Consider the following 88,673-nt stretch of genomic DNA (forward strand, 5'->3'; position numbering starts at 1 on the left):
CGCCATATTCCTGGATCACATGGTCAACCCCTACGTCTGCATCCACTGCGGACGCTGCGTGGAATTCTGTCCCCACGACTGCCTTGAGATGGAAGATCTGCCCAGAGCGGACAAGGCCACCGGAGGTTCCGATGATTAGAGACCACTTCCGCATCATGAAGGTCGATCTGACCACGGGCAAGGCCAACCTCATCGAACGGGACGGACGCGACCAGTACCTGGGCGGCACCGGGCTGGCGGCCATGCTCTTTGATGAATTCGGCCATATGGACAGGGACTGGGACGACCCGGACCAGCCGCTGATCTTCACCATCGGTCCGCTGACCGGCTATTACCCGCTCATGAGCAAGACCTGCTGCGCCTTCCGCTCGCCCTATCACAACCAGTACGCCGAGAGCTACGCGGGCGGCAAATCCGCCCTGTCGCTCCGGTTCGCGGACCTCGACGCATTGGTCGTGGTCGGCAAGGCCAAGCGGCTGTCTGCCCTGGCCGTTGGCTCGCGTCTGATCGAGATCCGCGACGTGGAATACATGCGCGGCTTTGACGCCCTGCGCACGGGCCGCGTCATCCGCAAGATATTCCCCGGTTCGGGCCGCCGCTCCATCCTGCGCATCGGCCCGGCGGGCGAGAACCTCTCGGCCTACGCCTGCATCAACGTGGACACCTACCGCCACTTTGGCCGCCTGGGCGGCGGCACGGTCATGGGAGCCAAGAATCTCAAGGCCATCTGCATCCTGGGCGACCGGGGCTTTGACCTGCCCGAGGGCAAGGCCTACTCCACCCTGTACAAGGACATCTTCAAGCAGCTCACCACCACGGAGATGATGGCCAAATACCACGGCCTGGGCACGGCGGTGAACATCAACCCGCTCAACGCGCTCAAAAGCCTGCCCTGGAAGAACCTGCAACAAACCAGCAGCCCCGAGGCGGACAACATCTCGGGCGAGCGGTTTGCCAAGGACACCCTGCTGCGCAACGCGGCCTGCGCAGGCTGCCCGGTGGGCTGCATCCACGTGGGCTTCGTGCGCGAGCAGTTCCAGGCCAACAACCAGTATCTCTACCGGCAGGTGAGCTACGACTACGAGCCCATCTTCTCCTGCGGCGGCATGCTTGAGGTCACGGACGCAGGCCAGGTCCTGCGCATCCTCGATGTCATCGAAAAGGAAGGGCTGGACAACATGTCCACGGGCGTGGCCCTGGCCTGGGCCACCGAGGCGCTGGAAAAGGGCGTCATCAGCCTGGACGAGACCGTGGTCCCCCTGACCTGGGGCGATGCCGAGACCTACATGAAGGGCGTGGAGCTGATCAGCCGCCCGCCAAACGACTTCTACCGGTTGCTGGCCCAGGGCTCCCTCAAGTGCGCCAAAAAATACGGCGGCGAGGATTTTGCCTGCGTCCTCGGCCAGGAGATGGCCGGATACGCCACGGGCGAGGTCTTCTTCGTGTCCGAGGCGCTCGGCTTCCGCCACTCCCACCTCGACTCGGGAGGCTACGCCTACGATCAGAAACATGAGGACAAGGACGTGACCAGGGCGCTCGATTTCCTGGTCAACGACGCCCGCGAGCGGGTCGTGCTCAACTGCATGGTGGGCTGCTTGTTCTCACGCGGGGTGTACAAGGACTCGGTGCTGGCCCAGGCCCTGGAGGCCGTGGGCTACGGCTCCCTCGTCGGCTCGCTCGACGCCATAGGCCGCCGGGTGCAGAGCCTGCGCTGGCGGCTGCGCCTGGGCATGGGCTACGAACCGGCCAGGGTGGTCATACCCAAACGCTACACCGAGGTGACCACCTGGAAAGGGCCCATCGACACCGACTACCTGGAGGCCCTGCGCACGGGCTACGCCGCCCGGATCATGGAAATGGGCGCTCCGCTGCCCGAGTCCGAAGAATGACCCGGCAGGAAAAGCCCGGCCAAGTGGCGCGCCACCCGGCTAAAAATTCACCCGAATGGCAAAAAGAGGTTGCCAACCACCGCCCATTTCGGTAAATCCCACTTCTCGACCGCGTGCTCGGGTAGCTCAGTCGGTAGAGCAGGGGACTGAAAATCCCCGTGTCGGCAGTTCAATTCTGTCCCCGAGCACCATAGGAATCAAGCCCTTACGTCAGAAACGGCGTAAGGGCTTTTTCTTTTTTGGCGTTTTGTACTAGGATATCAGTAGTTTTTGAAAAAACGGGAGCCTCTCATGGCAACGAGGAAAAACATAAATACGCTGTTCTCTGCGGTGGCGACCGTCGCGCACCGACTATCCGCCATTTTCACCGCCGATGTCATCATGGTCATGAAGCAGGGCAAAGTCGTTGCCACGGGCTCCCACAAGGATCTGCTCGCATCCTGCCCGCTCTACAACCGCCTCTACCAGATGCAGTTCGACGACTCTATCTGGTAGGCACAGAAGGTTTCGGAGGAATTCCCTAACGAGTACAGCGAGGAGTGGCTACATGAATCCCTGGGGAATATGTCCCCTGTTGATTTTACCGCCCAGATGGCGGGGATTCCCCTGCCCTTTAATCAACCACCAAGAAATTGCCGGAACTTCTACTCTTAGGCGACCCCAACAAAGGGGTCTTTACAAATTAACTGTCAGCATTGAGACTCTTAAAGGCTGTGCGGTGTCGCTGTGCTTCATCTTTTTCGGAGCCATAAACACCATGCCAGACTGAACATCGGCACACCCTAGTCCGTAACGATCCCCAACCGGGGTATAGCCGTGACGAACGTGCCTCCCCATTCACGGATATACCGGTGCTGCGCGGTGATTTCCGTTTTCAGATTCCATGGCAGGATCAAGATGAAGCTCGGCTTGCGCTCCCGAAGAGCCTGGGGGGACAATACCGGGATGCGGCTCCCTGGCATGAACAGTCCTTGTTTGTGCGGCGAAGCGTCCACGCAGAATTCGATCAGGCTGGAATCCACACCGCAGTAGTTTAGCAATGTGTTCCCCTTGGCTGCAGCACCATAGGCAGCCAGTCGCTTGCCCGCTTTTTTTTGCGTATGCAAAAAATCAAGCAAATCCTGTTTGCGGATGTCTGCCTGTTCCTGAAATGCGGTGTAGTAGGCAAGTGAGTTCATACCTGCGTCGCGTTCACATTGGAGCACCCGGGTTACGGCAGGCGAGGTTGGTCGGATGTCGTCGGCATGGCATGCAAAAACCCGCAACGACCCGCCATGTGTGGAGAGTTCCTCCACATCGAATACCCGTAGCCCTTGTTTTGCGAAAATACGCTGTACCGTGCCCAAAGAGAGATAGGAAAAATGCTCGTGGTAGATGGTGTCAAACTGGCATTGACTGACGAGCTGCAAGAGGTGAGGAAACTCCAACGTTGCGGCTCCGGTGGGCTTGAGCACCGCTTTGACGCCGTGAACAAAATCATTGATATCTGGCACATGGGCCAACACGTTGTTGCCTATCAATAAATCAACACGACCACGCTCGGCTACCAGTGTTTTTGCCAGGGCGGTAGTGAAAAACTCGGTGATGGATTCAATGCCTTTTTCCCGAGCTGCGTCGGCAGTGGCCATGGACGGCTCCACCCCGTAACAGGGAATGCCGCTCGCCTTCATATATTGCAGCAGATAGCCATCATTCGATGCGATCTCCACTACCAGCGACGAGCCGCCAAGTGTAAATCGATTGACGGCCATTTCTGTGTATTGCCGAGCATGCTCGAGCCAGGAAGATGAGAATGAGGAAAAATAGACATAGCTGCGATTGAATATTTCCGAGGATTTCTTGTGTTCGTCCACTTGGACCAGAAAACACTTCGGGCAGATGAAAACCTTGAGGGGAAATGTCTCTTCCGGCTGGCCCAGCTCATCCTTCGCGAGGAACGAGTTGGACGGCGGCTGGTCGCCTAGATTAATGAAAACATCGGAGAGCGACGTGGCGCAATGGCGGCAATTCATATGTCAAATCCTTGGAATTCTGTACCTATCAATGCGTGGAGTCTGTCCTTGTCTGAAATGTCCCTTGGGGGCAGGGGCCACGCGATGTTGATGGCAGGGTCGTCGAACCGCACCCCTCCCTCGCATTCCGGCGTATAGAAGTCCGTATGCAGATAAAGAAGCTGTGCGTCCTCTTCAATGACTTGAAAGCCATGCGCGAAGCCTTCGGGAACATACAGGGCGTACGCGCGCTCAGGAGAGAGTATCTCGCCGTGCCATTGGAGATAGGTTTCAGACGCCTTGCGCAGGTCGATTATGACATCGAAGACGGCGCCGTGCAGGCAGCGGATGATTTTGATCTCGGCATGCGGAACGGTCTGGAAATGCATACCGCGGATGCTTCCTTTCTGGCGGGTCAGCGAAATATTAGCCTGAGCAATAGGCTTTCGCAGGCCGATGGATTCAAGCTCGTGGGCGCAATATATCCTTGCGAAGCGTCCGCGTTGGTCAGCGAAGGGTGCATCTTCGAGGCGATAGGCACCGGCCAGGGGGAGAGGCGTGCAACGCATCAAAGCGCCTCGAATCTACTGATGTGTTCTTCGGTTAATGCCCGAAGACAGGCCGGATCGGTATGCCATGCCCGATACCATTCCACAGACCAATCGAGGGCCATGTTGACGTCGGTCCGGGGGATCCATCCGAGCTGTTCGGCTGCTTTGGTGCAGTCGAGCCGCAGGGTGGCGGCTTCATGGGGATGATCCCCGGCATCCATAGCACATTGTGCTCCATCACCCCAGCGTTCGACAAAGCCCGTCACCACCTGTCCCACGGTCTGCGCGTCCGCGTTCCTAGGTCCAAAATTCCAGCCGCCAACGAACTCCCGACGTCCTTCCAGCAGCGCCTTGGCCAGAACCAGATAGCCGGACAATGGCTCAAGCACGAACTGCCATGGCCTGACGGCCTTGGGCGAACGGATACGGACCGGCTCTCCGCGTGAAAAGGCTCGCACCATGTCTGGAAGCAGCCTGTCCTGGCCGAAGTCTCCTCCACCGACAACATTGCCAGCCCGTACGGAAACCAGGGAAGGTCCTGCATTTTGAAAGAACGATGCGTTCCAGGATTGCGCAGCCAGCTCGGCGCATCCCTTGCTCGCTGAATAGGGATCATCCCCCCCCATGGGGTCGGATTCGCGAAACGCTACGCCTGTCCCTAAGTTTAAATAGCTTTTGTCGCTGGTTACGTTGACCACGGCGCGGACGGATTCCGTATGACGGACTGCTTCCATCACATTCACCGTGCCTATGACATTGGTGGTAAAGGTCTCGACCGGCTCGGCGTATGACCGCCGCACCAAAGGCTGGGCCGCCATATGGATGACAAGGTCGGGCGAGAAAACACCCATGGCCCGCCTAAGGGCCTCAAAATCACGGATGTCGGCATGGGTGGAGGCAAGATCATGCCTCAATCCGATCAGTTCGAACATATTCGGGACGGATGGCGGGTCAAGAGAGTAACCGTGGACCTCTGCCCCGAGCAGAGTAAGCCAAAGCGCGAGCCAGCTTCCCTTGAAACCGGAATGCCCGGTCATGAAGACGCGTTTCCCTGCGAATGTCTTGTTAAACATAGATATCAGCTCCGTCACCACACTTTCCACTCGGCTCGGTCTTCGTTCCATAGCCGGTTCAGGAGTTCTGTGTCTCGCAGGGTGTCCATACAGGCCCAATACCCATCATGCCGACGGACCATCAACTCCCCATCCTGCGCGAGCCGCTCAAACGGGCCATATTCCAGGTCGCAGTCCTTGTCCGACGTCAGGTAGTCGAAAATACTCCTATCCAGCACCATGTAGCCGCCGTTGATCAGGCTGTCACCAGCATGGTCCGGTTTTTCCTGAAAAGAGGAAACCCTGTTCCCATCCACCTTCAATTCGCCGAAGCGTTGGGCCAGGCCCACGCCTGTAAGGGTCACGATTTTGCCATGAGCTTTATGAAAGGCGACGAGGGCATCAATGTCAATATCGGCCACGCCATCACCGTAGGTCAGCATGAAGGTGTCGCCTTTGATGTACTTTTCCACTCGCTTGAGACGCCCGCCCTTGAGGGTATCTGGACCGGTATCTGCAAGGGTGATCCTCCAGCCCGCCTCGTCGTGGCACTGGTGCAGGCAAAGCGTTTCAGGCTTACCCAACTCAAGGGTGACGTCGTTGTTCATCCATTCGTAGTTCACAAAGTATTCTCGAATCATCTCTCCCTTGTATCCTAGCGGCAGGATGAATTCCGTATGCCCGTAATGGGCATATATCTTCATGATGTGCCAGAGGATGGGGCGGGGGCCAATATTGACCATCGGCTTAGGCCGGAACTCCGTCTCTTCGCGCAGGCGAGTACCGAGTCCACCGCAGAGAATAATAACTTCCATGCTGTGTCCTTTACATGTCCTTGACGCATTTCAGGTATCCCCGGGGAGCTACCGAAAACATAAGTTTATTGTCGATCTCCGTATCAGGCACGAACCGGTCGTTGGTCTTGAGAAACGCATCAACCGCAGTCATGGGGTTGTTGCCCGGCCCCCAAGGCCTGTCTGCCGAGGCTTGCTCGGAAAGCAGCTCAACAATGGTATCGAACACCACCATATACGAGCCCTTTTTCACCAACGGAGCATACAGTTCCATTTCCCGCAACACATGCTCATGGGTATGGTTGGAGTCTAGAATGACCATCGGGTTGGTGCGCCCCTTGGCTAGTGAAAAAACAGCATCAACAATGTCCAGGGATATGGATGAGCCTTCGAGCATTGTCACATTCTTGAAAACCGGATGCGCTTCGATCTCCTTGCGATTGTGTTCACGGATGTCGATGTCGATGCTCACGGTTTTCCTGTCGCCACCCAAGAGTTGCAGCATGGAGGCGTGGAACAGTACCGTGCCCCCATGGGCAATGCCGGTTTCGATGATGATGTCCGGCTGAACGGTCCAGATAAGTTCCTGCATGGCCATGATGTCCTGCGGGTACTGGATGATGGGACGGCCAAGCCACTCGAAATTGTAAGAGTAGCCGGCGGGAATAGACTGGTGCATGAAGGCATCCGCAGATCGCTTCAATTCGCTGTTCTGTCCCTGCGCACCGATGCGCTCCCTGCGCACATTCCTAAAATCGTCTACTGGGTTGCTCATATTTCTCCTATGGCCAGCACTGTGTTGGGATATCCCTCGCAAAGCGCGGCTACTTCATCACGGTAATTTTCGTTCATGACGATAATGTCGCCCGTGCCAAGGCGGTATAGCTCACTTGGCGGATAAATGAAATGACCACTCTTGGCGATGTGTCGGCCTTGTTTTTTGGGATTGATGTCGATGATCCCGCGAATGCTCCGTCCATCCGGGTCCATCAGGTTGGTGAAGGCCACACCCTTGGCCCCAGCGCCCCAGACGAGGCAGCCGGTGTGGCTGGCGACAAAGGCCCTGAGGCGGTCGATCTCGTTCGAAAAAAGTGTTTCGTCGACCAGGCAAAATTCGTCAGTCGGCGGGAGCACAGCGTCTTGCAGGTCGGCCAACTCAGCCACCAGCCACATGTATTGACCACCAAAACATCGGCGGACCGTTGCCCTGAGAAAAAGGGCCTTCAGTGTCGGCACACTGAAGTAGTTGCAATGCTCATGGAAAATGTCCCAGAATGCCCTATTGTCGACAATCCATTCAAGGCATGGGACCTCGATGAGGATTTTCCCCCGGCCTGCGTTGGCGTTTTTGATCGAAGCCAGAAAGGCCAACGGGTCGGCCACATGCTCCAAGGTGTGTCTCAGTACGACCATATCGCCGGGAACAACACCCAGATTGTTGCCGAAGTACGCTTTGACCACATCGGGGTCGCCTGCTTCATGGGCCGGGTCGTATCCCGTCACATTGAATCCGGCCAGCCTGAGCATGGAGAGAAAAACGCCTTTGCCGCACCCGACCTCCACAATCCGCCCGCCCGGCTCTACAGCGGATTTGACCAGCCCCAGGGTTTCCTCAAGATGGCGCTGGAACACCGAGGAATGGCCCTGCTCGTTTTGATACGTGCCGTCGTATTCCATGACTTCTGGGTGGAAGAGATGGTTCCAGACAAAGCCGCATTGACGGCACTGGACCAGTTCAACCGGGTAGCAGGGAGTTGTTTTTGCCTCGACCGCGTTGGGGAATATCTTGTTTTGAAATGCCGGGACGTGTGGATTCCTGTAGATAAGGGCCGCAGACCGGTATGCGCAAAGGGGGCATAGAGTCACCGGGTCACTCCCAGCCGGGCGAGTTTGGCGGTGCTGCCCCAAAAACGAAAGGGTTCCCATTCCGGATAGGGGTATACGCCAAGCTTCAGTTTGATCGAGGCTTGTGTCTTATCGATATATCCTTGAACCATCTCTCGCAGGCGTACATTTTTTCCGGAACAAATGTTGACGATGCCCGTAAACGACGAATGGTGTGCCAGAGCCGCCAGAATTTCGGCCACCTCCTCCACGGGGAGGTAGTCGCGCACCTGTTCCCCGCCGGACATGGGGAATTCCTTCTGTCCATCGGCAATCGCCCGTTGCAGTTGGGCAAATAGCGAGTTGGGGTTCTGTCCCGGACCATACATGTAAAAGAGTCTCGACCATTGAAGACAGACACCCGTGCCGAGTATGCGCTGCTCCAAGGACTGTCGCAGTCTGTCTTTAGCCATGGCGTAAGGGGTGCTCGGTTTTGCCTCGATCTCTTCGGCCAACTCCCCTTCCTGCATCCCATACTCTAAACAGGTGCCCGTCACCAGAAGGTGCTTCAGGCCACCATCAATTAATCGAAAAAGGACTTCGCGGCTTTGTGGCAAACTTTCCTGCAGATGGCAGTCCGATCTATAGTTGGGCAGGCCCGGCCAGGCAAGATGAATACAATGTGTCGGACTGCCTAGGGCTGCAAACAGATTGTCCGGCAACGTCTCCATATCCATTGGGACGCACTCCACTTCGTCGGACCATGGGGCAGCCCGCAGCTTTTGGACATCACGCCCCGTCACAACCGTAGGTGTTCCCCGGCGGACTAGCGCTGAAACAACGTGGTTACCCAAAAAGCCGGTCGCACCGGTTACAAGCACTTTCATGAGGTTGGCCTTGCCTGTTACATTCCGGCAGGGTGGAGGATCTTCATGATCGCATTGAAGTCGTTACGCCCCGCTACCCCGCTTTGTTCAAGAATCCTTTCCAACTCGCTTTTCTCGCATGCTTTTTTCTGGGCTGTATCCAGAGCTTTTTTCTCCCTGAGGATCGTTTTCCTGAGGAAGGAGGTCCATTCCTTCCTGATTCTGTCACCCAAAGTTTTAGGGGGCCGGTCACCTATCCAGTAAAATGTCTTGCGCCGGAGGGCTCTCACAAAGAGGAGGGCGAGTGCGCCTTCGATGAAACGCCGTGCGCACCTTTCCGGAAGGGCTTCCCGTTCGTACAGATACCGGCTGACGGTTTTTTTGATCGCTTCCAGTTCCGGGAAGTACCGACCGTTGAATATCATGTCTTTCGACTTCCCGCGCAGGCGCAGGCATGTGACGTTCAGCGAAGGGACAAGGTTGGTAACATGAAAGAAGCTGGGGAATTTGGCGGCCTTCCCGTGCGCGAGCATCATCATGACCATATAGAGTTCACTAAAATTGTAATTGACCAACTCGGCCGGGATTCTGTCGAGTGTAACTTTCCAGCAGTCGGCACGCTGTACCGAATAGAACATAGGATGGTAGTTCGTGAAATGTTGCAACAACCTCGCCCCGGCGCTGTCGGCGTCCGCCTGATATAATGGAGAGTCCGGCTCGTGAGGATAGACCCGCCCGTTTTCATGATAGAGGATCACGCCTTGGGCGGACGAGTAGTCGGGATTGTTTTCCAAGAAATCGACGCACTCGGTTATTGCCTGCCTTGACGGGAAGATGTCGTCGGCATTCATGAGCATGTATGGGGTGTGGACGCGCTCTACGACATGCTTACGGATTTTCTGAAGCACGCCCAGGTCCGGACAATGCACATAATCAATGCGGGGGTTGCTGGAAGAGGGGGCATGCGGAGTTTCCGAGGAATCAATGACCAAAATCCGGGTATCCAGACTGAGTAAATGCGGGAGAACCTGCTCAAGCAGGTGGTGCCGTTTATAGGTCGGCACGACAACGGTCAATTTGTTGCGCATGTTTTCCTCACTTTATTAATGATAATTAAAGGGGCTGCGGCCTGTAAACCGCAACCATTGATCATCCTGGTTCCGAAGAGAACACTCGGAACTCTTCAGATTTCGGCAGCATGATAGTGTGTTGATTTTGTTTGAGTATTACTTTTTAGCGGATTCTTCCTGTTTGAAGAGTGACCTAGCATTTTGACCCAGTGGAGGCAACAGTAAGTTGTTTGCCTGAAGCTCCGATTATAGGGTCACCCGAGCACCACCTTGAATGCAAAACCCGTGCGAATCACTTCGCGAGGGTTTTTGTGTTCCGGAAGCACACACTCCATTCTGGCCAGGGCAACCGCATCTAATTTCCAGTCAGCACCTTGATAAGAAACGAGTTGTCCCAGCCAGCCATTTTGCGCTTTCTCTTCATGCTGGTTTTCGTAGACTCTTGTTTCACACAATTGAGCGCTATTTTCCTCAACATTGAGAGGTTTTCCGGCGAATTATCCTTTCGTATACGACTTTGGTCCTCGCCGAAACTGACATCAAGCACCCAATGGACTGTGTTTTCTATCCCCCAGTGCTCACGGACGGCATCGCCGAAACGTTGAGCGTGCCCGTTGATACTCATGATGAAATATCTTTTTTCATTCGATATGGTGTTGCCAACTTCGCGTTTTGATTCAACCATGCCGATGGCATTGAGATTGTCCCACCCTGTTATTCCTGCCAGAAGATCGTCACCCACAATGGTGCTGTATTCACGGGTTTCGATTCGGCCATGGCCGGAATCGATTGTCCGGCGCGTCTGATGTAGCAAAGATGTATTGACCTTGGACTCGTTAAACAAAAGATCAATATATTCATAAAGTTCTGGCTGGTTCTGTTTTACGGCAAGCACATAGTCGGCTTTTTTTGATCCGATCTGCTTGGCTATGGCTTTTTGGCACCCCATGGCATCAATGGTGACAATTGCACCTTCAAGATGCAGCATTTCAAGCAGCTTGGGGATTGCAGTAATTTCATTCGACTTGTCATCCACTTTCACTTGGCCAAGGATAAGGTTGTCCTGTGAAAGCCATGCGTTGACCAAATGAAGAGAGTTTTTTTGCGTTGCCCTATCGAACGATCGCCGCACCGTCTTTCCATCAAACGCCACAACTTTGCCGCGCATTTCGATCTGTAGGGCCGAAAGCCAACTCGACAGCGCTTGTTGCAATTCGATGGGCTCCAGTCTGGCAAAGACGCGCGCAAACGTGTCGTGGGATGGAATGCCATTTGGAAGCTCAAGAAATGTTTTCAGCCATTTTTCCCTCGTTATTCCAAAGCATTCTATATCCTCCCACCCCTCAGCATTGGCAATAACTGCGCAAACGGCAATGACCAGTATGTCAATAAGGTTATGTTTTTTTGTCCTGTCAATTCGCGGGTCTTTGACAATGGACAGATGGGTGATCAACGACTTGTCGCAATTTGGCATCTGCACTCCCTTTTGGAGTGCACCATACACTATATCAGACTAAAATCATTATGAATGCTTTGACACATGGCATTTGAGTCAAACGAATAAATGAAGTCAGGAGGCACTTAACCGACAAAAACGCGTCAGACGCGATCCTGAGATGCGTCAGCCCTGTGCCGAACCCCGGCACGGTTGCCCAATGGCCGCCTTTGGCGTATCTAGGCTCCATGAAAATCGGCGTGCTGCAACTCAATCCCGTGGTCGGGGACATTGAAGGCAACTGCGCGGCCATCAGGCAGGGCGTGGCCGAGGCCCGGAGCCTGGGCGCGGACCTGTGCCTGACCCCGGAAATGGCCGTGACCGGCTACCCGCCGCGCGATCTGCTCCTATACGGCGGATTCGTGGCCAGGGCCAGGGGTGCAGCCGATGCCCTGGCCCGCGAGCTTGAGGACGACGCGCCCGGCGGAACTCCCCTGCTCCTGGGCGGGGTGGAGCCAAACCCCTGCAACCTCGGCAAGCCGGTCTTCAACGCCGCCTTCTGGTGCGAAGGCGGCGCGGTCCGCCGCGTGTTCCGCAAGACCCTGCTGCCCACCTACGATGTCTTTGACGAGGCCCGCTATTTCGAGCCCGCGCCCACTGGGGATCAGGCTGGGAACATCCTGCGTTTCAAGGGCCGGACCATTGCCGTGACCATCTGCGAGGACGCCTGGAACGACAAGGACTACTGGGAGACCCGGAGCTACGCCCGCGACCCGCTCGAAGAGGCCGCGGTCCACGGGCCGGACCTGATCCTCAACCTCTCGGCCTCGCCGCTCTTTCTGGGCAAGCAGAGGCTGCGCGAGGACATGCTCGGAGCCGTGGCCCGCAAATACGGCGTGCCCCTGGTCTACGCCAACCAGACGGGCGGCAACGACGACCTGATCTTTGATGGCCGATCCTGCGCCTTTGGCCCGGACGGCGCCCTGACGGGCCGCGCCCCCGGTTTCACGCCGGGAGTGGCCATGTTTGACATCGACGCGCCAAAGCCGGACGCCATCGCTCCCGACGATTTCGGGCGCGAGGCCGAGACATGGCGCGCCCTGGTCATGGGCACCCGCGACTATGTGCGCAAGAGCTGCTTTTCCACGGCCCTGATCGGCCTGTCCGGCGGCATCGACTCTGCCGTGACCGCTGCTGTGGCCGCCGAGGCCCTGGGAGCGGAGAACGTCACCTGCGTGCTCATGCCCTCGCCCTATTCAAGCCGGGGCAGCGTGGACGACTCCCTGGCCCTGGCCGCCAACCTGGGTGTGACCACCCTGACCCTGCCCATAGCGCCGATCATGAACGCCTATGCCCTGGCCCTGGCCGGGCCCTTTGCCGGGCTGGCCGAGGACACCACCGAGGAGAACATCCAGTCGCGCATCCGGGGCAACCTGCTCATGGCCCTGTCCAACAAGCGCGGGGCCATGCTCCTGACCACGGGCAACAAGAGCGAGCTGGCTGTTGGCTATTGCACCATCTACGGCGACATGTCCGGCGGGTTCGCGGTCGTCTCGGACATGGACAAGACCGGGGTCTTTGCCCTGGCCCGCTGGTACAACGCGCATGTTCGCCCGGCCATCCCCGAGGCGATCATCACCAAGCCGCCTTCGGCGGAGCTGCGGCCCGATCAGAAAGACCAGGACTCGCTGCCCCCCTACGACGTGCTTGATGCCATCCTGGCCCTGCACATTGAGCGCCACCAGTCGGCGCGCCAGATCATCGGGGCGGGATTCGACCCCCAGACCGTGGACCGGGTACTGCGCCTGGTCCGCTCGGCAGAGTTCAAACGCCGTCAGGCCGCGCCGGGCATCAAGCTGACCCCGCGCTCGTTCGGCACGGGCTGGCGCATGCCCCTGGCCTGTCGGCGCGAGATATGACCCACGGCCCATCGCGGTCCAAACACGCGGACACCACATGCTCACCACCTGTCTCGACCTGCTGACCAGGGACCACATCCAGGGTAACCCCCTGGTCATCACGCTCGGCGCGTGCCAAATGGAAGAAGGGCTCTCGCCCGCCAGACTGCTGCGCCTGCCGGACGCAGGCCCGGCGTCCATGTCGGCCATAGGCCGCATCCCCCTGGCCGAGTATCGCCACGGCGCGGTCCTGGCGGTCTCGTCACTCCTGGCGGAGACTGACTACCAGGCGGTGCGCCGCATTCAGAAGCACCTTGTCTTCTGCCTGATCAAATACGTCTGGTTCCCCAGCCAGGACACCTCCACCCCGGACCCCCTGGGCCTGGGCGGCGACAAGGGACCGCTGGCCCACCTGCTCTATCAGGTCAACACCATGGAGAACCTGCCCCACCTCCTCTCCTGGCCGCGCACCAAGAGCCTCACGGGCGCACTCCCGCCCATGCCCGTGCTCCTGCTGCTGCCGGGCGACTCCCTGGACGGCCTCGCGCCTTTTGCCCCGGCCCTGGCCGAGCGGTTCCTGGTTCTCTGCCTGTCCAAGACCCTGGCCTTTTGCCGCAACGCGGGCATCACGCCGGACATCGTGGTCCAGCTCGACACCCACGGCGAGCAGCACAACTTCTACCCCGACGACATGGACCTCTCGAACAGCTGGCTCCTGGCCCTGTCCTGCGCCCCGGCCAGCCGCTATCTCCACCGCTTTGCCGGGATATTCTGGATCGACACCTTCCACCCCGGCCTGTTCGGCGACACCTACGAGATTCGCAACTCCTGGCTCAGTTCGTTCATCCCCATGCTCGGAGCCGCCGAGCTGCTGCGCCCGCCGAGCCTGCTGGTGGCCGGGGCCGACCTCGCCTTTGGCTGCCGGGCGGGCGGCCCGTGCACCGGGGGCGACGGCCTGTGCGCGACAACGGACAGCCAGCCCCTTTCCAATGCAGAGGACCTGACAGCAGTGGTCAAAGGCTCCTTTGCCGCCCGCCTGGGCAACGGCCAGACCGGGATCACCACCATGCAGTTCATGGCCACGGCCTACGAGGCCGAGACCATCGCCGCCGAGATGGTGATCAAGGGCGGCACCGGGTGCTACAATATCTCGCGCACCGGCATGCTCGACCCTGCCGTGTTCGAGCATGCCGACCCGGACGCCTTCCTGACAGCCCCGGCCATTGACCGGACCGTGTTCCGCCAGGGCATGGAGCGCGCCTCGCGCGCGGGGTTGCCCAACCTGACCGGGGCCAAACGCATGCTCTACGAGCAGCTGGGCACGGCCGAGACCCTGGCCCGTCAGGCCGAGGCCCTGACCGCGGACGCCGAGCCCGAGGAACTGGCCGACAGCCCGCTGCTCTCGGCCACCAAGCTGCTGACCCATCTGCATCCCGTGGCCGACACCGCCACCCGGATACACATCGCGCGCGAGCTCATCCGGCGCTACCGCGACACCCTGCGCCAGCGCATCACCGGGTTCCGACTGGCCGACTGGGCCGACCGGGGCAAGACCCTGCCCCTGCTCTGCCATCCAGACGAGCGCGACAGACTGCTGGCCGCCCTGGGCCAACGCTTTCCCAAGGCGCGCTGGCGCAGCCTGCACACCTGGGAAAACAACGCCAACCGCACCGCCACCCTGACCGTGCGCGACCTGCCGCAGTTCCTGCACGACCATCCCGTGACCCTGATCTCGCGCCGCTATGCCGACTGCGCGGACTATCTGCTGCGCCTGCTGCCAAAGGACACCTCCCTGATCGTCGAGGAGCTGCTGGCCGCGCCCTGGCCGCCGGGCCGGGGAGCCTGACCAGGCCAGCGGAGCGATCCCCCAATGGCGCAAAAAAGCCCGCCGGGCGCAGGCCGGACGGGCAGAACAAGTCGGATCAGGGGACGCGGCTCACATGGTGTTGATCAGCGATTTCACCTTGTCGTCTTTCCTGTTGATCTTTTCATAAGCCCGGATGTCCTTGTCGAGCTTTTCCAGAATGGCCGTGACAAGGGCGTCCCGCACGGCGCGGCGGGTGGGGGCCGATATGGTCCCGCCGTCGGTCATGCCTATCCGGATCTCGAACATCAATTCCGTGGAAGGGTTCACGGCCCGGTACTGGTCCTGGAGCGATGTCTGGACGACCACGCTCTCGATGACCCCGTCGTGGCGCTTGATGAAGGCCAGGAGCCGGTCCACCTCCTTGGCCGTAAACGCCTTGCGCTCAAGGTCGCCCGAAAAGGAGAGCTTGCGCTCCGAATTACGGCTGAAGAGGGACTCGCCCTCGGTGACCATGTCCAGATTGAAGAAGAAAACCACCATGCCCACAGCAAGCAGGACAAGAATAAAATTCCTCGTCCTCTCCCTGCTCCTGTCGCGGCTTTGGCGGCTTCTCATGACATCTCCTGCGGTTGCGTCGGGCTGGCCGACCGTGGAGCCTGGCCTATACTACGAATCCGCGGTTTAGCATAGCCGTGCCAGCCCGATCAGAGCGGCAGCGCGGTCAGCGACGCGGCCAGGCCGGACCGCCCGCCCTTGCGCGACAGGCGCTCCTCGGTGTAGGGGAAAGATTCCGATCCGGGGGGGGATCCATGGACAAGCGACACGATGTCATCATCTGCGGCTGCGGCCCGGCAGGAGCCACGGCAGGGCTGGCCCTGGCCCGCAGGGGGCACTCGGTGCTCATGCTCGACAAGGCGCGGTTCCCGCGCCCCAAGCTGTGCGGCGGCCTGCTGACCTGGAAATCGGTCCGGCTGCTGGAGACCGTGTTCCACGAGAGCGTGCCCGGCCTGACCGAGGCGGGCGTGATCACCCATGTCTCGGACCGCTACACCATCCGCACCCCGGCCAGTCTGCTGACCAGCGGGGCCATGCCCTACCCCTTCCACTTCATTGACCGCTCCCGGCTGGACGCCCGGCTGTTGGACCACGCGGCCAGAGCCGGGGCCAAGGTCATGCTCGGCGCGCGGGTGACGGCCTGCGATCCAGGCGGCGGCTCAACCCCGGCGCGCCTGACCCTGGCCGACGGCACCGTCCTCGAAGCGGATCACCTCATCGGCGCGGACGGGGCCAACTCCGTGGTCCGCAATTCCTTTTTGGGCCACGACCGGGACCGGTTCAACCAGTTTATGGCTCCGGCCATAGAGGTGACCCTGGACCCGGCAGCCCTGCCAGAGCCGGTCGAGTGCCCGGAGCTCTATGTGGGCTTCATCGAGGCGGGCTATGGCTGGGTCTTTCCAGGCCAGGATCGCGTCCTGGTGGGCCTCTGCGGCCTGCGGCGCGGAAAAGTCAAATTTTCCAATCTATTTAGAGATTTTCTTGATTTTCTCAAGATCGACTCGCGGGCTGTGCCGCCCCTGCGCGGGCACCCCCTGCCCTATGGCAACGCCCTTGAAAACCCGGTCTGCGGCCACGCCATGCTTGTCGGCGACGCGGGCGGGTTCGTGGAGCCGCTCTTTGGCGAGGGGATTTTCTACGCCATGTGCACCGGCCTGTACGCGGGCGAGGCCGTGGCCTCGGCCCTGGAGGACGGCCAAGCGCCCGGCCCGCTCTACACGGCCCGGCTGCGCCGCGACATCTCCCCGGAGTTGCGCGGGTCCGACAGGCTGCGCTGGCTCCTGTTCCGGGCCATGAAGCTGGTCGGGCCGCGCTCGCTCAGCCTGTTCGTCAACACCGGCTCCACCCGGCTGGCCGAGATGGTCCACGGCAGGCGCTCCTTTTCCTGGCTGCGCCGCAAGCAATGGGATTTCCTGAAGCCGGGCCTGCCCGCATCCGACAAATAGACCGCCCAACGCCCAGGAAGACGAACGCAGGAGCGCCCCTGACAGACCGTCTGTCAGGGGCGCTTTGCAACAGGAGTTACGAGAGTGTGATCGTAACTAGTCGTTGAGAGCTTCGTAAACCTTGCCCACCAGCCCTTCGCCAGGGGTCAGGGTCTTGCCGCCCGGAACCCATTTGGCAGGGCAGGCCTGCTCGGGGTGGTCCTTGAGATAGGCGTTGGCCTCCATCTTGCGTACCAGCTCGTCGGCGTTGCGGCCCACGTTGTAGTAGTTGATCTCCGCAGAGACCAGCATCCCTTCGGGGTTGATGACAAAGGTGCCGCGCAGGGCCAGGCCGGTGTCATAGTCCCAGACATCAAAGAAGCGGGAGACCTCGCCAGTGGCGTCCGAGGCCATCTTGAATTTCACGTCGGCCAGCAGCCGCTCGTCGCTCTTCCAGGCCAGATGGGTGAACTTGGTGTCCGTGGAAACCGAGATCACCTCGGCTCCAAGCCTGACCAGATCGGCGTGTTTGGCGGCCAGGTCGGCCAGCTCGGTGGGGCAGACAAAGGTGAAGTCGGCCGGGTAGAAGAAGAGAACTACCCACTTGCCCTGCTCGCGCAACGCACCCATATCCACCTCGCAAAAGCCGCCCTCGACAGGGTCGTAGCTCTCCATGGCAAAGGGCGGGACCAACTGCCCTACTTTGGCGAATTCCGGGAACATTTCATCGTGGTCGTGGTCAGTTTCGCATCCGCAGCTCATGATATTTCTCCATATGGTCAAAAGGTTGTCAGCTAGGTATGAATGATTCCTATTTTCAACAAAACTAGCCGGACAGGCGGCGTCCGTCAAGTATTTTTTGCATCCACGCTGCACTTTGATCCCGCAGCCATGTAGTGTATACCCTTGTCTGTCGCGCTGCTTCCGGAGCGCGACCAGGAAGAACGGCCCGGCAACGGGCCAAAGGGAACGGCAAACACGCTGCCGGGCGATGCGCACGGCGCACAGACTGTCAACAAGGCAAAGAGAGCAGACATAATGAGTCACGGTTTCACGAAGATCAGGGAGCTTGAGATCGCGGAAATGGCCGCCTTCGCCCACCTCTACCGCCACGACAAGACCGGCGCGCGCGTGCTGTCCATCGTCAACGACGACGAGAACAAGGTCTTTGGCATTTCCTTTCGCACCCCGCCCGAGGACTCCACGGGCGTGGCCCACATCCTGGAACATTCGGTCTTGTGCGGATCCGAGAAATACCCGGTGCGCGAGCCTTTTGTGGAGCTGCTCAAGGGGTCGCTCCAGACCTTTCTCAACGCCCTGACCTTTCCGGACAAGACCTGCTATCCGGTGGCCAGCGCCAATGTCAGCGACTTCTACAACCTTGTGGACGTCTATCTTGACGCGGTCTTTTATCCCCGGTTGACCGAGAACACCCTCAAGCAGGAGGGGTGGCACCTGGAGCTGGCCGGGCCGGACAAGCCCCTGACCTACAAGGGCGTGGTCTACAACGAGATGAAGGGCGCCTATTCCTCGCCCGACTCCCTGCTCCACGAGCATTCCCAGCAGTCCCTCTTTCCGGACGTGACCTATGGCCTGGATTCGGGCGGCGACCCGGCCAGGATTCCGGACCTGACCTTTGACACGTTCATGGCCTTTCACCGCGACCACTACCACCCGTCCAACGCCTACGCCTATTTCTACGGCGACGACGACCCGGCCAAACGGCTCGAAATCCTGGACGCCGTGTTCTCGCGCTTTGAGCCCCGCGACGTGACGGCCAGCCGCATCCCGCTCCAGCCCCGGTTCACCGAGGCCCGCGCCCTGCGCAAGCCCTATCCGGCCTCGGAGCGGCTGGACAAGGGCATGTTCACGGTCAACTGGCTGCTGGCCGAGACCGCGGACGCCAACCTCAACCTCGCCCTGCACATCCTGGAGCAGATCCTGGTGGGGCTGCCCTCCTCGCCCCTGCGCAAGGCCCTGACCGATTCCGGCCTGGGCGACGACCTGGCGGGCGTGGGGCTTGAGGCGGACATCCGCCAGATGTTCTTCTCCGTGGGCCTCAAGGGCATCCACCCGTCCAACGCCATCAAGGTGGAGTCCGTCATCTTCCACACCATCAAGGAACTGGTGGAAAAAGGCATTGACCCCAAGGACATCGAAGCGGCCATCAACACCGTGGAGTTCGACCTGCGCGAGAACAACACCGGCTCATACCCGCGCGGTCTTTCCCTCATGTTCCAGGCCCTGTCAACCTGGCTCTATGACGACGACCAGGGCGAGGGCGATCCCCTGCTGCTCCTGCCCTTTGAGGAACCGCTCACGCACATCAAGGGGTGGGTCGAATCGGGCGAGAAGATTTTCGAGGAGCTGCTGGCCCGGCTCTTCCTGCACAACCCGCACCGGACCACCGTGCTCCTGGAGCCGGACCAGAAGATGGCCAAGCGCGCGGCCAAGGAAGAAACGTCCCAGCTCAAGCAAATCAAGGCAGCCATGACCGGCGACGACCTCGACCGGGTCATGGCCGAGGCTGCGGAGCTGTCCCGCCTCCAGGCCGAGCCGGACGCGCCCGAGGCCCTGGCCACCATCCCGCGCCTGTCCGTGGCCGACCTGCCCACCCAGAACAAGCCCATCCCCACCGAGGAGCGCACCCTTGGCGGCGCGCCCCTGCTCTTTCACGAGCTGGTCACCAACGGCATCGCCTATGTGGACCTCTGCTTTGACCTGTCCGTGGTCCCGGACGAGCTGCTCTCCTATGTGCCGATCCTGGGCCGCGCCCTGACCGAGACCGGCACGGCCAAGCGCGACTATGTGGACCTGTCCCAGTGGATCGCCCGCACCTCGGGCGGCATCTGGGCCCAATCCTTCACCGCGCCCGTGCTCGGCTCGGACGCTGCTGCGGCCCGGCTCCTGGTGCGGGCCAAGGCCACGGCGGACAATATGGACGAGACCGCCGCCATCCTGACCGAGATCCTGGCCTCGGCCCGGCTCGACAGCAAGGAGCGGCTGGGCCGCATCGTGGCCGAGGCGCGGGCCAGGGCCGAGCAGCGGCTGGTGCCGTCCGGCCATCAGGTGGTGGCCACCCGGCTGCGCGCCCGCACCCACCCGGCCCACGCCATGGAAGAGCGCCTGTCCGGCCTGACCGGCCTCCAGTTCCTGCGCGCCCTGGAGGGGCGCATCGAGGATGATTTCCGCGCGGTGGCCAAGGACATGGAGCGGCTGCGCTCCCTGCTCATCACCCGCACCGGGCTGGTGGTCAACGCCACCATGGACGCCGCCCTGATGGCCGGGTGTGAGCCCGCCCTGGCCGGGGTGGTGGACGGGCTGCCCGCGACCCGGACCGAAGCCGCGCCCCGCGCCCCCCTGGCCCTGCCCGAGCGCGAGGGCCTGGCCATCCCGGCCCAGGTCAACTACGTGGGCAAGGGCGTGAGCGTGGCCGGACACGGCATTTCGTTCAGCGGCGCGGCCCTGGTGGTCAACAAACTGCTGCGCACCGGCTACCTGTGGGAAAAGGTGCGCGTGCAGGGCGGTGCCTACGGCGCCTTCTGCCTCCTCGACCGCATTGGCGGCAGCATCGCCTTTGTCTCCTACCGCGATCCGAATCTGGCGGCCACCCTCGACGCCTTTGACGCCGTGGCCCAGCATCTCGAAACCCTCGACCTGTCCCGCGACGAGCTGGAGAAATCCATCATCGGAGCCATCGGCGAGCTGGACGCCTACCAGCTGCCCGACGCCAAGGGGTTCACCGCCCTGGTCCGCCGCCTGACCGGCCAGGACGACGCCTACCTCCAGACCCTGCGCGAGCAGACCCTGAGCGCCACCCGCCAGGACTTCGCGGACTTTGCCAAGGCCGTGCGCGTCAACGCCAAACACGGCGCGGTCTGCGTCCTGGGCGACGAGGGGGCCATGAAGGCGGCCAAGCTCGGCCTGGAAATCACCCGCGTGCTCTAGCCCGGACCAGACCTGATCCGGCCCAAACAATAGCAAAGGCCCTCCGTTCGCGGAGGGCCTTTTTTTCATCAAAAGCAGGGTTCTGCTAGAGGATTGGCAGGTACTTGTCCAGCTCGTACTCGGTGACCTGGGTCCGGTATTCGTCCCATTCGGCCAGCTTGTTCTCCACCAGGGCGGTGTGCAGATGCTCGCCCAGGACCTCCTTCATGAAGGCGGACCGGTGCAGGTTCATGGTGGCTTCGTAGAGGGAGCCGGGCAGCGCCTTGATCTTGTTGCGCTTCAAGGCACGGTCGTTCATGGCAAAGATGTCCTCCTCCACCGGGTCGGGCAGGACGTAGTTCTCCTCGATGCCCTTGAGGCCCGAGGCCAGCTGCACGGCAAAGCAGAGGTAGGGGTTGGCCGCCGGGTCCGGGCACCTAAGCTCCATGCGGGTGGCCGCCTCCTTGCCCGGCTTGTACATGGGCACGCGGACCAGGGCCGAGCGGTTGCGCCGCGCCCAGGCGATGTAGACCGGGGCCTCGTAGCCGGGCACCAGCCGCTTGTAGGAGTTGACCCACTGGTTGGTCACGGCCACGAACTCCGGCGCGTGCTTGAGGATGCCCGCGATGTACGACTTGCCCTCGGCGGACAGGTTGTACTCGTCGCTCGCATCATGAAAGACGTTGCGCCCGTTCTTGAAGAGCGACTGGTGGACATGCATGCCCGAGCCGTTTTCGCCGAAGATGGGCTTGGGCATGAAGGTGGCGTAGCAGCCGTGCTTGCGCGCGGTCTCCTTGACCACCACCCGGTAGGTCATGGCCGTATCGGCCATTTTCATGCCTTCCTGGTAGCGCAGGTCGATCTCGTGCTGGGACGGGGCCACCTCGTGGTGCGAATACTCCACCTGGATGCCCATGGCATCGAGGGCGAAGATGATGTCGCGGCGGATGTTGTTGCCAAGGTCGAGCGGCGGGGCGTCGAAATAGCCGCCCGAGTCGAGCACCTCGGTGTCCTTGTCGTCGGCAAAGAGGAAGAACTCCAGCTCCGGGCCGACGTAGAAGGTGTAGCCCTTCTCGGCGGCCATGCCCATGACCCGCTTGAGGACGAACCGCGAATCCGCGGCAAAGGGCGAGCCGTCGGGATTGACCACGTCGCAGAACATGCGCGCCACCGGGCGCTCCGTGGGCCGCCAGGCGCAGATCTGGAAGGTGGTCGGATCGGGCATGGCCACCATGTCCGACTCGTCGATGCGGCAGAATCCGAGGATGGACGAGCCGTCAAAGCCCATGCCCTCCTCAAAGGAGGCCTCAAGCTCGCTCGGCGTGACCTGGAAGCTCTTCAGTGTGCCCAGGATGTCCACGAACCAATACTGGATGAAGCTGACGTTATAGTCCTTGACCGCCTTCATCACGTCGTCGGCGTTTTTGCAATTGAAAACCGGGATGCTCATTATGGGTTCCTCCAGAATTAGGGGTTTCCGGCAAGGGTGCGTTGCGTGCGCCTTTCTCCAATCAATGCCACAAACGGGCCGACCGGAAAAGCCCATTGCCGGGCTTCTCCCCGACAGGACGCGCCGGGGCGTCTTCTATTTAACCACCAGCACCGGGCAGGCCGAGATGTTGAGCACCTTGTGGGTGACCGAGCCGAGGATCAGCCCGGCCAGGTCGGACCGCCCCCTGGAGCCCATGACGATCAGTTCGCACTTCTCCACCTCGGCCACGTTGGCGATGACCTCGGCCACCTCGCCGCCAATGATCAGGTCCAGATAATCGACCTTGGCGTTGCCGAGCTTGCCGCGATAGTGGGCCATGACCGCCTCGGCGTTCTTGATCAGATATTGCAGCAGTTCGTCCGCGTTGGGCTGGCCCAGGCCCGAGGGCACGGGCTTGCGCACATGGAGCAGGACGATGGACGCGCCAAAGCTGGCGGCGATGTCGATGGCCATGTCGGCTGCCGCGTCCGAGAGGCGGGAGCCGTCCACAGGCAGCAGGATGCGGGTGACGTTCATGATCTACCTTCCTTGTTGTCCGGGTTGTCGCCATTGCCCATGAATTCCTCCATGGTGGCGTGTCCGGGCTGACACACGTCGTCGGCCTTGAAGACCGAGCCCAGGGTCAGCCAGAGTATCTTCAGGTCCAAAGCCAGGGACTGGTTGTCCACATACCATATATCATACTCGAATTTCTCGTCCCAGGATATGGCGTTGCGACCATTGACCTGCGCCCAGCCCGTTATGCCGGGGCGCACCTCGTGACGGCGGGCCTGACGCGGCGAGTAGCGGTCGAGATAGGCCATGAGCAGCGGCCTGGGACCGACCAGGGACATCTCGCCGCGCAGCACGTTGATGAGTTCGGGCAGTTCATCAAGCGAGGTGGAGCGCAGGAACCGGCCAAAGGGGGGCAGCCGGTCGCAGTCGGGCAGGGGCGTGCCGTCCGGGCCGGTCGAATCGCGCATGGTGCGAAACTTGACGATCTCAAACGGCTTGCCGTGCAGGCCGGGCCGCACCTGACGAAAGAACACCGGGGAGCCCAGCCTGACGCGCACGGCCAGGGCCACGAGCAGGAGCAGCGGCCAGAGCGCCAGCAGGGCCGCGCCCGCCACGATCAGGTCAAAGAGCCGCTTCATGCTCCTTTCTCCTGCGTGCCCGGTTCCGGGCCAAGCTCCATGAAGGCCAGGATGGCGTCGTTGACCCGGTCCACGTCGAACCGCTCGCGAGCCAGGGCGCGGCTGGCCGCGCCCATGGCCGGGACCAGGGCGGGATCGAGGATGAACCGCTCCATGGCCGAGGCCAGGGCGTCCGCGTCGCGAGGCGGCACGAGAAATCCGTTTTGGCCCGGAATGACCGTCTCGCGGCAGCCGGGCGCATCGGTGGTGACAATGGCCCGGCCCATGCTCATGGCTTCGAGGATGGAGCGCGGCACGCCCTCGCGGTAGTGGCTGGGCAGGACATAGACCCCGACCCCGGCCAGGAGCGGGCGCACGTCCTCCACCGGGTCCAGCACCTCCACGGCCCCGGCCCGCCGCCACCGGGCGATCTCGTCCGGGGTCACGGCGTCGCCGCCGCTCTCAAGGGGCCCGGCCAGCCGGAACACGGCCTGGGGATGCCGCTCCCTGAGCCGCGCCGCAGCCTCGGCAAACAGGGCCACGCCCTTGGACCTGAGCAGCCGGGACAGGCACAGGAAGACCGGCTCCCTGGGCAGCGGGGCCTCGGCGTAGTGGGTCATGTCCACGCCCGAGCCGCCCACCACCGTGGTCCGGACCCGCTCCGGGATGACCCCGAGTCTGCGGAAGAACGTTTCGTCGTCCGGGTTCTGGAAGATGACCCCGTCGCAGGCGTTGAGGCCGGAGCGGTACATGCCCTTGGCCACGTTGAAGAGGATGCGCCGCCTGAGCCCGGCCTCCTCGGTAAAGGCGTAGCCCAGGCCGGTGATCATGGCGTAGACGCGCTTCTTGTGGCCCACCCAGGCCATACGCGCGGCCAGGGAGCCGTAAACCACGGGCTTGAAGGTGTAGGAGAGGACGAGATCGGGCTTGATGCGCACCAGGGTCTGCTTGAGATGGAGCAGCGCGCCGAGGTCGGCCAGAGGATTGAGTCCGCGCCGGTTCAGGGCGATCCCGTGAAAGTCCACCCCCATGGCCTCAAGCTGCTCCCCCACGTCCGGCACGTGGACCGGGGCCAGGGCGTGCACCTCGTGGCCCAGGAAGACCATCCGGCCAAGCAACGGCCCGCGAAAATTGACCAGCGACGGCGCGTATCCGCCGATGACGACTATCTTCATTCTCCCCCACCATGCCTGACCCGCAAGGGCCGTTGAACCACGCGCAGCCCGCTGGCCGCCGATGGTCCCTTTCTAGCAAATGCGCCGCCCTTTGGAAACCTTTGCGCGTTCGGAGGTTCCCGTCCGGGGATTTCGCGTCCGCCGCTGTTCCGGCGGCGGCCCAGGCACCAACGGGTGCCCTCTTCCGCTCTCCGGGACGCCTGTGATACGGTGTCAGGCAAACCTTTGAACCAAGGAAGACATCATGTCCGCCACCGTCTATTTCTGGAATCTCCGGGCCTCGCACAAGGCCCCGTTCGACAAGCGCATGCGCAGCCTGCTCAAGGCCGCCAGCGCGGACACCCTGGTGACCGGGGGCGATCTGGCCGCGGTCAAGCTCCACTTCGGCGAGCAGGGCACCACCGGATTCCTGCGCCCGCTGTGGATCAGGGAGATCGTGGATTTCCTCAGCCGGGCCGGGGCCAAGCCCTTTCTGACCGACGCCTCGACCCTGTATGTGGGCCAGCGCGGCGAGGCGGTCTCGCACAGCCTGTGCGCGGCCAGACACGGCTGGGACCCCCTGGCGCTGGGCGCGCCCGTGATCATCGCCGACGGCCTCAAGGGCGGCGACGAGGTGGCCGTGCCCGTGGGCGGCAAGCACATCGCGGACGCCTACATCGCCTCTGCCGTGGCCGAGGCGGATTTCCTCGTCTCAGTCAACCATTTCAAGGGGCATGAAATGGCCGGGTATGGCGGCGCGCTCAAGAACATCGGCATGGGCTGCGCCAGCAAGAAGGGCAAGATGCACCAGCACTTCTCCACCGGGCCGGAGATCACCATCGAGAACTGTACCGGCTGCGGCTCGTGTCTGCTGGCCTGCAAGACCCAGGCCCTGTCCCTTGACGCCGAAACAGGCCGCATCGCCCTGAACGCCGAGCGGTGCGTGGGCTGCGGCGGCTGTTTCGTGGCCTGCCGGTTCGATGCCCTGAACGTCAACTGGAAGATCGGCATCCAGGAGTTTCTGGAGCGGATGATGGAATACGCCCTGGCCGTGGTCAGGACCAAGCGCAAACCGTGCCTGCACATCAACTTTGTCATGGACGTGGTGCCCGACTGCGACTGCGTGGGTTTCACCGACGCGCCCATCTGCCCGGATATCGGCGTGCTGGTCAGCCTCGACCCGGTGGCCGTGGATCAGGCGTCCCTGGATCTGGTCAACGCGGCCCAGCCGCTCCATCCGAGCCAGCTCCCCTTTGGGGTCACTCCCGGCCAGAACAAGTTCCTGGCCATCCACCCGCATGTGCCCGAGGCCATGGGGCTCGACTACGCCGAGGCCATCGGCCTGGGCACCCGCCAGTACGAGCTGCTCCCCCTGTAAACGCAAAAAGGGCGGGAGCGCATCAGCGCTCCCGCCCGTGATCTCTGCCCACCAGACTTTCTAAAACCGCTCGAAATCGTCCCCGTCCGGCTCCGCGCCCAGGTCAAGGGCGACCCCGCCGGGCAGCGCGCTCCTCTTGGCCCGGTCCGGCCTTGCCGACTTGGCCGCGCCGGGCAGCGCGGGCTTGGCAGGCTTGGCGGCCCGGAGAGGGGCCGCCCGGCGTCCCGCCTTGGACGCCCGGCCTGCGCCAGAAGGCTCTCCGAGATAAAAAAAGCTGACCGACTTCTGCAGTTGCACGGCCTCGCCAGCCAGATTGTCCGAGGTCGAGGCCACCTCTTCGGACGCGGCCGCGTTCTGCTGAATGACGTTGTCGAGCTGGTGGATGGCCGTGCTGATCTGGCCCATGCCCGCATTCTGCTCATTGCTGGCCACGGCGATATCCTCGATGAGCCGGGCGGTCTCACGGATGTCCGGCACGAGTTTGGCAAGCTTTTCGCCTGCCTCGCGGGCCACCCGGACCGTGGAGGTGGACAGCTCGCTGATCTCGGCGGCGGCCTGCCCGCTGCGCTCGGCCAGCTTGCGCACCTCGGCGGCCACCACGGCGAATCCCTTGCCGTGCTCGCCCGCCCTGGCCGCCTCGATGGCCGCGTTGAGCGCCAACAGGTTGGTCTGGCGCGCGATCTCCTCGATGACCGATATCTTTTCGGCGATGTCGGTCATGGCCCCCATGGCCTGGCTCACGGCCTGTCCGCTCTCTTCAGCGTCCTCGGCCGCGCGGGTGGCCATCTGCCGGGTCTTGGCCGCGCTCTGCGCGTTGCCCTGCACATTGGCCGCCATCTGCTCCATGGCCGCGGAGACCTCTTCGATGGCCGAGGCCTGCTCGGTGGCCCCCTGCGACAGGCTCTGGGACGACGCGGACAGCTCCTCGCTGCCCGACGCCACGTTGTCCGTGGCCGACTGCACGCTGCCGATGACCGAGCGCAGCTTGGCCGACATGTCGCGCAGGGCGTCGGCCAGCCGGCCCACCTCGTCCTTCTGATCCACGTCGATCGCGCGCGTCAGGTCCCCGCCCGCGAGGCTGGTGGCAAAGGCAATGCCCTGAGCCACGGGCCGGGTGATGATGTTGGCGATCACATAGAGGACCGCAAACAGGATGATCACGGCCACCACGCCGATGGCCGCGCTGGTCCAGGCAATGGCGTTGGCCTCGGCGCGCACCGTGTCCATGGGCACGGTCACGGCCAGACTCCACGGCGTGGAGGTCTTGCCGATGCGGATGGGCTGATAGGAGTAATAACTCTGCTCGCCAGTGTGGGCCGAAGCCTTGACATCCGCGAACGGCCTGCCGCTCTTGATGGCCTCAAGCAGCCTGACGCGGACTTCCGGCGTCTGGAACTCGCCGATGTTCTTGCCTATGTAGTCTTTATTGCGATGGGCGAGAAAGGTGCCGTCATTGGCCAGCAAAAAGGCGTAGCCCGTGTCAAAGACCTGGATGGCTTCCACCATCTTCTGGAGGTCTGTCAGGTAGAAGTCCACGCCGACCACGCCGACGTTGGTCCCGCCCTTGCTGACCGGGTGGCCGGTGGAGGCGAGCCAGAAGGTGGTGCCGTCCGCCTCCCAGGGGTAGGGCTTGGTGATGGTCTCGACACGGCCCGCCATGGGGACGTCGAACCACTCTCCCGCCATGTCCTCGGTACCGACAAAGCTGTCTTTGATCTGCCCGTCCACCACGTGGTACCAGTTGCGGTACGCGCCCTTGTAGACATCCGCGTACTCTGCCTCGCGATCGTCGAACCTGCCGGGCAGGAAGGTGCACCACGCCCCGGCCAGCTCAGAGTTGGCGGTCAGGGTCTTCTTGAGCACGCCGTCCAGGAACTCGCGGTCCGGAATGGCCGGGTAGTTGGCCCCCTCCTCGAACATGGCGGCCAGTATCCTGGTCACATCCATGGCCCGGTTCAGGGTGCGGCCCACATCGAGGCTGTAGCCCTGGGCCATGCTCTCGGCCAGGGCTTCGGCCTGCCCGGCGGCCAGGGTCCGCGCCTTGTCGGTCATGACCCAGGTGCTGGCCATGAGCACGAGCGCGACGATGAAAAACGTGGGCAACAATATCTTGAGCCTGAGGCTCCAATCCTTGAATCTCATGGTCTCCTCCGATTTCTGCAGTCAGGGGCGTAGCCGGGCGCATCCATTGTTGGATGTACGCCCGTGTCGGAGAGAGATCAATTATAAACAGGCGCATACGCACGCCTGTCGCCAAAACGACACGCATGGGCCACTGCCCGTCACGGGCAGCACGGGCAGACTGCCCGCGTCACTTCTCTCCCTTGATGTGCACGTCCCTTTGCGGGAAGGGAATCTCTATGCCCTGCTCCGTGAACCGACGGTATATCTCGCGGCTCAGCTCGTGGACGGCGCGGCCCCGGTCATGGGGCCGCTTCACCCAGACCTGGAATTCGTAGTTGATGGAGGAGTCGCCGAATGTCCGCAGCCGGGCGCGCGGCTGGGGCGTCTTCCTGAGCAGCGCGTTGTCCTTGGCCGCCTCCATGAGCGCCGTTTCCACCTTGTCGAGGTCGGAACCATAGGCCACGCCGATCTTGATCTGGACGCGCAGATACGGCTGGGGAGCGCTTTGGTTGACGATCTTGCTGTTGGTGATGATGGAGTTGGGGATGGTGATCATGATGTCGTCGCGGGTCACCAGCCGGGTGCTGCGCATGCCCACGGCCTGGACCTCGCCCCGCTCGCCCGAGTCGAGCAGGATATAGTCGCCTGCCCGAAAGGGCCGGTCCAGGAAGATGGACACGCCACCAAAGAAGTTGGCCAGGGTCTCGCGCGCGGCCAGGGCCACGGCCACGCCCGCGATGCCTGCCGAGGCGAACACCGCCGTGACCGGCAGGCCAAAGTAGCCGCCCACCCGGTAGAGCAGGGCAAAGGCCAGGCCAAAGGAGACCAGGCGGCCAACGAGCTTGATGACATCGGCGTTGAGCGCCTCCTCCTTGATCTTCTGCGAGGCGATGATGCCCTTGGTGATCACGTTGCCGGCCACCAGGATGGTCCAGACCGCGAACGCGGCCAGGGCGGCCTCAAGCAGCATGGTGGTGGCCGACAGCACCCGCCCGGTGATATTGATCTGGGCGTTGAGGATGTACGCGTCGAGCAGGCACACCCCCATGGCCACAAACGGGAACACCAGACGGCTCACCCGCCAGGGGTGGTCGCTGGGGCGCTTCTTCCAGTCCCTGTGCCACTGGAGCAGACGCCAGAGCAGCAGGCCGCTCAACAGGAAGACCAGCCCAAGCCCGCCCCACTGCCACACGGCCTGACCCAGGTATCCCTGGCGCATCCAGCCGGGCAGCATGGCGATGAACCCGTCGGGGATCATCCAGCCCGACGAATAGATGTATTCCTCGTAGATGCCCTGGGCGGCGCCGTCCCGGTATGGCAGGGCGCGCACCTCGGCGTAGAATTCGTCCAGCCTGTCCACGGTCTGCGGGGTGAAGAGATAGGAGCCGACGCGCTCGCCCTCGGCCACCCTGCCGATCATGATCTCGGTGTGCGGGATGCGCCACAGGGTGATGTTCTGCCTCTTCATGTCGTCGCCGTCGGGAACGGCCTCCATATCCGGCAGGGGGATGCGGTCGAGTATCTCGCGCAGGCGCAGCAGGGATTCGAGGGCCACGCTGCCCTGGATGGTGGGCGCCACCTCGCTCAAGTCAAAGCACCGCTCGGCACGCTGGCGCGCCTCGCGCACCATGACGGGATTTTCCGGCTCTTCGCGCATGGCCTTGTCAAAGGCGCCCGAGTGGTCGAGAAAGCTCTGGAGCGTGGCCCTGGGGCTCGACGTGTCCGGCGGCTCCAGGGGGAACGCGGCGAACAGGTGGGAGGCCTGGGCGTCAGAGGCGGCGAGGCCGGTAGCGAGACTGGCGGCAAGCACAAGACACACCAGCATCCGGGACAGGGCGCGAATCACTGTTCGCAGCATGGAGCCTCCGAGTATTGCAGGTCATGGACACGATTTCAGCCACTCTTCACTATCGCGACAGGCCGCTGATGCACAAGGGGAATGAACGGCTGGCCGCACCATCGCCCCGCAGCCTGTCAAATGAGCCCGGCCTCCATGAGCCGGGGCAGGAGCGCGGCCACATCCGGGGCGATGAAATCCGGGCGCAGGGAGGCAAAGGCCGCAGCCCCCTGGTGGCCGCTGGTCACGGCGGCGCACAGCGCGCCCGCGCCACGGCCCGTCTGCACGTCCATGGGGTGGTCGCCCACCATCAAAGTCCGGGCCGGGTCCGCACCCAGACGCTCAAGCGCCTGCAGCAGGTGGGCCGGGTCGGGCTTGACCCGGACAGCGGTCTCGCGGGCGATGAACACCCCGACCTCGGTCTCGATATCCGGGAACACGATGCGCACGGCAGCCGAGATGTTGCGGGTGATGACACCAATGGACACACCTCTCTCGCGGAGCAGGGCCAGGGTTTGCCGCGTGAATTCAAAGAGCCGCCCTTCCCGCGCCGCGTCCAGCTCCATGGCCGCGATGACCAGCCTGCCGCGCGAGGCGAACTCCAGCCCCTCGGCGCGGTCCAGCTCCATGGCCCTGGCCACCAGCTGGTCGAGCCACTCCAGGGCGGGCGTTGGCCCGGGCACGGGCCGCTCGCCAAGGAAGACCTCGCCCAGGGCCGCGATCCTTGTCTTCATCAGGTCAAAGTCCAGGGTCAGCTCGGCCAGGGTGCCGTCAAAGTCGAAAACCACGGCGTCCAGGCGGCTCACGGGTGCTCCTCCTCGCCCCCGGCCAACCGGCGCAGGAGGGTCAGGTTGCGCACGTCGTCGGCCAGGTCCTTGTCCTTGGGCGTTTCCAGCACCTTGGGCACGCGGACAAAGCGAGGATCGCGCATGAGCAGGCGGAACCCCTCCAGGCCGATGGCCCCCTGGCCGATGTGCTCATGGCGGTCCTTGCGCGAGGCAAAGTCGCTCTTGGTGTCGTTGAGGTGAAAGAACCGGAGCCGGGGGAGGCCGATGATCCGGTCGAAATGGTCAAAGGTCGCGGCGTAGGCCTCTGGGGTGCGGATGTCGTAGCCAGCGGCAAAGGTGTGGCAGGTGTCGTAGCACACGCCCAGACGGTCGGCATGGCGCGACAGCTCCATGATCCGGGCCAGCTCCTCGAAGGTGGAGCCGAGGTTGGTGCCCTGGCCCGCCGTGGTTTCGAGCAGGATCATGGCCCTGCTGGTGGGCGAGCGGTCCATGGCCTGATCTATAGCTTGGTCCAGGGCCGCCGCGTAACGAACGATCCCTGCGTCCACGCCCTGGCCCAGGTGGGAGCCGGGATGGGTGACAAGATAGGGGATGTTCAGGGTTTCAACGCGCCGCAGCTCCTCGGCAAAGGCGGCCCGCGAGCGCTCAAGCAGGTCCGGGTCGGGCGAGGCGAGATTGATCAGGTAGGAGTCGTGGGCGGCCACCGGGGAGTCGCCCCACTGGGACCAGGCCATGGCGAACAGGTCCGCGTCGTAGGCCGAAAGCTCGGGAATGCGCCACTGGCGCTGGTTGCGGGTGAATATCTGCAGGGCCGTGCCACCCGCCGCGCGGATGTGCTCAAAGGCCATGTGCAGACCACCGGCAATGGACATGTGCGCCCCCAGCAGGTCGTTGCACTTGGCTGGGGCGCGGCCCGATTCAGGCGTCATGGAAACCTCACATGGGGCATGCCTCGCCTCGGGCAGGCTGCCGCACCGCCACAGGGGCGGGGAGCTAGTCGATCCAGGCGCTCAAGGCCTCGACGATCTTCTGGGCCTGGGCCTGGCTCGATATGTTGAACTTGGACTTGGGGCGGTACGAGCCGTCCACCTTCTGGTAGCGGCGGATCGAGAACTTCTCCGGGCCGTATTCACCCTTGGCGCGGTTGAGCTCCTGATACCTGAAGACGATGGTCGTCCAGGCGCCCTTGGACAGGACCACCTTGTCCAGCTCCTTGACGATGAGCTGATTGTCCTCGGAATAATTGATGGTGATCTCTTCGACGTTGGATGCCATGCGCTGCTCCTTGCATGTGGTATTCGCCCCTTGGGGCGGCAGGGGTCTACCTCTACATATGTACCGGGCAAAGGGCAAGCGCGGCCTCACTGCGGCGGCCCGACAGGCCGCATGGCCCGGCAGGACCGGTAACCGGAAAGAACCCCTGGAAAAAATCTGAATTGGGTTGACGAAATATACGCCCTCGCGTAACGCCTGTATTACTCTGTCGCCCTGCAACGCGCCTTGGGCGCGCGCGGGCGGTGGGCATGGCATTGGCGCGGGGCGGCTGCCTGTGTCGGGCCGGGAATATCCCCGGCAGCGACTCGCTCCCTCCCCGCCAGGATTCCCATTTCATTTGGAGCCTTTTGAAATGAAAAGCATTTATGTCGGCAACATTCCCTTCAGCGTTTCCGAAAACGACATCCGCGGGCTGTTCGGCGAGTACGGCGATGTCGCATCGGTGAAACTGGTCGAAGACCGCGAGACGGGCCGCTTCCGTGGCTTCGGCTTTGTCGAGATGGACGACGCGGGTGCCCTCGAAGCCATCGAGGCCCTGGACGGCAAGGACATGGGCGGGCGGACCCTCAAGGTCAACGAAGCCCGTCCCAGGGAAGCCCGTCCCAGGGAACCCCGCTCCCGCCGCTAGACCGGTTCCGCTCCCGGCCAGCCTCCCTCGACACGTGCGCGTTGCCGGGGGTCGATAGGTGTGCCCTTTTGGCAGGGTCGCCCAGGCGGCTCGTCCCCTTCCGTGACGCGTCGTCAGGCGCGCCCGACACTGAGTCGTGCGCGTTTCCAGACCCCCCTTCCATACAATCCCTGCCAGACGCCCGAAGCCCGGCGCACCCGCCCAAGGCGGCGCAGGCTATTCGGCCAGGGCCAGACGGATGCCAAAGCTGATGAAGAGGGTGCCCACGGCCCGCTTGATCCAGACGCCGAAGCGCCCGCCACCGCCGAGCATGGTCGAGAGCCGGGCCGCGGACCATGCCCAGAGCAGGTTGATCAGGGTGCCGTTGAAGGTGAAGATGACGCCCAGCAGCAGGAAGGCCATGGGCCTTGACCCGGCCCCGGCATCCACGAACTGGGGCAGGAAGGCCAGAAAGAAGAGGGCCACCTTGGGATTGAGGGCGTTGGTCAGAAACCCCTGGCTGAAGACCTTGCGGGCCGACGCCTTGTCCAGGGAGTCGCGCCGGGCCGGGCCGCCGTTGCCCCGGCCAAGGAGCATGGCCGCGCCCACATAGACCAGATAGGCCGCGCCCACCAGCTTGACCACCAGAAATGCCGTGGCCGAGGTGGCCAGGATGGCCGAGAGCCCGAGCGCGGCGGCAAAGACATGCACAAAGCACCCCGTGCCGATGCCGAGCGCGGCCACAGCCCCGTCGCGCAGCCCGTGGGCCGCGCTGCGGCTGACGATATAGGCCACGTCCTGACCCGGCGTGATGTTCAGAAGCAGGCCGGAAACAACAAACAGCGCGAGATCGTGAACGCCCAGCATCAATGACCCTCGTGACGGTTTTCCGCCCCTGACCTCAGGCGCGGTCCCTCTGGGCTACGCCCAGACCATCAGGGGAGTCAATCCCCCAGACAGAACACGAACTCAAACCGATGGCGGTACGTCAACCCGACCAGCCGTTGACTTTCACAAATGCCTTTCACGGGCAATGGCATGCATCCATTGACAGACCCAGCAGATAAATATATTTGGGGCTGTACCAGATAACTCCTCTGGGTTATCAGTATGGCAATGCGAAAAAGTCGTTTGAGCAAGGACAAGCAGCTTCGTTTAATCGAACATTTTGTTGCCGGCACGACAGCTCGTTGTGCTGCTGATCTGGTTGGTGTGAACGTCAAAACAGCCGCCTATTACTTTCACCGGCTCCGGGAAATCATAGCGGAAGAAGAGTCCTGTGAAGGGATGGATTTTGGCGAATTTGAGGTCGATGAAAGCTACTTCGGTGGCAAGCGAAAGGGCAAAAGAGGACGTGGGGCGGCTGGTAAGGTTCCTGTTTTTGGAATCCTTAAAAGGGGTGGGAAGGTATATACACAGGTGATTCCTGATGCAAAAGGTAAAACCTTGCTTCCCATTATTCAGGAAAGAATCCAGCCAGACAGTGTGGTTTACTCGGACTGCTGGTATGGCTACAATGTCCTCGATGTGTCAGCATTCAAACACTTCCGAATCAACCACTCGAAGCTGTTTGCAGATAGCCACAACCACATCAATGGAATCGAGAATTTTTGGAACCAGGCCAAACGCCATATGAGGAAATTCAACGGCATTCCAACCAAGCATTTTTCTCTGTTTTTAAAGGAATGCGAGTGGCGTTTTAATAACAGCAATCCGCGAAGTCAGTTTAAACAGCTGAAACAGTGGGTTAGAAGGTATATGGGCTAGTTATCTGGCACAGCCCCATATATTTTTTTCGACAACTATTACTAAGGAGACTTGATGTTTACGCAATTGGATTCTGTTCATTATGCATAGCAAGGGCTATTGCATAACAACATAATCTTTTAGGCAATCGCTCTTGCTCAATCCTGATACAAAAATAGGAGGAGCAGAATGAGCTATAAAAAAGCAATTGATATCTTGCCGCACAACTTATTGAGTGCAGTTCAGCAGTATATTGACGGTGATTATATTTACATCCCACGTAAAGAAGAAAAAAAACAGTCGTGGGGTGCAAATACACAGACAAGGGAAACCATTCGGGCACGAAATATGGAAATTCTGTCCAGGCGATTGGCAGGTTTCTCTGTTGCTGAATTGGCCGAGCAATACTTCTTGTCAGAAAAGGCTATATACAAAATAATTAATGCCAGTAAAATCGGCTAATATCCTAGCGCCCTGACTTTGGTCGGGGCGCTTTTTCTTTTCTTAAACAAAAAGTAGCATGCGCACTATGACCATACGTAGTATTGTTGCATGTATTATGATCAACCATATCGTCGATAAATAAGCTATTTATTAGTATTTTGACAGATTATGGCTCTGGCAATAGGTTTTCTGGTGTGCAAGAACTGACATTTGGCAGGAATCACTTCATAGCACAACTTAGTAACAGGAGATTCTGCATTGGACATCCCACGTATCTTCAACATTACCGAGAGCGCTCACCGCATCCATAACCCGTTCACACCAGAAAAGCTCGCCACACTCGGCGCAGCGTTGCGCCTGGACTCGGGGATTCGTATGCTCGACCTCGGCAGCGGTTCGGGCGAGATGCTGTGCACTTGGGCACGCGATTACGGAATCGTCGGAGTCGGCATCGACATGAGCCGGTTGTTCTCCAAGCAAGCGAAACTCCGCGCTGAAGAACTCGGGGTCACCGATCAGGTCGTGTTCATCCACGGCGACGCTGCCGGCTACGTCGCGGGCGAAAAAGTCGGGGTGGCAGCCTGTCTCGGCGCCACGTGGATCGGGGGGGGAGTCGTCGGCACCATCGAGCTTCTGGCGAAGAGTCTCTGCACCAAAGGAATCATCCTCATCGGCGAACCCTACTGGTTGCAGATACCACCGACGGAAGACGTTGCCAAGGGATGCGGTGCCGATTCTATCTCCGACTTTCTCATGCTTCCAGAACTTCTCGCGTCTTTCGACGGCCTCGACTTCGATGTTGTGGAAATGGTTCTGGCAGACCAAGAAGGCTGGGATAGGTACGAGGCGGCCAAGTGGCTCACAATGCGCCGATGGCTTGAATCAAATCCCGACGACGACTTCGCAAAAGATGTTCGAGCCAAACTGACCTTGGAGCCAAAGCGCTACGCCGCATACACCCGTGAATACCTTGGATGGGGCGTATTCGCGCTGATGGCGCGGTGATGTGAGGCGGCGGGGATATTCGGCGGATTGTCAACGACTGGAGTGGCTGAGCTACACTCGGTGGCTCGTCGAAGTGTGAGTTCCTGTTTAATTGCGGAACACCCAAGCAACTGATCGAATTCACCCGCAAAGGGGAAACCTCCTTGTCGGACACGCTTCCGCATCATGAACATGCGGCTTCACAAACCCGCCTCTCGCCTCTAGCCCTGCCGGTCCATGCTGCGGTAGTTGATGGCCTCGGCCAGATGGGCCGGGCCGATCCAGTCGGCCCCGTCCAGGTCGGCGATGGTGCGCGAGATGCGCAGGATGCGGACGTAGGCGCGGGCCGAGAGGCCCAGGGATTCCACGGCTTTTTTCAGAAAGGCGTGCTCCGTGTCGCCCAGGCGGCACCAATCCTCCAGGGCAGAGCCTGTCAGCTCGGAGTTGAGGGCTATGGGCTGGTCCGCATAGCGCGCGGTCTGGATGGCCCTGGCCGCGATGATCCGAGCGCGCATGGTGGCCGAGTCGATGTCGCCCCTGGTCTGCTTGAGGTCGTCATAGGGCACGGCAGGCACCTCCACCTGGAGGTCGATGCGGTCGAGCAGCGGGCCGGAGATGCGCGAGCGGTAGCGCTGCACGGCCAGCGGCGAGCACTGGCAGGGGTGGGTGTCGTCCGTCAGGTAGCCGCAGGGGCAGGGGTTCATGGCCGCCACCAGCATGATGTCCGCCGGGTATCTGAGCGACACCAGCGAGCGGGAGATGGTCACCTCGCCATCCTCCAGGGGCTGGCGCAGCACTTCGAGCACGGACTTCTTGAACTCCGGCATCTCGTCGAGAAAGAGCACACCCCGGTGGGCCAGGGAGGTCTCGCCGGGCTGGGGATAACGGCCCCCGCCGATGAGGCCCACGTCGGAAATGGTGTGGTGCGGGGTGCGGAAGGGGCGCGTGACCATGAGCGCCTGCCCGTCCGGCAGCTGCCCGGCCACGGAATAGATCTTGGTCACCTCCAGGGCCTCCTCGAAGAGCAGGGGCGGGAGCACCGTGGGGATGCGCTTGGCGAGCATGGTCTTGCCCGAGCCGGGCGGGCCGATGAAGAGCAGATTGTGGCCCCCGGCGGCCGCGATCTCAATGGCGCGCTTGGCGTGTTCCTGGCCCTTGACCTCGGCGAAATCACTCAGGAAGGTCCGCCGCTCGGCCCACAGGGTGTCGATGTCCACGGCAGCGGGCTCCACGGATTCCTCGCCCAGGAGCATGCGCACCACCTGGCCCAGGTCCGTGGCCCCGATGACCGGGATATCCTTGACCACCGCGCCCTCGCGGCCATTCGCCGCAGGCACGACGATGCCCCGGCCCTTGCCCGCCCGCGCCGCCAGGGCCAGGGGCAGCACGCCGGACACGGGCTTGAGCTCGCCGGTCAGGGACAGCTCGCCCGCCATGTACCACCCCTCGGCGGCGCCCCACGGGATCACGCCCATGGCGCAGAGAATGCCCACGGCCAGGGGCAGGTCATAGGCACTGCCTTCCTTGCGCACATCCGCCGGGGCCAGATTCACAGTGATGCGCGCAGGCGGCACCTTGAACCCGCAATTCTTGAGCGCGGAAAAGACGCGCTCCTTGGATTCCCTGACCGCGCCCTCGGCCAGTCCGACCATGGTGAAGGCGGGCATGCCGGAACGGGAGAAATCGACTTCGAGTTCGACCTTGAAGGCGTCTATGCCCATGAGCGCGGCGCAGGCCACATTTGCTATCATCGCTTCATTCCAGGGTGAGAGGTGAAGTTCCTCCTGTCGCGTGCCGACCTTACCCTGAAGCGGCCCATGCGGCAACCTGTAAAGATGTCTCGCATATTTATCTGTCCTCCGGCCACAGCGGCCAGCGGCCCCGCCCGCGTGACCACGTCTGCCCCCTCTCCTGTCAGTCAGCAAGAAAGCCCCAGGGCACAAGCCCGCCGATTCCCTTGCCCCGGCTTGTTTAGACTTTTTCGACAACCTGTGGTACTTAAGTGCCATCACTGCGATGTGCGCCATACGGATTCCCGGAGGATTCATGCGGACCATTTTCCTGACCCTGTTGCTCCTGCTCCTTGTCTCGGCCACTGGCCAGGCCCTGGACACCTATTCCGACGACGCCCCGCTCCCGGCGACCACGCCGGCGGAGTCGACGACGCCCGACGGGGCAGAGCCCAAAGCCACGGAGTCTGCCCCCGGAGCCACGGAGTCTGCCATGGAAGCCGCCTCCGAGGACGAGATCGACCCCGACCAGACGGGCGCGGCGCCGGAGATGACGCCGGAAGAGGCGCGCCAAGCCTCTGAAACGGATGAGGAAAACCAAGAAGACGAAGCAGGCGCAACCGAGGCGCAAACGCCCGCCACCCAAGGCTACACCAGCGTCATCAGCGACAACCTGCGGCTGGAACCGCTGGGTTCCGTGACCCTGAACAACGGCACGGTCCACAACATCATGGACTTCCAGAAGCTCGGGAAATATTTCATCTATATCGCTGGCAAGCTCAATGGCCGCTCGTCGACCATCATCAGCCTGACCCGCCTGACCGACCTGCAGAACTGGTCCTCCATCGCCTTCAAGGACCCGCACACCTTCACCATCGTGGACAAGAAGAAAAAAGAGCTGTTCTTTGCCGAATCGCGCCTCTACCTCGGCACGGACAGCCCGGCCACATACACCTTCATTTCCATGAACCCCAACAATTTCCAGCCCGAAGTCATTGAGGTGAACAAGAGGGACGTCAAGTCCATTGTCATCAACTGACTCCAGCGCAAGGGGAAACAACCATGAAGACCATCACGCGCGCCACCGCCGCCATGATCCTGAGCGCCATGCTCCTGTGTTCCGCCGGATGCGGCGCCATACTCCTGGGCGGCGCTGCCGCCGCAGGCACCTATGTCTACCTCGACGGACAGGCCAAAAACACCTACAAGGCGAGCCTGCAAAAAAGCATCGCCGCCAGCATCGCCGCCTGCAAGGAGCTGTCCATTCCCGTGACCAGCGAGAGCAAGGACGGCTCCTCGGCCAAGATCGTGGGCAAGCTCTCCGGCGACACCGTCTACATCACCATGAAGCTGGTGGGCGACAACCTGACCGAGATCTCGGTGCGCGTCGGCCTGTTCGGCAACGAATCCGCCTCGCGCCGCATCCACGCCACCATCGCCCGCCGCCTGTAGCGGGCCGCGAAAAAGCGTCCAATCCGCGTCGCTGCTTCAAACCGGACTGACACCGCGCCTGGCAGGGAAAAACCACCTGCCTGTTGACCTCCAGACTTTTTCGAGATAAGAGTCCGGTAAGTTGCCTTTTGGCGTTGTGTGATGGCAGCCAAGGGTGACGATAGGTGACGATACTGAAACAGGGAGGACTGCATGGCACGGCTCGTCTTTGCTTCCACGCCCCTGAAGGTGGTTGTCCGCCTTGGCCGGGCAAGCTCTCTTGGCACCCGCCGGACAGACGCGGTCTCCTGTGTCTGGAGCCGCAGGCTGCTGCGGCCACGGCGGCTGCATCTCGCCACCCGCGTCATCGGGCTGATCGCCCGCACCCCCCAGCCGGATACGGACAGGAACCATGGACGACTCATACACCCATAGGGATCTCGCCGCCCTGTGCAAGGTCTCGGAAACGACCATCAAGAGCTACCGGCGCAAGTTCCCCGGCTTCATCCCGGTGCTCACGCGCGGCAAGCCCATCCGGTTCAGGAAGGAGGCGGGCGAGGTCTGTCTCAGGATTCGCGACTGCTTTGACAAGGGGCTGTCCGTCAACGAAACCTTGAAAATCCTCAAAGAGAACTTCAAGGAATCCTTGTCGGCGCGGCGGTCTGCCCGGACGGCGAGCGCCCCCCCCCTCCCTGCGACCGAGGGCGAAGGCGGAGTCATCTCGCAGGAATATCTTGAGAAATTTTTTGCCACCGCCGGGCAGATGATGCAGGGCATGGCCGGGCTGGCCACGGCCCAGGCCAAGTCCGGGCAGCGGCTGGCCAAGCTTGAGGCCGCAGTGGAGAGCCTGATCGAGGTGCAGCAGCAAAACAGCGAGGCCTTCAGAATTTTTCTGGCACACTCGAAACCCCCGGCATCGGACACACTACCTACGTCCTCCTCGCCCGATGCCGGGGACGCGCCAAGCGAGAAACCGGTCCGGGCCAGGAAGATCGTCAACGTGACCACCCCGGACGGCGACGTGAAGTCCTATACCCTTGAAAAGACCGGCGCGGACCGGTCCCGGTCCATGGAACGCCCCTCAGACGCCTTCCTGAACACGCCCATCGTCATCCGCAACGACCAGGGCGAGTTCCTGGGCGTGCCAGGCAGGCTGCCGCTCTCGGCCTTTGTCGAGGCCCTGGTGCGCGACGCCGAGGAGAGCGGGGCCTCCCTGTCCAACTGGCACCGCGATGACGACACCTGGATATTCACCATGCAGACCCCTGGCGGCGATTCCCACGCGCTCCATTTTCTCTCCACCACCACCCCGCGCGGCAATCTGGTGGTCCTCCTCGACCGCCTCGATGTCAACGGCGAGCAGACCACCCCCCGCTTTCTCCAGGAGTTTTTCCGGCAGGTGAAGGACAGGATCTGAGCTGGCAGACTTTCAGGGACGACAAAAAACGGGATGCGGCTCTCGCCCATCCCGTTTGCCTGTCCTGGCGGACATTGCGGCCCGAAGCCCCCTACTCCAGCCCCCAGACCTTTCTGACGTGGTCGATGACCGCGCGCATGACCGGGTCCTGATCGCGCCGCTTGAGGCAGACAAAGTGCAGGTCGATGGACAACTCCTCAAAGGGCACGGCGTGGACCACGCCGATCCGGTTGGCAGCCTTGAGCTCGTTCTCGCGCAGGAATGAGACGCCCTTGCCCGCGGCCACCAGGACGCGGATGACCTCGTCGCCGTCCACCTCCATCTCATAGGCGGGCTTGAGGTTGCGGGTGGAAAAGAACGGTCCGATGAGCCGTTGCAGCGGGTTGTCGCTGGGGTCCATGATCCACGGCAGCTCGGCCAGGGCCGCAAGCCCGCCCTTGATCCTGTCCTTCCAGATATCCGGCACGGCCACGAAGAACCGGGTAGTCTCCAGGCGCACGGTCAGGATATCGGCGTGCCGGGGCGGGCCAAAGATGAACCCGCAGTCGAGCTTGCCCTGGTTGATCTGCCCCTGCACCGCGGTGCTGGCGCTCTGGAGGATCTGAAGCGTGATCTTGGAATGCTGGGTCGCCAGGGAATTGAGCAGGGGCACGATGCGCAGGTACTCGGCGTCCGTGTTCAGCCCGATGGACAGATCGCCCACCAGCTCGCCGCCCATGTTCCTGGCCTCGAGCTTGAGCTCGCGGGCGGCCCGGAGCACCTCGCCCGCCTTGTCGCGCAGCCGGCTCCCGGCCTCGGTCAAACGCATGCCCTTGGGCGTACGGATGAAGAGCCGGGTCTCAAGCTCATCCTCCAGCGCCTTGATGTGGGCGCTGATGGTGGGCTGGCTGGCGTGCAGCCGCTCGGCGGCGCGCGTCAGGTGGCCTTCCTCGGCCACAACCACAAAAGTCTTGAGCTGGTAGAGTTCCATGGCCCCTTGTCCGGCACTGCGGCCCAAAAGTCAATCACCCTCGCTGATACACATTCGTCACCTTGATCGGAAAACCAGATCGAGAGCATCACACAATACAATTGGATTGGTTTCAACAGGTTCCGTAGATATGCAGACATGGAAAACCGCCCAACTGGTGGCACCCCGACCGGCAGACCCTGACCGGCGGCAGAAGAAAGGAGAACCCCATGAGCATGGATTGCGATACCCGACTTTCAATGATGGCCATGCGCCAGCGCGCCGCCAACGCGCGCACCGCGCAACCCGCCTTGCCCCGCCGCACCCCCCGTGTCCGCCGGGCCAGCCAGACCGTGGCCGCAGGCATGGCAGCCTTTGCCCTGACCCTTTTCTCACGCGGATTCTGATCTTTCGGGGCCGACAGGCCCCCACACCACGCGGGTTTGAGCCGCCCTTGCCCGGATTTTATCCTTTCCGTCCGGGCAGGGGCGGCTCTTTATTTCTCTTCCACCGTTCCCCTTGCCCGACACGGTTCCAACCATAATTTCATTATAACGAGTGGTTATCATAATTTTAGGAATTATTATCACTTTTTTCTTGCGTCTGGTCACCGGGTTGATGTAGAAATGGCTTCAAGAAAAACGTACACTCGCTGAAAACAATAGACCCAAAAGACTAAGGAGATACCCATGAGCAAGACCATGAAGAATCTGAAAGACGCCTTTGCCGGAGAATCCCAGGCCAACCGCAAATACCTCGCCTATGCCGAAAGGGCCGATGTTGACGGCAAGCCCGGGGTGGCCAAGCTCTTCCGCGCCGCAGCCGCTGCCGAGACCATCCACGCCCACGCCCACCTGCGCCTGATGAAGGGCATCGGCACCACCGAGGAGAACCTCAAGGACGCCATCGAGGGCGAAACCTACGAGTTCAAATCCATGTATCCCGACATGATGGAGGACGCCAAGGCCGAAGGCGAAAACGCAGTGCTGCGCTATTTCGGCTTTGCCAACGAGGCCGAGAAGATCCACGCCGAGCTGTACACCAAGGCCCTCAAGGCCGACACAGACGTGTTCGCAAACGCCGAATTCTACATCTGCTCCGTGTGCGGCCACACCACCAACGGCCAGCCCGAAGACAAATGTCCCATCTGCAACGCCGCGCCCAAGGCCTACCGCAAGGTTGACTAACCCCCCTCCCCGAAAAGCAAAAGACCCCGCCTGAAACAGGCGGGGTCTTTTTTGTGTGGTTTGCGTGCTCGTTTTGTGTGGAGGTTGGACGGTCAAGCTCGTCAGGCTGTTTTCCGCCCGCTTTGCGCTTTTTCCGCTTGGCAGCCGCACAGGGGTGCGTCGCCCCACACGGCGGCCACCACCTCGGCCAGGGCGCGGACCAGGGGGTCCTCCGCACGGCACTTGGCGTAGACGAAATTGATGTTCAGGGAGAGATGCGGCCCGGCGTCGCAGATGATGGCGCTGCCCTCGCGCGCCATGGCGTCGGCGTCCGCCTGCTTGAGGATGGAGATGCCCCGGCCCGTGGCCACCAGCCTGCGGATGACATCCTCGCTGTCCACCTCCACATAGTCGGTCAGTTCCACATTCGCGCCGGTAAAGAGGTGGCCAAAGGCGACCATGAACGGGCAGCCCATGTCCGGCTTGACCCAGGGCAAGGAGGCGAGCTGGTCCAGGGACTTGCCAGCGACCCTGTCGGCCCAGGCCGCCGGGGCCACCACGCGTACCGGGATCTCGGCCAGCTTGATGGCTGTCACCTCGGGATAGCAGTTGTCGAAAAACGAGAACCCGGCGTCGAGTCTCCGGTCGCGCACATCCCTGAGAATGACGCCCGACGGGCCTTGCACCAGCTTGAGACGCAGGTGGGGATGGGCCTCGGCCATGCGCTCGGTCAGGTCGGCCACGCGCAGGAACTCCGGGTCGGTGTTCAGCCCGATGCCCAGCGTGCCGGTCAGGTCGCGGCTGAAAACCCTGGCCTGATTGAGCATGTCCTCGGCGGCCCGGACAATGACCTCGGCCTTGTCCTTCAGACCCCGCCCCGAATCGGTCAGCTGCATGCCGCGCGGCGTGCGCACGAACAGGGTCACCCCAAGCTCGCCCTCAAGGGCCTTGATATGGGCGCTGACCGCAGGCTGGCTGGCGTGGATGCGCTGGCCGGCCTTGGTCAGGTTGCCCTCGTCGGCCACGGCGATGAAGGTTCTCAACTGATAGAGTTCCATGAAGCCTTCCTACTGACATTTCCAGCGCGAAGCAATCCGGATTCGTTATGCCTTGGTTCACCCATTGCGATTGGACCCCGCCCCCCCACCGGCCTATGACGGGAACATGAAGAACACCGTCCGCCAGGAGGCCGCCATGACTCGTGACATCCCGCCTTTCGAATGGAAATACCTGTTCCTCCCCGAAGATGCCGACAGCGCGCCAGCCAGCCGTCTGGCCGGGGCGTGCAAGACCGCCCTGTGGCTCGGCGTGTCCATCCTCGTGGGCCTGGGCCTCGACCGCCTCTGCTGAGTCCCGCTCCCCCTCACAGACCCGGTGTCCACCGCTCCAGCCATGCCTGGAACATGAGCAGGTTCCAGAGCCGGTATTGGTTGTCGCGCCTGCCGCTGGCGTGATCCGCCAGTTGCCGGGCCACCACTCCCTCATTGAACAGCCCCTGTCGCCTGAGCCGGTCCGGGGCCAGCAGCTCGGCAGCCCACGCCTTGAGCGGCCCGCGCAGCCACCGGTCCAGGGGCACGTCAAACCCGGCCTTGGGCCGGTCCACCAGGGCGCGCGGCACATAGTTGTCCAGCACCCGGCGCAAAATACGCTTGCCCTGGCCGCCAGCCACCAGCATGGACACGGGCAGCCGCCACGCGAACTCCGCCACCCGGTGGTCCAGATACGGCGCGCGCGACTCCAGGGACACGGCCATGGTGGCCCGGTCCACCTTGTGCAGGATGTCGCCGGGCAGATAGGTCGCGGTGTCCGCATACTGCATCCAGCGGGTAAAATCGCCCAGCTCCGGCATGTCGGGCCGGATTCCACGCCCGCCGCCCCCGCCGCCAGCCAGAACCTCCCCCGGCTTGTGCCAAGTGGAGACGAGCCGCCAGTACAGATCCTCGCGGTCAGCCGCAGGCAGGGCATCGGCCAGCTTGTGCGCCTTGAGCCCCGGCGTGCGGACCCTCGCCAGCCCAGGCACCGCTCTGCCAGCCACCCTGAACAGGGCGTCATACCCGCCGGGCGACAGGAGCCGCATTGCAGACCCCAGCGCGCCCCTGAGCCCCACGGGCAACCGGCTGACCCGATCCCAGATGGCCGGCCCGCTGACGTGGCGGTTGTAGCCCGCAAACAGCTCGTCCCCGCCGTCGCCGGTCAGGCAGACCGTGACATGGCTGCGCGTCAGCCGCGAAACCATGCAGGTGGGCAGTTGCGAGGCGTCGGAAAACGGCTCGTCATAGATGTTTGGCAGGGCGTCCACCAGCCCCAGCACATCCGCCGGGGTGACGAAAAGCGCGGTGTGCTCGGTGCCCAGATGGGCGGCCACCCGCGCCGCGTCCGCCGACTCGTCATAATTGGCGTCGGAAAATCCTATGGTGAAGCTTCTGACAGGCCGGGACGACTCCGCCTGCATCAGGGCCGTGACCAGCGACGAGTCCACCCCGCCGGAAAGCAGCGCCCCCAGCGGCACGTCCGAAACCATCTGCCCGGCCACCGCCCCGCGCAGCAGCGCCTCAAGCCGGTCCCGCGCCTCGTCCTCGCCGCCCCGGAAGGGATCGGCCAGGGCGCGCTCCACGGTCCGGCGCAGGGTCCAATAGGCCTCGGGCTCCGGCAGGGCCGCATCGCCGGGTCTGGCCTCCAGCAGATGACCGGGCAGCAGCTTGCGCGCATCCTTATAGATGGATCGCGGCGCAGGCACATATTGGCAGCGCAGGAACAGGGCCAGGGATTCCATGTCCAGCCCGGCCTCGAACGCCGGATGCGCCCGCAACGCCTTGAGCTCCGAGGCAAAGACAAAAGCACGGCCCGCCATGCCATAATACAGCGGCTTCTCGCCCATGCGGTCGCGGGCCAGGACCAGCACGCGCTCCGCGCCGTCCCACAGCCCCAAGGCGAACATGCCCACCGCGCGCCCCAGAGCCGCGCGCACGCCCCATACCTGACACGCAGCCAGCAGCACCTCGGTGTCCGAATCCCCGCGCCATGGCAGATGCGACCCCTCCACCCCATCCAGTTCGCGCCGCAGCTCCCGATAATTGTACAACTCGCCGTTGTAGGTCAGCACGAACCGGCCATCCCGGCTGGCCATGGGCTGCGCCCCGGCCTCGGACACATCGATGATGGCCAGCCTGCGATGCCCAAGGCCAAGCCCGACCGCCGGGTCCGCATACTCGCCAAACCCGTCCGGGCCGCGATGGGCCAGGGCCAAAGCCATGCGCCCGGCCAGCCGACGCGCGCCCTGCGCATCGCCCGCCAGGCCAGGGTCCAGAAAACCGATGATTCCACACATGCCCTGTGTCTATCAGCCCCCAAGCCACCAGGGCAAATGGTTTTGCCTCCGGCGGCCAGGGGGGAAGGGGAGAGGGAAACCCTTTGAAAAGGGTTCTCCCTCTCCCCTTCCCCCCTGGACCCCCCATCCCTTGTCCCTTCCCAAACTTTTTGGCGCTCCGCTCCGCGGAGAGGGCGTGGCTGCGCGCAAAGGCAACCTTTTTCACTTTTTGACAAGAAGAGGATCGTCTTATGCGCACGGCAGGCCCCTACGCCGCCATCAAGTCCTTCCTTTGCCCTGCACCCTTCCAGGCGGCGTAGAACCAACAAGTTTTGAAAAGGGGGTCCGGGGGGAAAACTTTTTCCAAAAAGACCCACCGCGTATTCAAGAAGTGAGTCCCTACCGTGTTATCCTAACATGGCGGGGACTTACTTCTGGTGATTCTCGGCGATTGCAGACGATTTCTGGTGATTTTGGAACGAAATCAACACATTTTTTCACACACGCCCAGAAAGAATAGTCTTTATATTTGAATAGTTTATAGCAAAAAAACCAAGCCGCGTCAACATGAGTATAGCGCTGGCTTCCAGAATACTTCGCGTGTCTGCAGCATGCTAGAGCCCCGGTCCACAACCATTCCGAAGAGAAGACTCGGAACGTCTTGTTTTTCGGCAGAGCGGCAATGATTTGATTTTATTTGTCTATTTTGTTTCGGCGTGTCCTTTGTGCATGAAGAATGACCTAGCATTTTGACCCGGCTTCAGCAAGGGGGCTGTTTTGAGTTGGCATTATCCTCAGGCTGTGATGAGGTATCAGGATTGCCCTGGAAAGGCGGCATAGCCCATGAATCTGTCTACCAAAAAATCGTCGCCCAGTGGCCCGAAGAGCCGAGGTCACTTCTCCTCAAAAACAGAGCCTTGGCTCTGTCGCCTTGCCCCTCCCTCACGATAGGGGGATTTCTTGTGCTATCTGACTCCACCCATGATCAAATGTAAATGTTTTTGCACGTGAGGCTGGGTCTTGGATTCGAAGGATGCGCGTTTTCTCATGGTTTGTCGCGTACTCGACCACGTACAGCCAATACGCCATTCCGCATTCGCGTGCAAAGTTAAACTGGGTGCGCGAAAGCCCAACCGGGTGGTCTGCTAGGCTTCCTGTCATTGACTTTACCTCAACCCAACGGATTGGCTCGCCATCGCTGCCGATTTCATAAAGATCGAATCCGGGATTGCCTGGAGGTGTTCGGCGAAGCGCAGGCTCGATCTGGATGATTTGTTCGATGGCCTGTTCCTCAATCTTCATGCGCATCGCATGATCGAGTCCATCTGGGTCAGCGGGCTCCGCGTCTGGATGAGCACCCACATATGAAATAAAGGGATGTCCACCGGCGTGACCGGATGACCTGCTTCCGCCATTGCCTCTCGCATTCCGGTCTTTCTCCCCAACGCTGTCGCCTGCGGGCCTTGATTCGCCACGAGTATGTCTGTCAGCTTTACTCTGTCCTGTTGCTGCGTCGTCGCCCCCGACCGGACCATGCGTTCCGCGCCCAGTTGAACGATTCTTTGAATTCTCGTCGCCATTACTGCCGAACGTTTTGGCCAGGTCGTCAGCTTCACCGGCTCCAAAATTACCAGTGCTGTCAACATCCTCCTCGTAGGGTGTCACAGTCCCTTGGTTATCTTCTTCGTTCTCGCCATCTGTTTCACCTGATGGCTGACTGATGCCGAGGCGAGACGCCAAGTCAGAAACGTTGGTGAGGCCATGCTTCTTCAGCAGGTCAAGCACCGCAGGGTCTATGCCGGCCTCTTTTGCGAGTTGATCAATAATTGGAGGCTTGAAGGGGATTTTGGACAACAGAAATGAGTTGGGCTTCCACCCGAGAAAGTCAAATACGACTGATTCAGACAGCTGCAACTCTGCAGCTGCATCAGGCACCCATCGTTCCGAGTTCAATTGACGTATGAAGGCGGCGGGGAACTCTTTTTGGTAGTTTCCATAATGTGTCCATGTGTATTTGCCTTCAAAGAGGCCTTCCCCACGTCGTTCTGCAAGGTCTCCGAGACTCTCCCAAATAAGCAGTGCCCGGTGGACACGCTCTTCCCTCGCCAATGTCGGCATCGTTTTCAACAACGCGTCGAAGCCTTGGAGATTCCAATCTGTAACGCGGTCATTGATGCGAGATGTGTCTTCATGTCCAGCTTGCCGTCGGAGTTCTTGGCGCTCCTCCCGAGTCAATGAGTTAGGTGCTTCAACCGGGCGGGGGTAACGAAGCGCGCCACAAGCCTCAAGCAACTCGCGTATGTTTTCCCCTCGCAGGCAGAAATATGAATCGTCGACAATCTGAATGCCAGGCACACCTGCAAAAAGTTGCTTCAACCGTTCCGTGGCGAGGTAGGTTTCACTCGGCTTGCCATACCCTTCTGACCTTACACTGCCGACCTCTACGATTTTCACGAAAGCGGTTTCTCGCAGTCCGGAGAGAAGCTTCTGCCTCTGGGCCTTGGAATCCGTTTCGAAGGCAGCAAGGATGCGCTCAATGTCAGTGACATACTCCGTGTCGCCGACGACCACCTCCGATTGGTCATATTTTGGCTTCACATTCCAGATGATATCATCAACCAAGTCTGGTTCTGTGATTCCCAGCGAAAGCAAAAAATTCCGCGACTCCATCGTGGAGCAGACCGCATTGCGAATCGTCGGAAAACCTGTTTCTGAGCCACTGGGCAAGAAGGCTGTCGGTTTGCCATTCTCCCTCGCAACGATGTGGCTGCCATCGGCAAGACGGAGCAGGGGGATTGTGTCGAGGTATCGCCGTAACGCGGTTTCTTGTTCGCTCAAGAACTGGTACAATAGCACGATCCATTCGTCAGCCTGAGCCTCCAAGAACTCTCGGCTGAGGCGTGAGACGATTTTTGCTGGCGTGACTTCTTCAATTTCGAGTTCGCGCATGAGATATTTGCGAATTTCTGGCGCTTTGTCCTCCGTGATGTCACCGGAGAGCCAAGCAGCACCTTCTATGTCGAAAAGCACAGCCACATGCCCAGGTGAAAACAATTCGCGAAGTTCTTGGGTTCGAGCTAGCTTTGCCTGCCCCGCTGCCACGTACCCCCCTCCGAACCGGGGGAGCAGCGCCTCATCAAGGAATGCTTGTCGAACAGCCTCAAAAAATGGGGCGAACATCGAGTCTTTGAACCCTTGTCGGTCGAGGGGGAGGCATCGTAAAGTGGAGGTGTCTAGCATCGACTTCTCACGAAACCATCTTATTGCATCAACCACAAGGGCTGCGGTTTCCTCAACCAAGTGCTGATTCCAAGGTTCGCCTTGCCGGATGTTGTCCCTGCTGGGCGTCGTCAGGTAAGGCCCTTGCACCAGAAAACCCAAATTGGTCGACACCACGGTTGGGAAAAAAACGACCAGAGGCGAAGTCGGCACTGGCCGCACCGACCATTGGCCGGGCTCGTCACCGTCAGCCTCGACGGAGAAGGCCACTTCAACACTGCCCCCCATTGCGCCATCAGCAAGAAAGACATCTCGCCGGAATACGATCCAATTTTGGTCAACGTCAGCTTGGCCGCTCTCCTGGCCGATCACGGTGATTTTCTGGACGTCCGGCGCGAGGAAAGTCGGTTGACTGCGCAGGTAGATTCCCGAGGCCCCTCCGGGGGCATTCCAGGATATTTCATTGATGTGCCGCAAAAAGAGCAAAGAGCTTGGCCCAAGGCGTTTGAATCCTTCAGTGATTTCATGCAGCGCAGTCGTGTCTTCTGGCTTCAGCGGCAATATGATCCGTGTCTCTTCCGGCTTGAGCTCCAACCGGTCTGCGCGCCTTGGTTGCACATAGTTTTCGACGGTGAAGTCCTCCAGACCGGAGTGGATTTCTGGACGGTCAGTGAATGTGTAAACGGATTTGAAGCCAATGCCAAAGCGGCCAACGGATGACCTGTCTTTGGTGCTTTCCGCAATGCCACAAACGCCACGGACGTCTGCTTCATTAAATGATGCCCCGAAATGTGACAAGGTCAGGCTTTCCGATGTCAAATCAAAGGTGATACCCCTAGTACCATCCCAGGTGCCTCGTCGGCCGAGGGCATCCTCCGCATTTTGAAGGAGCTCAAAGATGAAGTGTGTGCGATCATCGTAGCGGTCCGCCAGCAGAATCCGCCCGTATCGGGCGATGTCCGTGCCGTAAAGCTCACGATTTTTCTCACGAATAGCCTCGTAGTTGGATGTCACTGTCGATTCTCCGACTTGCGGTTTGATGTGCTCTTCTGTGTCCACGTCAAAGTCCGTTACCACCATACTGACTGGCCTTTATAAACGCCAGCGAATCAATCAGAGTTGTTACAAATCTTCCACGTGTACGCGGGGGGGATAATCCCGGGCCTAGAGCTCGCTCATCCCATTACCTCAAACTTGGTTAGCTAGGCGAAATCGCAAACTACAATCAATTTTTATAAACCAACTAGTTGATTTATGTGCAGCCGATTACGATCGAGCATGGCATCAATCCCTTGAGCTGGAACCGCCTCCGCCATCCCTCTCGCCGTCGCCTGCGTGGATGACGACGTAAGCAAAGCCGAGATGGCAAGGCCGACCGGCCAGAGCCGGTCGCCCGAATGGCCTGGCCTTGCTGTCTCGGCTGCTTGCGTCACGCTCGCGGATAAATCGGCGGGAGGGGCAAATATCCTTTTGCCGGAGCTTGCGCGTTGGTCTGGGGGCGTCATATGGTGGGGTATATCCGTTGGATAAGTCGGTCACCAAAAGGAGGTATGACGCAACCAAGGCGCGTTCATAAGTTTTGACGAAGTCTAAACTGATGAACGCTTATAGTGGCACTAACATGCCGTAACACCAAGCACTTCGCTGCCGTTCATTTCCAAACGGCACAGTTTCACATCCAAACGCCAGGCTGAAGCACAGCACCCCCGCCGGACAAACGGTAGATGTCTATAAATCTGCCGTTGTCGAAATTCCCCCACGGCCACCGCTTTATGCGCAGGACGAACGAGCCTGCGTGGTGGCAACCCTTATTGAATGGATTCTCAGGATTTTTCCTTCTGTGGGAAACGGACATTGATTTGTCCCGTGTCGGTTGTTGTGTGGCGCACTTGCGCCATAGGCAGGTCATTTCCCGGCAAACGGGGAAGGTCCGACCTGCTTTGTCCCGGGACGTTGCCCCGAACTTCAGGAAGGAGATCCATATGAAATCCATCAGTCTGGTACTGGGCGCGAACAGGGCAACCCTGTCCGGTCCGCGCTCGAAGCAACACAGGGTCCGTCAGAATGCCCGAGCCTTTGCCAATCGGCTTCGCCGTGCGGGGTTCGGGGTTCGCAAATGGACCAACATCACGAACAAGCATTTTGCTGCGGTTGCCAGGCAAATGAAAGACGAAGGCAGGGGTGACGGGCGAATCGCCGAAGTGTTTTCGGCGGCCCGTGACCTTTGCAAGGCCTACGGGAATATCAGCATTAGCCCGACCAATGATGTGTTTGACGTCCGGCGGGGCAGCATTGCCAACGCCAATAGCAAAGCGGTTGCCCCCGCCTTCGTGCAGGGGGCAATCGACAAGCTGGAAAACGAGCTTGGCTATGAATCTGGTCCTCGGTGTGCCGCCCAAATCCGCCTGCAATGGGAACTGGGGCTCCGCCGCGAAGAATCGGCGAAAGTCGATCTGGTCGCGGACTGGGACAGGGAAGGCCGCAGCCTGCTCATCCAGTATGGGACGAAAGGGGGACGGCCGAGGACGCTGACCAATCTGTCTGACAAGCAGCAGGAGGCCTTGGAAAGGGCGCTGCCTTGGGTCAGCCAATCCGACAGGGCGGGGATTCATAATCTCATGCCTGAAGGGATGGGCGACAAGTGGCAGGAAAAGTTGTCCTATGCGGCCAGACTGTGCGGTTTCACCAAGAAGGATAGCGGGTGGACCCTGCACAGCAACCGCCATGAACGGTTCCACCACATGTACGTCGAGCACACGGGCTATCAGCCGCCCAACCAGCACGAATCCGTGGAAGCCTTCCAGAAGGCCGCACATGACATGGCTGGGGACGAATGGCCCAGGCTCGACGCCGAAGCCCGTGACGACATCGAAGTGACCGCAGGACATTCCGCAGGAAGGCGGGATGTGTCCGATGCCTATCTTGGCAGCAGTCAGTGACAGGACCCCGCTTCGGCGGGGTTTCCTCTTATGCGTGAGGTTCCATGGAGGAGACACGTCGCCTGGGCGATGTGTCTCCTCCATGGAACCGTCCTTCCCTCCAGTCGGCTTGGGGCCGACAGGAGGGAAGGACTATCGCCAAATGAGGCCCGTTACCTGGGAACGAATTTCGATTTTTCCAGATGGGGTCGTGAAACGCAGCGGTTTGAATTGACTCGTTCATTCAATCAGGCAGCGCTCTGGCATCTGGCCGATGGTCTCGTTGCCTGCACCAAAAATGGTGCTCGAGAACGTGGAGGTCCGAGGGCCATCCGGAAAATGTCACTTTCTGAAATTTTCCCCCTTGCCGAGCTTGCGTTTTCATATTCCGGGAGTGTCAAACTGACCTGTGGGGCGACAATCCATGTCGGCTCACGGCGGACAGGGCGGGAGATTTAAGGACAAGACCGGGGAAGAATCGTGGGCTTTGACAACGAAGCGAAACCGAGCATACTCACCGTAAAGGATGTCGCAGACTATCTGGGCAAAAGCGTGGACTGGGTCTACGACCATGCCGAAGACATCGGCGGCGTCAAACGCGGTGGGTCATGGTTCTTCCCTTCCCGGAGGGACATTTATGACCATCTATTCCAAAGCCGGAAAAGGGTTCCGGTACGACTTCATGGTGAAGGGCAAGCGCTACACCAAGGCGTGGTTTCGGACAAAACGCGAAGCGCAGGCGGCGCAGGCGCAAAGAAAAAAGGAGGTGGCGAAGGCAGACAAGATGGCCGAAAGGAACGACATGGGCTTGCTTGACATGCTCAACAGGCGACTTGACACATTGCAGGAGCGCTCGTTTTCGACCCAGTATTACAAGAACACCCGCTACGCCGCCCAGCGGTTGCTCAAGCACTTCGGCGATGTGCCGTGCAGCACCATTACCAGCAGAATGGCTGACGATTACTTGCTGTCCCGGTCCAGGTCGTCGACGCCCCTGGCGGCCAATGCCGACCTGCTGCTCCTGCGGGCGACATTCGCCTGGGCCATGAAAAGGGGACAGCGGTTCATCGCCGACAACCCCTTTGCCGGGCTGGAATCGTTTCCAAGCCATTTGGCCGAGAAGAAGAGGCGGACACCGGATTCCCAGACTCTGGACCGGATCATCGCGGCGGCCAAACCTGAAGACCAACCATACCTGTGGGTGATCCGCGAGACCCTGGCCCGAAGCGTCGAGGTGCATCGGTTGAAATGGAAGCGGGTCAACTTCGAGGACCGGTACGTGGAGTTGAAGACCTTCAAGAACAAGGACCGAAAGCCCGTGCTCCGGCAGGTGCCGATGACCGACAAGCTGTACGAGGTGCTCAGTGAACTGTATGCCAGGCGCGACCCAGAAAAGGAATGGGTGTTCTGGTGCCGCAGCTACAGCCACAAGCTGAAACGGATGGTGGACGGGCCCTACACCAAGGGCCGCTACACCATGCTCAAGACGGCGTGCAGGAAGGCCGGTGTCGGCTACTATTCGTTCCATCGCTTCCGGGCATCGGGTGCTTCGGTGATGGACAACAACGGCGCGCTCATCTCGGGCATTCAGCATCTGCTGGGGCATGCCGACCGACGGAGCACCGAGATCTATCTGGAAAAGCTGCGGAACGTGGAACGGGACGCCATGGCAATCTATGAAGCGCAAAGCCGCCGGGTTGCCTGACGGATTCACACACGGTAGTCACACACAAAGATCAACGGGCTGCGACCAATCGGTCGCAACCCGTTGAAAACAGAAGGCAAGAGCCGATAGTCCCACACAAGGTGGCGGCTATTCCCAAAAGTTTTCCCCCCCGGAATCTCTCACCCCAACCCAACCAGCTCTTCCAAATTCCGGGCGGTGGCAGCGGCGCCGTCGAGGTTGAGGGGTGTGGCTGTGGTGGTGCGTGTCAGGGCTTGGGTGATGCGTGTGGCGAGTCGGGCGGGATCGAGGTCGGCCGGGGCCAGCAGCCCGACAGCGTGGCGTTGTTCGAGGCGGCTGGTGCGCATGGCTTGTTCGCGGTTTTGGGTGAAGGGGAGGATGAGGCCGTAGGTGTTGGCGGCCAGGAGGTTCATGGTGGTGTTGTAGCCGCCGAGCGACAGGGAGAGGTTGGCCGCGTCGAGGTAGGCGGGGAAGCGGCTGGTGAAGCGGCGGACGGTGATGTGCGGATGGTTGGCGGCCAGGGCCTGGCAGCGGGCATGGTCGGCGTCCGGGGCGTAGGGGCCGGTGAAGGCCATGAGGGCATGGGGGTGCGTTTCGGCCAGGATTATGGAGGAGTGAATGGCAGCGCGGATGAGTTCGTTGCCCACCTGGCCGCCGCCTGCGCTGGCGACTATGAGCGGGGTGTCGAGGCCGAGTTCGTGGCGCAGGGCGGTGCCTGCGCCGGGAGCGGACCGGGCGGCCACGTAGCCGGTGTAGCGCACGGGCGGGGCGATGTCGGCCATAGCGGGAAAGGTTTCGTCCAGGGTGACAAGGGTCGGGTCGGCGTGGACCAGGACGAGGTCGAAGTGGGGGTTGAGCATGTCGAGCACGCGGCGGGCGTATTTGGCGGGATCAGGCTTTTCCACCAGGATGTCGCGCAGGCTGCATGCGGTCTTGCAGCGTCCCCACTCCCCTGCCCTGACGCCTTTGAGGATGGGCAGCAGCTCGAAGCGGAAGGCGCGGCGGCCAAAGGGGAAAAGCTCGACCAGCAGGATGTCGGGCCGGTACTGGGCCATGACGGCGCGAAAGCGGTCGAGTCGGCGGGCGCGCACCTCGTCGAGGGAAAGGCCGGGTTCCATAGGAATGAAGGTCTTGAAGTCCGGGGACATCATCAGGCCGGGCAACCGCTCGTGGACCATGTTGGCCAGGGGCTCGAAATCGATCTCAGCCCCGCCCGTGACCATGACCACCTCGTGGTTGGCCAGGGCGCGGACGATCTCCAGGGAGCGGAAGACGTGGCCCACGCCGAGCACGTGCTGGCAGTAGAAAAGAACGCGCATCAACGCTCCTGACGTTCCAGTTCTCCCTTGTCCGGATTAAGCGGGTCCGGCTCGGGGATGTCCAGCGCGGCCAGATCCCGGACCGCAGCGGCCAATGCGTCGAACTCCAGATTCAACTGGGCCGGGGCCAGCTCGTTGTCCAGGCATTCGATGCGGTGCAGCCGGTATGGCTTGATGGGCCGGGGATCGCCGGGCAGGTAGTCCAGGCCGGACAGGGCATAGGCCAGACACTTGAGCACCCCGTGGTGGGTGACGACCAGGACCGAGGCGCGGGGATGGGCGGCGGCGAACCCGATCAGGGCGTCGCAGGCGCGCATGAGCACGCTGTCCCGGCTCTCGCCGCCGGGCGGAGTAAAGGCGAAGCCCCGTTTTTCCTGGGCCTTGACTGCACTGCGCAGTTCCTTGAGTTCGGCCTTGGTCAGGCCGGTCCACTGGCCCCAGTCCTGCTCGACCAGTCCAGGGTCAGTGTGCAGGGGCAGGCCAAGGTGCGCATTGAGGATTTGGGCGGTTTCCACGGCCCGGCCCAGGGGGCTGGTCAGAATCATGTCGAACGTGCCTTCAGGGAGCGATTGCGCCCAGTTGCGGGCCATCCCGCACCCCTCCTCGGACAAGGCGGTATCAGTCTGCCCCTGGATGCGCGACTGGACGTTCCAGTCGGTCCGTGCGTGGCGCAGGCAGTAAAAAGTGGTCATCAGCCCTGTCTCCTTGTTGTGACGATGCGCTCCATGGTCCGGGCCATGTCGAGGTAATTGATGGGCGCGCTGTGGCTGCGGGCCACGTGGTCCACGGCCTGGACGCCGAGCCGCAGGCGCAGTTCGCGGTCCACGACCAGCCGCTCCACGGCCTGGGCAAAGGCGGTTTCATCGGCAGGCGTGATCAGGCCGGACACCTCGTGGGCCACCACGTGGGGCGCGCCCTCGTCGTCCGTGGCCACCACGGGCAGGCCGCACTGCTGGGCCTCCAGGTAGACCATGCCCACGCTCTCCTTCAGGCCGGGGAAGGCGAACAGGTCGCCCGCGCTGAACACCCCGGAGAGATCGCTCCGGTCCACCATGCCGAGGAAACGGACCTGCTCGCCCAGTGCGGCCCGGGCCTGGGTTTCGAGCCCGGCGCGCATGGGGCCGTCGCCCGCCAGCACGAGGCGCACGTCGCACCCCCTGGCCGCCAGACCGGCGCAGGCGCGGATGGTCCACTCCACCCCAACGGTCTTGACCCCTGGCCGCATCATGGCCGCCGAGACCACCACCACCGAGTCGCCCGCGCCCCACTGGCCGCGCAGCCGCTGCCGGGCCGCCCCGTCGCGGGCGAAGAGGCCGTCGGGCAGGCCGGGCCGGACATAGGAGTAGCGGTCGCCGGGCAGAAAATTGGCGCATCCTGCCAGATCGTTGACCCGATTGCAAAAGACGTGATCAGCCCGCTCCATGGCCCGCCTGTTGAGCACATAGCCCGGCCAGGACGAGACCCGTCTGGCCCGGTTGTGGGCATGAGAGGCCTGAAAGAGAAAATAGGGAATGGAGAGCCGCGCCACGGCCAGGGGGCCAAGGGCATCGGGCACCTTGTAGTAGGTTCCGCAGGTGAGCCAGCAGTCTGCGCCGCGCGCCGCCTCGACCATGTGGCCCAGGGTCACGAGCGCGCCGGGCCAGCGGTCCGGCCTCCAGTAGATTTCCTTGGCCGGAAAAAACGGCACGGGCAGGATCTCGTGACCATACCCGGCCAGGGTCTGGAGCAGGTCGCGGGCAATGGTCACATCGCCCGAAACGCTCGGATGATGGACAGGCTTGAACGGGGTGCAATAGGCTATCTTCAACAGGTGCTCGCTGGTTGCGATGTGTCGCTGGGACACCCTTACACCAAAGCAGGGGCGCGTCCAAGGGGTACGGCTCTCGCCTGCTCGGAGCGGAATCAGGGCGACGGGGGCAGGGTGAAGATGAAGACTGACCCCTGACCGGGCGTGCTCTGTGCCGTGAGGGTGCCGCCGTATCGTCCGACAATGCGGCGGCAGATGGCAAGACCCATGCCGCTGCCGCGCATGTCGTGGCCGTTGGTGGTGTCGCCCCTGACCTGATAGAAGGTCTCGAAGACGCGGGCCAGATGCTCCGGCGGAATGCCCACCCCGGTATCGGACACCGCGACCCTGAGCCAGCCCTGGTCCGTGGCCGAGGCCGAGAGACGGACCGTGCCCCGGCTGGTGAACTTGGCCCCGTTGCCCACCAGATTGCCGAGCACCTGGAGCAGCCGGTCCGGGTCTGCCGTGATCCTGGGCAGCGGCCCGGCCACATCGATCTCGAAGGTCACGGCAGGATCGGTGAAATAGCCGCGCAGGACCGGGACGGCCCGCTCGATGAGCGGGGCCGGATCAAGGGGGGCGTCGTTCCAGATGGCCCCGCCCGATTCGAGCTTGGACAAATCGAGAAAATCGTTGACCAGCCGGGTCAGCCGCCCCCCCTCCTGCTCAATGATGGCGAGATTGGCCCTGATGCGCTCCCCCTTGGCGCGCAGATCGTCCGGTGCCGAGCACTCGGAGCCGCCCTCCATGGCCAGGGGGAGGAAATGCCGGTTGAAATCGCGGTCAATGAGCTTGCTGAAACCAAGCACCGAGGTCAGCGGCGTGCGCAGGTCGTGGGACACGGTGTTCAGGACCGCTGTCTTGAGTTCGTCGAGCTTGGTCAGTGCGGCGTTGGCCTGTTCCAGGTCGAGCGAGCGCTCCACCAGCTCGGCAGTGCGCTCCTCGATGATCTCCTCCAGGGAGCGGTTGAACCTGGCCAGTTCGGCCTCGGCCAGCCGACGGGCCCTGATGTTGGCCAGCAGCAGCAGGATGGCCGCCAGCATCACGACCATGACCAGACAGATGGCCGCAATCTCGAACCTGTAGCGGTCGATCATGGACAGTGGCTTGTTGACCACGATGCTGCCCGACGGAACCAGGTCCGGGTCCAGGCCGTATTTTTTCATGACCGCGTAGTCGAACATGGGCCGGTTGGCGCTCTGGGCCATGACCGGGATGTCGTCGGCCTGCTCCCCGGCCATGATCCGGGCGGCCATGGTCGCGGCCAGCGCGCCCTGGTGATGGCCCGAGGCGAGAACACCGCCCACGAATCCGGCTGGCTCGCCGGGCTTTCCGGTGACCTGGCCGTTGCCGAGAAAGAAATCCCAGAATCCGTACATAGGCACGGCGAACGCCATGCTGAGGTGCTCCATGGCCTCGCCATAGGTGTACCAGCGGCCAAGCCTGTCCAGGTTGTAGCTGACAAGCAGGCAGGCGTGGTCCTGTGGCAGGCTCGCCAGCAAGGTTTCAAGCTCCGCCATGGAGGTCTCCCCCACCCAGGAAAACTCTGCCCGGCCCGCGAAGCGCGGCAGCACCCTTTCGGTGGCCGCCCGGTTGATCCTGCCGGTGGTGGTCTCGTCGCTGACCAGATGGATCGTCTTCACGCCGGGCTGGAGGGCGAAGATGGCCCCGATGGTTCCGGCGATGTCCACGGCCTCGAACACCCCGGTTACATTGGAGTATCGCCCGTTGGCGAGCAGCGCCTCGTCATTGACCCCGCAAAAGACCATGGGCGCGTCGCCGAACAGCTCCCTGCGGTGCGCCAGGGCGAACACGGCGGCGTTGTCGTCCGAGGTGATGATCACGTCGAAATGGGTGTTGGCATACTTGAGCCGGTACTGGCGCACCAGCAGGTCGAGGTATTCGGGGGTGTGAATATTCTTGGTGTCCATGAATTCCACATGGAGGCTCACCGGGTATTGCTGCCCGGCCAGGGTCTGCTCCACCCCGCGGGTGATGTCCGCTGTCCAGGACAGGGTTTGGCTGTAGGAATTGAGCAGCAGTATCCGGTACTCGTGGTGGGCCTGGGCCGGGCCGGGTCCGAGAGCGGGCGCAAGCAGGGCAAGGCACCACAGCAGAGCAACCGCGCAGAAGCTTCTGCGGCAGGTGGCCGGGAAAGGAGCTATTCGCCAAGAGTGCATCATGGTCACATGCCCTGGGCCGTCAAGAGGCCGGTTTTGGCATGAACCATAGCACACCGGAGCACCCTCCGGCTACCGGAAAACAGTCAATCATCCCACGCTATAAAGAATCGGGCCAGGACCGGGTTCCCGTGTCACTGCTCGTCGGGGGGGAGGATCATCCCCTCTTCCGAAGACGCCTCGTCAGGGTCGAATTCCGGTTCGGGCTCTTCAGGGGGCGGGGGCTGGTTCCGTTTTGGTCCGGTGGGCATGCTGGCGAGCCGGGCCTCCACCACCTTGGGGTTGGGATAGGTGGTCAGAATGGACTCAAGCAGCTTGCGGGCCTCGGGGTAGTCCCGCTCGCTCTCGTAGATGTCGGCCAGCAGAAACACGGCCAGCACCCTGGTTTCCTCATCCACGTCCGGGGTGGCCAGCAGGGTCTCGATGGCGCTCTTGGCCTGATTGGAGTTGCCGATAAAGCTGTAGCTCTGGGCCAGCTCGTAGAGACATCGCGCCTTGCCCGAGCCGTCCACGGCAGAGTCGGCGCAGTTCTCCAGGGTCATGGCCACCAGGTCGTAGTTGCCCATGGAGCGGTGGAGCCTGGCCATGCGCAGCTGGGTGGCGTAGGTCCGCCTGGGCGAGTCCTCGGCGTGGCTCAGGCATTTTTCAAAGGCCTCGATGGCCTTCACCGGGTTGCCGAGCTGGGCATAGACATCGCCCAGCTGGAACATGATCTGCCAGGCCGCGTCCTCGTCCATGCCCAGCTCAAGGTACATGGCTTCGAGCAGGACCACGGCCCGGTCAAGATCGGCCTTGATGGTCACGGCGATCTCGCTGAGCCTGTCCCAGGCCTCGCGGCGAAACTCGCCCTGGGGCTCCACCTGAAGATAGCGCTCGTAATCCTTCTCCGCCTCAAGATAGAACCCCTTGGAGTAAGACTCGCGGGCACGCCGGATGTCCTCGTCGCCGGGCGAGCGTTCGCGCGAGCAGGCCACGGCGAGGAGCATCGCCGTGGCCAGCAGTGTCAGCATGAGTATGCGCTGCATTGGGTTCCTACGAAACGACATCCTTGAGTTCTTCTTCGCCTTCCATGACCAGCTCAAAGCCGATCACGGAGTTGTTGGCGTCCATGCGCACCAGCCTGACGCCCTGGGTGGCGCGGCCTCGTGTCTGGCTCACCTCGGACACGGACATGCGGATGATCTTGTTGGCCGAGGTCAGCAGGATCACGTCGTCGCTCTCGTTGACCATGCGCGCGCCCACGACCTTGCCGGTCTTGTTGGTCAGGCGCATGTTCAGGATGCCCTTGCCGCCGCGCGACTGCTGCCGGTACTGGTCGATGCCGGTGCGCTTGCCAAACCCGCCCGCCGAGACCGTGAGCAGCTGGTCGCGCTCCGGATCGCCGGTGACCACGCAGGCCACGACCTCGTCATCGCCGCGCAGGGCCACGCCCTTGACGCCCGCCGTGGTCCGGCCAAGGGGCCGCGCGTCGTTGATGTTAAAGCGGATGGCCGAGCCGTCGCGCGTCACCAGGATGCAGTCCACGTCCGGCTCGATCTCGCGGACCATCATCAGCTCGTCGCCGTCGCGCAGGTTCACGGCCCGGATGCCGGTGGACCGGCAGTTGCCGTACAGCCCGATGCTCGAACGCTTGATCATGCCCTTCTTGGTCAGGAACAGGAAGAAGCGGTCGTCGTCGAACTCGCGCAGGGACAGGGCCGTGGTGATGCACTCGTCCTTGTCGAGCGGCAGCAGGTTGGCCACATGGCCGCCCTTGGCGTAGCGACTGCCCTCGGGCACCTGATGCGCCTTGATCTTGAACATCTTGCCCAGGTTGGTGAAGAGGACCAGATGCTGGTGGTTGGTGGTCAGCATGAAGGTGTGGATGAAGTCGCCGTCGCCGGTCTGCACGCCCGAGATGCCCTTGCCGCCCCGGCGCTGGGCCGTGTAGTTGGAGAGCGGGGTGCGCTTGATGTAACCGCGCTGGGACAGGGTGACCACGGTCTCCTCGTCGGGGATCAGGTCCTCGATGTCGATGGCGTCCGGGTTGGCCGTCAGCAGTTCGGAGCGGCGCGGGGTGGAGTAGTTCTCCTTGATTTCCTTCAGCTCGTCGCGGATCACGGACTTGAGGACATCCTCGTTGTTGAGGATGGAGGTGAAGTACTCGATCTTCTTGAGCAGCTCGGCCAGTTCCTCAAGCAGCTTGTCGTGCTCGAGACCGGTCAGCTTCTGCAACCGCATGTCCAGGATCGCCTTGGCCTGGATCTCCGAGAGGGAGAAGCGGGCCATGAGTGCTTCCTTGGCCTCGTCGGGCGACTTGGACGCGCGAATGAGCTTGACCACTTCGTCGATGTTGTCGAGCGCGATGCGCAAGCCTTCGAGGATATGGACGCGCTTTTCGCACTTGTCGAGGTCGAACTTGGTGCGCCGGATGACCACCTCGCGCCGGTGGTCCAGGAAGTAGTCGAGCACGCTCTTGAGGTTGAGCAGCATGGGCCGCTTGCCCACCACGGCCATCATGTTGATGCCAAAGCTCGTTTCGAGCGGGGTGTACTTGTAGAGGGCGTTGATGATGATGTCGGCAATGGCTCCGCGCTTGAGATCAAGCACGATGCGGATGCCGCGCCGGTCCGACTCGTCGCGCAGGTCGGCCACGCCGTCTATCTTCTTTTCATGCACCAGGGCCGCGATCTTCTCCACCAGGGTGGACTTGTTGAGCGCGTAGGGGATCTCCCTGATGACGATGGCCTCCTTCTTGCCCCGGCCCGTCTCCTCGATCTCGACCACGCCGCGGATCTTGATGGAGCCGCGGCCAGTGGTGTAGGCGTCATAGAGCCCCTGCCCGCCGTAGACCAGCCCGCCCGTGGGAAAATCCGGCCCCTTGACGAAGGCCATCATGTCCTCCACCGTGCAGCCTGGATTGTCCAGCAGGTGGACGCAGCCGTCGATCAGCTCAGACAGGTTGTGGGGCGGAATGTTGGTGGCCATGCCCACCGCGATGCCCGTGGTGCCGTTCAAAAGCAGGTTGGGCACCTTGGTCGGGAGCACGGTCGGCTCCTGCATGGTGTTGTCGTAGTTGGGGCGGAAATCAACGGTCTGCTTCTCGATGTCGCCGAGGAATTCGGAGCACAGCCGGGCCATGCGCACCTCGGTGTACCGCATGGCCGCCGCCGCGTCGCCGTCGATGGAGCCGAAGTTGCCCTGGCCGTCCACCAGCGTGTCGCGCATGGAGAATTCCTGGGCCATGCGCACCAGCGCGTCGTAGACCGCCGAGTCGCCGTGCGGATGGTACTTGCCGATGACGTCACCGACCACGCGCGCGGACTTCTTGTATGACCTGTTGTGGTAGTTGCCCAGGTCGTGCATGGCAAAGAGAATGCGCCTGTGCACGGGCTTGAGCCCGTCCCTGACATCGGGGATGGCGCGCCCGATGATGACACTCAGGCTGTACTCAAGATAGCTTTTCTTAAGTTCACTTTCGATGCTAATAGTGTCGTTCATTATGCCTCCGGTTATGCCTCTGGCCTCACGGCCTCCGGCTGTCCGGCACACCCGCCGAAGCAGGCTGCCGGGAATCTTCCAAACCCATGTCGTCGCTCGCCCGGCCCCTTGGCCGGATTCCATGGCGACACGGAAAATTTTCCACTCTCAACTTCCGGGGCTCAAGCCTCTGCGCCAGCCCCAGGACAAAGAGAGGCCGGGGGGATCTTTTAAACCCCCCCCCGGCACTCCCGCGCAAACCTAGATGTCCAGCTCCTGCACGGCCAGGGCGTTCTTTTCGATGAAGGCGCGACGCGGCTCCACGTTGTCGCCCATGAGGTCCATGAAGATGTCGTTGGCCCCGGCCGCGTCCTCAATGGTCACCTGGAGCATGGTCCGCTTCTCCGGATGCATGGTGGTTTCCCAGAGCTGTTCGGGGTTCATTTCGCCAAGACCCTTGTAGCGTTGGATCTGCCAGCCGCGCTGGGCCTCCTCGATGACCGAGTCATAGAGCGCGAAGATGCCGCTCACGGGCTTTTCGCCATCCTTGAGGACCAGGGCGAAGTCAAACCCTCCGCAGGCCTGCTTGAGGTCGGTGTAGGTCTTGTAGGCCTGTTTGTAGAGCTTGGAGTGGAAGAACTCCATGGCCAGACGCATGCGGTGGCCATTGCTGCTCTCAAAGGTGACGTAGGTCCGGTCCTTGTCCATCTCCGCGTCATGTTCGGTCTCGATGTACGCCTTGTAGCCCAGGGCCTCGAAGCGGGCCTTGAAGGCCTCGTGATCGTGGGATTCGAAGTGCGTGAAGCTGATGCGCTCATCATGGTTCATGAGCGCCTGGAACAGCCCCGGCTCGACCCCCACGGTCTCGACCTCGGTGAACTTCTGCCGCACGAAGCGAATGGAGGTCATCATCTCCATCAGTTGTTTTTCGATGAACCGCTTGCCGGACTGGGCCTTGATGATGACATCGGTGCCGACCTTTTCCATGAGGAAGGTCTCAAGCTCAATGTCGTCCTTGATGAACTTCTCGAACTTGCCCTTGTGGGCGCGGTAGAGCGGCGGCTGGGCGATGTACAGGTTGCCCCGGGTGATCAGCTCCTCGTACTGCCTGAAGAAGAAGGTCAGGAGCAGGGTGCGGATATGCGAGCCGTCCACGTCGGCGTCAGTCATGATGACGACCTTGTGGTAGCGCAGCTTGTCGTAGTCCTGCTCGTCCTCCTCGTGGCCGATGCCGATGCCCAGCGCCGTGATCATGGCGCGGATTTCCTTGTTGCCGAGCATCTTGTCCATGCGGGTCTTCTCGACATTGAGGATCTTGCCGCGCAGGGGCAGGATGGCCTGATGCTTGGGGTCGCGGCCCTGCTTGGCCGAGCCGCCTGCCGAGTCGCCCTCGACGATGAATATTTCCGAATCCTCGGGACGCTTGGACTGGCAGTCGGCCAGCTTGCCGGGCAGGGAGTTGTCCGACAGGGCGCCCTTGCGCCGCACCAGGTCGCGGGCCTTGCGGGCCGCCTCGCGGGCGCGGGAGGCATCGACCACCTTCTCGATGATGAAGCGGGCCTCCTTGGGGTTCTCCTCGAAGAAGACGTTGAGCTTCTCGTAGATGACGCCCGCCACCAGGCCGCTGGCCTCGGAGTTGCCGAGCTTGGTCTTGGTCTGGCCTTCAAACTGCGGATCGGGCAGCTTGACCGAGATGACCGAGGTCAGCCCCTCGCGCACGTCGTCGCCGGTGAGCTTCTTGATGAGCTTCTTGGGCAGGTCGCCGTTTTGCACGTAGTTGTTGATGGCCCGGGTCAGGGCGGTCTTGTACCCGGCCAAGTGCGTGCCGCCCTCGATGGTGCGGATGTTGTTGGCAAAGGTGTAGGTGTTTTCCTTGTAGCCCGCAGTGTATTGCAGGGCGAATTCCACGATCATGTTCTCGGATTTGCCCTCGCCGTACACGATCTCGCCGATGACGTTCTGGCCGGAGTTGAGATCCTTGACATACTGGCGGATGCCACCGTCGAACTTGAACTTCTCGTTGTCTCCGCTGCGCTCGTCCTTGAACTCGATCTCAAGACCGGAGTTGAGGTAGGCCAATTCGCGAAACCGCTTGCGCAGGGTGTCGTAATCAAACTGGTTGACCTCGAAGATATCCTCATCAGGCCGAAACCGCTGGGTGGTGCCGGTGGCATCGGACGGACCGAGTTCCTCCAGCTCATGGACCACGGCCCCGCGTTCGAACTTCATGCGGTAGGTCTTGCCATTGCGCCTGACCGTGGTCTCCATGAACTCGGACAAGGCGTTGACGCAGGAGACGCCCACGCCGTGCAGGCCGCCGGAAACCTTGTAGGAATCATTGTCGAACTTACCGCCTGCGTGGAGCATGGTCATGGCCATCTGAACAGCCGGGATGCCCTCCTTGGGGTGGATCTCGACCGGGATGCCGCGGCCATTGTCGGTCACGGTGCAGGAGTTGTCCATGTGCAGGGTGACCTTGATGGTGTCGCAATATCCTGCCATGGCCTCGTCAATGGAGTTGTCGATGACCTCGTAGACGAGATGGTGCAGGCCACGGATGTCGGTGGACCCGATATACATGGCCGGGCGCTTGCGGACCGCCGCAAGCCCCTCAAGATGCGTGATGGACTCGGCTGTGTACTGATTATCGCTCATCTAGACGTTTTCCTCGGTGTAGTAAGTATCTTCCTGGATCATCATGGGCATGACGATCACGTTGTAATCGCGATCATCGACACCGGTCAGGCCGCAGGGGGCCTCGGTACCGGTCAGCGTGAACTTGACGGTAGGCGAATTGAAATGGTTCAGGATCTCGATGAGATTCCTGGTGGGAAACGCGATGCGCTTCATGTCTCCGGCAAAGGTGGCGTCGATGGATTCGCGTGCCGTGCCCGTCTCCTGACCCTGGGCCGAGATGGTCACCTCGCCCTCGCCAAAGGTGAAGTAGGCGCAGCGGTTGGAATCGGTGTTGAACAGGGCCACGCGCGACAGGGCATCCACCAGCTCCAACCGCTTGACCTCCAGGGTCGAGACATTGTCATCGCCGAGCTTTGCCAGGAAATTGTTATAGTTGGGATACTGGTAGTAGGACAGCGGCAGGGTGAAGGTCTCCCGCTGGTCGCCGGTGCGGAAGAAGAGCCGCTTGTGGCTGATGGCCAGCTCGATCTCGTCGGAGGTGAGCCATTTCTTGAGCTCGCCGATGTACTTCTTCTGGATGAGCACGCCCTCTTCCGGGAGCATGGCATAAATGTCATCGTTGACAAAGTTGAACATGGCGAACTGATGGCCGTTGAGACCGCAGACCTCGACCCGCTTCACGCCCATGCTCTCGCGCGGCACGAAGTAGATGCAGGCAATGGCCTCCATGGAATCCTCGTCGGAGATGCAAAAGGCGATCTTGTCGATGATCTCGTGGAGGAAATCGCCGGACCAGAAAACCGTGCCGTTTTCCGGGAAGCTGGAAAATTTCTGGAACCATTCCGGATCATTGACCGGGAATTTGTATTTCTTGGCCTTTTGCTCCACCAGCACGTTCTGCTTGGCCTCGTCGGTGCGCAGGGTCAGCTCGCCCTGGTCATTGCGCAGCTGCTTGACCAGATCGTAAAAGGCGCGGCCCTGCACGCCGGCCAGCCCGTCCTCCTCGATGGAGGCGGGATACGAGCCCATGAATTCCAGGTTCGAGTCCGTGCTCATGATGTTCAGGTTGCCGTTCTCGCACTGCAGCCAGATGGTCCGCAAAAAGGCGGCGCCTGTTTTGGCCGGAATGATGTTGGCCGATTTCTGGAGGCCTTCGATGATCTCATCCCTGTTCACTTTCAGAAACATAAATAATATCTCCTTGATTGAGATTTATTGGCTCGGTTCGTTTGTTCCTTGTTAATGCATGTGCCTGAAATAAAAATAAATATTATGCACAGGCATCGGAACATTTCACGAACCGGTTGTGCGTGAAACCGGTGCATTCACCGTTTGTCACGGCAAGCGACATTTTGTCTTCAACTTTTTCAACAGTTGTTTCAATTCAAAATCATCCTCTTGCAATTGCTCTATTTTTTTGACTGAATACAGGACTGTGGAGTGGTCCTTGCCGCCAAAGGCCCGACCCAGGGCGGGATAGGAGGTGTTGAGCAACTGGCGGCACAGGAACATGGCCACCTGCCTGGCCTGGGCAATGTTCTGGTGGCGCTTGGTGCCGGTCAGCTCCTTGATGTTGACGCTGAAGTGTTCGCTGACCACGGTCATGATCTTCTTGGGCGTCAGGTCGTCGGTGGTCTTTTCCTCGGTGTTGGCCATGATGTGCTCGAAATCGCGCTGGGTCATCTCTTTCTTGACCAGCTCCTTGAAGGCGAAGAGCTTGAGCAGCACCCCCTGGAGATAGCGGAAATCGGTGAAATGCTGGGCCAGGGTCAACACCTGCTCCTTGCTCAGGAGCAAACGCTTGAGGCGGCACTGGCGCTGGATGTAGCCCACCCGGATTTCGAGATCCGCCTCCTTGAGGGTGACGATGAGCCCCCAGCCCAGGCGGGATTGCAGGCTTTCGTCCAGAAAGTCGTAGCTGGCCAGCTTGTCGCGGCAGCAGATGATCATCTGCTTTTTGTTGTCGTAGAAGTGGTTGAAGAGATTGACCACCTCCTGCTGGAAATGGGGATGTTCCCTGATCTTCTGAAAATCGTCGATGAACAGGAAATTGTACTCAAAGAGATGGTTCCTGGCCCGGAACGGGTCGCCCTTGAAGCGGATGGTGTAGAACGAATTGAGCTCGTCCATGGAGCCGATGAATATCTTGGAATGATCGTGCTTCTTGCTGATCTCGTTGGCCACGGCCCTGATCAGGTGGGTCTTGCCTGACCCGCCCGGCCCGCAGACGATGAACGGGTTGAAAAGCGAGGCCGACTGTTTGGCCACCTCCCGTGCCGAGGCGATGGGAAAGTAGTTTTTCTTGTTGATCAGAAAAGTGTCAAAGGTGAATTCCTGGCCAAAGGGAAAGTCGATCCGCTTGATCACATCGGCGGCTTTGACGCCGGTGCCGCGCTCCAGGCTTCCGTTGTCGCGGTAGCTGACCACATAGCCGGTGCCAAGGAACATGTTCAGCTGCGCCTCGAACCTGTCCTGGACCTCGCTCTCGAACCATTTGGCGAAAAAAGCGTGGGGAAAACCGACCACAATGCGCTTGCCTTCCTCCTCGTACACGAGGTGCAGCGGGTCGAACCAGCGCTTGAGTTCGGCGTCGGTGCTGGTCTGGAGCAGATGTTGGCGCAGGGAGTGTTTCACTATGACTTTTTGCTGTTGCGGGCCATTATGCAAGGCATTGGGAAAATTGGGAAAAAAAACCTGGAATTCAGGTCTAAAAAACATCTCGAAATTTCTTCGATTCTATACCCCAAAAGCGCGGGGAAGCCAAGGGCTGCGGGGCTGTTTTCCGGGATAAATCCATTGATTTGCGGGCATATTTGGGACATGATGCGATTCCTGTTGAAAACACGGTGGAATTTGGCTTGAATGACCGCTGGAGGGACCATGGCCGAGCATCAGGTGAACAAGACGATCCAGGAAATCAACGACCGCATCCGCAGGGGCAAGGCCGTGGTGGTCAACGCCCATGAGATGGTCGAGATCGTCCGCAAAGAGGGCAAGGTCCGCGCCGCCCAGGAGGTGGACGTGGTGACCACGGGCACCTTCTCGCCCATGTGCTCGTCCGGGCTGCTCTTCAACATCGGCCAGCAGCCGCCGGTGATGAAGGTCTCCAAGCTGTGGCTCAACAACGTGCCCTGCTACTCCGGCATTGCCGCGGTGGACGCGTATCTCGGTTGCACCGAGCCGAGCGAGGACGACCCGCTCAACAAGGTCCACCCAGGCCGCTTCGCCTACGGCGGGGCCCATGTCATGGAGGATCTGCTGCGCGGCAAGGCCGTGCACCTGCGGGCCGAGGCCTACGGCACGGACTGCTATCCGCGCCGCGAGCTGGACAAGGATATCACCCTGGCCGATCTGCCAAACGCGGTCATGTTCAACCCGCGCAACTGCTACCAGAACTACAACTGCGCCGTGAACCTGACCAGCCGCACCATCTACACGTACATGGGGCCGCTCAAGTCCAACTGCGCCAATGCCAACTACGCCACAGCAGGCCAGCTCTCGCCCTTGTTCAACGACCCCTATTTCAGGACCATCGGCATGGGCACCCGCATCTTCCTGGGCGGCGGCACGGGCTATGTCATCGGCGAGGGCACCCAGCATGTGTCCAAGCCCCAGCGCAACGAGCGCGGCCTGCCCGAGAACCCGTCCGGCACCCTGATGCTCAAGGGCGATTTCAAGCAGATGGACGCCCGCTACGTGCGCGCCCAGTCGATCCTGGGCTACGGCGTGTCCCTGGCCGTGGGCGTGGGCATCCCCATCCCCATGCTCAACGAGGAGATGGCCTTTTTCACCGGCGTGTGCGACGCGGACATCACCATGCCGGTCAAGGACTACGGCTACGACTACCCCAATGGCATTCCCCGCCAGCTGACCCGCGTCACCTTCGAGGAACTCAAAAGCGGCGAGATCATGGTCAATGGCAAGAAAACCGCGACCATCCCCCTGACCAGCTACTCCATGTCCCTTGAGGTGGCTGACGAGCTCAAGGCGTGGATCGAGCGGGGCGAGTTCCTGCTGACGGAAAAAGTGGCCGATATTCCAAGCTACTAGACTGTTCAAACAAAACAGGAACGGGCCGTCCGAAAGATCGGGCGGCCCGTTTTTCTTGTGTGGTGCGGGTCGGTCAGAGCCCGTCTTCCAGGATCAGCTCCGTGACCTCGCGGCAGGCGTCCTCGTCCGGCACAAAGCCGGTTTCGCCGATGGTCGCCACCGGGCGCATGCCAATCAGGGAGTTGAGGATATAGGCGTGCTCAAAGTCGCCCAGGCTGTCCAGGGGGATCGTATCCGGGCTGATCTCAACCACCCTGGCCGCCAGCTTCAGACTGGTGGAGGCGAGCCGATAGGGCGAGTCGGTTTCGTGGAATTTTCCGTCGCGCCGAAAGAGAAGCGCGCCCGTGGTCGTCTCAAGCAGGTTGCCGTCAAAATCGAGCAGTGCGGCGTCGTCGAAGCCGCGCGCCCTGGCCCGGATCAGGGCCAGGTGGAAAAACATGTAGCTGGTGGTCTTCTGGGCGTTGAGGGTGGACACGTGGCGATCCTCGCACAGGCAGACCCGGTACGCCTTGTAGGGCTTTGGCTCAAAGGGCGCGGCCAGGATCACCGGATGGGCCGCGGGCGTCTCCATGGGGTAGAAGATGTTGATCCGGGCGGGTCTGCCCTCCAGCCCGTTGCGGTTGAGCACCTGCCTGATGACCGCCTCGAAATCCACGCTGTCATACTCGGCCTGATAGGCGCGCAGCGAGTGGAGCAGCCGGTCCAGGTGCAGCTCCAGGTGGCAGGGCTTGCGCCCGTTGTAGTAGATGGTCTCGAAGAACCCAGCCCCGTAGCGAAAGGCGGGTGCTGCCGGGTCCAGGGTCACGCCCAGGTGGGTGAATTCGCCCTTGCGGTAATGGATCATGGTCCCTCCAGGGTGAGAAATTTCTCCGCCTTGGCCAGTGTCTCCTGATACTCGCTTGCCGGGTCCGAGTCCACCACGATGCCGCTTCCGGCCCAGAAGTCGAAATTTCCCGTGTCCGCGTTCCACGCCGCCGTGCGGATGGCTATGGACGAATCCAGTTCGCGCTCGCCACGGACCGCCAGCATGGAGCCGCAGTACACGCCCCTGGAGTGCGGCTCCAGCGCCTCGATGATGGTCATGGCGCTCGCCTTGGGGCAGCCGGTCACCGACCCGCCCGGAAAGGCGTTGAAAAACAGGTCCAGACAATCCCGGTCATCGCGCAGCCGTCCGGTGACATTGCTGTACATCTGGAGCAGCCGGTCCACGCAGAAAACAGACTTGTGGCCCTCAACGCGCACTGAGCCGGGTTGGCAACAGGCCGAGATGTCGTTGCGGATCAGGTCCACGATCATGGACAGCTCCGCGTCTTCCTTGGCCGATCCGGTCAGCCGGGCCAGGACTTCCGGGTCGGTCTCCCCTTCCCCCTCTTTGAGCCGCAGCGTGCCCTTGATGGGCTGGGACAGGACCAGCTCCCCCTGCACCCGCAAAAACCGCTCGGGCGAGGTGGAGATCACCCGGTGCGGCCCGGACGCGAAACAGGCGTAAAACGGCGCAGGCCGCGTCCGCCACAAATGCAGGAACAGCCCCGCCGGATCAAGGCCCGGCCAGTGGCCGGTGAACCGCGTCGAGAGGTTGAGCTGGTAGACATCCCCCGCCCTGATCCGGGCCAAAGTCTCGCGCACCCCGGTCTCATAGGCCGCGCGCGGCAGGGACATGCGCACCCCGGCCCGGTCAAACCCGGACACCCCGGCGCGCTCTTGTAACCCGATCCGCTGCCCGATCCCCTCCAGCCGGGCTTTGAGCGCATCCACGGTCCGCTCTTGGCCGACCAGGGTCATCATGCCGCTCGCGTGGTCGTATTCCGCCACGGCTGCGTATTTCTTCAGATGGCCCAGGGGAAAATCAAGCGGCTTGGTTGAGGGAATCCCGCGCAGGATCAGGCCATAGGTGTAGCTGACAAACCCGAAGGCCGGGCCGGGCGAGCCGAAACAGAACGCCCTGACCTGGTCCGGCGTGGTCCTGGCCGTGAAAACCAGCTCGTCCGCAACGCCCACCCCGATCAGCGGGACAGTGGCTGCCGGATGGCCGGGCACGGATAAAAGCGCGTCCGCGCCTGCCTCGCGTACCAGTTCTCCGGCCAGTCCGTCGAACGCCAGCCGGTCAAGCAAGGCCGAGAAAGTCGAGCGCCTGGGCAATGAACGCGCCTCCGTCCGGGGTCATGAAGGATTCCGGGTGAAATTGATATCCAAGCAATCTGTCGGCCCGCGACCCAAGGCACATGATCACCCCGGCGTCGTTTCTGGCCAGCACGTCCAGCCCTCGGCCCACCCGGCTCACATGGAGCGAATGATACCGGGCCACCCGGCGCCGCTCCCCGGCCCAGTCGATGGCCTCGGCCCGGCCATGCACACAGCCAGGCAGCGGCTCGGTGCGCCCGCCCCGCCACTGGTTGATGATCTGCATGCCCAGACACACGCCCAGCACCGGCCCGCCCGCCTCGAAAATCCGGTCATAGCCCGGATATTCCTCTGGCCTGCCCGGACCCGGCGAGATGACCACCAGATCGGCCCGGGCCGGATCAAGCCCTGGTAGTCCGGCATAGGGCACCACCCCGACCTCCACCCTGACCTCTGCACCGGCCATTGAGACCGTCAGCAGATGCTCAAGGTTCCTGGTGAAGCTGTCCGCGTTGTCGATGAGCAGGATGCGCATGAACCGTCCTGTTCCCGTCCCGTCCCGTCCTGCCCTCGCCCTGCCTGCTCTGCCCGCACGCTGCGCCGCGCCAGGGCCGCGTCAGGAACGCTCCAGCGATGCGGCGGCCTTTTCCACCGATGCCTTGAAGCCGTCGCGCGCCTGCCGGATCTTCTCCGCCACACGATCATCATGCAGGGCGATGATCTGCGCCGACAACCAGGCCGCGTTCTGCGCGCCCACCTTGTCCAGGGCCACCGTACCCACCGGAAAGCCCGGAGGCATCTGCACCGTGGCCAACAACGCGTCCATGCCGCCCAGAGGCGAGGCCGTCAGTGGCACGCCCAGCACCGGCCTGATGGTCTTGGCTGCCACAGCGCCCGCCAGATGCGCTGCCAACCCGGCCGCGCAAATGAACACCTGACAGCCCGCAGCCTCATACTCGGCCACCAGCCGGGCCGTGCGCTCAGGCGTGCGGTGCGCCGACGAAACCGTGAACACATGATCAATGCCCAACTCCCCAAGCAAATCCGAACAGGGACGCATCTTCTCCTCGTCTGAAATGGAACCCATGAAAATCACGACCTGTGGCATCGGCACTCCTTTGTGATGATGGTGGTGTTGCCTCCGGCGGCCAGGGGGGAAGGGGAGAGGGGAAACCTTTGAGAAAAGGTTTCCCCTCTCCCTTCCCCCTCTGGCCGCCGGAGGCATTCGTTTCCTCTGTCAACTCAGCCGTTTCAGGCCTTTGTCGGCGATGTCACGGCGGTGGTAGCTGTTGTCGAAGTGGATTTTGTCCACGGCTTCATAGGCGCGTTTCTGGGCATCGGCCAGGGTGTCGCCCAGGGCGGTGACGCAGAGAATGCGGCCACCGCTGGTCAGGATTTTGCCGTTATCGAGCCGGGTTCCGGCCTGGAACACCTTGACGCCGGGCAGGGCATCGGCCTGTTCGATGCCGGCGATTTCCATGCCCTTGGGGTATGCGCCGGGGTAGCCCTTGGCGGCCATGACCACGCCGCAGGCGGTCTGCGGGGTGGAGCGCACCTTGATCTTGTCGAGCATGCCGTCGATGCAGGCGAACATGATGGTCAGCAGGTCGGTCTCCAGGCGCATGAGCAGCGGCTGACATTCGGGATCGCCGAAGCGGACGTTGTATTCGAGTACGGACGGGCCGTCTTCGGTGTACATGAGTCCGGCGTAGAGCACGCCCTTGAAGGGTTCGCCCTTGGCGGCCATGTGTTCGAGGATCGGCTTGATGCACAGCTCGGCAGTTTCGGCGTATTTTTCCTCGGGCAGGATGGGGGCCGGGGAATAGGCGCCCATGCCCCCGGTATTGGGGCCGGTGTCGCCCTCGCCCACGGCCTTGTGGTCCTGGCTGGAGGGGAGCAGGGCGTAGTTCTTGCCGTCGCAAAAGGCGAGAAACGAGGCTTCTTCGCCTTTGAGGGCCTGTTCCACGACCACGCGCGCGCCTGCCGAGCCAAAGGTGCGTTTGACCATCATGTCGGTCAGGGTGTCCACGGCCTCGGCCACGGTGGCGGCCACGACAACGCCCTTGCCCGCGGCCAGCCCGTCGGCCTTGATGACGATGGGCGCGCCCTTCTTGCGGACATGGGCCACGGCCTCGTCATATTCGTCGAACACGCGAAAGGGCGCGGTGGGCACTCCGGCCTCGCGCATGACGGTCTTGGAGAACGCCTTGGACCCTTCGAGATTGGCGGCGTAAGCATTGGGGCCGAAGCAGGGGATGCCCTCGCGGTCCAGGGCATTGGCCAGTCCGAGCACCAGGGGCAGCTCGGGCCCGGCCACCACCAGATCGACCTCGCGGTCGCGGGCCAGGGCGACCAGACCGGGAATGTCGTCGTCCTTGACCGGGATGTTTTCGCCGAGCAGGGCGGTGCCGCCGTTGCCGGGCGCGCACAGGATCGCGGTCACTTTGGGACTTTGGGAGAGCTTCCAGCAGATGGCGTGCTCGCGCCCGCCGCCTCCGACAACCAGTATCTTCATTCCAGCCACCTTTGTCTTGTTGGGATGCTCATGGTGTAAGGAAAATCGGGGGAATTATCAAGGCTGGCCCGTGACGCCCCTGCCTTGGCCGCGGGATCGCGCTACCAGATGGCGTCGGCCAGGGTGCCTTGGGTCTCGTAGGGCAGGGTCCGCTTGCCGATGGTCAGTTCGCCCTTGAGGTCAAAGGTGGTGCGGTAGAGGTTGGACGGGTCGATCAGGCCGCGCCCGGCGGTGCGGATGGCGACAGGGCTGCCGATGGAGAAGTCGCGCACGTCCAGGTCGCTGTGGTTGATCTCGGCGGTGAAGGCGAAGTCCGTAATGGTCTTGCCGTCGGGCAGCACCAGCTGCTGGGAGCGGATGTCGAGCCAGCCGGTCTTGGGCAGAATCGCGCCGTCGGGCAGGAAGAGGTTGCCCGCCACATGCAGGTTGCCCTTGAAGTCGGTGCCGCCGAGCAGGGATGTCAGGTTGAAGTCGCCCTCGAACTCGAAGGTGCCGTTCTGAAAGAGGTCCAGCTCGCACTGGGAGCCGCCCGTGTCCAGGCGGACCCGCGCCAGCGGCGAAAGCCCGACCCTGACAGATGCGTGGCTGAAGGCGAGGCTGCCGGGCGTGTCGGCCATGGCCACGCGAAGGCCGTTGACCCGAAAGCCGAACGGGCCATCTCGGTCGATGGAGTCCCAGCGCAGCCGCACCGAGGGCAGCCGCTCGTCGAGGGAGGTCAGCGCGCTCGCCCAGATCTTGTTCCACGGCGTGAACAGGGCCACGCCCACGAGAAAGCCGAAGACCATCAGCATCATCCGGGCTAGGATGCGGGCCGGAAGCGAGGAGGGTTTGCGCTGTTTTGCTGCCACATCGGCTCCCTAGCGGGCCAGGACGAGATGCGCGTCACTCAGGCGCGGATCATCCGGGTTGCGGGTCAGGGCGCAATCGCGCGTCTGGAGGCTGGCCCGGTCGCGCAGATCGTTCAGAAAACGGGCCAGGGTGTTCAGCGGCAGGCCGGTCAGGGTGGTCTGGAGCGCAACGTCGTCCTCCCCCAGGCCGGTTTCGCGCATGGAAATCAGGTTCTGCTCGATGGACAGGTCGTCGATGATGCGCCAGACCGCCTTGTCGGGCGGGAGGTGGGCCAGGTCGCCCCGCTGGGCGCGCAGGGTGAGGATCTCCTCCACCAGCGGCAGGACACGGGCATATTGCGCCTTGCTCTCCTCGATCTGCGTGGTCACGCTGCCCACCAGCAGGCGCAGGCCGATGAACACGGACAGGCACACAAGCGCAGTCCCCCTGGGGGCGAGCCGGAAGAGCCGCTGCCGGGAGCCCTCGGGCCAACCGCTCCAGAAATGGCGTTTGGCGCGCCTTCTGGGTGCGCCTTTGGGAGTAGTGGTCTTGTTCATTGCGGCTCCACAGTCAGGCTGAAGAGGATGCCGCCAAACACGTCCTCGCGCTTTTCCAGCGAAAACACGAACTGCTCGTCCCGGGACAGGGCGTTGAGATAGTCGTCGAAGTGGTCCACATTGGGGCCGAAAAAGCCGCGCACCCGCCCGCTCTTGCCCGTCAGCGAGACCCCCTCTATGCGCAGGCTCTCCACTGCCGGACGGCTCAAGGCCGCCAGCACGCTCAGGGGATCAAGCCCCAGGCCGCGCCGCGCCGCCAGCTTGCCATGCTCGAACTGGAGCCTGCCAAAAGGCGACTGGCCGATGTCCGGGCCAAGGACAGAGGCGTAAAGCACGTCGGTCTGCGCCTCGATCTCCATGAGCTGGGCACGATACAAGGAATAGCGCACCACCTGCCCTGCCAGAAACAGGCCGCAGATGACCGCCGTCCAGATCATGGTGCGGATGAACCGGTCCGACTCGCGGTCCCGTTTCTTCCTCGGCTTGCGCACCACCACAGAGGCGTCCGAACCCTGCCCGACCCCGACCGCCTTCCTGCCCGTACCCCCGCCACCCGTCTGCTCCTTCCGAACAGCGGGCTCGCGGGTCTTGAACCCAGAAGTGGTGTCGCGCACAGGCTTGGTCATGTCCCGCCCCAATTACGCGAAACCCCGCTCGCCGTCCATACGACCAATGGGGGTGTGGCGTGAGAGATCCGGGGGGAAAACTTTTGGAAATAGCCGCCACCTTGTGTGGGACTATCGGCTCTTGCCTTCTGTTTTCAACTGGTTGCGACCGATTGGTCGCAGCCCGTTGATCTTTGTGTGTGACTGCCGTGTGTGAATCTGTCAGGCAATTTGGCGACTTTGGGCTTCATAGATTGCCATGGCGTCCCGTTCCACGTTCCGCAGCTTTTCCAGATAAATCTCGGTGCTCCGTCGGTCAGCATGCCCCAGCAGATGCTGAATGCCCGAGATGAGTGCGCCGTTGTTGTCCATCACCGCGTCATTTTTTGCTCGACTCTTTTCTCTACTCCGAGCTAGGGTAGATAAGCGTGGGAAAAATAAAAAAATGGTAGCAACATGCTGTCATCATTGATTTGTGCGAACCCTACATAATACCGTCGTTATCAAAAAAAGGGGCTGTGCCAGATAACTAGCCCATATACCTTCTAACCCACTGTTTCAGCTGTTTAAACTGACTTCGCGGATTGCTGTTATTAAAACGCCACTCGCATTCCTTTAAAAACAGAGAAAAATGCTTGGTTGGAATGCCGTTGAATTTCCTCATATGGCGTTTGGCCTGGTTCCAAAAATTCTCGATTCCATTGATGTGGTTGTGGCTATCTGCAAACAGCTTCGAGTGGTTGATTCGGAAGTGTTTGAATGCTGACACATCGAGGACATTGTAGCCATACCAGCAGTCCGAGTAAACCACACTGTCTGGCTGGATTCTTTCCTGAATAATGGGAAGCAAGGTTTTACCTTTTGCATCAGGAATCACCTGTGTATATACCTTCCCACCCCTTTTAAGGATTCCAAAAACAGGAACCTTACCAGCCGCCCCACGTCCTCTTTTGCCCTTTCGCTTGCCACCGAAGTAGCTTTCATCGACCTCAAATTCGCCAAAATCCATCCCTTCACAGGACTCTTCTTCCGCTATGATTGACCTTCCCCCCGTTTGGTATCCCAGCTATAAGTTTGTGACTCCGGCAAAGGAGATCACGAAGATGAGAAAGAGCAGGTTCACGGAAGAGCAGATCATCGGGCTTTTAAAGCAGGCGGAGGCTGGACGTCCTGTGGCAGAACTGTGCCGCCAGATCGGCATCACGGACACGACGTTCTACAAGTGGCGCAGCAAATTCGCGGGCCTTGAGGTATCCGAGGCCCGACGGTTGCGGCAGCTTGAGGAAGAGAATCGGCGCCTCAAGGGCCTTGTGGCCGATCAGGCGCTTGACATACAGGTGCTCAAAGAGGTGCTGGGCCGAAAATGACTGAGCCCGCCCTTCGCCGTCATGCCGCACGCCAGATTATTGAGGTGTACGGCTACTCCGAGCGGCGGGCTTGTCAATTGACCGACCTCAATCGCAGGACGTTGCGGCGCGTCCCTTCGCCAGATCGCGATAAGGATCTTCGCATGCGATTACGCGAGCTAGCCGAGGAGCGTAGGCGGTTCGGATGCCCCCGACTCTATCTGCTGCTGCGCCGCGAGGGTCTGGTGGTGAACCACAAGCGCGTTGAGCGGCTGTACAGGGAAGAGGCACTGTCGTTGCGCTTGCGGCCAAAGCGCAAGCGCCAGAGCCACCTGCGGGTGGTCCAACCCGCGCCCACAGGCCCAAATGAGCAGTGGGCCATGGACTTCGTGAGTGACAGCCTGGACAATGGCCGCAGAATCAAGGTGCTGACGATCATTGACCTGTGGGACCGCCGCTGCCCCAAGCTCGAAGCGGACTCATCGATTCCGGGCGAGGGCGTGGTCCGGGTGCTGGAGCAATTGCGCCAGCGCGGCGAATACCCGAAGCATCTGCGTTCTGACAATGGGCCAGAGTTCACGGGTAGGGCCCTGGATCAGTGGGCGACCAGCGTGGGGGTGCAGTTGGAATTCATCCGGCCTGGCAGGCCGATGGAGAATGGGCATGTGGAGAGCTTCAACGGCAAATTCCGTGAGGAGTGCCTGAACGCCCATGCGTTCCAGTCACTCGCAGAGGCTAGGGACATCCTCGAGGCGTGGAGGCAGGACTACAACACAGCCCGACCACACAGCGCACTTGGCGGATTGGCCCCAGAGGAATACGGAAGAACCATGAATGAAGAAAACCGGACCAGCCAGAACCCAAACTTACGGGTGGTATACTCGGCGGGGTAAGGTCAATCAACGAAAAAGGGAGCCGTCAGGCTCCCTTTTTCGTTGAGGCTATTGTCTGCGCCTAGGCCACGTGGTCTGCCCCGGCCTGGATGGCTTTGGTGTTGGCGGGGATGAGTTTGTGGTAGTGTGGCGAGATGACGTTTTCCAGGGAGTCGATGACTGCCTTGAGGGGGACGATGCCGGTGGCCTGGGCGTAGGCGCCGATGGCGACCATGTTGGCCATGCGGGTATTGCCGAGCTGGTCGGCGATTTCGTTGCAGGGCACGGCAAGGCATTTGAGGCGTTTGGTATCGGCCAGCTCCATGTCAATGAGCGAGGAGTTGATGATATGCACGCCGTTGTCAGCGACGCGGGACTGGAACTTGTCCAGTGACGGTCGGTTCATGGCGATGAGGGATTTGGGCCGGTGGATGATGGGCGACCCGATGTCTTCCTCGGACAGGACCACGGTGCAGTTGGCGGTGCCGCCGCGCATCTCGGGTCCGTAGACCGGGATATAGGTGACGTTGAGTCCGTCCTTCATGCCTGCATAGGCGAGCAGGTTGCCGATGAGCATGACGCCCTGGCCGCCGAAACCCGCGATGATTGCGTCGATGTAGCGCATCAGCAGATTCCTCCTTCCTCGGAAATGTCCTTGAACACCCCGAGCGGGAAGTAGGGAATCATCTCGTTTTGCAGCCGCTCGTTGGCCTGGACCGGGGTCATCTTCCAGTTGGTGGGGCAGCCGGAGAGCAGCTCCACGAACCCGAAGCCGGTGGCATTGATCTGGCAGTCAAAGGCTTTTTTGAGGTACTTCTTGGCTGCGCGGATGTTCTTGACGCAATCAAGCGAGCCGCGCGCGGCGTAGGCCACACCGCCCAGGGAGGCGATGATCTCGGCCATGCGGATGGGCGAGCCCTCGTGGGTGATGCAGCGTCCTGCGGGCGTGGTGGTGGTCTTCTGGCCGATCAGGGTGGTGGGGGCCATCTGGCCGCCGGTCATGCCGTAGACCGTGTTGTTGACAAAGACCACGCAGATTTTCTCGCCCCGGTTGGCGGCGTGCATGATCTCGGCCATGCCGATGGAGGCGAGGTCGCCATCGCCCTGGTAGGTGAAGACGAAGTTGTCGGGCCGGGCGCGTTTGACGCCGGTGGCCACTGCCGGGGCGCGTCCGTGGGGCGCTTCGACCGCGTCCACGTCGAGGTAGTTGTAGAGGAAGACCGAGCAGCCGATGGAGGCCACCAGCAGCGTTTTTTCCGTCAGTTTCAGCTCGTCGAGCAGTTCGCCCACCAGCCTGTGGGCAATGCCGTGGTGGCAGCCGGGGCAGTAGTGGGTGGCCCGGTCGATGACGCTTTCGGGCCGGGTGAAGACGAGTTTTTCTTGCATCTCAGTCATTTATTTACCCTCCAGGCAGGCGAGAATGGGGGCTTCCAGTTCGTCCGGGGTGGGCAGGTTGCCGGGATAGATGGGGAAGAAGTCCGAGTCGGCCACGGTGCGGATGGCCAGGCGCACGTCGTCCACCATCTGGCCCAGGTTGTGCTCGATGGTCAGGAACCGCTTGCCCGCCTGGGCCAGCTTTTTGAGGTCTGCGCTGGGGAAGGGGTAGAGGGTGATGGGCCGCAGCAGGCCGACCTTGTGGCCCTGCTTGCGGAAGGTGCGCACTGCGGATTTGGCGATGCGGCCGATGGAGCCGTAGGCGCAGATGACAAGCTCGGCGTCCTCGGTCTCGAACTGTTCGCACTCGGCCAGATCGGTCCAGGCGTCGTACTTGGCCTGGAGGTGTCTGTTCTGCCCGGCCAGCTCGCCCTCGCCCAGGAACAGGGACTTGATGAGCCGTTTTTTGCGTCCGGTCTCGCGGGCGTTGGTGCGGCCCGTGATGGCCCAGCCGCGTCCGGCCTCGTCGTCCACGCCTTCGGGCGCCCAGGGGGTGATGGGTTCCTTCATCTGTCCGAGGATGGCGTCGCCCAGGATGAGCACCGGGGTGCGGTGTTCAAAGGCGATGTCGAACGCGCGGATGGTCAGGTCGTAGGCCTCCTGCACGGTGCCGGGGCCAAAGGTGAAGTGGCGGTAGTCGCCGTGTCCGCCGCCGCGGGTGGACTGGTAGTAGTCGCCCTGGGCCGGGCCGATGTCGCCCAAGCCCGGTCCGCCCCGGTTCATGTTGACGATGACTGCCGGGATCTCGGACCCGGCCATGTAGGAGATCGCCTCCTGCTTGAGCGACATGCCCGGCGACGACGACGAGGTCATGGCCCGGATGCCTGCCGCGCCTGCGCCAAGCAGCATGTTGGCCGCAGCCACCTCGGACTCGGCCTGGACGAAATCGCCGCCCGCCTTGATCATCTCCGAGGACATGAATTCCGGGATGTCGTTCTGCGGGGTGATGGGATAGCCGAAGAAACACTTGCACCGGGCGGCCAGTGCGCCGCGCGCTATGGCCTCGTTGCCCTTGACAAAGATGCGTTCGGGTTGCTTGCTCATATTACTTTCCCCCCCTTCTTTTTGGGGGTCTTGTAGACCGTGATGGCCACGTCCGGGCAGATCATGGCGCAGGACGCGCAGCCGGTACATTTGTCCTTGTCCGCGTCCGGCACTTCAACGACCTTGTAGCCGCTGACGTTGAACCGGTCAGACTGGACGATAATGCCCACAGGGCAGACCGTGGTGCACAGCAGACACCCTTTGCATCGGTCTTCCCGAACCTCGATTCGCGACATAAAGCCCTCCCTGTTTCGGCCACCGGGCGTGAGCCGCGCACCTGAGGGCGCGGCGGCCTGCCGTGTGCGCGGCCTACCGGTTTGAGATTGAATCAAGTGGATATGGAGTGTATCCGCAATTATTTGATAAGCATCGCGTCTCCGTATGAGAAGAAGCGAAACCCGTTCTCCAGGGCAAAGTCATAGGCCGAGAGGACTGTTTTTCTCCCGGCAAGAGCCGCGATCATAATGATCAGCGACGATTCTGGCAAATGGAAGTTCGTGATCATGGCATCAACCACCTGGAAACGGTAGCCAGGGGTGATGAAAATATCTGTTTCTCCACGGAATTCCCCGATGCGACCGCTCTCGCGGACCATGCCTTCCAGGGAGCGCGCGCTGGTGGTGCCCACGGCCACCACCGGTCGTCCCTCGGCCTTGGCCTGTTGGACTGCCAGGGCAGTCGCTTCCGGCACCTCGATGTATTCCGAGTGCATGCGGTGCTCGCGGATGTCGGCGCAGCGCACCGGGCTGAAGGTGCCATAGCCCACATAGAGGGTGATCTCGGCCCAGCCGAACCCGCGTGCGGCCAGACCAGAGCGCAGATCAGACGTGAAGTGCAGCCCGGCGGTGGGCGCGGCCACGGACCCGGCCTTGGCTGTGTCGCTGTAGGTGGTCTGGTAGCGTTCGCGGTCCGCCTCGCTGTCTGGCCGGTGGATATAGGGCGGCAGGGGCAGGTGGCCCAGGGCTTCGAACCGGTCCTTGAGATCGCCGCGCCAGGCCAGCTCCACCTGCCAGCGCCCAAACGGACCGCCCTCCAGGGCGGTCAGCTGGAAATCGTCGGCAAAGGTGACCATTGCGCCGGGCTTTGGCGATTTGGAGGCGCGCAGCAGTCCTTCAGCCCTGGCCGTGCGCCACCCTGTGAGCGCGCCCGTGCCTTCCTGCGGCTCCATGAGGGGCAGGGGGGTGAGCATCAGGAACTCGACCCGTCCGCCCGTGTCCTTGGTGCCAAAGACCCTGGCCGGGATGACACGGGAGTTGTTGGCCACCAGGAGCGCGTCCGGCGGCAGATGGTCCATGAGCGAGGCAAAGGACGCGGCGCGCAGGCTCTCACCGGCGCGATCGAGCACCAGCAGACGCGATCCGTCGCGCCGGTCTGCCGGGGTTTGGGCGATCCGCTCCTCCGGGAGGGTGTAGTGGTAGCTTGAGAGCCTGAAATCTTTGGGTATTTCCATGCGCTGTATCGGGTCTGGTGTCCGGGCGTCGTGCCCGGCTTTGGTGCAAAGGCAACTCTACAGCACCCATGACCAGAACGGTATCCTTTTTTTATTCAATTATTCCGGGTAAATATTTTGCCACGTGCCCAACAGGGCTTTTGGCTTGATATTGAGCCAATTCATGGTATTTCAGTAGTCATGAATTGGCTTTCCGTGGCTGAGATAGCCAAACGCACCCGCATCCCCGCGCCCACCGCGCGCCGCTATGCTGCGCTCTTCAAGGATTATCTGGGCGGGCGCAAGATGGGCCGCGTGACCAAGTATCCCGAAGAGAGTCTTGGGGTCTTCGAGCGCATCTCGCGGCTCTACGCCGATGGCGGGGTCACCGCCGAGATCGAGGACGCATTGCGCGCCGAGTTTCCCCGCACCTTTGATGTCGACTGCCGCCCTGGCGTGACAGGCGTCGCCCAGGCCGGTTTCGGAGCCGGAGCGCCGGGGCAGACCCAGGTCTATGCCGAGCTGGCCGCCTCGTTCAACGGCGTCATGGGCAAGGTCGCCTCCTGCATGGAGATCATTGCCAACCAGAAGGCGATCATCGACCATCAGCAGGAGGACATCCAGAAGCTCAAGACCGCCTTTGTCCTGCTGGCCCGCAGCCAGAAGCGCATGAAGGAGCTGCCCGCCGGGCTTGAATCCCTCCCTGAGGAACTTATCCGCCAGACCCGTGCCCTGGAGCAGAAAGACGCCGAGATCGAGGAGATCGCCCTCAGGCTTTCCTTTGACACCTCTGACATCAAGGCCAAGCTCCAGATCCTCGAATCAGAATTGGTCCGGTTACGCAAGGACAGGCGCGACATGGAAAAATACCTGCAAGAGAAGATCGACCGTCTCAAGGACGTTTCGGCATAGTTCTGCCTTGTCCGGTCTCTTGTCCGGGCGCAGTTTCGACCTTTAAAACCAGACGCCCAGGAGGATTCCACATGCGTACCAAAGTCACTCTCTTTTTCATCCTGGCCCTTGCGACGACTCTTGGGGCATGCACCACCACTGGTTCGAGCAGTGCTGATTCCGTCACCCCCACTGCCGTCGAATACCAGGAACCAGACTATTACTACGACTTTGACGACATCCTCATCCCCAAGGAGATCAAATACGTCGAGGCCGAATCCTACAAGCTCGACAACTCCAAGTTCCGCGCCGCCATCATGAAGTTCAAGGGCCGTGTCCAGGTGCTTGAGCTGGTCCAGTACTTCATCAACAACATGTCCAAGGACAACTGGACCCTGATCTCCAACAACAAGGCGGGCAAGCTGTCGGTCCTCAATTTCGAGAAGTTCAACAAGAGCTGCGTCATCCAGGTGGACGATGCCTTTGGCTCGGCCATCACCACCATTATCGCGGTGGAGGTCAAGGACGGCGGCACAAACGGCAAGAGCAAGTAACCGATGCAGACCCACTACCGGTTCGCCGGGTTCATGGGCAGGCGCGTCCATCTTGGCGTGACCGGCTCCATAGCCGCCTTCAAGGCCCTTGACCTGCTGCGCGCCCTGCTCGAGGCCGACTGCATCGTGTCCGCCACCCTGACCGATGCGGCCACCCGGTTCGTTACCCCCCTGAGCTTCGAGGCGCTGGGCGCATCACCCGTGTACAGGGCCATGTTCGATACTGTCCCCGGCGCGAGTGCCTTTGGCCATCTGGAGCCGGGACAGGAGGCGGACGTTCTGGTCATTGCTCCGGCCTCGGCCAACACTCTGGCCAAGCTTGCCCACGGGCTGGCCGACGACATGCTTTCCTGCCAGGCCCTGGCTTTTCCCGGCCCGCGTATCGTGGCACCGGCCATGAACCCGCGCATGTGGGAGGCCCCGGCCACCCGGCGCAACTGGGACATGCTCGGCGGGCTCGGTTTCACTCTTGTGGAACCTGAGGCAGGCAATGTGGCCTGCGGCGACACCGGCACCGGGCGGCTGGCTCCCCTTGAGGAAATTCTGACCGCCACCCTTCGGGCCATCAGCCCGCAGGATCTGGCAGGCAAACAGGTGCTCGTCACCCTCGGCCCCACGCGCGAGCCGTGGGACGGGGTGCGTTTCTGGTCCAACCCGTCGAGCGGGGCCATGGGCGCGTGCATGGCCATGGCCGCATACCTGCGCGGGGCCGAGGTCACAGTGGTGGCCGGGCCTACAGGGCTGTTGTTCCCGCAGGCCATCACCGTGATCCCGGTGCGCACCGCCCTTGAGATGCATCGGGCGTGTCTGGACCTGTGGCCGTCCATGGACATCGCCTGCGCCACAGCGGCTGTGGCCGATTTCCGGCCCATCCCGCACGGGCCGGACAAGTTCAAGAAGGGCGGGGCATCATCTTTGACCGTCCAATTCGAGGCCAACCCTGACATTCTCAAGGCCCTTGGCGATTCCCGCCGGGACGGCCAGCAGCTCATCGGGTTTGCTGCCGAGACCGGCGACCCCCGCGCCGAGGCCGCCCGCAAGCTCGAATCCAAGGGGCTCGACCTCATTGCGGCCAACGATGTTTCCCGCCAGGGCAGTGGCTTTGGCACTGCCACCAACGAAATGTTCGTGCTCGACCGGCAGGGCCGTCGGGAGTCGTGGCCTGTGCTTCCCAAAACCGAAGTGGCGTGGAGATTATGGGATCACCTTCTGCTCGGCTGAACACCCCCGAACACCTGCGCGCCTTTGTCGACGCCGGGCTTGAGTTCATCTATGCCCCTGGCCGGGTCTCTCCTCTGGCTCAGGAGCAGCCCGTGAATGGTCCCCCGGTGCGGCCAAGAACCACCCGGACACCCCCCCCGCGGCCCGCCGCTTCAGGAGGCCCAGCCAGCCAGGCCAGGCCGGTTCCCGGTCGTCCCATGCCGCCCCGGCAGAGCCAACCGCAGTCAGGTCGCCCCGGCAGCGACCACTTCCCCGAGCCGTGGGCTTCCTTTCTCGCCCGTGTCGCGCCCGCGCCGCGCATTGTCTGGACCTACATTGAGCTTGGCCTTGATCTGGCCGGGCAGTCAGACCCCAGGCGGGCCGGTGTGCTGCGCAACCTCATTGCCCACCTGCGCTGGCCCAAGGGGACCACGGCCTTCTGGCCCGTGGCTGCCTTGACCAACGGTGCCCTTGAACCCGATGCGGCCATGTTCTGGAAGGGGTGGAATCTGTGGCACACCCCTGACATCGCCTGTTTCGGTTTTGATGCCCTGCATGTCATCCAGCCCCAGGCAGATGCCGGGTGCGCCACCTGTTTTCTTGAACACACGACCATCCATGTGCTCCCCTCCCTGACCCAGCTGATGGCCATGCTGCCCCACGAGCAGCAGATGGCCGTGGATGTCCTGACCTCTTTGCGCATGGAGTCCGCCTGATCCTTCCCTCAACGCGAAAACCGGTGTAGGCTCGGAAAAACCTTCTCATTGGGGAGATGCCATGCGCCATACGCTTCGGGGTATTGTTGTCTTTGCCTCCTGCCTGCTGATCCTTTTCGCCCTTCATGCGCACGCTTCGGACTTGGTGCCGGGTCATGACGCCCAAGAGTCGCGTTTTCGCGTCACCAGGCTTGCCATCACCGGACCCATCAGCCCGGCCCAGGACGAGCTGCTTGCCGATGTTCTCGCCTCCGCTGTCAAAGATGGCAGCTCCTTGCTGCTGCTGACCCTCGACACGCCCGGCGGGCTGGGCGACTCCATGCGGGGTATGGTCACGTCCATGCTCAACGCTGCGTTGCCTGTGGCGGTCTGGGTCGGCCCTGCCGGTGCGCGCGCGGCATCTGCCGGGGTCTTTCTGGTAGCCGCGTCGAGCGTGGCGGGCATGGCCCCGCAGACCACCATTGGAGCGGCTTCGCCTGTGGGCCTTGGCGGCGAGGAGATCAACGCGACCATGGCCAAGAAGGTCACCCAGGACTTCACCAGTCTGGTTCGAGGTGTGGCCGAGGCCCAGGGGCGCAACAGCGCGTGGTACGCCAGCGCGGTCACTGACAGCGTCTCCATCACGGCCCTTGAAGCGATTGAGCTCAAGGTGGTCGAGCATCTGGCCGAGACCGACCATGCCTTTCTCATCCAGGCGGGCAGGGCGGGTTTTGAATTCAAGGGGGCCACCATCACCTTCCTGCCTGAGCAGATCGACATGGCAGAGTACGACCCCGGCTTTCGTTACCGCTTCCTCTCCTGGCTCCTTCACCCGCAGGTGGCATACCTGCTGCTCATGGGCGGCATGCTCGGCCTGTTCATCGAGCTCACCCATCCAGGGGCGATCTTTCCCGGCGTGCTGGGCGGGCTGTGCCTGCTGCTTGGCCTCTATGCCATGTCGGTCCTGCCCACCGATGTCACGGGCCTCCTCCTGCTCGGCTTTTCGCTCCTGCTCTTTTTCCTTGAGGCCCAGGTGGTCAGTTACGGGTTGCTCTCCGTGGCCGGGGGAGTGGCCATGCTCATCGGGTCGATCCTGCTCTTTCGCGACGACTACGGAACCCTGCACCTTCCCGTTACCTTTGTTGTCATCCCCGTGGCCGTGGTTTCGGCAGCCGCTGCCGGGCTGGTCTATCTCGTGGCACGATCGCACAAGATCGTGCGACCGGTCGGACTTATCGCCCTGGTCGGCCAGGCCGCTGAGGTTCAATCCTGGACCGACGACACCGGCCAGATTTTGGTACGGGGCGAAATTTGGGCCGCAAAGCGGGCCTCCAGCGATTTTATGCCCCAGCGCGGCATGCGGGTCCAGATTCTCTCTGCAACTGGCTTGACGCTCGAAATCGGGCCTTTGGCCCGCTAACCCCCGTGGGACAATGGTTCCCGGACAGGAGGTCACATGTTCATACCGCAAATCATCCTGCTTGTGCTGCTTGGCGCGCTGGTGGTCACAGCCCTGCGCGTACTCAACGAGTACGAGCGTGGCGTCATCTTCCGCCTTGGCCGGTGCATTGGGGCCAAAGGACCGGGGCTGATCATCCTCATCCCGGTCATCGACAAGATGGTCAAGGTCTCCATGCGCATCCTGACCCTTGATGTGCCCAACCAGGACGTGATCACCCAGGACAACGTCAGCCTCAAGGTCAACGCGGTCATCTATTTTCGCGTGGTGGACCCGGTCAAGGCCATTCTTGAAATAGAGGATTATATGTTCGGGACTTCGCAGCTTGCGCAAACCACCCTGCGTAGCGTATGTGGTGGCGTCGAGCTTGACGACCTCCTCTCGCATCGCGACAAGGTCAACGCGCGGATCCAGGCCATACTGGACCAGCATACCGACCCCTGGGGGATCAAGGTCGCCACAGTCGAGGTCAAACACATCGACCTGCCGCAGGAGATGCAGCGCGCCATGGCCAAGCAGGCCGAGGCCGAGCGCGAACGCAGGGCCAAGGTCATCGGCGCTGAGGGCGAATACCAGGCCGCCACCAAGCTGGCGGAAGCTGCCGAGATCATCAGCCACCATCCTGCCGCACTTCAGCTGCGTTACCTCCAGACCATGAGGGAGATGGCATCGGAGAGCAAGTCTGCGACTATTCTGCCGATTCCACTTGATATATTGAATGTGCTCATGCCCAAAAAGGCAGGCAATACCACAAAGGATTAGAGACGTTCATGAAGATTCTTGTCACCGGCGCGGCCGGATTCATCGGATTTCATTTGTCCCGCGCCCTGATAGCGCAGGGACACGAGGTGGTCGGCCTCGACAACCTCAACGACTACTATGATGTCAACCTCAAGAAGGCACGGCTCGCCATTCTTGGCGAATCCCCTCTGTTCAAGCACGTCAACATCAGCCTTGAGCATGATCAACCCATGAGCGAGTTGTTCAGGGCCGAGCGGTTCACCCATGTGGTCAACCTGGCGGCCCAGGCGGGAGTTCGCTACAGCATAGAGAACCCGAAGTCCTACATAGATTCCAACGTCGTCGGTTTCCTGAATATTCTTGAAGGGTGCCGCCACAACGGTGTGGAGCATCTGGTCTATGCGTCAAGCAGCTCTGTGTATGGCATGAATACCAGGATGCCGCTGAGTCCCCATGAAGGGGTTGATCATCCCATGAGCCTCTATGCCGCCACCAAAAAAGCCAACGAGATGATGGCCCATTCCTATAGCAGCCTGTACGCGCTGCCCACCACGGGGTTGCGTTTCTTCACAGTCTATGGCCCGTGGGGCAGGCCGGACATGGCGCTGTTTCTCTTCACCAAGAACATCCTTGAGGACAAGCCCATCAATGTCTTCAACTACGGCAAGATGCGCCGCGACTTCACCTATATCGATGACATCGTCGAGGGCGTGGTCCGGGTGGTCAAGAAGACCGCTGCCCCCAATCCGGACTGGGACGGCGACAAGCCCGACCCGTGCTCAAGCACAGTCCCGTTTCGCGTCTACAACATCGGCAACAATCAGGTGGTCGAGTTGTCACGCTACATCGAGGTCATCGAGGAGGTGGTGGGCAAGAAGGCCATCTACAACTACCTGCCCATGCAGCCAGGCGATGTGCCTGCCACCGAGGCCGATGTGAGCGACTTGGTGCGCGATGTTGACTTCAAGCCCAACACCACCATAGAGGTGGGCATCCGTAATTTCATCGATTGGTATCGCGACTACTACGGCAAATGAGCCCATCGGCCCGAAAGGGCGGCATCGAACATCCTGTGCGGGCGGCTTTTTGGGCCGCCCGCACTTTTT

General features: G+C 61.7%; 79 protein-coding genes, 1 tRNA gene and 1 pseudogene (1 of these 81 cut by a window edge). 31 read left to right on the forward strand and 50 right to left on the reverse strand.

Annotated features, from left to right (window positions below):
- The 4 genes from DAES_RS16360 to DAES_RS16375 all read left to right on the forward strand — a co-directional run.
- On the forward strand, positions 1–139 hold the 3' end of the coding sequence (locus DAES_RS16360) for a 4Fe-4S binding protein (protein ID WP_013516152.1). 296 nt of this gene lie to the left of the window's left edge; only the last 139 of its 435 coding nucleotides appear in the window; its start codon lies beyond the left edge, outside the window; its stop codon occupies positions 137–139.
- The gene (locus DAES_RS16365) at positions 132–1,889 is read left to right on the forward strand and encodes an aldehyde ferredoxin oxidoreductase N-terminal domain-containing protein (RefSeq protein ID WP_013516153.1); all 1,758 of its coding nucleotides are present in this window, start codon (positions 132–134) and stop codon (positions 1,887–1,889) included. Before DAES_RS16360 ends, DAES_RS16365 begins: the two co-directional genes overlap by 8 nt.
- Before the next feature lie 115 nt (positions 1,890–2,004).
- Positions 2,005–2,080, forward strand: a tRNA-Phe gene (locus DAES_RS16370).
- A 100-nt stretch (positions 2,081–2,180) separates the two neighbouring features.
- On the forward strand, positions 2,181–2,384 hold the full coding sequence (locus DAES_RS16375) for a hypothetical protein (protein WP_041271485.1): 204 nt from the start codon (positions 2,181–2,183) through the stop codon (positions 2,382–2,384).
- A 287-nt stretch (positions 2,385–2,671) separates the two neighbouring features.
- Here the strand turns inward: DAES_RS16375 and DAES_RS16380 are convergent, their stop codons facing one another.
- The 9 genes from DAES_RS16380 to DAES_RS16420 form a co-directional block, all read right to left on the reverse strand.
- Positions 2,672–3,901: a class I SAM-dependent methyltransferase gene (locus DAES_RS16380; protein ID WP_013516154.1), complete on the reverse strand. Its 1,230-nt coding sequence runs from the start codon at positions 3,899–3,901 to the stop codon at positions 2,672–2,674.
- Complete coding sequence (locus DAES_RS16385; protein ID WP_013516155.1) at positions 3,898–4,449, reverse strand: dTDP-4-dehydrorhamnose 3,5-epimerase family protein; 552 nt, start codon at positions 4,447–4,449, stop codon at positions 3,898–3,900. The genes DAES_RS16380 and DAES_RS16385 overlap by 4 nt, the downstream gene beginning before the upstream one ends.
- Positions 4,449–5,504: a CDP-glucose 4,6-dehydratase gene (gene rfbG, locus DAES_RS16390; RefSeq protein ID WP_013516156.1), complete on the reverse strand. Its 1,056-nt coding sequence runs from the start codon at positions 5,502–5,504 to the stop codon at positions 4,449–4,451. Before rfbG ends, DAES_RS16385 begins: the two co-directional genes overlap by 1 nt.
- 14 nt (positions 5,505–5,518) lie before the next feature.
- On the reverse strand, positions 5,519–6,298 hold the full coding sequence (gene rfbF / locus DAES_RS16395) for a glucose-1-phosphate cytidylyltransferase (protein WP_013516157.1): 780 nt from the start codon (positions 6,296–6,298) through the stop codon (positions 5,519–5,521).
- A gap of 10 nt (positions 6,299–6,308) precedes the next feature.
- Positions 6,309–7,052, reverse strand: coding sequence for a cephalosporin hydroxylase family protein (locus DAES_RS16400; RefSeq protein WP_013516158.1), 744 nt, complete (start codon positions 7,050–7,052; stop codon positions 6,309–6,311).
- A complete protein-coding gene (locus DAES_RS16405) occupies positions 7,049–7,954 on the reverse strand; it encodes a class I SAM-dependent methyltransferase (protein ID WP_049776428.1) in 906 nt (301 codons plus the stop codon). The genes DAES_RS16400 and DAES_RS16405 overlap by 4 nt, the downstream gene beginning before the upstream one ends.
- A 185-nt stretch (positions 7,955–8,139) precedes the next feature.
- On the reverse strand, positions 8,140–8,988 hold the full coding sequence (locus tag DAES_RS16410) for an NAD-dependent epimerase/dehydratase family protein (protein WP_013516160.1): 849 nt from the start codon (positions 8,986–8,988) through the stop codon (positions 8,140–8,142).
- Between the two features lie 17 nt (positions 8,989–9,005).
- A complete protein-coding gene (locus DAES_RS17110) occupies positions 9,006–10,055 on the reverse strand; it encodes a glycosyltransferase family 2 protein (RefSeq protein WP_013516161.1) in 1,050 nt (349 codons plus the stop codon).
- Between the two features lie 337 nt (positions 10,056–10,392).
- Positions 10,393–11,511, reverse strand: coding sequence for an ISAs1 family transposase (locus DAES_RS16420; RefSeq protein ID WP_013513286.1), 1,119 nt, complete (start codon positions 11,509–11,511; stop codon positions 10,393–10,395).
- Between the two features lie 209 nt (positions 11,512–11,720).
- Here DAES_RS16420 and DAES_RS16425 point away from each other — a divergent pair, with 209 nt between their 5' ends.
- A complete protein-coding gene (locus tag DAES_RS16425; RefSeq protein ID WP_013516162.1) occupies positions 11,721–13,391 on the forward strand; it encodes an NAD+ synthase in 1,671 nt (556 codons plus the stop codon).
- A gap of 37 nt (positions 13,392–13,428) precedes the next feature.
- Positions 13,429–15,216, forward strand: a complete 1,788-nt coding sequence (locus DAES_RS16430; RefSeq protein WP_013516163.1) for a 6-hydroxymethylpterin diphosphokinase MptE-like protein — start codon at positions 13,429–13,431, stop codon at positions 15,214–15,216.
- A 90-nt stretch (positions 15,217–15,306) separates the two neighbouring features.
- On the opposite strand, the gene DAES_RS16435 is transcribed toward DAES_RS16430, so the two are convergent.
- Complete coding sequence (locus DAES_RS16435) at positions 15,307–15,792, reverse strand: hypothetical protein (protein ID WP_013516164.1); 486 nt, start codon at positions 15,790–15,792, stop codon at positions 15,307–15,309.
- Between the two features lie 194 nt (positions 15,793–15,986).
- On the opposite strand from DAES_RS16435, the gene DAES_RS16440 reads away from it, so the two are divergent.
- Positions 15,987–17,177, forward strand: a complete 1,191-nt coding sequence (locus DAES_RS16440) for an NAD(P)/FAD-dependent oxidoreductase (protein WP_013516165.1) — start codon at positions 15,987–15,989, stop codon at positions 17,175–17,177.
- Positions 17,178–17,273: 96 nt separating this feature from the next.
- Here DAES_RS16440 and DAES_RS16445 read toward each other — a convergent pair whose 3' ends face one another.
- Positions 17,274–17,918 carry a peroxiredoxin gene (locus DAES_RS16445; RefSeq protein WP_013516166.1) on the reverse strand — a complete coding sequence of 215 codons (645 nt, stop codon included), beginning with the start codon at positions 17,916–17,918 and terminating at the stop codon, positions 17,274–17,276.
- Positions 17,919–18,194: 276 nt separating this feature from the next.
- On the opposite strand from DAES_RS16445, the gene DAES_RS16450 reads away from it, so the two are divergent.
- Positions 18,195–21,104 (forward strand): insulinase family protein, encoded by a 2,910-nt coding sequence (locus DAES_RS16450; protein ID WP_013516167.1) that lies wholly within the window; start codon positions 18,195–18,197, stop codon positions 21,102–21,104.
- Positions 21,105–21,189: 85 nt separating this feature from the next.
- Here the strand turns inward: DAES_RS16450 and DAES_RS16455 are convergent, their stop codons facing one another.
- The 4 genes from DAES_RS16455 to DAES_RS16470 all read right to left on the reverse strand — a co-directional run bounded on the left by DAES_RS16455 (position 21,190) and on the right by DAES_RS16470 (position 24,862).
- Complete coding sequence (locus DAES_RS16455; protein WP_013516168.1) at positions 21,190–22,533, reverse strand: glutamine synthetase family protein; 1,344 nt, start codon at positions 22,531–22,533, stop codon at positions 21,190–21,192.
- Positions 22,534–22,668: 135 nt separating this feature from the next.
- On the reverse strand, positions 22,669–23,091 hold the full coding sequence (locus DAES_RS16460; RefSeq protein WP_013516169.1) for a universal stress protein: 423 nt from the start codon (positions 23,089–23,091) through the stop codon (positions 22,669–22,671).
- Positions 23,088–23,708: a sugar transferase gene (locus DAES_RS16465; RefSeq protein ID WP_013516170.1), complete on the reverse strand. Its 621-nt coding sequence runs from the start codon at positions 23,706–23,708 to the stop codon at positions 23,088–23,090. Before DAES_RS16465 ends, DAES_RS16460 begins: the two co-directional genes overlap by 4 nt.
- Positions 23,705–24,862: a glycosyltransferase family 4 protein gene (locus DAES_RS16470; RefSeq protein WP_013516171.1), complete on the reverse strand. Its 1,158-nt coding sequence runs from the start codon at positions 24,860–24,862 to the stop codon at positions 23,705–23,707. The genes DAES_RS16465 and DAES_RS16470 overlap by 4 nt, the downstream gene beginning before the upstream one ends.
- Before the next feature lie 244 nt (positions 24,863–25,106).
- Here DAES_RS16470 and DAES_RS16475 point away from each other — a divergent pair, with 244 nt between their 5' ends.
- The gene (locus DAES_RS16475; protein ID WP_013516172.1) at positions 25,107–26,219 is read left to right on the forward strand and encodes a DUF362 domain-containing protein; all 1,113 of its coding nucleotides are present in this window, start codon (positions 25,107–25,109) and stop codon (positions 26,217–26,219) included.
- A gap of 60 nt (positions 26,220–26,279) precedes the next feature.
- Here the strand turns inward: DAES_RS16475 and DAES_RS16480 are convergent, their stop codons facing one another.
- From DAES_RS16480 to DAES_RS16500, 5 genes are all read right to left on the reverse strand, one after another.
- Positions 26,280–28,361, reverse strand: a complete 2,082-nt coding sequence (locus DAES_RS16480) for a methyl-accepting chemotaxis protein (protein WP_013516173.1) — start codon at positions 28,359–28,361, stop codon at positions 26,280–26,282.
- Between the two features lie 169 nt (positions 28,362–28,530).
- A complete protein-coding gene (locus tag DAES_RS16485; RefSeq protein ID WP_013516174.1) occupies positions 28,531–30,201 on the reverse strand; it encodes a mechanosensitive ion channel family protein in 1,671 nt (556 codons plus the stop codon).
- A gap of 116 nt (positions 30,202–30,317) precedes the next feature.
- Complete coding sequence (locus DAES_RS16490; protein WP_013516175.1) at positions 30,318–30,986, reverse strand: HAD family hydrolase; 669 nt, start codon at positions 30,984–30,986, stop codon at positions 30,318–30,320.
- Positions 30,983–31,897 carry a deoxyribonuclease IV gene (locus DAES_RS16495; protein WP_013516176.1) on the reverse strand — a complete coding sequence of 305 codons (915 nt, stop codon included), beginning with the start codon at positions 31,895–31,897 and terminating at the stop codon, positions 30,983–30,985. The genes DAES_RS16490 and DAES_RS16495 overlap by 4 nt, the downstream gene beginning before the upstream one ends.
- 64 nt (positions 31,898–31,961) lie before the next feature.
- The gene (locus tag DAES_RS16500; protein WP_013516177.1) at positions 31,962–32,243 is read right to left on the reverse strand and encodes a hypothetical protein; all 282 of its coding nucleotides are present in this window, start codon (positions 32,241–32,243) and stop codon (positions 31,962–31,964) included.
- A 352-nt stretch (positions 32,244–32,595) separates the two neighbouring features.
- On the opposite strand from DAES_RS16500, the gene DAES_RS16505 reads away from it, so the two are divergent.
- Positions 32,596–32,871 (forward strand): RNA recognition motif domain-containing protein, encoded by a 276-nt coding sequence (locus tag DAES_RS16505; protein WP_013516178.1) that lies wholly within the window; start codon positions 32,596–32,598, stop codon positions 32,869–32,871.
- Between the two features lie 216 nt (positions 32,872–33,087).
- On the opposite strand, the gene DAES_RS16510 is transcribed toward DAES_RS16505, so the two are convergent.
- Positions 33,088–33,717 (reverse strand): LysE family translocator, encoded by a 630-nt coding sequence (locus DAES_RS16510; protein ID WP_013516179.1) that lies wholly within the window; start codon positions 33,715–33,717, stop codon positions 33,088–33,090.
- Positions 33,718–33,966: 249 nt separating this feature from the next.
- Between DAES_RS16510 and DAES_RS16515 the strand changes: the two genes are divergently transcribed.
- The 3 genes from DAES_RS16515 (at position 33,967) to DAES_RS16520 (ending at position 36,045) form a co-directional block, all read left to right on the forward strand.
- The gene (locus DAES_RS16515) at positions 33,967–34,617 is read left to right on the forward strand and encodes an IS1595 family transposase (protein ID WP_013513076.1); all 651 of its coding nucleotides are present in this window, start codon (positions 33,967–33,969) and stop codon (positions 34,615–34,617) included.
- Positions 34,618–34,785: 168 nt separating this feature from the next.
- Positions 34,786–35,058 carry a CD3324 family protein gene (locus DAES_RS17460; RefSeq protein WP_013516180.1) on the forward strand — a complete coding sequence of 91 codons (273 nt, stop codon included), beginning with the start codon at positions 34,786–34,788 and terminating at the stop codon, positions 35,056–35,058.
- Positions 35,059–35,298: 240 nt separating this feature from the next.
- Positions 35,299–36,045 (forward strand): SAM-dependent methyltransferase, encoded by a 747-nt coding sequence (locus DAES_RS16520; RefSeq protein ID WP_013516181.1) that lies wholly within the window; start codon positions 35,299–35,301, stop codon positions 36,043–36,045.
- Positions 36,046–36,245: 200 nt separating this feature from the next.
- On the opposite strand, the gene DAES_RS16525 is transcribed toward DAES_RS16520, so the two are convergent.
- Positions 36,246–37,775 (reverse strand): YifB family Mg chelatase-like AAA ATPase, encoded by a 1,530-nt coding sequence (locus DAES_RS16525; RefSeq protein ID WP_013516182.1) that lies wholly within the window; start codon positions 37,773–37,775, stop codon positions 36,246–36,248.
- Between the two features lie 295 nt (positions 37,776–38,070).
- Here DAES_RS16525 and DAES_RS16530 point away from each other — a divergent pair, with 295 nt between their 5' ends.
- From DAES_RS16530 to DAES_RS16540, 4 genes are all read left to right on the forward strand, one after another.
- On the forward strand, positions 38,071–38,793 hold the full coding sequence (locus DAES_RS16530) for a prolipoprotein diacylglyceryl transferase (protein ID WP_013516183.1): 723 nt from the start codon (positions 38,071–38,073) through the stop codon (positions 38,791–38,793).
- A gap of 23 nt (positions 38,794–38,816) precedes the next feature.
- Complete coding sequence (locus DAES_RS16535) at positions 38,817–39,206, forward strand: DUF3568 domain-containing protein (RefSeq protein ID WP_013516184.1); 390 nt, start codon at positions 38,817–38,819, stop codon at positions 39,204–39,206.
- 192 nt (positions 39,207–39,398) lie between these two features.
- Positions 39,399–39,620, forward strand: a complete 222-nt coding sequence (locus tag DAES_RS17740) for a hypothetical protein (RefSeq protein WP_013516185.1) — start codon at positions 39,399–39,401, stop codon at positions 39,618–39,620.
- Complete coding sequence (locus DAES_RS16540) at positions 39,598–40,602, forward strand: MerR family transcriptional regulator (protein ID WP_013516186.1); 1,005 nt, start codon at positions 39,598–39,600, stop codon at positions 40,600–40,602. Before DAES_RS17740 ends, DAES_RS16540 begins: the two co-directional genes overlap by 23 nt.
- A gap of 91 nt (positions 40,603–40,693) precedes the next feature.
- On the opposite strand, the gene DAES_RS16545 is transcribed toward DAES_RS16540, so the two are convergent.
- Positions 40,694–41,572, reverse strand: coding sequence for a LysR family transcriptional regulator (locus tag DAES_RS16545; RefSeq protein WP_013516187.1), 879 nt, complete (start codon positions 41,570–41,572; stop codon positions 40,694–40,696).
- Positions 41,573–41,781: 209 nt separating this feature from the next.
- Here DAES_RS16545 and DAES_RS17745 point away from each other — a divergent pair, with 209 nt between their 5' ends.
- Positions 41,782–41,958 (forward strand): hypothetical protein, encoded by a 177-nt coding sequence (locus DAES_RS17745; RefSeq protein ID WP_013516188.1) that lies wholly within the window; start codon positions 41,782–41,784, stop codon positions 41,956–41,958.
- Between the two features lie 282 nt (positions 41,959–42,240).
- The gene (locus tag DAES_RS16550) at positions 42,241–42,738 is read left to right on the forward strand and encodes a rubrerythrin family protein (RefSeq protein WP_013516189.1); all 498 of its coding nucleotides are present in this window, start codon (positions 42,241–42,243) and stop codon (positions 42,736–42,738) included.
- A gap of 101 nt (positions 42,739–42,839) precedes the next feature.
- Here DAES_RS16550 and DAES_RS16555 read toward each other — a convergent pair whose 3' ends face one another.
- Complete coding sequence (locus DAES_RS16555; protein WP_013516190.1) at positions 42,840–43,775, reverse strand: LysR family transcriptional regulator; 936 nt, start codon at positions 43,773–43,775, stop codon at positions 42,840–42,842.
- A 106-nt stretch (positions 43,776–43,881) separates the two neighbouring features.
- Between DAES_RS16555 and DAES_RS16560 the strand changes: the two genes are divergently transcribed.
- Positions 43,882–44,067: a hypothetical protein gene (locus DAES_RS16560; RefSeq protein ID WP_041271487.1), complete on the forward strand. Its 186-nt coding sequence runs from the start codon at positions 43,882–43,884 to the stop codon at positions 44,065–44,067.
- Between the two features lie 13 nt (positions 44,068–44,080).
- Here the strand turns inward: DAES_RS16560 and asnB are convergent, their stop codons facing one another.
- Positions 44,081–46,045 (reverse strand): asparagine synthase (glutamine-hydrolyzing), encoded by a 1,965-nt coding sequence (gene asnB / locus DAES_RS16565; RefSeq protein ID WP_013516192.1) that lies wholly within the window; start codon positions 46,043–46,045, stop codon positions 44,081–44,083.
- Between the two features lie 921 nt (positions 46,046–46,966).
- Positions 46,967–50,257 carry a sacsin N-terminal ATP-binding-like domain-containing protein gene (locus tag DAES_RS16570; RefSeq protein ID WP_041271894.1) on the reverse strand — a complete coding sequence of 1,097 codons (3,291 nt, stop codon included), beginning with the start codon at positions 50,255–50,257 and terminating at the stop codon, positions 46,967–46,969.
- Between the two features lie 968 nt (positions 50,258–51,225).
- Between DAES_RS16570 and DAES_RS16575 the strand changes: the two genes are divergently transcribed.
- Positions 51,226–52,182, forward strand: a complete 957-nt coding sequence (locus DAES_RS16575) for an integrase domain-containing protein (RefSeq protein WP_013516194.1) — start codon at positions 51,226–51,228, stop codon at positions 52,180–52,182.
- A 616-nt stretch (positions 52,183–52,798) separates the two neighbouring features.
- Positions 52,799–53,866 (forward strand): tyrosine-type recombinase/integrase, encoded by a 1,068-nt coding sequence (locus tag DAES_RS16580; protein WP_013516099.1) that lies wholly within the window; start codon positions 52,799–52,801, stop codon positions 53,864–53,866.
- A 140-nt stretch (positions 53,867–54,006) separates the two neighbouring features.
- On the opposite strand, the gene DAES_RS16585 is transcribed toward DAES_RS16580, so the two are convergent.
- From DAES_RS16585 to DAES_RS16625, 9 genes are all read right to left on the reverse strand, one after another.
- Positions 54,007–55,164 carry a glycosyltransferase family protein gene (locus tag DAES_RS16585; protein ID WP_013516195.1) on the reverse strand — a complete coding sequence of 386 codons (1,158 nt, stop codon included), beginning with the start codon at positions 55,162–55,164 and terminating at the stop codon, positions 54,007–54,009.
- Positions 55,164–55,856 (reverse strand): histidine phosphatase family protein, encoded by a 693-nt coding sequence (locus DAES_RS16590; protein WP_013516196.1) that lies wholly within the window; start codon positions 55,854–55,856, stop codon positions 55,164–55,166. Before DAES_RS16590 ends, DAES_RS16585 begins: the two co-directional genes overlap by 1 nt.
- Positions 55,856–57,007, reverse strand: a complete 1,152-nt coding sequence (locus tag DAES_RS16595; protein WP_236608430.1) for a glycosyltransferase family 4 protein — start codon at positions 57,005–57,007, stop codon at positions 55,856–55,858. Before DAES_RS16595 ends, DAES_RS16590 begins: the two co-directional genes overlap by 1 nt.
- Before the next feature lie 59 nt (positions 57,008–57,066).
- Positions 57,067–59,133, reverse strand: coding sequence for a sensor histidine kinase (locus DAES_RS17115; RefSeq protein ID WP_013516198.1), 2,067 nt, complete (start codon positions 59,131–59,133; stop codon positions 57,067–57,069).
- A 131-nt stretch (positions 59,134–59,264) separates the two neighbouring features.
- Positions 59,265–60,155: a tetratricopeptide repeat protein gene (locus tag DAES_RS16605; protein ID WP_013516199.1), complete on the reverse strand. Its 891-nt coding sequence runs from the start codon at positions 60,153–60,155 to the stop codon at positions 59,265–59,267.
- A gap of 7 nt (positions 60,156–60,162) precedes the next feature.
- Positions 60,163–62,610: a DNA gyrase subunit A gene (gene gyrA, locus DAES_RS16610; RefSeq protein ID WP_013516200.1), complete on the reverse strand. Its 2,448-nt coding sequence runs from the start codon at positions 62,608–62,610 to the stop codon at positions 60,163–60,165.
- 240 nt (positions 62,611–62,850) lie between these two features.
- Positions 62,851–65,244: a DNA topoisomerase (ATP-hydrolyzing) subunit B gene (gyrB, locus tag DAES_RS16615; protein WP_013516201.1), complete on the reverse strand. Its 2,394-nt coding sequence runs from the start codon at positions 65,242–65,244 to the stop codon at positions 62,851–62,853.
- Positions 65,245–66,414, reverse strand: coding sequence for a DNA polymerase III subunit beta (gene dnaN / locus DAES_RS16620; protein WP_013516202.1), 1,170 nt, complete (start codon positions 66,412–66,414; stop codon positions 65,245–65,247). It lies immediately after the preceding gene.
- 147 nt (positions 66,415–66,561) lie between these two features.
- A complete protein-coding gene (locus DAES_RS16625) occupies positions 66,562–67,860 on the reverse strand; it encodes a DnaA ATPase domain-containing protein (RefSeq protein ID WP_157864888.1) in 1,299 nt (432 codons plus the stop codon).
- 246 nt (positions 67,861–68,106) lie between these two features.
- Between DAES_RS16625 and DAES_RS16630 the strand changes: the two genes are divergently transcribed.
- Complete coding sequence (locus DAES_RS16630; RefSeq protein WP_013516204.1) at positions 68,107–69,276, forward strand: homocysteine biosynthesis protein; 1,170 nt, start codon at positions 68,107–68,109, stop codon at positions 69,274–69,276.
- Between the two features lie 73 nt (positions 69,277–69,349).
- Here the strand turns inward: DAES_RS16630 and DAES_RS16635 are convergent, their stop codons facing one another.
- The 10 genes and pseudogenes from DAES_RS16635 to DAES_RS16675 all read right to left on the reverse strand — a co-directional run.
- Complete coding sequence (locus DAES_RS16635; protein WP_013516205.1) at positions 69,350–70,120, reverse strand: aminotransferase class IV; 771 nt, start codon at positions 70,118–70,120, stop codon at positions 69,350–69,352.
- Complete coding sequence (locus DAES_RS16640; protein ID WP_013516206.1) at positions 70,117–71,415, reverse strand: chorismate-binding protein; 1,299 nt, start codon at positions 71,413–71,415, stop codon at positions 70,117–70,119. The genes DAES_RS16635 and DAES_RS16640 overlap by 4 nt, the downstream gene beginning before the upstream one ends.
- Positions 71,381–71,932, reverse strand: a complete 552-nt coding sequence (locus tag DAES_RS16645; protein ID WP_013516207.1) for an aminodeoxychorismate/anthranilate synthase component II — start codon at positions 71,930–71,932, stop codon at positions 71,381–71,383. The genes DAES_RS16640 and DAES_RS16645 overlap by 35 nt, the downstream gene beginning before the upstream one ends.
- An 81-nt stretch (positions 71,933–72,013) precedes the next feature.
- Complete coding sequence (gene purE / locus DAES_RS16650; RefSeq protein ID WP_013516208.1) at positions 72,014–72,505, reverse strand: 5-(carboxyamino)imidazole ribonucleotide mutase; 492 nt, start codon at positions 72,503–72,505, stop codon at positions 72,014–72,016.
- Between the two features lie 129 nt (positions 72,506–72,634).
- Positions 72,635–73,912, reverse strand: a complete 1,278-nt coding sequence (gene purD, locus DAES_RS16655) for a phosphoribosylamine--glycine ligase (RefSeq protein WP_013516209.1) — start codon at positions 73,910–73,912, stop codon at positions 72,635–72,637.
- A 101-nt stretch (positions 73,913–74,013) separates the two neighbouring features.
- Positions 74,014–74,760 carry a hypothetical protein gene (locus DAES_RS16660; protein WP_013516210.1) on the reverse strand — a complete coding sequence of 249 codons (747 nt, stop codon included), beginning with the start codon at positions 74,758–74,760 and terminating at the stop codon, positions 74,014–74,016.
- A gap of 9 nt (positions 74,761–74,769) precedes the next feature.
- A complete protein-coding gene (locus tag DAES_RS16665; protein ID WP_013516211.1) occupies positions 74,770–75,297 on the reverse strand; it encodes a hypothetical protein in 528 nt (175 codons plus the stop codon).
- A complete protein-coding gene (locus DAES_RS16670) occupies positions 75,294–75,923 on the reverse strand; it encodes a hypothetical protein (RefSeq protein ID WP_013516212.1) in 630 nt (209 codons plus the stop codon). Before DAES_RS16670 ends, DAES_RS16665 begins: the two co-directional genes overlap by 4 nt.
- A 201-nt stretch (positions 75,924–76,124) precedes the next feature.
- Positions 76,125–76,274, reverse strand: coding sequence for a hypothetical protein (locus tag DAES_RS17750; RefSeq protein ID WP_236608431.1), 150 nt, complete (start codon positions 76,272–76,274; stop codon positions 76,125–76,127).
- Positions 76,275–76,431: 157 nt separating this feature from the next.
- A pseudogene (locus DAES_RS16675) lies at positions 76,432–76,920 on the reverse strand (IS1595 family transposase); the annotation flags it as partial.
- An 85-nt stretch (positions 76,921–77,005) separates the two neighbouring features.
- On the opposite strand from DAES_RS16675, the gene DAES_RS16685 reads away from it, so the two are divergent.
- A protein-coding gene (locus DAES_RS16685) for an IS3 family transposase (protein ID WP_157864856.1) occupies positions 77,006–78,141 on the forward strand; the annotation gives its coding sequence in 2 pieces (ribosomal slippage) (positions 77,006–77,261 and positions 77,261–78,141; 1,137 coding nt in all).
- Positions 78,142–78,202: 61 nt separating this feature from the next.
- Here the strand turns inward: DAES_RS16685 and DAES_RS16690 are convergent.
- From DAES_RS16690 to queA, 5 genes are all read right to left on the reverse strand, one after another.
- Positions 78,203–78,745 (reverse strand): 2-oxoacid:acceptor oxidoreductase family protein, encoded by a 543-nt coding sequence (locus tag DAES_RS16690; protein WP_013516214.1) that lies wholly within the window; start codon positions 78,743–78,745, stop codon positions 78,203–78,205.
- On the reverse strand, positions 78,745–79,515 hold the full coding sequence (locus DAES_RS16695) for a thiamine pyrophosphate-dependent enzyme (RefSeq protein ID WP_013516215.1): 771 nt from the start codon (positions 79,513–79,515) through the stop codon (positions 78,745–78,747). Before DAES_RS16695 ends, DAES_RS16690 begins: the two co-directional genes overlap by 1 nt.
- Entirely contained in the window at positions 79,516–80,598 is a 1,083-nt protein-coding gene (locus DAES_RS16700) for a 3-methyl-2-oxobutanoate dehydrogenase subunit VorB (protein WP_013516216.1), read from the reverse strand. It abuts the gene before it with no gap.
- The gene (locus tag DAES_RS16705) at positions 80,595–80,834 is read right to left on the reverse strand and encodes a 4Fe-4S dicluster domain-containing protein (RefSeq protein ID WP_013516217.1); all 240 of its coding nucleotides are present in this window, start codon (positions 80,832–80,834) and stop codon (positions 80,595–80,597) included. Before DAES_RS16705 ends, DAES_RS16700 begins: the two co-directional genes overlap by 4 nt.
- Positions 80,835–80,953: 119 nt before the next feature.
- Positions 80,954–82,048 (reverse strand): tRNA preQ1(34) S-adenosylmethionine ribosyltransferase-isomerase QueA, encoded by a 1,095-nt coding sequence (queA, locus tag DAES_RS16710; protein WP_013516218.1) that lies wholly within the window; start codon positions 82,046–82,048, stop codon positions 80,954–80,956.
- A 180-nt stretch (positions 82,049–82,228) separates the two neighbouring features.
- Between queA and DAES_RS16715 the strand changes: the two genes are divergently transcribed.
- The 7 genes from DAES_RS16715 to DAES_RS16745 all read left to right on the forward strand — a co-directional run bounded on the left by DAES_RS16715 (position 82,229) and on the right by DAES_RS16745 (position 88,604).
- Positions 82,229–82,939, forward strand: coding sequence for a hypothetical protein (locus DAES_RS16715; RefSeq protein WP_013516219.1), 711 nt, complete (start codon positions 82,229–82,231; stop codon positions 82,937–82,939).
- A gap of 71 nt (positions 82,940–83,010) precedes the next feature.
- Positions 83,011–83,472, forward strand: a complete 462-nt coding sequence (locus tag DAES_RS16720; RefSeq protein WP_013516220.1) for a hypothetical protein — start codon at positions 83,011–83,013, stop codon at positions 83,470–83,472.
- Between the two features lie 3 nt (positions 83,473–83,475).
- Entirely contained in the window at positions 83,476–84,693 is a 1,218-nt protein-coding gene (coaBC, locus tag DAES_RS16725; RefSeq protein ID WP_013516221.1) for a bifunctional phosphopantothenoylcysteine decarboxylase/phosphopantothenate--cysteine ligase CoaBC, read from the forward strand.
- A complete protein-coding gene (locus tag DAES_RS17755; protein WP_013516222.1) occupies positions 84,669–85,388 on the forward strand; it encodes a hypothetical protein in 720 nt (239 codons plus the stop codon). Before coaBC ends, DAES_RS17755 begins: the two co-directional genes overlap by 25 nt.
- 61 nt (positions 85,389–85,449) lie before the next feature.
- On the forward strand, positions 85,450–86,787 hold the full coding sequence (locus tag DAES_RS16735) for an NfeD family protein (protein ID WP_013516223.1): 1,338 nt from the start codon (positions 85,450–85,452) through the stop codon (positions 86,785–86,787).
- Between the two features lie 36 nt (positions 86,788–86,823).
- Entirely contained in the window at positions 86,824–87,588 is a 765-nt protein-coding gene (locus DAES_RS16740; RefSeq protein ID WP_013516224.1) for a slipin family protein, read from the forward strand.
- Between the two features lie 8 nt (positions 87,589–87,596).
- Positions 87,597–88,604: an NAD-dependent epimerase gene (locus tag DAES_RS16745; RefSeq protein WP_013516225.1), complete on the forward strand. Its 1,008-nt coding sequence runs from the start codon at positions 87,597–87,599 to the stop codon at positions 88,602–88,604.
- The last annotated feature ends 69 nt before the right edge of the window (positions 88,605–88,673 follow it).

This window comes from Pseudodesulfovibrio aespoeensis Aspo-2 (assembly GCF_000176915.2).
Lineage (GTDB): Bacteria > Desulfobacterota > Desulfovibrionia > Desulfovibrionales > Desulfovibrionaceae > Pseudodesulfovibrio > Pseudodesulfovibrio aespoeensis.

Excerpts from the sequence above, each read along its gene's own strand:
- DAES_RS16365 (WP_013516153.1), top strand. The coding sequence starts at position 132 with ATGATTAGAGACCACTTCCGCATCATGAAGGTCGATCTGACCACGGGC.
- DAES_RS16375 (WP_041271485.1), top strand. The coding sequence starts at position 2,181 with ATGGCAACGAGGAAAAACATAAATACGCTGTTCTCTGCGGTGGCGACC.
- DAES_RS16380 (WP_013516154.1), bottom strand. The coding sequence starts at position 3,901 with ATGAATTGCCGCCATTGCGCCACGTCGCTCTCCGATGTTTTCATTAAT.
- DAES_RS16385 (WP_013516155.1), bottom strand. The coding sequence starts at position 4,449 with ATGCGTTGCACGCCTCTCCCCCTGGCCGGTGCCTATCGCCTCGAAGAT.
- rfbG (WP_013516156.1), bottom strand. The coding sequence starts at position 5,504 with ATGTTTAACAAGACATTCGCAGGGAAACGCGTCTTCATGACCGGGCAT.
- rfbF (WP_013516157.1), bottom strand. The coding sequence starts at position 6,298 with ATGGAAGTTATTATTCTCTGCGGTGGACTCGGTACTCGCCTGCGCGAA.
- DAES_RS16400 (WP_013516158.1), bottom strand. The coding sequence starts at position 7,052 with ATGAGCAACCCAGTAGACGATTTTAGGAATGTGCGCAGGGAGCGCATC.
- DAES_RS16405 (WP_049776428.1), bottom strand. The coding sequence starts at position 7,954 with ATGGAATACGACGGCACGTATCAAAACGAGCAGGGCCATTCCTCGGTG.
- DAES_RS16410 (WP_013516160.1), bottom strand. The coding sequence starts at position 8,988 with ATGAAAGTGCTTGTAACCGGTGCGACCGGCTTTTTGGGTAACCACGTT.
- DAES_RS17110 (WP_013516161.1), bottom strand. The coding sequence starts at position 10,055 with ATGCGCAACAAATTGACCGTTGTCGTGCCGACCTATAAACGGCACCAC.
- DAES_RS16420 (WP_013513286.1), bottom strand. The coding sequence starts at position 11,511 with ATGCCAAATTGCGACAAGTCGTTGATCACCCATCTGTCCATTGTCAAA.
- DAES_RS16425 (WP_013516162.1), top strand. The coding sequence starts at position 11,721 with ATGAAAATCGGCGTGCTGCAACTCAATCCCGTGGTCGGGGACATTGAA.
- DAES_RS16430 (WP_013516163.1), top strand. The coding sequence starts at position 13,429 with ATGCTCACCACCTGTCTCGACCTGCTGACCAGGGACCACATCCAGGGT.
- DAES_RS16435 (WP_013516164.1), bottom strand. The coding sequence starts at position 15,792 with ATGAGAAGCCGCCAAAGCCGCGACAGGAGCAGGGAGAGGACGAGGAAT.
- DAES_RS16440 (WP_013516165.1), top strand. The coding sequence starts at position 15,987 with ATGGACAAGCGACACGATGTCATCATCTGCGGCTGCGGCCCGGCAGGA.
- DAES_RS16445 (WP_013516166.1), bottom strand. The coding sequence starts at position 17,918 with ATGAGCTGCGGATGCGAAACTGACCACGACCACGATGAAATGTTCCCG.
- DAES_RS16450 (WP_013516167.1), top strand. The coding sequence starts at position 18,195 with ATGAGTCACGGTTTCACGAAGATCAGGGAGCTTGAGATCGCGGAAATG.
- DAES_RS16455 (WP_013516168.1), bottom strand. The coding sequence starts at position 22,533 with ATGAGCATCCCGGTTTTCAATTGCAAAAACGCCGACGACGTGATGAAG.
- DAES_RS16460 (WP_013516169.1), bottom strand. The coding sequence starts at position 23,091 with ATGAACGTCACCCGCATCCTGCTGCCTGTGGACGGCTCCCGCCTCTCG.
- DAES_RS16465 (WP_013516170.1), bottom strand. The coding sequence starts at position 23,708 with ATGAAGCGGCTCTTTGACCTGATCGTGGCGGGCGCGGCCCTGCTGGCG.
- DAES_RS16470 (WP_013516171.1), bottom strand. The coding sequence starts at position 24,862 with ATGAAGATAGTCGTCATCGGCGGATACGCGCCGTCGCTGGTCAATTTT.
- DAES_RS16475 (WP_013516172.1), top strand. The coding sequence starts at position 25,107 with ATGTCCGCCACCGTCTATTTCTGGAATCTCCGGGCCTCGCACAAGGCC.
- DAES_RS16480 (WP_013516173.1), bottom strand. The coding sequence starts at position 28,361 with ATGAGATTCAAGGATTGGAGCCTCAGGCTCAAGATATTGTTGCCCACG.
- DAES_RS16485 (WP_013516174.1), bottom strand. The coding sequence starts at position 30,201 with ATGCTGCGAACAGTGATTCGCGCCCTGTCCCGGATGCTGGTGTGTCTT.
- DAES_RS16495 (WP_013516176.1), bottom strand. The coding sequence starts at position 31,897 with ATGACGCCTGAATCGGGCCGCGCCCCAGCCAAGTGCAACGACCTGCTG.
- DAES_RS16500 (WP_013516177.1), bottom strand. The coding sequence starts at position 32,243 with ATGGCATCCAACGTCGAAGAGATCACCATCAATTATTCCGAGGACAAT.
- DAES_RS16505 (WP_013516178.1), top strand. The coding sequence starts at position 32,596 with ATGAAAAGCATTTATGTCGGCAACATTCCCTTCAGCGTTTCCGAAAAC.
- DAES_RS16510 (WP_013516179.1), bottom strand. The coding sequence starts at position 33,717 with ATGCTGGGCGTTCACGATCTCGCGCTGTTTGTTGTTTCCGGCCTGCTT.
- DAES_RS16515 (WP_013513076.1), top strand. The coding sequence starts at position 33,967 with ATGCGAAAAAGTCGTTTGAGCAAGGACAAGCAGCTTCGTTTAATCGAA.
- DAES_RS17460 (WP_013516180.1), top strand. The coding sequence starts at position 34,786 with ATGAGCTATAAAAAAGCAATTGATATCTTGCCGCACAACTTATTGAGT.
- DAES_RS16525 (WP_013516182.1), bottom strand. The coding sequence starts at position 37,775 with ATGATAGCAAATGTGGCCTGCGCCGCGCTCATGGGCATAGACGCCTTC.
- DAES_RS16530 (WP_013516183.1), top strand. The coding sequence starts at position 38,071 with ATGCGGACCATTTTCCTGACCCTGTTGCTCCTGCTCCTTGTCTCGGCC.
- DAES_RS16535 (WP_013516184.1), top strand. The coding sequence starts at position 38,817 with ATGAAGACCATCACGCGCGCCACCGCCGCCATGATCCTGAGCGCCATG.
- DAES_RS17740 (WP_013516185.1), top strand. The coding sequence starts at position 39,399 with ATGGCACGGCTCGTCTTTGCTTCCACGCCCCTGAAGGTGGTTGTCCGC.
- DAES_RS16540 (WP_013516186.1), top strand. The coding sequence starts at position 39,598 with ATGGACGACTCATACACCCATAGGGATCTCGCCGCCCTGTGCAAGGTC.
- DAES_RS16545 (WP_013516187.1), bottom strand. The coding sequence starts at position 41,572 with ATGGAACTCTACCAGCTCAAGACTTTTGTGGTTGTGGCCGAGGAAGGC.
- DAES_RS17745 (WP_013516188.1), top strand. The coding sequence starts at position 41,782 with ATGAGCATGGATTGCGATACCCGACTTTCAATGATGGCCATGCGCCAG.
- DAES_RS16550 (WP_013516189.1), top strand. The coding sequence starts at position 42,241 with ATGAGCAAGACCATGAAGAATCTGAAAGACGCCTTTGCCGGAGAATCC.
- DAES_RS16555 (WP_013516190.1), bottom strand. The coding sequence starts at position 43,775 with ATGGAACTCTATCAGTTGAGAACCTTCATCGCCGTGGCCGACGAGGGC.
- DAES_RS16560 (WP_041271487.1), top strand. The coding sequence starts at position 43,882 with ATGAAGAACACCGTCCGCCAGGAGGCCGCCATGACTCGTGACATCCCG.
- asnB (WP_013516192.1), bottom strand. The coding sequence starts at position 46,045 with ATGTGTGGAATCATCGGTTTTCTGGACCCTGGCCTGGCGGGCGATGCG.
- DAES_RS16575 (WP_013516194.1), top strand. The coding sequence starts at position 51,226 with ATGAAATCCATCAGTCTGGTACTGGGCGCGAACAGGGCAACCCTGTCC.
- DAES_RS16580 (WP_013516099.1), top strand. The coding sequence starts at position 52,799 with ATGACCATCTATTCCAAAGCCGGAAAAGGGTTCCGGTACGACTTCATG.
- DAES_RS16585 (WP_013516195.1), bottom strand. The coding sequence starts at position 55,164 with ATGCGCGTTCTTTTCTACTGCCAGCACGTGCTCGGCGTGGGCCACGTC.
- DAES_RS16590 (WP_013516196.1), bottom strand. The coding sequence starts at position 55,856 with ATGACCACTTTTTACTGCCTGCGCCACGCACGGACCGACTGGAACGTC.
- DAES_RS17115 (WP_013516198.1), bottom strand. The coding sequence starts at position 59,133 with ATGATGCACTCTTGGCGAATAGCTCCTTTCCCGGCCACCTGCCGCAGA.
- DAES_RS16605 (WP_013516199.1), bottom strand. The coding sequence starts at position 60,155 with ATGCAGCGCATACTCATGCTGACACTGCTGGCCACGGCGATGCTCCTC.
- gyrA (WP_013516200.1), bottom strand. The coding sequence starts at position 62,610 with ATGAACGACACTATTAGCATCGAAAGTGAACTTAAGAAAAGCTATCTT.
- gyrB (WP_013516201.1), bottom strand. The coding sequence starts at position 65,244 with ATGAGCGATAATCAGTACACAGCCGAGTCCATCACGCATCTTGAGGGG.
- dnaN (WP_013516202.1), bottom strand. The coding sequence starts at position 66,414 with ATGTTTCTGAAAGTGAACAGGGATGAGATCATCGAAGGCCTCCAGAAA.
- DAES_RS16630 (WP_013516204.1), top strand. The coding sequence starts at position 68,107 with ATGGCCGAGCATCAGGTGAACAAGACGATCCAGGAAATCAACGACCGC.
- DAES_RS16635 (WP_013516205.1), bottom strand. The coding sequence starts at position 70,120 with ATGATCCATTACCGCAAGGGCGAATTCACCCACCTGGGCGTGACCCTG.
- DAES_RS16645 (WP_013516207.1), bottom strand. The coding sequence starts at position 71,932 with ATGCGCATCCTGCTCATCGACAACGCGGACAGCTTCACCAGGAACCTT.
- purE (WP_013516208.1), bottom strand. The coding sequence starts at position 72,505 with ATGCCACAGGTCGTGATTTTCATGGGTTCCATTTCAGACGAGGAGAAG.
- purD (WP_013516209.1), bottom strand. The coding sequence starts at position 73,912 with ATGAAGATACTGGTTGTCGGAGGCGGCGGGCGCGAGCACGCCATCTGC.
- DAES_RS16665 (WP_013516211.1), bottom strand. The coding sequence starts at position 75,297 with ATGAACAAGACCACTACTCCCAAAGGCGCACCCAGAAGGCGCGCCAAA.
- DAES_RS16670 (WP_013516212.1), bottom strand. The coding sequence starts at position 75,923 with ATGACCAAGCCTGTGCGCGACACCACTTCTGGGTTCAAGACCCGCGAG.
- DAES_RS17750 (WP_236608431.1), bottom strand. The coding sequence starts at position 76,274 with ATGGACAACAACGGCGCACTCATCTCGGGCATTCAGCATCTGCTGGGG.
- DAES_RS16690 (WP_013516214.1), bottom strand. The coding sequence starts at position 78,745 with ATGCGCTACATCGACGCAATCATCGCGGGTTTCGGCGGCCAGGGCGTC.
- DAES_RS16695 (WP_013516215.1), bottom strand. The coding sequence starts at position 79,515 with ATGACTGAGATGCAAGAAAAACTCGTCTTCACCCGGCCCGAAAGCGTC.
- DAES_RS16700 (WP_013516216.1), bottom strand. The coding sequence starts at position 80,598 with ATGAGCAAGCAACCCGAACGCATCTTTGTCAAGGGCAACGAGGCCATA.
- DAES_RS16705 (WP_013516217.1), bottom strand. The coding sequence starts at position 80,834 with ATGTCGCGAATCGAGGTTCGGGAAGACCGATGCAAAGGGTGTCTGCTG.
- queA (WP_013516218.1), bottom strand. The coding sequence starts at position 82,048 with ATGGAAATACCCAAAGATTTCAGGCTCTCAAGCTACCACTACACCCTC.
- DAES_RS16715 (WP_013516219.1), top strand. The coding sequence starts at position 82,229 with ATGAATTGGCTTTCCGTGGCTGAGATAGCCAAACGCACCCGCATCCCC.
- DAES_RS16720 (WP_013516220.1), top strand. The coding sequence starts at position 83,011 with ATGCGTACCAAAGTCACTCTCTTTTTCATCCTGGCCCTTGCGACGACT.
- coaBC (WP_013516221.1), top strand. The coding sequence starts at position 83,476 with ATGCAGACCCACTACCGGTTCGCCGGGTTCATGGGCAGGCGCGTCCAT.
- DAES_RS17755 (WP_013516222.1), top strand. The coding sequence starts at position 84,669 with ATGGGATCACCTTCTGCTCGGCTGAACACCCCCGAACACCTGCGCGCC.
- DAES_RS16735 (WP_013516223.1), top strand. The coding sequence starts at position 85,450 with ATGCGCCATACGCTTCGGGGTATTGTTGTCTTTGCCTCCTGCCTGCTG.
- DAES_RS16740 (WP_013516224.1), top strand. The coding sequence starts at position 86,824 with ATGTTCATACCGCAAATCATCCTGCTTGTGCTGCTTGGCGCGCTGGTG.
- DAES_RS16745 (WP_013516225.1), top strand. The coding sequence starts at position 87,597 with ATGAAGATTCTTGTCACCGGCGCGGCCGGATTCATCGGATTTCATTTG.